This is a genomic window from Streptomyces sp. NPDC086554, from assembly GCF_040686095.1.
Lineage (GTDB): Bacteria > Actinomycetota > Actinomycetes > Streptomycetales > Streptomycetaceae > Streptomyces.
In genome coordinates this window covers 56343-169548 of the sequence record NZ_JBFBJK010000018.1, presented here as the reverse complement: position 1 = coordinate 169548, position 113206 = coordinate 56343, and the positions used below count along the sequence as shown (strand labels likewise).

99 protein-coding genes and 9 pseudogenes (2 of these 108 only partly in view) are annotated in these 113206 nt (G+C 70.5%); 49 read left to right on the top strand and 59 right to left on the bottom strand.

The annotated features are described in order from the left end of the window. Positions 1-258, bottom strand: partial view of a GTP-binding protein gene (locus AB0O76_RS28165; protein ID WP_365496635.1) — the start only. 912 nt of this gene lie to the left of the window's left edge; the window shows 258 of its 1170 coding nt (coding positions 1-258); the start codon lies at positions 256-258; the stop codon falls past the left edge of the window. A gap of 193 nt (positions 259-451) precedes the next feature. Here AB0O76_RS28165 and AB0O76_RS28160 point away from each other — a divergent pair, with 193 nt between their 5' ends. From AB0O76_RS28160 to AB0O76_RS28150, 3 genes are all read left to right on the top strand, one after another. Continuing rightward, positions 452-1486, top strand: coding sequence for a permease (locus tag AB0O76_RS28160; RefSeq protein ID WP_365496633.1), 1035 nt, complete (start codon positions 452-454; stop codon positions 1484-1486). Continuing rightward, positions 1483-2241 (top strand): TIGR03943 family protein, encoded by a 759-nt coding sequence (locus tag AB0O76_RS28155; RefSeq protein ID WP_365496631.1) that lies wholly within the window; start codon positions 1483-1485, stop codon positions 2239-2241. The genes AB0O76_RS28160 and AB0O76_RS28155 overlap by 4 nt, the downstream gene beginning before the upstream one ends. Positions 2242-2460: 219 nt before the next feature. Continuing rightward, positions 2461-2862 (top strand): tetratricopeptide repeat protein, encoded by a 402-nt coding sequence (locus tag AB0O76_RS28150; RefSeq protein WP_365496629.1) that lies wholly within the window; start codon positions 2461-2463, stop codon positions 2860-2862. Here the strand turns inward: AB0O76_RS28150 and AB0O76_RS28145 are convergent. Beyond that, positions 2851-3662 (bottom strand): IS5 family transposase gene (locus tag AB0O76_RS28145; RefSeq protein WP_365496627.1). Its coding sequence is split into 2 segments (ribosomal slippage): positions 2851-3336 and positions 3339-3662, totalling 810 coding nucleotides; the frame shifts between segments, so codons are not numbered across the junction. The two genes, AB0O76_RS28150 and AB0O76_RS28145, sit on opposite strands and share 12 nt — an antisense overlap. Before the next feature lie 100 nt (positions 3663-3762). On the opposite strand from AB0O76_RS28145, the gene AB0O76_RS28140 reads away from it, so the two are divergent. Further along, on the top strand, positions 3763-4020 hold the full coding sequence (locus AB0O76_RS28140; RefSeq protein ID WP_365496625.1) for a tetratricopeptide repeat protein: 258 nt from the start codon (positions 3763-3765) through the stop codon (positions 4018-4020). A gap of 524 nt (positions 4021-4544) precedes the next feature. Here the strand turns inward: AB0O76_RS28140 and AB0O76_RS28135 are convergent. Further along, positions 4545-5129 (bottom strand): TetR/AcrR family transcriptional regulator, encoded by a 585-nt coding sequence (locus AB0O76_RS28135; RefSeq protein WP_365496623.1) that lies wholly within the window; start codon positions 5127-5129, stop codon positions 4545-4547. Between the two features lie 94 nt (positions 5130-5223). On the opposite strand from AB0O76_RS28135, the gene AB0O76_RS28130 reads away from it, so the two are divergent. After that, complete coding sequence (locus tag AB0O76_RS28130; RefSeq protein WP_365496621.1) at positions 5224-5670, top strand: DUF1772 domain-containing protein; 447 nt, start codon at positions 5224-5226, stop codon at positions 5668-5670. 36 nt (positions 5671-5706) lie between these two features. Here AB0O76_RS28130 and AB0O76_RS28125 read toward each other — a convergent pair whose 3' ends face one another. After that, a complete protein-coding gene (locus AB0O76_RS28125; protein WP_365496619.1) occupies positions 5707-6114 on the bottom strand; it encodes a MerR family transcriptional regulator in 408 nt (135 codons plus the stop codon). Positions 6115-6163: 49 nt separating this feature from the next. Here AB0O76_RS28125 and AB0O76_RS28120 point away from each other — a divergent pair, with 49 nt between their 5' ends. Continuing rightward, positions 6164-7060, top strand: coding sequence for an NAD(P)-binding domain-containing protein (locus AB0O76_RS28120; protein ID WP_365496617.1), 897 nt, complete (start codon positions 6164-6166; stop codon positions 7058-7060). Here the strand turns inward: AB0O76_RS28120 and AB0O76_RS28115 are convergent. The 3 genes from AB0O76_RS28115 to AB0O76_RS28105 form a co-directional block, all read right to left on the bottom strand. Then, positions 7057-7713, bottom strand: a complete 657-nt coding sequence (locus AB0O76_RS28115) for a M15 family metallopeptidase (RefSeq protein ID WP_365496615.1) — start codon at positions 7711-7713, stop codon at positions 7057-7059. The genes AB0O76_RS28120 and AB0O76_RS28115 overlap by 4 nt on opposite strands. Before the next feature lie 330 nt (positions 7714-8043). Beyond that, positions 8044-11094: a BTAD domain-containing putative transcriptional regulator gene (locus AB0O76_RS28110; RefSeq protein ID WP_365496613.1), complete on the bottom strand. Its 3051-nt coding sequence runs from the start codon at positions 11092-11094 to the stop codon at positions 8044-8046. 168 nt (positions 11095-11262) lie between these two features. Beyond that, on the bottom strand, positions 11263-12849 hold the full coding sequence (locus AB0O76_RS28105; RefSeq protein ID WP_365496612.1) for an MFS transporter: 1587 nt from the start codon (positions 12847-12849) through the stop codon (positions 11263-11265). Positions 12850-12969: 120 nt separating this feature from the next. Here AB0O76_RS28105 and AB0O76_RS28100 point away from each other — a divergent pair. Further along, positions 12970-13050 (top strand): annotated as a pseudogene (locus tag AB0O76_RS28100) (DUF4287 domain-containing protein); the annotation flags it as partial. A 46-nt stretch (positions 13051-13096) separates the two neighbouring features. Here the strand turns inward: AB0O76_RS28100 and AB0O76_RS28095 are convergent. The 3 genes from AB0O76_RS28095 to AB0O76_RS28085 form a co-directional block, all read right to left on the bottom strand. Beyond that, positions 13097-14746 (bottom strand): FAD-dependent oxidoreductase, encoded by a 1650-nt coding sequence (locus AB0O76_RS28095; protein WP_365496610.1) that lies wholly within the window; start codon positions 14744-14746, stop codon positions 13097-13099. A 42-nt stretch (positions 14747-14788) separates the two neighbouring features. After that, a complete protein-coding gene (locus AB0O76_RS28090) occupies positions 14789-15727 on the bottom strand; it encodes a diiron oxygenase (RefSeq protein ID WP_365496608.1) in 939 nt (312 codons plus the stop codon). A gap of 149 nt (positions 15728-15876) precedes the next feature. Beyond that, entirely contained in the window at positions 15877-16443 is a 567-nt protein-coding gene (locus AB0O76_RS28085) for a TetR/AcrR family transcriptional regulator (protein WP_365496606.1), read from the bottom strand. A gap of 158 nt (positions 16444-16601) precedes the next feature. Between AB0O76_RS28085 and AB0O76_RS28080 the strand changes: the two genes are divergently transcribed. Next, positions 16602-17069 carry a nuclear transport factor 2 family protein gene (locus tag AB0O76_RS28080; protein ID WP_365496604.1) on the top strand — a complete coding sequence of 156 codons (468 nt, stop codon included), beginning with the start codon at positions 16602-16604 and terminating at the stop codon, positions 17067-17069. A 143-nt stretch (positions 17070-17212) separates the two neighbouring features. Here the strand turns inward: AB0O76_RS28080 and AB0O76_RS28075 are convergent, their stop codons facing one another. Then, positions 17213-18577, bottom strand: a complete 1365-nt coding sequence (locus tag AB0O76_RS28075) for an FAD-dependent oxidoreductase (RefSeq protein WP_365496602.1) — start codon at positions 18575-18577, stop codon at positions 17213-17215. Positions 18578-18882: 305 nt separating this feature from the next. Between AB0O76_RS28075 and AB0O76_RS28070 the strand changes: the two are divergent. Beyond that, positions 18883-19235, top strand: a pseudogene (locus AB0O76_RS28070) (hypothetical protein). Positions 19236-19313: 78 nt separating this feature from the next. Here AB0O76_RS28070 and AB0O76_RS28065 read toward each other — a convergent pair. The 9 genes from AB0O76_RS28065 to AB0O76_RS28025 all read right to left on the bottom strand — a co-directional run bounded on the left by AB0O76_RS28065 (position 19314) and on the right by AB0O76_RS28025 (position 25607). Beyond that, positions 19314-20363, bottom strand: coding sequence for a phosphotransferase family protein (locus AB0O76_RS28065; RefSeq protein WP_365496600.1), 1050 nt, complete (start codon positions 20361-20363; stop codon positions 19314-19316). Then, complete coding sequence (locus AB0O76_RS28060; RefSeq protein ID WP_365496598.1) at positions 20360-21112, bottom strand: SDR family oxidoreductase; 753 nt, start codon at positions 21110-21112, stop codon at positions 20360-20362. Before AB0O76_RS28060 ends, AB0O76_RS28065 begins: the two co-directional genes overlap by 4 nt. Next, positions 21109-22329, bottom strand: coding sequence for an acyl-CoA dehydrogenase family protein (locus AB0O76_RS28055; protein WP_365496596.1), 1221 nt, complete (start codon positions 22327-22329; stop codon positions 21109-21111). The genes AB0O76_RS28060 and AB0O76_RS28055 overlap by 4 nt, the downstream gene beginning before the upstream one ends. A gap of 30 nt (positions 22330-22359) precedes the next feature. Continuing rightward, entirely contained in the window at positions 22360-22998 is a 639-nt protein-coding gene (locus AB0O76_RS28050) for an HAD family phosphatase (RefSeq protein ID WP_365496594.1), read from the bottom strand. Then, positions 22995-23810 (bottom strand): SDR family oxidoreductase, encoded by an 816-nt coding sequence (locus AB0O76_RS28045; protein ID WP_365496592.1) that lies wholly within the window; start codon positions 23808-23810, stop codon positions 22995-22997. The genes AB0O76_RS28050 and AB0O76_RS28045 overlap by 4 nt, the downstream gene beginning before the upstream one ends. Before the next feature lie 79 nt (positions 23811-23889). Next, positions 23890-24084 (bottom strand): hypothetical protein, encoded by a 195-nt coding sequence (locus AB0O76_RS28040; protein WP_365496745.1) that lies wholly within the window; start codon positions 24082-24084, stop codon positions 23890-23892. Beyond that, positions 24081-24224: a hypothetical protein gene (locus AB0O76_RS28035; RefSeq protein WP_365496590.1), complete on the bottom strand. Its 144-nt coding sequence runs from the start codon at positions 24222-24224 to the stop codon at positions 24081-24083. The genes AB0O76_RS28040 and AB0O76_RS28035 overlap by 4 nt, the downstream gene beginning before the upstream one ends. Further along, on the bottom strand, positions 24218-24643 hold the full coding sequence (locus AB0O76_RS28030; protein WP_365496588.1) for an AMP-binding protein: 426 nt from the start codon (positions 24641-24643) through the stop codon (positions 24218-24220). Before AB0O76_RS28030 ends, AB0O76_RS28035 begins: the two co-directional genes overlap by 7 nt. A 121-nt stretch (positions 24644-24764) precedes the next feature. Further along, positions 24765-25607, bottom strand: a complete 843-nt coding sequence (locus AB0O76_RS28025) for an enoyl-CoA hydratase-related protein (protein ID WP_365496586.1) — start codon at positions 25605-25607, stop codon at positions 24765-24767. Positions 25608-25723: 116 nt separating this feature from the next. Between AB0O76_RS28025 and AB0O76_RS28020 the strand changes: the two genes are divergently transcribed. Continuing rightward, a complete protein-coding gene (locus AB0O76_RS28020) occupies positions 25724-26665 on the top strand; it encodes an alpha/beta hydrolase (protein ID WP_365496584.1) in 942 nt (313 codons plus the stop codon). A gap of 55 nt (positions 26666-26720) precedes the next feature. Beyond that, on the top strand, positions 26721-27380 hold the full coding sequence (locus AB0O76_RS28015) for a TetR/AcrR family transcriptional regulator (RefSeq protein WP_365496582.1): 660 nt from the start codon (positions 26721-26723) through the stop codon (positions 27378-27380). A gap of 22 nt (positions 27381-27402) precedes the next feature. Here AB0O76_RS28015 and cynS read toward each other — a convergent pair whose 3' ends face one another. Both cynS and AB0O76_RS28005 read right to left on the bottom strand, forming a co-directional pair. After that, positions 27403-27873, bottom strand: a complete 471-nt coding sequence (gene cynS / locus AB0O76_RS28010; RefSeq protein ID WP_365496580.1) for a cyanase — start codon at positions 27871-27873, stop codon at positions 27403-27405. A gap of 86 nt (positions 27874-27959) precedes the next feature. Beyond that, positions 27960-28562, bottom strand: a complete 603-nt coding sequence (locus AB0O76_RS28005) for a carbonic anhydrase (RefSeq protein ID WP_365496579.1) — start codon at positions 28560-28562, stop codon at positions 27960-27962. A gap of 155 nt (positions 28563-28717) precedes the next feature. Between AB0O76_RS28005 and cynR the strand changes: the two genes are divergently transcribed. Then, a complete protein-coding gene (gene cynR / locus AB0O76_RS28000; protein WP_365496577.1) occupies positions 28718-29623 on the top strand; it encodes a transcriptional regulator CynR in 906 nt (301 codons plus the stop codon). On the opposite strand, the gene AB0O76_RS27995 is transcribed toward cynR, so the two are convergent. Next, positions 29608-30048 (bottom strand): MarR family transcriptional regulator, encoded by a 441-nt coding sequence (locus tag AB0O76_RS27995; RefSeq protein ID WP_365496575.1) that lies wholly within the window; start codon positions 30046-30048, stop codon positions 29608-29610. The two genes, cynR and AB0O76_RS27995, sit on opposite strands and share 16 nt — an antisense overlap. A gap of 172 nt (positions 30049-30220) precedes the next feature. Between AB0O76_RS27995 and AB0O76_RS27990 the strand changes: the two genes are divergently transcribed. Beyond that, positions 30221-30778, top strand: a complete 558-nt coding sequence (locus AB0O76_RS27990) for a quercetin 2,3-dioxygenase (protein WP_365496573.1) — start codon at positions 30221-30223, stop codon at positions 30776-30778. Further along, positions 30775-31668, top strand: a complete 894-nt coding sequence (locus tag AB0O76_RS27985; protein ID WP_365496571.1) for an alpha/beta hydrolase — start codon at positions 30775-30777, stop codon at positions 31666-31668. Before AB0O76_RS27990 ends, AB0O76_RS27985 begins: the two co-directional genes overlap by 4 nt. Positions 31669-31721: 53 nt before the next feature. Here AB0O76_RS27985 and AB0O76_RS27980 read toward each other — a convergent pair. Then, a pseudogene (locus AB0O76_RS27980) lies at positions 31722-32533 on the bottom strand (thioesterase family protein). 142 nt (positions 32534-32675) lie between these two features. Continuing rightward, positions 32676-34907 carry a catalase/peroxidase HPI gene (gene katG / locus AB0O76_RS27975; RefSeq protein ID WP_365496569.1) on the bottom strand — a complete coding sequence of 744 codons (2232 nt, stop codon included), beginning with the start codon at positions 34905-34907 and terminating at the stop codon, positions 32676-32678. A gap of 340 nt (positions 34908-35247) precedes the next feature. Between katG and AB0O76_RS27970 the strand changes: the two genes are divergently transcribed. After that, entirely contained in the window at positions 35248-35664 is a 417-nt protein-coding gene (locus AB0O76_RS27970; RefSeq protein WP_365496567.1) for a Fur family transcriptional regulator, read from the top strand. Positions 35665-35749: 85 nt separating this feature from the next. Here the strand turns inward: AB0O76_RS27970 and AB0O76_RS27965 are convergent. After that, positions 35750-37024: pseudogene (locus tag AB0O76_RS27965) on the bottom strand (alpha/beta family hydrolase); the annotation flags it as partial. A 122-nt stretch (positions 37025-37146) separates the two neighbouring features. On the opposite strand from AB0O76_RS27965, the gene AB0O76_RS27960 reads away from it, so the two are divergent. Together AB0O76_RS27960 and AB0O76_RS27955 are read left to right on the top strand one after the other, a co-directional pair. Then, the gene (locus AB0O76_RS27960) at positions 37147-37893 is read left to right on the top strand and encodes a PP2C family serine/threonine-protein phosphatase (RefSeq protein WP_365496565.1); all 747 of its coding nucleotides are present in this window, start codon (positions 37147-37149) and stop codon (positions 37891-37893) included. A gap of 39 nt (positions 37894-37932) precedes the next feature. Further along, complete coding sequence (locus AB0O76_RS27955) at positions 37933-39057, top strand: CapA family protein (RefSeq protein WP_365496563.1); 1125 nt, start codon at positions 37933-37935, stop codon at positions 39055-39057. On the opposite strand, the gene AB0O76_RS27950 is transcribed toward AB0O76_RS27955, so the two are convergent. Together AB0O76_RS27950 and AB0O76_RS27945 are read right to left on the bottom strand one after the other, a co-directional pair. After that, complete coding sequence (locus tag AB0O76_RS27950) at positions 39027-39887, bottom strand: geranyl diphosphate 2-C-methyltransferase (protein ID WP_365496561.1); 861 nt, start codon at positions 39885-39887, stop codon at positions 39027-39029. The genes AB0O76_RS27955 and AB0O76_RS27950 overlap by 31 nt on opposite strands. A 23-nt stretch (positions 39888-39910) precedes the next feature. After that, a complete protein-coding gene (locus AB0O76_RS27945) occupies positions 39911-41338 on the bottom strand; it encodes a family 2B encapsulin nanocompartment shell protein (RefSeq protein WP_365496559.1) in 1428 nt (475 codons plus the stop codon). A 441-nt stretch (positions 41339-41779) separates the two neighbouring features. On the opposite strand from AB0O76_RS27945, the gene AB0O76_RS27940 reads away from it, so the two are divergent. Further along, the gene (locus tag AB0O76_RS27940) at positions 41780-42940 is read left to right on the top strand and encodes a family 2 encapsulin nanocompartment cargo protein terpene cyclase (RefSeq protein WP_365496557.1); all 1161 of its coding nucleotides are present in this window, start codon (positions 41780-41782) and stop codon (positions 42938-42940) included. 42 nt (positions 42941-42982) lie between these two features. Here the strand turns inward: AB0O76_RS27940 and AB0O76_RS27935 are convergent, their stop codons facing one another. After that, a complete protein-coding gene (locus AB0O76_RS27935; RefSeq protein ID WP_365496555.1) occupies positions 42983-43678 on the bottom strand; it encodes a helix-turn-helix transcriptional regulator in 696 nt (231 codons plus the stop codon). A 344-nt stretch (positions 43679-44022) separates the two neighbouring features. Here AB0O76_RS27935 and AB0O76_RS27930 point away from each other — a divergent pair, with 344 nt between their 5' ends. Beyond that, positions 44023-45486 carry an NCS2 family permease gene (locus AB0O76_RS27930; protein ID WP_365496553.1) on the top strand — a complete coding sequence of 488 codons (1464 nt, stop codon included), beginning with the start codon at positions 44023-44025 and terminating at the stop codon, positions 45484-45486. A gap of 54 nt (positions 45487-45540) precedes the next feature. On the opposite strand, the gene AB0O76_RS27925 is transcribed toward AB0O76_RS27930, so the two are convergent. Then, positions 45541-46668: an NADH:flavin oxidoreductase gene (locus tag AB0O76_RS27925; protein ID WP_365496551.1), complete on the bottom strand. Its 1128-nt coding sequence runs from the start codon at positions 46666-46668 to the stop codon at positions 45541-45543. A 115-nt stretch (positions 46669-46783) separates the two neighbouring features. Here AB0O76_RS27925 and AB0O76_RS27920 point away from each other — a divergent pair, with 115 nt between their 5' ends. After that, a complete protein-coding gene (locus tag AB0O76_RS27920) occupies positions 46784-47218 on the top strand; it encodes a MarR family transcriptional regulator (RefSeq protein ID WP_365496549.1) in 435 nt (144 codons plus the stop codon). A gap of 3 nt (positions 47219-47221) precedes the next feature. Here AB0O76_RS27920 and AB0O76_RS27915 read toward each other — a convergent pair. From AB0O76_RS27915 to AB0O76_RS27900, 4 genes and pseudogenes are all read right to left on the bottom strand, one after another. After that, positions 47222-47556: pseudogene (locus tag AB0O76_RS27915) on the bottom strand (hypothetical protein). A 207-nt stretch (positions 47557-47763) separates the two neighbouring features. Next, positions 47764-48120, bottom strand: a pseudogene (locus tag AB0O76_RS27910) (carboxymuconolactone decarboxylase family protein); the annotation flags it as partial. Positions 48121-48403: 283 nt separating this feature from the next. After that, positions 48404-49894: a hypothetical protein gene (locus AB0O76_RS27905; protein ID WP_365496737.1), complete on the bottom strand. Its 1491-nt coding sequence runs from the start codon at positions 49892-49894 to the stop codon at positions 48404-48406. Positions 49895-50167: 273 nt separating this feature from the next. After that, on the bottom strand, positions 50168-50590 hold the full coding sequence (locus AB0O76_RS27900) for a YjbQ family protein (protein ID WP_365496547.1): 423 nt from the start codon (positions 50588-50590) through the stop codon (positions 50168-50170). A 101-nt stretch (positions 50591-50691) separates the two neighbouring features. Here AB0O76_RS27900 and AB0O76_RS27895 point away from each other — a divergent pair, with 101 nt between their 5' ends. From AB0O76_RS27895 to AB0O76_RS27870, 6 genes are all read left to right on the top strand, one after another. Then, a complete protein-coding gene (locus tag AB0O76_RS27895) occupies positions 50692-50775 on the top strand; it encodes a putative leader peptide (RefSeq protein WP_365496735.1) in 84 nt (27 codons plus the stop codon). A gap of 168 nt (positions 50776-50943) precedes the next feature. Then, entirely contained in the window at positions 50944-51798 is an 855-nt protein-coding gene (locus AB0O76_RS27890) for an ABC transporter permease (RefSeq protein WP_365496545.1), read from the top strand. Further along, on the top strand, positions 51771-52565 hold the full coding sequence (locus AB0O76_RS27885; RefSeq protein WP_365496543.1) for an ABC transporter ATP-binding protein: 795 nt from the start codon (positions 51771-51773) through the stop codon (positions 52563-52565). The genes AB0O76_RS27890 and AB0O76_RS27885 overlap by 28 nt, the downstream gene beginning before the upstream one ends. Positions 52566-52615: 50 nt before the next feature. Then, positions 52616-53659 carry an ABC transporter substrate-binding protein gene (locus tag AB0O76_RS27880; protein ID WP_365496541.1) on the top strand — a complete coding sequence of 348 codons (1044 nt, stop codon included), beginning with the start codon at positions 52616-52618 and terminating at the stop codon, positions 53657-53659. Between the two features lie 2 nt (positions 53660-53661). Further along, a complete protein-coding gene (locus AB0O76_RS27875; protein ID WP_365496539.1) occupies positions 53662-54870 on the top strand; it encodes an LLM class flavin-dependent oxidoreductase in 1209 nt (402 codons plus the stop codon). Between the two features lie 76 nt (positions 54871-54946). Beyond that, the gene (locus AB0O76_RS27870) at positions 54947-56056 is read left to right on the top strand and encodes an NAD(P)-binding domain-containing protein (RefSeq protein WP_365496537.1); all 1110 of its coding nucleotides are present in this window, start codon (positions 54947-54949) and stop codon (positions 56054-56056) included. A 120-nt stretch (positions 56057-56176) separates the two neighbouring features. Here AB0O76_RS27870 and mltG read toward each other — a convergent pair whose 3' ends face one another. Further along, complete coding sequence (gene mltG / locus AB0O76_RS27865; RefSeq protein ID WP_365496733.1) at positions 56177-57001, bottom strand: endolytic transglycosylase MltG; 825 nt, start codon at positions 56999-57001, stop codon at positions 56177-56179. Between the two features lie 46 nt (positions 57002-57047). Next, complete coding sequence (locus tag AB0O76_RS27860; RefSeq protein WP_365496535.1) at positions 57048-58880, bottom strand: ABC transporter ATP-binding protein; 1833 nt, start codon at positions 58878-58880, stop codon at positions 57048-57050. 139 nt (positions 58881-59019) lie between these two features. Here AB0O76_RS27860 and AB0O76_RS27855 point away from each other — a divergent pair, with 139 nt between their 5' ends. Together AB0O76_RS27855 and AB0O76_RS27850 are read left to right on the top strand one after the other, a co-directional pair. Continuing rightward, positions 59020-59463, top strand: a complete 444-nt coding sequence (locus AB0O76_RS27855) for a MarR family transcriptional regulator (RefSeq protein ID WP_365496533.1) — start codon at positions 59020-59022, stop codon at positions 59461-59463. Between the two features lie 30 nt (positions 59464-59493). Continuing rightward, positions 59494-62412 (top strand): FAD-binding and (Fe-S)-binding domain-containing protein, encoded by a 2919-nt coding sequence (locus AB0O76_RS27850; RefSeq protein WP_365496531.1) that lies wholly within the window; start codon positions 59494-59496, stop codon positions 62410-62412. 50 nt (positions 62413-62462) lie between these two features. Here the strand turns inward: AB0O76_RS27850 and AB0O76_RS27845 are convergent, their stop codons facing one another. Together AB0O76_RS27845 and AB0O76_RS27840 are read right to left on the bottom strand one after the other, a co-directional pair. Beyond that, positions 62463-64013 (bottom strand): FAD-dependent oxidoreductase, encoded by a 1551-nt coding sequence (locus AB0O76_RS27845; protein ID WP_365496529.1) that lies wholly within the window; start codon positions 64011-64013, stop codon positions 62463-62465. Between the two features lie 32 nt (positions 64014-64045). Continuing rightward, positions 64046-64627, bottom strand: a pseudogene (locus tag AB0O76_RS27840) (amidinotransferase); the annotation flags it as partial. Positions 64628-64926: 299 nt separating this feature from the next. Here AB0O76_RS27840 and AB0O76_RS27835 point away from each other — a divergent pair. Next, positions 64927-66366: a Gfo/Idh/MocA family oxidoreductase gene (locus tag AB0O76_RS27835; RefSeq protein WP_365496527.1), complete on the top strand. Its 1440-nt coding sequence runs from the start codon at positions 64927-64929 to the stop codon at positions 66364-66366. Here the strand turns inward: AB0O76_RS27835 and AB0O76_RS27830 are convergent. The 3 genes from AB0O76_RS27830 to AB0O76_RS27820 all read right to left on the bottom strand — a co-directional run bounded on the left by AB0O76_RS27830 (position 66305) and on the right by AB0O76_RS27820 (position 70287). Continuing rightward, positions 66305-67729 (bottom strand): cation:dicarboxylase symporter family transporter, encoded by a 1425-nt coding sequence (locus AB0O76_RS27830; RefSeq protein ID WP_365496525.1) that lies wholly within the window; start codon positions 67727-67729, stop codon positions 66305-66307. The genes AB0O76_RS27835 and AB0O76_RS27830 overlap by 62 nt on opposite strands. A gap of 160 nt (positions 67730-67889) precedes the next feature. Further along, positions 67890-69488 carry a peptide-N4-asparagine amidase gene (locus AB0O76_RS27825; RefSeq protein WP_365496523.1) on the bottom strand — a complete coding sequence of 533 codons (1599 nt, stop codon included), beginning with the start codon at positions 69486-69488 and terminating at the stop codon, positions 67890-67892. A gap of 55 nt (positions 69489-69543) precedes the next feature. Beyond that, positions 69544-70287 (bottom strand): L,D-transpeptidase family protein, encoded by a 744-nt coding sequence (locus AB0O76_RS27820; protein ID WP_365496521.1) that lies wholly within the window; start codon positions 70285-70287, stop codon positions 69544-69546. Positions 70288-70538: 251 nt separating this feature from the next. On the opposite strand from AB0O76_RS27820, the gene AB0O76_RS27815 reads away from it, so the two are divergent. The 4 genes from AB0O76_RS27815 to AB0O76_RS27800 all read left to right on the top strand — a co-directional run bounded on the left by AB0O76_RS27815 (position 70539) and on the right by AB0O76_RS27800 (position 75166). Then, entirely contained in the window at positions 70539-72368 is a 1830-nt protein-coding gene (locus tag AB0O76_RS27815; protein WP_365496519.1) for an ABC transporter ATP-binding protein, read from the top strand. After that, entirely contained in the window at positions 72365-74146 is a 1782-nt protein-coding gene (locus tag AB0O76_RS27810) for an ABC transporter ATP-binding protein (RefSeq protein ID WP_365496517.1), read from the top strand. Before AB0O76_RS27815 ends, AB0O76_RS27810 begins: the two co-directional genes overlap by 4 nt. A 106-nt stretch (positions 74147-74252) precedes the next feature. Then, complete coding sequence (locus tag AB0O76_RS27805) at positions 74253-74612, top strand: FAD-dependent monooxygenase (RefSeq protein WP_365496515.1); 360 nt, start codon at positions 74253-74255, stop codon at positions 74610-74612. 14 nt (positions 74613-74626) lie between these two features. Then, positions 74627-75166 (top strand): helix-turn-helix transcriptional regulator, encoded by a 540-nt coding sequence (locus AB0O76_RS27800; protein ID WP_365496513.1) that lies wholly within the window; start codon positions 74627-74629, stop codon positions 75164-75166. Positions 75167-75228: 62 nt separating this feature from the next. On the opposite strand, the gene AB0O76_RS27795 is transcribed toward AB0O76_RS27800, so the two are convergent. From AB0O76_RS27795 to AB0O76_RS27785, 3 genes are all read right to left on the bottom strand, one after another. Next, positions 75229-75993 (bottom strand): SDR family oxidoreductase, encoded by a 765-nt coding sequence (locus tag AB0O76_RS27795; protein WP_365496511.1) that lies wholly within the window; start codon positions 75991-75993, stop codon positions 75229-75231. A 189-nt stretch (positions 75994-76182) separates the two neighbouring features. Then, positions 76183-76947 (bottom strand): AraC family transcriptional regulator, encoded by a 765-nt coding sequence (locus tag AB0O76_RS27790; RefSeq protein ID WP_365496509.1) that lies wholly within the window; start codon positions 76945-76947, stop codon positions 76183-76185. 281 nt (positions 76948-77228) lie between these two features. Continuing rightward, positions 77229-78023, bottom strand: coding sequence for a metal-dependent hydrolase (locus tag AB0O76_RS27785; protein WP_365496507.1), 795 nt, complete (start codon positions 78021-78023; stop codon positions 77229-77231). Positions 78024-78084: 61 nt separating this feature from the next. Here AB0O76_RS27785 and AB0O76_RS27780 point away from each other — a divergent pair, with 61 nt between their 5' ends. The 3 genes from AB0O76_RS27780 to thpR are packed head-to-tail and all read left to right on the top strand — an operon-like array spanning position 78085 to position 82209. Then, on the top strand, positions 78085-80658 hold the full coding sequence (locus AB0O76_RS27780) for a DUF3516 domain-containing protein (protein ID WP_365496505.1): 2574 nt from the start codon (positions 78085-78087) through the stop codon (positions 80656-80658). Positions 80659-80698: 40 nt separating this feature from the next. Next, entirely contained in the window at positions 80699-81604 is a 906-nt protein-coding gene (locus tag AB0O76_RS27775) for an acyl-CoA thioesterase II (RefSeq protein WP_365496503.1), read from the top strand. Between the two features lie 26 nt (positions 81605-81630). Next, the gene (gene thpR / locus AB0O76_RS27770; protein WP_365496731.1) at positions 81631-82209 is read left to right on the top strand and encodes an RNA 2',3'-cyclic phosphodiesterase; all 579 of its coding nucleotides are present in this window, start codon (positions 81631-81633) and stop codon (positions 82207-82209) included. A gap of 306 nt (positions 82210-82515) precedes the next feature. Here thpR and AB0O76_RS27765 read toward each other — a convergent pair. Continuing rightward, positions 82516-83334, bottom strand: a pseudogene (locus tag AB0O76_RS27765) (MFS transporter); the annotation flags it as partial. A gap of 287 nt (positions 83335-83621) precedes the next feature. On the opposite strand from AB0O76_RS27765, the gene AB0O76_RS27760 reads away from it, so the two are divergent. Then, complete coding sequence (locus tag AB0O76_RS27760; protein ID WP_365496729.1) at positions 83622-84119, top strand: tetratricopeptide repeat protein; 498 nt, start codon at positions 83622-83624, stop codon at positions 84117-84119. Positions 84120-84162: 43 nt separating this feature from the next. Here AB0O76_RS27760 and AB0O76_RS27755 read toward each other — a convergent pair whose 3' ends face one another. Together AB0O76_RS27755 and AB0O76_RS27750 are read right to left on the bottom strand one after the other, a co-directional pair. Beyond that, complete coding sequence (locus AB0O76_RS27755; RefSeq protein ID WP_365496502.1) at positions 84163-85122, bottom strand: DUF6397 family protein; 960 nt, start codon at positions 85120-85122, stop codon at positions 84163-84165. Positions 85123-85232: 110 nt separating this feature from the next. After that, positions 85233-85649, bottom strand: coding sequence for a roadblock/LC7 domain-containing protein (locus AB0O76_RS27750; RefSeq protein ID WP_135331019.1), 417 nt, complete (start codon positions 85647-85649; stop codon positions 85233-85235). Positions 85650-85758: 109 nt separating this feature from the next. Between AB0O76_RS27750 and AB0O76_RS27745 the strand changes: the two are divergent. Next, positions 85759-85887: pseudogene (locus AB0O76_RS27745) on the top strand (pyridoxamine 5'-phosphate oxidase family protein); the annotation flags it as partial. 44 nt (positions 85888-85931) lie between these two features. Here the strand turns inward: AB0O76_RS27745 and AB0O76_RS27740 are convergent. From AB0O76_RS27740 to AB0O76_RS27720, 5 genes are all read right to left on the bottom strand, one after another. Beyond that, positions 85932-86537: an ATP/GTP-binding protein gene (locus AB0O76_RS27740; RefSeq protein WP_365496500.1), complete on the bottom strand. Its 606-nt coding sequence runs from the start codon at positions 86535-86537 to the stop codon at positions 85932-85934. Further along, complete coding sequence (locus tag AB0O76_RS27735; protein ID WP_365496498.1) at positions 86518-86931, bottom strand: DUF742 domain-containing protein; 414 nt, start codon at positions 86929-86931, stop codon at positions 86518-86520. The genes AB0O76_RS27740 and AB0O76_RS27735 overlap by 20 nt, the downstream gene beginning before the upstream one ends. A gap of 19 nt (positions 86932-86950) precedes the next feature. After that, positions 86951-87385: a roadblock/LC7 domain-containing protein gene (locus tag AB0O76_RS27730; protein WP_365496496.1), complete on the bottom strand. Its 435-nt coding sequence runs from the start codon at positions 87383-87385 to the stop codon at positions 86951-86953. After that, on the bottom strand, positions 87382-89946 hold the full coding sequence (locus AB0O76_RS27725; protein ID WP_365496494.1) for a nitrate- and nitrite sensing domain-containing protein: 2565 nt from the start codon (positions 89944-89946) through the stop codon (positions 87382-87384). Before AB0O76_RS27725 ends, AB0O76_RS27730 begins: the two co-directional genes overlap by 4 nt. A 66-nt stretch (positions 89947-90012) precedes the next feature. Next, complete coding sequence (locus AB0O76_RS27720) at positions 90013-90786, bottom strand: MHYT domain-containing protein (RefSeq protein WP_365496492.1); 774 nt, start codon at positions 90784-90786, stop codon at positions 90013-90015. A 151-nt stretch (positions 90787-90937) separates the two neighbouring features. Here AB0O76_RS27720 and AB0O76_RS27715 point away from each other — a divergent pair, with 151 nt between their 5' ends. From AB0O76_RS27715 to AB0O76_RS27705, 3 genes are all read left to right on the top strand, one after another. Continuing rightward, entirely contained in the window at positions 90938-91537 is a 600-nt protein-coding gene (locus tag AB0O76_RS27715; protein ID WP_365496490.1) for a class I SAM-dependent methyltransferase, read from the top strand. Between the two features lie 93 nt (positions 91538-91630). Then, positions 91631-92482: an aminoglycoside 3-N-acetyltransferase gene (gene aac(3), locus AB0O76_RS27710; protein WP_365496488.1), complete on the top strand. Its 852-nt coding sequence runs from the start codon at positions 91631-91633 to the stop codon at positions 92480-92482. Between the two features lie 95 nt (positions 92483-92577). Next, positions 92578-93804, top strand: a complete 1227-nt coding sequence (locus AB0O76_RS27705; RefSeq protein WP_365496486.1) for a cytochrome P450 — start codon at positions 92578-92580, stop codon at positions 93802-93804. 35 nt (positions 93805-93839) lie between these two features. Here AB0O76_RS27705 and AB0O76_RS27700 read toward each other — a convergent pair whose 3' ends face one another. Beyond that, on the bottom strand, positions 93840-94589 hold the full coding sequence (locus AB0O76_RS27700; protein ID WP_365496484.1) for an alpha/beta hydrolase: 750 nt from the start codon (positions 94587-94589) through the stop codon (positions 93840-93842). A 102-nt stretch (positions 94590-94691) separates the two neighbouring features. Between AB0O76_RS27700 and AB0O76_RS27695 the strand changes: the two genes are divergently transcribed. Then, a complete protein-coding gene (locus AB0O76_RS27695) occupies positions 94692-95213 on the top strand; it encodes a PadR family transcriptional regulator (protein WP_365496482.1) in 522 nt (173 codons plus the stop codon). On the opposite strand, the gene AB0O76_RS27690 is transcribed toward AB0O76_RS27695, so the two are convergent. Further along, positions 95202-96107 carry an oxygenase MpaB family protein gene (locus tag AB0O76_RS27690; protein WP_365496480.1) on the bottom strand — a complete coding sequence of 302 codons (906 nt, stop codon included), beginning with the start codon at positions 96105-96107 and terminating at the stop codon, positions 95202-95204. The two genes, AB0O76_RS27695 and AB0O76_RS27690, sit on opposite strands and share 12 nt — an antisense overlap. 101 nt (positions 96108-96208) lie before the next feature. Here AB0O76_RS27690 and AB0O76_RS27685 point away from each other — a divergent pair, with 101 nt between their 5' ends. Together AB0O76_RS27685 and AB0O76_RS27680 are read left to right on the top strand one after the other, a co-directional pair. Then, entirely contained in the window at positions 96209-96487 is a 279-nt protein-coding gene (locus AB0O76_RS27685; RefSeq protein ID WP_365496478.1) for a hypothetical protein, read from the top strand. Between the two features lie 468 nt (positions 96488-96955). After that, on the top strand, positions 96956-97828 hold the full coding sequence (locus AB0O76_RS27680; protein WP_365496476.1) for a hypothetical protein: 873 nt from the start codon (positions 96956-96958) through the stop codon (positions 97826-97828). Positions 97829-97861: 33 nt separating this feature from the next. On the opposite strand, the gene AB0O76_RS27675 is transcribed toward AB0O76_RS27680, so the two are convergent. From AB0O76_RS27675 to AB0O76_RS27665, 3 genes are all read right to left on the bottom strand, one after another. Beyond that, positions 97862-101278 carry a hypothetical protein gene (locus tag AB0O76_RS27675; RefSeq protein WP_365496474.1) on the bottom strand — a complete coding sequence of 1139 codons (3417 nt, stop codon included), beginning with the start codon at positions 101276-101278 and terminating at the stop codon, positions 97862-97864. Positions 101279-101474: 196 nt separating this feature from the next. Further along, positions 101475-101657: a hypothetical protein gene (locus tag AB0O76_RS27670; RefSeq protein ID WP_190080005.1), complete on the bottom strand. Its 183-nt coding sequence runs from the start codon at positions 101655-101657 to the stop codon at positions 101475-101477. 177 nt (positions 101658-101834) lie between these two features. Beyond that, positions 101835-102890 (bottom strand): acyl-CoA desaturase, encoded by a 1056-nt coding sequence (locus AB0O76_RS27665; protein ID WP_365496472.1) that lies wholly within the window; start codon positions 102888-102890, stop codon positions 101835-101837. Between the two features lie 248 nt (positions 102891-103138). On the opposite strand from AB0O76_RS27665, the gene AB0O76_RS27660 reads away from it, so the two are divergent. The 3 genes from AB0O76_RS27660 to AB0O76_RS27650 all read left to right on the top strand — a co-directional run bounded on the left by AB0O76_RS27660 (position 103139) and on the right by AB0O76_RS27650 (position 109208). Next, positions 103139-106006, top strand: a complete 2868-nt coding sequence (locus AB0O76_RS27660) for a DEAD/DEAH box helicase (protein WP_365496470.1) — start codon at positions 103139-103141, stop codon at positions 106004-106006. Beyond that, on the top strand, positions 106003-107331 hold the full coding sequence (locus tag AB0O76_RS27655; protein WP_365496468.1) for an SWF or SNF family helicase: 1329 nt from the start codon (positions 106003-106005) through the stop codon (positions 107329-107331). Before AB0O76_RS27660 ends, AB0O76_RS27655 begins: the two co-directional genes overlap by 4 nt. 524 nt (positions 107332-107855) lie before the next feature. Continuing rightward, a complete protein-coding gene (locus AB0O76_RS27650; protein WP_365496466.1) occupies positions 107856-109208 on the top strand; it encodes an esterase-like activity of phytase family protein in 1353 nt (450 codons plus the stop codon). Positions 109209-109224: 16 nt separating this feature from the next. On the opposite strand, the gene AB0O76_RS27645 is transcribed toward AB0O76_RS27650, so the two are convergent. Together AB0O76_RS27645 and xylA are read right to left on the bottom strand one after the other, a co-directional pair. Beyond that, positions 109225-109494 carry a hypothetical protein gene (locus AB0O76_RS27645; RefSeq protein ID WP_365496464.1) on the bottom strand — a complete coding sequence of 90 codons (270 nt, stop codon included), beginning with the start codon at positions 109492-109494 and terminating at the stop codon, positions 109225-109227. A 309-nt stretch (positions 109495-109803) separates the two neighbouring features. Next, positions 109804-110970 carry a xylose isomerase gene (xylA, locus tag AB0O76_RS27640; protein ID WP_365496462.1) on the bottom strand — a complete coding sequence of 389 codons (1167 nt, stop codon included), beginning with the start codon at positions 110968-110970 and terminating at the stop codon, positions 109804-109806. A 191-nt stretch (positions 110971-111161) separates the two neighbouring features. Between xylA and xylB the strand changes: the two genes are divergently transcribed. Together xylB and AB0O76_RS27630 are read left to right on the top strand one after the other, a co-directional pair. Then, a complete protein-coding gene (gene xylB, locus AB0O76_RS27635) occupies positions 111162-112616 on the top strand; it encodes a xylulokinase (RefSeq protein WP_365496460.1) in 1455 nt (484 codons plus the stop codon). Positions 112617-112653: 37 nt separating this feature from the next. Beyond that, positions 112654-113206 carry the 5' portion of an ROK family transcriptional regulator gene (locus tag AB0O76_RS27630; RefSeq protein ID WP_365496459.1) on the top strand. The gene runs 647 nt beyond the window's last position, so the window shows 553 of its 1200 coding nt (coding positions 1-553); the start codon lies at positions 112654-112656; its stop codon lies beyond the right edge, outside the window.

Here is a 113206-nt window from a genome sequence, read left to right as displayed (position 1 = left end):
CGCGGCGCGGCGGACGGCCAGCAGGTCCTGGCGCAGGATGACCACCGGGTCGCCGGTCGCGCCCTGCGCCGCGGCGTCCCGCAGGGCGGGGTCCGCGCCGGACAGGAAGCGCTGGACGACGGGGTACCCGGCGTCGGAGCCGTGGATCGACACGGCAAGGACCACGGCGTTCGGCGCGGCGCGCAGCAGTTGGTCCACCACAGCACCGCGGACGTCCGGCGTGTTGCCGGCCACCACGCTCAGCAGGCCCTTGGGCACGTGCGCCTCCCTTCACCAATTATTGAAAATGATTTCCATCTGTATAGCATGTCCTTCAGAGGCCCGAAGCACAGCCCGGCACCGGTGCCCCGGCCCCTGCGCCCCGACCCCGGGCACACGGCCCGCCGAAATCCCGGACCGGGCCCGACCGGCTCGCTATCGTGACGCCCCCGGCCCAACAATCGGAGAAAATGTGCGCAACCCGGAGCTGATCGAAAGACCGCCAGCCGGTCCCGACCCCGGGCCGACCCGGCCAGCGAACGGCAGCCCCGTCCCCGGCCTTGTCGCCACCGGCGTCCTCTCCGTGGCGCTGCTCCTGGCACTCGGCTGGGCCATGGGCGGCACGCAGTGGCTGACGCACCCGGGATTCCGGGCCTGGCAGACCGTCTGCCTGGCGATCACGGTGCAGGCCCTGCCGTTCCTGGTGCTCGGCACGCTGATCTCCGGGGCCGTCAACGCCTTCGTCCCCGCGCATGTGTTCAGCAAGATGCTCCCCCGCAACCCCGCGCTCGCGGTGCCCGTGGCGAGCGCGGCGGGCGTGGTCCTTCCGGGCTGCGAGTGCGCGTCGGTGCCGGTCGCGGGAAGCCTGATCCGGCGCGGGGTCACACCGGCCGCCGCGTTCGCGTTCCTGCTCTCGGCGCCTGCGGTCAATCCGATCGTGCTCGCCTCCACTGCGGTCGCCTTCCCCGGCAAGCCGGAGATGGTCGCCGCCCGCCTGATCGCCTCACTTGCCACCTCGGCCGCCATGGGCTGGCTCTGGCTGAAGCTCGGGCGCTCGGAATGGCTGCGGATGCCGTCCCGGCACACCGGCCACCAGCACGGACACAGCCGCTGGGAGGAGTTCCGGCTCGGTTTCCAGCACGACTTCCTGCACGCGGGCGGGTTCCTCGTGCTCGGCGCCATGGCCGCCGCGACCTTCAACGTCACCGTGCCGCGCTCGGTCCTCGACACCTTCGCCGACTCGCCCTGGCTCTCGGTGCTCTTCCTCGCGGCGCTCGCGATCGTCCTCGCCGTCTGCTCCGAGGCCGACGCCTTCGTGGCCGCCTCGCTGACCGGCTTCTCCCCCACGGCCCGCCTGGCGTTCATGGTCGTCGGCCCCATGGTGGACCTCAAACTGATCGCCCTGCAGGCGGGCACCTTCGGCCGTGCTTTCGCCCTGCGGTTCTCGACGGTGACGGCCCTGACGGCCGTGACCTGCACCGCCCTGACCGGATGGTGGCTGCTGTGAAACGGAACCTCCAGGCAGTGCTGCTCCTGCTGACCGGTGCCGCCGTGCTGCGGGCCGCCCTGTTCGACGACCTCGCGCTGCGGTACGTGAAGGAAGGCCTGCTGCCTTTCCTCGTCATCGCCGGTTTCGTACTGGTCGGCGTGGGACTTCTGGGTGTCGTACGTGACGGGCTGCCCTTCGCCGGGCGGCGCCGCGCACAGACCGACCCCGAGGCCGAGCCGCCGAGCGACGGCGCCCACGGCCACGACCACTCCCACGGCCCCCGTGTCGCCTGGCTGTTGCTGCCGCCCGCGCTCGCGCTGCTGTTCTTCGCGCCGCCCGCCCTCGGTTCCTACACGGCCGCCCGCGACAGCCCGAAGGTCGTCGCGGACTACGACCGTTTCGAACAGCTGCCCGCGCACGGACCTGCGCCGCTCTCCCTTACCGAGTTCATCGGCCGAGCCCAACAGGACGACAAGGAGAGCCTCAAGGGACGTGCGGTCCTGATGTCGGGGTTCGTCACCCCCGGCAAGGGCGGCACTTGGAAACTGACCCGCCTCGTGGTGGCCTGCTGCGCCGCGGACTCCCAGTCCCTGACGGTGACCGTGCACGGTGCCAAGGCTCCGCCCGCCGACACCTGGGTCAAGGTCACCGGCACCTGGCACCCGAAGGGCACCTTGGGCACCTCGTCGGCCGCTCTCGCCCTGGACGTCGAATCGCTCGAACGGATCCCCGAACCGCCGAGCCCCTATATGGACCGGGCGCCGACGCCTTGATCGGATACGAAGTCGCCCAACTACCGCTCCCTGCAGGATAATTGGCAGACTGACAGGACGAAGGCCGATGTCGGCGCACATGACTTGGGCGCACCGGAGGTGCCAGCCGTTCGCGCTCTGCGCCCTCCTCCCCGGCGGTCTGGGAGAATGTGCCCCCACGGAACCCGAATTTCACCGGCCGGGAACGACAGCTCACCAAGCTGGCCGAACACCTGGAACGTGGCAGAACAGCAGCAATTCTGCCGCAGGCCATGTAGGGCGGCGTTCGGTGAGGACGACCCGGCGACGTTGAACACCGCCCACAACCTCGCCGTATGTCTGCGGCTCGCCGGCCGGTTCCAGGATGCGTACGACCTTGACTGCACTACATGGGAGTTGAAGCAGGAACTTTTCGGCAGCGATCACGAACTGACCCTGCTCACCCGGGTCGGCCTGACGATAGACGAGCGGGAACTCGGCCGGTACGCCGACGCCCGCAATCGACAGGAGGAGGTCGTCGCCGCATACGAGCAGCAGTTACCCGCGGACAATGCGGCTGTCCTGCGCTCCAAGCGCGTCCTGGCGGTGGCCCGCCGAAAGGCCGGCGACCACCGCGCTGCCTTAGAACGGCTAACACAATGACTGGAGTTGGCGGTGGGTGATGAGGCAGCAGGCCAGTTTGAGGAAGGCTTCGTGGATGTCGGCCCGGCGTTCCCATCGGACGCGTAGTCGTCGGAAGCCGTGCAGCCAGGCGAAGGTCCGCTCCACCACCCACCGGTAGACGCCAAGTCCGGTGCCATGCCGGGTGTTTCGACGCGCGATGGCCGGCACGATGCCCCGGGCGCGGACCTGGTCACGGTAGATGTCGTGGTCGTAGCCGCGGTCGGCGAAGAGCGAGTCCGGCTTGCGCCGCGGGTGTCCGACCCGGCCGCGGATGGGCGGGATGGCGTCCAGCAGCGGCATCAGCTGGGTGACGTCGTTGCGGTTGGCGCCGGTGAGGATGACCGCGAGCGGGGCGCCGTGCCCGTCGGTGATCAGGTGGTGCTTGGAGCCTGCCCGGCCCCGGTCGACCGGCGACGGGCCCGTGTGGATCCCCCTTCTAGCGCCCTGACGTGGGAAGAGTCGACCACACAGCGGGACCAGTCGAGGCGAGCGGCTGCGTTCAGCTCGGCGAGCAGCACCTCGTGCCCCCGTTGCCAGACGCCGGCCTCGTTCCAGTCCCGGAGCCGGCGCCAGCAGGTCATGCCCGAGCCGAAGCCGAGCTCCTTGGGGAGGTGTTCCCACTGGATGTCCGTGTGCAGCACGTACAAGATCCCGCACAGGACCTGGCGGTCCGGGACCGGAAGGCGACCGGGGTACCGGAAGCGGCGTTCCTTCTTCGGCAACAGCGGCTCGACCCGCTCCCACAAGTCGTCCGGCACGATCCACGGTGAAGTCCCCACGGCCCGGACAACGTCCAACTCACCTATGAGGCACGGCTACCAGGGCCGTCGCACCTCATTGTGTTAGCCGTTCTTAGAGGTGTCGCAAGAGGTGTGGGAGGTGGCAGTCAGCCGGTTCGGGCAGGAGCATCCGGACACGATCGCCGCATCGATCGGCCTGTCGGTAGATCTGGGGCACGACGGACAGCTGGACCAAGCCCGGGAACTGGCCGACGTCTGCTGCCATCGGTATCAACGAATCTTTGCGGAGCAGCATCCGCACACTGTCTCGGCAATGGCCAACCTCGCCATCATCTTGCGGCTGCAGGGGCGGCCGCTGGAGACATACGAGCTGGATATGCGCGCATACCCGCGCTGAGCGTGAAGCTGGGCGAGCGGCACCTGTTGGCGTTGGTCGTGGCTACGAACCAGGCCAGTGATCTGGCACGGCTGCGAATCGAGCCCTCGACTTGCATGCCCTCAACCGCAACGACGAGTGCGAGGCGCTGCACAGCACGATCCTGGACGAGATTGCGCACGGTCTCGCTCAACACGGGCTGGGAGAGGCTGAGTTCGACCGGGGCGCGCCACAGCGAGCCAGTCGCGTTACGACAGCGCAAGGGCCCCGGAGTTTCGCCTCCCCGCAGGGGTTCTTTCATCTCTGCGGGGTCGAAGCGGAACACCTCGGTCCCCGGCACGGACCTCGTGCGCCAGGCAGGCTCCAGAATCCGCCACTCGGTCACCAGGTCCGCGCCCTCGTCCGGGGTCGCGTCACGTACGGCGTACGGCACGTCCGGACCGTTGAGCGCGAGGAGCGCCGCCCTGACGTTTCCGGCCGGACGCGGTGCGACACCTGCGTCGGGACGCTTGGTGCCGGTCAGCTTGGCGAAAAGGCCCATCGGGTCAACCCATGCCTCGGGGAACGAAGTGGTCGACCAGGAGCGTCAGCCGGTCGGCGACCCGTTCGGCGGGCAGGCGTCCCGCGCGGGTGAGCGTGACAAGGCCGTGCAGCGCGGCCCAGAACGTCTCGACGAACAGTCCCGGTTCGGCGGGGTTCGCATGGTCGACGAGCGGGGCCAGAGGGGCTCGGAACGCCTCGCGCAGCGGCGCGGGGGTGGCCTCGTCGGCGAAGGGGAGGCCGTTGTCGAGGATGAACATCGCGTCGTACAGGGCGTGATTGCGTGCGGCGAAGTCGGTATAGGCGTACGCAAGTCGCGCCACCGCGTCACGGCCGGCGGGCCCGTCCGGCACCGCGGCGCGCAACGCGCTCGTCAGCTCGGCGAACCCTTCCAGCGCGACCGCGCCCACGATCTCCCGCTTGCCCCGGAAGTGGCTGTAGAGCACGGGCTGGCTGTACTCGATCAGCTCGGCGAGCCGGCGCGTGGTGACGGCGTCCCAGCCGTGCGTCTCGGCGAGTTCGCGGGCCGTGGAGACGATCAGCCTGTGGCGGTTGGCTCGCTCGCGTTCCTTGCGTTCGCGTACCGACATGACCTGATTCTAGCATCGCTAGACAATGGAGCAACGATATTGCTAGCATTGCATCAGATGCTAGCGACGCTAGGACTCGCCCTTTGGAGGGGACATGCAGGACGCACTGGCCGTCGTCACGGTCGTCGTGGTCGGGCTGATGGTGGGCGTGGAGTTCGCGGTGGCGGCGTTCGTCAACCCGATCTTCGACCGGCTCCCCAACGACGGCGGGCTCGCTGCCCGCAGCGACGGGGCCCGCGTCCTCGGCCGCGTCATGCCGTTCTGGTACATCTGCTCGGTCGTCCTCGGCGTGGTCTGGGCCGTGCTGGCGTGGGGCGACGAAGGCACGGCGCTCGTCAGCGCCGGCACCGCGCTGCTCGTCGTGAGCGTGGTGATGTCGGTGCTGCTGCTCGTGCCGATCAACTCGCGCGTCGCGACCTGGTCGAAGGAGGGCGCGCCCACGGACTGGAAGCAGCAGGTGGGGAAGTGGGACCGGTTCCACTACGCCCGCGTGGGCATCATCGTGCTCGCCTTCGCGCTGTTCGCCACCGCCCTCGTCTGAGCGGCCACGGCGCAGCCGCGCGGCCCGGGCCGCGGCTCAGGCGGGGACGGACTCCTGGTCGACGCCGTCAAGGGGCGGATAGGTCTCGCCGCCCATCTGCTCGGCCGCATCAATGTAGTTGGCGAGGGCGGCGCGGGATTTCGCGATGCTTTCCATCTGCTCGTCCAGTCGCCGCAGCCGTGACCGCATCGCGGCAACCAACTCGTGGCACCCGGGCAGCTCCGGAGCCTCCCCGACCGCGCAGGGCAGCAGGTACGCGATGTCCTCGGAGGACAGGCCTGCACCCAGCAGATGCCGGATCTGCTTCACCCGCAGCACCGCGTTCTCGTCGTACTCGCGATAGCCGTTCGCGCGCCGGTCGGCCTCCAGGAGCCCCTGGGCCTCGTAGTAGCGCAACTGATGGGCGTTGACGCCCGTCCGACGGCCCAGTTCCCCGATCCGCATCAAAACCTCGCTTGACCTTCACACCGGTATCAACGTTGACGATGCTGCCATGAACAACGAAACCGCTGCACCCGTTACCGTCATCGGCCTCGGACTGATGGGCCAGGCCCTCGCCGGCGCATTCCTCAAGGCCGGGCATCCCACGACCGTGTGGAACCGTACGGCCTCCAAGGCCGACCAACTGGTGGCCCAGGGCGCGCTGTTGGCGCCGACAGTCGACGCCGCGCTCAAGGCGAGCCCCCTGACGATCGTCTGCCTCACCGACTACCAGGCCATGCACGAACTGCTCGGCGCGAGCGAAGTCGCGCTGGACGGCGCCATGTTGATCAACCTGACCTCGGGGGACTCGGCCCAGGCCCGGGAAGCCGCCCAGCGGGCCGAGAAGAGCGGCGCGCGTTACCTGGACGGCGCCATCATGGCCGTCCCCTCGGGGATCGGGACCGCCGGTGCGGTGATTCTGCACAGCGGGCCGGAGTCGGACTTCGAGGCACACAGAGCGACCCTCGAAGCGCTCGGCACCGTCAACTACCTCGGTGCGGACCACGGCCTGGCCTCCCTGTACGACGTGGCCGGCCTGGCCATGATGTGGAGCGTCCTGAACGCCTGGCTCCAGGGCACCGCCATGCTCAACACCGCCGGAGTCGACGCCGCGACGTACGCGCAGTTCGCGCGAAAGATCGCTGCCGATGTGGCCGAATGGCTGCCCGGGCATGCCGAGCAGATCGACCGCGGCTCCTTCCCTGCCGATGTGGCGACCCTGGAAACCCACGTCCGGTCGATGGATCACCTGATCGAGGAGAGCGAGGCGGTAGGCGTCAATGCCGAACTGCCGAAGCTCATCAAGGCGATGGCCGACCGCTCGATCGCCGCCGGGCACGGCGGGGAGGAGTACCCGGTCCTGATCGAGGAGTTCGGCAAGCCCCGCGAGGACTGCCCGGTCCGCTAGCCCTCGTACGTCATCGGGCCGTACTGGGCCGCGGGCGCGTTGGTCGCCAGCGCCCAGTAGCGGTCGCCGTAGGACCAGTGCCACCACTCCGTGGGGTAGTTGACAAGGCCCGCCGTGGCCAGGGCCGCGGTGAGGGTGCGGCGGTTGCGGCGGGCGGCGTCGGAGATGCCGTCGGCTTCCATGTAGCAGCCGCCGTCGCTCTCCTCGGGGCTGGCGTTCACCGGGGTGCCGAGGTCCAGTTCGGCGCCGGAGGCCGTGCACAGGGTGAGGTCGACCGCGGCGCCCGCGACGTGCGGGCCCACCTCGGGTGGCGAGAGGGAGCGGCTCGTCTGGCGGCGCAGATGGACGTCCGACCAGTCGGGGTGGGCCTTCCTCAGTTCGGCGGCGTACTCGTCGAAGTACTTGATCTGCAGCGCGAGCGGACGATAGCCCTCGGTGACCAGGAGGCGCAGGCCATCCGGCAGCAGCCGGGCTGCGCGAGCGAGGCGCCAGGCGACTCCCTCGCGCAGCTGGGCATAAGCGCCGGCCGGGTCGGCCAGGCGGTCGTCGACCACCACGAAGGGCAGTTGACGCAGATCGACGAGGGACTCGCCACATTCTCTGACAGGTATGTCGACGACTCTCGGATCGTTCATGAGGATGATCGGCGGCATTCCGGCCCTTCGTGGCGACGGTGACGGGCACAGCTCCGGGGGCGGGCTTCCGCCCGCCCCCGGAGTCCCCTCCTCGTTACTGGCGGGGTCGTGACGCGTGGAAGGGCCCACACCTCCGACGACGCCGGTGATGTGGGCCGCGCGAGGCATCAGTGGCCTTCCCCCGTCGTCCCCCGTCGAATTCCGCTGAGTCCCCCGTTACTTACCCTGGTTCCCCCGTTGCGCCGGAAGGTCTCCCTGCCGACACCGACAGCTTGTCGCAGGCCGCTGCAAGTTCTCTGCAATTCCACGGCAAGTGGAATCCTCAGGCCCGGCGCTCCTCGGAATTCCTCAGGCCCACTCGTCCCGCTCCCGCGCCTCGTACGCCGTGAAGACTTCCTGCGCCTCGGTGCGCAGCGCCTGTGCTCCCGCCGGGTCCCCCGCGGCCTCCCGTGCCGCGGCGAGGTCGCGCAGGGTGCGGGCGCGGGGCAGCGGCAGCTCCAGGGCGTCCCAGCGGGCGGCCGCCGTGGTCAGGCTCTGTTCGGCGGCCTCGATGCGGCCCGCGGCCAGCTCGCACTCGCCGAGGGTGCGCAGGGCGAGCGCCTCGCCGAAGCGGTCGCGGTGACCGCGGCAGACTTCCAGTACGTGGCGGATCTCGATCTCCGCCTCGGCCGAACGCCCCAGACGGACACGGGACTTGGCGCGGGCCTGCATCGCGTACGCGGACATCAGCGTGTCCCCCAGGGGGCTCAGGAGGTCCACCGCGCGGCCCGCCAGTTCCTCCGCGGCCGTGTACTCGCCGAGCGCGCGCCGCACGAGGCTGATGGAGCGCAGCGTGAGCGCCTCGCCGCGGCGGCTGCCGAGCCTGCGATACGCGCGCAGCGACTCGTCGAGGAGGTCGCTCGCCGCCTCGTGGTCGCCCAGTTCGAGCCGGACGGTTCCGGCGTACCGGCAGGAGAGACCGACGCCGGGGTCGTCGTCGATGCCCCGGAAGCCGGTGACCGCCTGGGCGAGGACGTCCTGCGCGGCGCGCAGCCGGCCCGCTTCGCGCAGGGCGCTGCCAAGGCCCGCGAAGGCGGCGGCACGGCCACGTGTGTCGCCGAGTTCGGCGCAGAGCCGGGCGGCCTGCCGGAAGTAGCCCTGCGACTCGGGGAACCGGTCCTGCTCGAAGCGGAGTTGCCCGAGCCCGATGAGCAACAGGGCCTCTCCGGAGCGGTCCTCGGCGCGGCGGGCGGCGGCCAGGGCCGCGTCGTGGGTGCGCCACCAGGCCTCGAAGCGATTGCCGACGGTGTACGCCGACGAGCAGAGGGCGGCCGCGGCCTCGCAGGCCAGGGTGTGCAGGTCCAGGGAGGCCGCGCGTTCGACGGCGGTGGCGATCGCGTCGGCCTCGGCGTCGAACCAGGCGGTCGGGTCGGCGAGGGCGCGCCGGGTGGCCTCGGGGCCGATGGGCCGTACGACACGCCCGACCGTCCCGTCCGTCGGCCCGTCGCCGTCGAGGAGCCCGCGGTGCAGTTCGACCGCGCCGGACGGCGTGTCGGACGCGACGCGGCCGGTCAGCCAGAGCCAGGCGCCGAGCGCTCGGGCTACGGCTGCGGCCCGTTCGGCGGACGGCTCCTCGGCGTCGGCGCGTTCGGCGGCGTACACCCGCACCAGGTCGTGCGGCCTGAAGCGGGCCTGCCCCGCGCGGTCGACGCCGGTGCAGTGCAGCAACTGGGCGTCGACGAGCTGCTCCACGACACGGTCCGCTGCGGTCTCGTGCACATCGAGCAGCGCGGCGACCACCCAGGCGGCGACGTCGGATGCGGCGAGCAGGCCGAGGCGGCGCAGGGCGGTGCGGGCAGGGGCGTCGAGCGCCCGGTAGCTCAGGCCGAGACCGGCCCGGACCTCCAGGTCCCCGACGGCGAGTTCGTCGAGCCGGTGGTGTTCGTCGGCGAGCCGTCCCGCGAGCATCCCCGGTGTCCAGTGCCGCTGGGTGGCGAGGCGGGCCCCGGCGATCCGGATGGCCAGCGGGAGACCGCCGCACAGCTCGACGATGCGCCGGGCGGCGTCCGGCTCGTCCCGCACGCGCCGCTCGCCCGCGACACCGGCGAGGAGCTCGATTCCCGGCTCCGTGGCGAACACTTCGAGATCGGCGCGGTGTGTGCAGGGCAGCGCGCCGAGCCGGGCCCGCGCGGTGATCAGCACCCCGCAGGTGGCGCTCCCCGGAAGGAGCGGGCGCACCTGGGACTCGCTGCCCGCGTCGTCGAGCACGAGCAGGACGCGGCGCCCCGCGACCAGGCTGCGAAAGAGGTCACGCCGTTCCGCGTCCCCCTCGGGCGGGTTCGCTCCGAGGGCGCGCAGCAGCCGCCCGAGCACTTCGCCGGGCGCCACCGGGTCGGTGGTGCCGCGCAGTTCGGCGTACAGCTGGCCGTCCGGGTAGTCCTCGGCGACCTGGTGTGCCGCCTGGACGCCCAGGGTGGACTTGCCGACGCCGCCGGTGCCCGACACCACGACGACGGGCATCACCTCACGAGGGCCCGAAAGCGCCGCCCGTACGTCGGCGAGGTGCGTGGCGCGTCCGGTGAAGTCGCCGATGGCGGGCGGCAGAAGCGCCGGAACCAGTACGGGAGGAGCCGACGGGGCACCTTCGGCGGCCGCGGCAGGACCGGAACCCGGCAGCAGCTCGTCGTCCGCGCGCAGGATCGACTCGTACATCCGCCGGAGGTCAGGACCCGGGTCGATGCCCAGTTCCTCGGCGAGTACGTCACGGCCCTCCACGTACACCGCGAGCGCGTCCGCCTGACGGCCCAACCGGTAGAGGGTCAGCATGAGTTGACCGCGCAGCCGTTCCCGCGTGGGGTGGGTGGCGACCAGGGCGGTCAGTTCGGCGACCAGTTCCGTCTCGCGGCCCGCCTCGGAGAGTTCCGCGGCGATCCGCTCCTCCAGGGCCGACTGCCGCGCCTCCTCCAGCTGATCGGCCATGGCCCGCAGCGTGTCGCCGATCCCGCCGAGCGCGGGGCCGCGCCACAGGGCGAGGGCCTCGGCGAGGAGCCGGGCGGCCGCGGGGTGGTCGCCCGCGGCGGCGGCCTGCCTGCCCTGCGCCACCAGACGCTCGAACGCGGTGCGGTCGACCAGGGCGGTGTCGGCATGGATCAGATAGCCGGGCGGACGTGTCTCGATCGCGTCGGCGGACAGCGCGCGCCGCAGCGCGGAGACATAGGACTGGATCAGGGAACGCGCCGTGCCCGGCGGATGCTCGCCCCAGATGGCGTCGATCAGCGCGTCGACGGACACCACACGCCCGGGCTCCAGGAGGAGCGCCGCGAGCAGTGCCCGGGGCTTGGGTCCACCGAGGTCGATCCTCCGGCCCGCACGCCATGCCTCGACCGGCCCAAGGAGGCGGTAGTCCGTGTTCGTGTCCACGCCCTCTCCATGCGTCCCTGCCCCGCGCAGTCCCCGCGCTCGCCGATCCCCGGTCGCCGACTGCTCATGCTACGTCCGTCGCGCTCAACTGACGTACGCACAAGGCGAATCAGGCCACGTCGGCGCTCCTCGCCCACGTGCCCGGTCGCGCCTCGGCCGCGCTGCCCCTCAATCGGGGCGCGCACGCTCGTCCGGCACCTCCCCGGCCGCTGCGAGCGGGTTCGCCCCGTTGCCCTGGAGCCGCTCCAGGTCCGCAGGCCGCACCTGGATGACCACCAGGGCGATCAGCGCGGCGACGATCGCGAAGACCGCGGCGGCGATGAACGAACTGGAGATGCCCGAAGCAAGGACCTGGTCGCCCCAGCTCGCCGGGAGCTGCCCGGTCCTGCGGAACTCCACGATCTGGGCGGGGGTCGCCTCCGCAAGGAACCGCGGCACCTGGTCGGTGGCCTCGTTGCGGCTGGCCGTGCCGAAGACGGTGACCAGGACGGACAGGCCGAGCGAACCGCCCACCTGCTGCGTGGCGTTGAGAACCCCGGAGGCCGCACCCGCCTCGTGGGGCGCCACGCCCGACACCGCCATCAGGGTCAGCGACACGAACTGCATGCCCATGCCGAAGCCGAAGACCAGCATGGGGCCGAGGATGCTTCCCGCGTACGTGCTTTCGACATCGGTCATCGTCAGCCAGCCGAGCCCCAGGGCGGCCAGGACCGCGCCCACCACCATGAAGGGCTTGGGCCCCCACTTGGGCAGGAGCTGGGAGGCGACGCCCGCTCCGATCGCGATGATCGCGCTCACCGGCAGGAAGGCGAGCCCGGCCCGCAACGGGCTGAAGCCCAGGATGTTCTGCACGAACAGCGTCAGGAAGAAGAACATCCCGAACATCGCCGCGGCCAGGCTCAGCATCATCCCGTAGACACCGGCACGGTTGCGGTCACGGAACATCCACAGCGGCGTGATGGGCTGCCTCGACCGGCTCTCGATGGTGAGGAACACGCCGAGGAGCACCACGGCCGCCACGAAGGACGAGATGGTCAGCGTGTCGCTCCAGCCGTCCTCGGAGGCGCGGATGAAGCCGTAGACGAGCAGCACCATGCCCACCGTGGAGGTGAGGGCTCCGAGGAGGTCGAAGTGGCCCGGATGGCGCTCGGACTCCGGGATGTAGCGGGGCGTCGCGAGGGCGATCAGCAGGCCGATCGGGATGTTCACATAGAGGACCCAGCGCCAGTCGAGCCACTCCACGAGCAGCCCGCCTGCGAGCAGACCGATCGCGCTGCCGCCTGCCGAAACGGCGGCGAACACACCGAAGGCCCTGTTCCGCTCGGGTCCTTCGCGGAACGTCGTGGTGATCAGCGCGAGGGCGGTGGGCGATGCGATGGCGCCACCGACGCCCTGCAGCGACCGCGCCGCGAGCAACTGCCAGGACTCCTGGGAGAGCCCGCCGAGCAGCGAGGCGAACACGAAGAGCAGGACGCCGAACATGAAGACCCTGCGGCGACCGAGGATGTCTCCGAGCCGCCCGCCGAGCAGGAGCAGACCGCCGAAGGTCAGCGTGTAGGCGCTGACCACCCAGGAGAGGTTCTCGGTGGAGAAGCCGAGCGAGGTCTGGATGTGCGGCAGTGCGATGTTCACGATGGTGATGTCGAGGACCACCATCAGCTGGCACGAGGCGATGACGAGAAGCGCGATACCGCTGCCCCGTCCCCGCTCCGGGGATTCGGCAGGATCCGACGGTGAAGATCGATCGGCCGTCATGGGATTGCTTACGTACTGACGCCTCAGGCCGGTCCCGCGCCGCAGGCCGGCAGTGAACGGCTGCGTTCACTGGCTCAAGGCTAGTCCCGGCATTCCGCCCCCGCCAATCGAACACCCGGGAAGAAGTACGGCCGCCCGGTCACCGAGTGGCTGGAGCTCATCCGGTCATCGCCACTGACCAAGCACATGGAACTCGTCGCCGCGCGGGCGTGCCGGGTTGGGCCGGATTGGACCAGGTTGGGCCCGCTCAGCGCAGCACTCCCCCGCGGCTCCTGCGCGCCGTCGACACGAGCTCGTCCACGGTGGCGAGCTTCACCCGGGGCCTGCCTTCGCGTTCGCCCCGGGTGACCTCGGCGCGCTCGATAGTGGCCAGGCCGCGGGCGTCGACGACCTTGCGGTTGCGGCGCCGGGCAAGGCGGTGGAAGGCCCTGGGCGCGTGCTCCGGTGCGGGCAGGGCGCCCGCGACCGCGTCGGCGAGGAGGGTGGTGACCGTCTCGGCGGCACAGGTGCGGTTGGCGCCGATGCCGCCGCTGGGGCCCCGCTTGATCCAGCCCACGACGTACGTGCCGGGCCGTCCGGTGACACGGCCGCCCTCGTGCGGGACGGTGCCGGTCGCCTCGTCGAAGGGCAGTCCGGTGACCGGAACCCCGCGGTAGCCGATCGCGCGCAGCACCAGGCCGGTACGGATCGTCCGCTCGCCCGAGGCTTCCGAGACGCGCACAGCGCGGACGCCGCCCTGGCCCTCCACCTCCAGCGGGGTGCAGTGGAAGCGCAGCACGATGCGCCGCCCGGTCGCCGGCGGCTGCGCCCAGTTCGGCCGGTTCCGGGTCACGCCGCGCAGGACGGCGGCCTTGTCCTTCGGGCCCGCCTCGTCGATGGCCGCGGCGATCCGCGGGTCGTGGTCGTCGACGATCAGCTCCACATCCGGCAGGTGCTTGAGCGCGATCAGCTCGGAGGTGGTGTACGCGGCGTCTTCGGGGCCGCGCCGTCCGAGCAGGACCACCTCGCGGACCTTGCTCGCACGCAGCGCCGCCAGGGCGTGGTCGGCGATGTCGGTACGGGCGAGCTCGTCGGCGTCGGCGAGCAGGATCCTGGCGACGTCGAGGGCGACGTTGCCGTTCCCGACGACGACCACGCGCTCGGCGGAGAGGTCGATCGCGTCCGGCGCCGCGTCCGGGTGGGCGTTGTACCAGGCGACGAAGGACCGCGCGGAGATCGTGCCGGGCAGCTCCTCTCCCGGCACGGCCAGGGTGCGGTCGGCGGCGGCCCCCACCGCGTAGATGACGGCGTCATGGTGCGCGGCCAGCTCCTGCGGGGTGACGTCGGCGCCCACCTTGAGCCCGAGGTGCATGCGCACCCGCGGATGCGTGTGGAAGCGCGCGAAGGTCTCGCCGACCTTCTTGGTCGCGGGGTGGTCCGGTGCCACGCCGTAGCGTATGAGCCCGCCGGCCACCGGAAGCCGGTCGATCAGCGTCACTTCGGCGCTGGTGTGCAGCAACAGGTCCTGCACGGCGTACATCCCGGCCGGTCCGGTGCCGACGACGGCGACCTTCAGCGGGGCGAAGTCCGACGGCAGGACGCGCGGGAAGGACGGCTCGTCCCAGACGTGGAAGTTCGGCCCGTCCGGCGCGCTCTCGGGCGCCTTTCCCTCGTAGTACGCGGAGTTGATCTCGGCGTACTCCTGCTGCGCGGCGGGCAGGCCGTCCACCGGGAAGATCGCGTCGACCGGGCAGGCGTCGGCGCAGGCTCCGCAGCCGATGCAGGTCGTCGGGTCGATGTGCAGCATCTCGGTGCTGCCGAACGCCCGTTCCTGCGGCGTCGGGTGGATGCAGTTGACCGGGCAGACGGCGACGCAGGTGGCATCGGTGCAGCAGGTCTGGGTGATGGCATAGGTCATGGTGGCGGCTCGACTCGTTCGGCTCGGATCGACTGAGGCGGGTCAGATGAGGTTGGCGCGCTTGTAGAAGGCCAGCGCCGGCTTGGTGAGGAGCCGGGAGGAGGCGAGGAACTCCATCAGGCCCGAACAGCTCGACCGCATCATGGACTTGTGGTGCTCGTTGGCCTTCGCCTCGGCGACGGCGCGCTTCTCGTCGAGCCCCGCGTTCGCGTACACCTTGCGGTTCACCATGCTGGTGACGATGTAGTACGACGCGACCGCGATGACGAACGCGTTGATCTGCCGGCGCACCCGCCCCGCGCCCACGAGCCGCTTGCGCGTCTGGTCACGGGCGAACTTCATGTGCCGCGACTCCTCGACCACATGGATGTTGTTGATCGTGCGGACGAACGGCGCGACGCGCTCGTCCCGCATCCAGTCGCGCTGCATGACGTCGAGCACCTCTTCGGCCACCAGGATCGCCGCGTACGCCGCCTCGCCGAAGGCCAGCGTCTTGAACGCGCGGCCGAGTTCCATGACGGCACGGTGCGGCCGGTAGGCGGGCGCTCCCAGCTTCTGGGCGCCGCGGGCGAACATGATCGAGTGGCGGCACTCCTCGGCGATCTCCGTGAGCGCCCACTGGACCTCGGCGCTCGTGGGGTCCTTCGCGTACACGTCGCGCAGCACCATCTGCTGCAGGATCATCTCGAACCAGATGCCCGTGCTGGCCACCGACGCGGCTTCCTGACGCGTCAGTTCCTTGCGCTGCGCCTCGGTCAACTCCTGCCAGTACGCGGTGCCGTAGAGGGAGCTCCACTCCGGGCTCGCGCCGTGGAAGTCGCGATCGAGCGGCGTCTCCCAGTCGACCTCGGTGGCCGGGTCGTACGCCAGCACGGCGGCCGAATCGAGCAGCCGCCGGGCCACGTCGTCGTCCTGGGAGTTGCCCTGGGTGCGGTCCTGGGAGTGCCCCTGTGCGGTCGGCCGAACAGTGCTGCTTGCCATGCTGCGGCTCCTTGACTCGGAGGTGTGCGCCAACGTCGAGGCAACGGGCCGCCGCGCCGTCCAGCAACGCCGCCGGAGCCCTTGTTGACGGACCGTATAACAAGGGGACGGGGCTGGCCTACCCCCGAGTAAGAACTATCTGAGGGCTTCTACCCACCGCGACAAGGCAGGGCAATCAGCAACTGAGCCGCACCCGCACGCGCCTCACGCGCCGGTTCCGGAGACCCCGAGATCGCGGCCGTGGTCATGGCCCCTTCCGCCAGCAGGACCAACGGGACGACCACCCCCTCCGACCGCCCCTCGGCCGCCACAAGCCCGGCCACATAGTCACGGAAGGCGTCCTTGTGCGCGCGGACCGCATCGGCCACCGCCGGGTCCACGGCGCCGAGTTCGCCGAAGGAGTTGATGAAGGCGCAGCCGCGGAAGTCCGGCTCGGAGAACCACTCGTACAGCCAGTCGTAGACCGCGAGGAGACGGCTCTCCCCTGCGGGCCTACCGTCCACGTACTCGGCCAGCCGCGCCCGCCAGCGGCGATCGCGCCGCTCAAGGCAGGCAAGAACCAGCTCTGACTTCGACGGAAAGACCTGGTAGAGCCGCTTGAGGGAGACCCCGGACGCCGCACGGACCTGATCCATGCCCACGACCTGGACGCCACGCTCGTAGTAGAGCGCTTCGGCGGCGTCGAGCACGCGGGCTTCCGCCTCGGCACGATCCATGAGAGCCCCAGACCCGGAGAAGGAGAACGAACGTTCTTCGACGGTACTACGGGCCGACGGGCGGCCGCACCCTTGCGAGAGAACGTGCGTTCTCCTATCGTGGCGGACCACAGCGGAGAACGATCGTTCTCCCGATCGTCCGGAAGCGAGGCCCTCCGATGACCGCACGACCGCCCGTCCCCCCGTTCACACACGAGACCGCCACCGAGAAGGTCCGCCTTGCCGAGGACGGCTGGAACAGCCGTGACCCCGAGAAGGTGGCCCTGGCCTACACGGAGGACTCGCGCTGGCGGAACCGTGCCGAGTTCGTCACCGGGCGCGATGCCATCGTCGCCTTCCTGTCCCGCAAGTGGGACCGCGAGCTCGACTACCGGCTGATCAAGGAGCTGTGGGCCCACGAGGGCAACCGCATCGCGGTGCGTTTCGCGTACGAATGGCACGACGACTCCGGGCACTGGTTCCGCTCGTACGGGAACGAGAACTGGGAGTTCGACGACCACGGCCTGATGCGCGTGCGCCACGCGTGCATCAATGACCTGCCCATCGCGGAGTCCGACCGCAAGTACCACTGGCCGCTGGGTCGCCGCCCCGACGACCACCCCGGGCTCAGCGACCTCGGTCTGTGACGGCCGACATCGGCGCGTTCGGCGAGGCGCAGAAGACCCGCTTCCGCGACCAGTCCACCGACTGGCACCTCACGGCCGTCAAGCCGGGCAAGGAGTGGTGACACGGCTGTCCCTGGCCGATGTCGGCCAGGGACAGAGCCGTACTACGCGCCGCTCGCGTCCAGCATGTCCTCGCGCTCCACGATCTTCACGCGCTCACGGCCCTGCGGCTCACCCAGCGCCTTCTCCGCGGCGTCGAGGCGGTACCAGCCGTCCCACGTGGTGAAGCGGACCTCCCGCTCGCCGAGGAAAGCGTCCACGGCCTCCGGGTCGGGCGACGCGGGGGTGTGCAGACGGTCGTTCGCGTGGTCGTCGAGGAGGCTGGCGACCGTCTCGTTGGCGTCGCCCTTGGTGTGACCGATGAGGCCCACGGGACCGCGGCGGATCCAGCCGGTGACGTACGTCGACTGGAGGTGCTCCCCGGTCTCCTCGATGACCCGGCCGCCCTTGTCGGGGACGGTGCCCGACTCGACGTCCCAGGGCAGCTTGGGCAGTTCGTCGGAGAGGTAGCCGACGGCGCGGTAGACGGCGCCGAGGTCCCAGTCCTTGAACTCGCCGGTGCCCTTGACGTTGCCGGTGCCGTCGAGGGCGGTGCGCTCGGTGCGCAGACCGACGACCTTGCCGTCCTCGCCAAGGATCTCGGTGGGCGACTCGAAGAAGTGCAGGAAGAGCTTGTGCGGGCGGTCGCCGATGTCGCGGATGGCCCAGTTCTCGAGGGTCTTGGCGACCATGTCGGCCTGCTTGTTGCCGCGCCGGGTGGCGATCGAGCCGTCGTCGTAGTCGATGTCCTCGGGGTCGACGATGACCTCGATGTTCGGGGAGTGGTCGAGCTCCCGCAGCTCCATGGGGCTGAACTTCGCCTGCGCGGGCCCGCGGCGCCCGAAGACGTGGACCTCCAGGGCCTTGTTCGCCTTGAGGCCTTCGTGGACGTTCGCCGGGATCTCGGTCGGCAGGAGCTCGTCCGCGGTCTTGGCGAGGATGCGCGCCACGTCGAGGGCCACGTTGCCGACGCCCAGGACGGCGACCTTCTCGGCCTCCAGCGGCCAGGTCCGCGGCACGTCCGGGTGCCCGTCGTACCAGGAGACGAAGTCCGCGGCACCGTGGGAACCGTCGAGGTCGATGCCGGGTATGTCGAGGGCCCGGTCGGCGGTCGCGCCGGTGGAGAAGATCACCCCGTCGTAGAAGGTGCGCAGGTCGTCGAGGCTGATGTCGCGCGGGTAGTCGACGTTGCCGAAGAGGCGGATCTGCGGCTTGTCGAGCACCTGGTGCAGGGCCGTGATGATGCCCTTGATGCGCGGGTGGTCGGGGGCGACGCCGTAGCGGATCAGGCCGAAGGGGGCCGGCATCCGCTCGAAGATGTCGATGGACACACCGGGGTCGGCAGCCACTGCGGATTTCAGCAGCGCGTCGGCAGCATAGATCCCGGCCGGGCCGGCTCCGACTATGGCTACCCGCAGAGGGCGAGGCATGTTCAGGTTCCCTTCGAGCGGTGGGTGACTCGACGGGAAGCCTAAACTAAGGCAAGCCTTAGTTAGTAATCGGGTTGGCTTTATGACCCCATAAGGCTGCCTTATGGGTCGGCGGACGGCAAAGACCCCGGACCAGCAAAGGCCCCGATGGGCGACCCCTGCCCGGCGGCGCCCACCTCCTCCCGCCGCCGCGCAGGAGGCGGGCCGCTTCGACGCGGGACGAGGGCAACCGGCCCGGTACGCCCCTCGACGGGCTCGGCACACTCAAGGCGGAGCGGCGCGGGCTCGCGCCGCTCGGGGCGTACATGGGCATGGCGGTGGCCGGGTGCGGGCCCGACGAGATGGGCATCGGGCCGGTGTTCGCGATCCCCGGACTCCTCAAGGAGCACGGGCTCTCGGTCGACGACATCGGGTTGTGGGAGCTGAACGAGGCGTTCGCCTCGCAGGCGGTGCACTGCCGGGACGCCCTCGGCATCGACCCGAGCGGTGCAATGTCGACGGCGGCGCGATCGCGGTCGGCCACCCGTACGGCATGACCGGAGCACGACTGGTCGGCAACGCGCTCATTGAGGGGCGGCGGCGCGGCGTCCGCCATGTGGTGATCACCATGTGCGTCGGCGGCGGGATGGGTGCGGCGGGGCTCTTCGAGGTGCTGTGAGACGGAGACGCCGTGAACCAGAGCCTGGCGCCCGTGTCACACGGGCGCCAGGCTCTCCCGGTCCGTACGTGCGCGCCGTCATAGCCCGTAGTGGGTAACGAGTCCCCAGGCCTGGTCGACCATGCGGTCGATGTAGGCGGTGCTCGGCGGGCCGCCCTCCGCGGCGTTGCGGGGCTCGTCGCGGGCCCGGCGCAGGACGCCCTCGCCGATGATGGCGATCTTCCACACCGCGAGTACGTGCCAGAAGCCCAGCTCCGGCCCGACCTCGCGGCCGCTCACCTGTGCGTACGTGGTGATGAGCGCGTCGCGCCTGCTGAACCCGGGCAGTGCGGTCACGCCCAGGGCAGGGCGCGCGGCCGGGACCTCGCCGGGCTCCGGCCAGTAGGCGAGCAGGGTGCCCAGGTCGGCCATCGGATCGCCGAGCGTCGACAACTCCCAGTCCAGGGCGGCCCGTACGGCGCCAGTGCTCGGCGAGCAGATGACGTTGCGTACGTGCAGGTCGCCGTGGACGAGGGAGAGCGTGTGCCGTGCGGGAACGCGTCGGCGCAGCAGCTCGGTGAGCCGGTCGAGGGAGGGCAGGTCGCGGGTGGGGCTCTGCTCCCACTGCCGGGACCATCGTTTCAACTGGCGCTCGGCGTAAGGGCGGTGGCTCGCGAGGTCGCTGAGCCCGGTCTGCTCCAGGTCCACGGCGTGGATCGCGGCGAGGGTGCGGGCGAGCGAAGAGCCCACGCCGGTGCGGACGGGAAGGGGCAGCGCCCGCGCGATCTCCACGCTGTCGAGCACGGCCCCCTCGACGTACTCCATGACCAGTTGGTCGACGCCCGCCTCGCCGCGCAGGCCGACCACCGCGGGCACGGGGACCTGGGTGTCGGCGAGTGCCGCCAGGATGCGGTGCTCGCGGGCGATGTCGTGCGCCGTGGGCAGCAGCGGGCCGTGCGGGGGACGGCGCAGCACCCAGCTGGAGCCGCCGGCGTCGTCGACGCGGTAGGTGAGGTTGCTCTGGCCGAGGCCGACGCGCCGGGCGGTGAGCGGCCCGGTCACCTGCTCGCCGCGCCCGGCCAGCCATGCGGCGAGCGCTTCGAGATCAATGTCCCGCGCCGCCCCTGCCCGGGCGTCGGCCGCCCTCATACGGCTCCTGGTCCGAGGAGTTGCCCTCCATCGACGACGAGGGTCTCGCCGGTGATCCAGCGCGCGCCGTCCCCGGCGAGGAAGGCGATCGCGGAGCCGATGTCCTCCGGTTCGCCGATCCGGCCGAGCGGGGTCGCCGCGGCGACCGTCGCCTCGCGCTCCTGCCACAGCGCCTCGGCGAGCCGGGTCCGTACGACGCCGGGGGCGATGGCGTTGACCCGGACCTTCGGGGCGAGTTCCAGGGCGAGTTGCTTGGTGAGGTGGATGAGCGCGGCCTTCGAGACGTGGTAGATCCCGACGTCGGCGGCGACCGAATAGCCGCCGATCGAGGCGGTGTTGACGACGCAGCCGCCGTGCTCACCCATCCACGCCTTCACCGCGAGCGACGTCCACAGGATCGGCGCCCACAGGTTGACGTCCATCGTCTTGCTGAAGCGGCCGTGGTCCTGGTCGATGACCGGGCCGTGCGCCGGGTTCGTGCCCGCGTTGTTGACGAGGATGTCGAGCCGCCCGTACGTCCCGATGACGAAGTCGACGCAGGCGCGCGCGGCCTCCTCGTCGGTGGCGTGCGCGCCGAACCCGACCACGTCGTCGCCGAGTTGGGCGGCAGCCTCCTTGGCGCGCTCCTCGCTGCGGGAGGTCACGACGACCTGTGCGCCCTGGTCGCGCAGGGCCGCGGCGGCCGCGAGGCCGATGCCTCGCGACGCGCCGGTGACTACGGCGACCTTGCCGTCCAGCGGCCCGCTCACCGCGCGGCCCGCTCGTTCTCGCGGCGGCGCAGCTCGCGCACCGCGATGGTGCGCTTGTGCACCTCGTCGGGGCCGTCGGCGAGACGCAGGGTGCGCAGATGGGCGTACATGCTGGCGAGCGGGAAGTCGTCGGACACTCCCCCGCCGCCGTGCACCTGGATGGCGCGGTCGACGACCTTCAGGGCCACCTCGGGAGCGGCGACCTTGATCGCGGCGATCTCCGTGCGGGCCTGCTTGTTGCCGACGGTGTCCATCAGGTACGCGGCCTTGAGGGTGAGAAGGCGCGCCATGTCGATCTCGATGCGGGCCTCGGCGATCCAGTCCTGGATGTTGGCCCGCTCGGCAAGCGGCGCACCGAACGTCGTACGCGACTGGGCGCGGTCGATCAACAGGTCCAGGGCGCGCTCGGCCATACCGATGGAACGCATGCAGTGGTGGATGCGGCCGGGGCCGAGCCGCGCCTGGCTGATCATGAAGCCGTCGCCCTCGCCCGCGAGCAGTGCGGTGACCGGCACGCGTACGTTCTCGAAGAGCACCTCGGCGTGGCCCTCGCGGTCCTGGTAGCCGAAGACCGGAAGGCCGCGCAGGACGGTGACGCCGGGGGTGTCGAGGGGCACGACCATCATGCTCTGCTGGCGGTGGCTCGGTCCTTCAGGATCGGTCTTGCCCATCACGATCAGGACCTTGCAGTTCTGGTGCAGGGCGTTGGAGGTCCACCACTTGCGGCCGTTGAGGACGTACGCGTCGCCGTCGCGCTCCATCCGCATCTCGATGTTGCGGGCGTCGGAGCTTGCGACCGCCGGCTCGGTCATCGCGAACGCGGAGGCGATCTCACCCGCGAGCAGCGGCTTGAGCCACTTCTCCTTGTGCTCCTCGGTGCCGAAGAGGGTGAGCACCTCCATGTTGCCGGTGTCCGGGGCGTTGCAGTTGGTGGCCTCGGGTGCCAGGTGGGCGCTGCGGCCCATGATCTCGGCGAGCGGCGCGTACTCCAGGTTGTTCAGTCCTGGACCCCATTCGGGGTGCGGGTGGAAGAGGTTCCACAGCCCTTGCTTCTTCGCCTCGGTCTTCAGCTCCTCGATGACCGGGGGCTGGAAGTGCGGATCGCCGGACTCGGCCATCTGCGCCTCGTAGACGGCCTCTGCGGGGTAGATGTGCTCGTCCATGAAGGCGAGCAGCTTGTCCTGGTACTCCTTGGCACGGTCGGAAAGGTCGAACACGAATCCTCCAACGGTCGGATGCTCACGGTGTCACTGGTCGGCCGGTGGCGCGAGAAGCCGCGCGAGTGCGGCGGCCGTCGTCGCGGCGTCGCGGTGCACGACGCCGACGATGCCGATGCGGTGCGCCGCGGTGATGTTCTGTTCCAGGTCGTCGACCATCACGGTGTCCTGAGGGCGTGCGCCGAGGCGCTCGCACGCGATGGCGTAGGCGCGGCGCGACGGCTTGCGCACGCCGATCTCGCCGGACACGGTCACGGCGTCGAACATGGCGGGCAGGTCGAAGCCCGCGTAGCAGTCGTCGCCCAGGGAGTTGGACAGCAGACCGACGCGGTGTCCGTCGGCCCGCACCTTCGCCACGAGGGCGATCATGTCCGGGTCCGGGCGCAGTTGCGCCTGCATCCGGCCCACCAGGCCCTCGCCCACGGCCGGCACGCCGTGGGCCCGCAGCCGCGCGGCGAAGCCCTCCTCGAACTCCCGCTCCCCGATACGCCCTTCCTCGTGCGCCACAAGGAGCGCGCTGCTCTCCTCGTCCTTCGACAGGAGCCGTAGCAACAGCCGCCGCTCACAGCCGAGTTCCGCGCTCAGCTCCTCGAAGGCGGCGACCACGCTGGTGGTGAGCACGCCGCCGAAGTCGAACAGGACGGCGCTGCGGGCCCGTTCCTCGCTCATCGCACTGCCTCCTGGTAGCGCCGCATGCCGCGCAGCCACCGGTCGTAGTCGCTGCCCTTGTGCCGGAAGAAGTCGAGCACCTGCGGATGCGGAAGCACGAGGAACCGCTCGTCCCCGACCGCCTCCATCACACGGTCGGCGACATCGAGGGGTGCAAGGACCTCTCCCGCGTCCAACACGGCCTGGGCGGCCGCCCGTTCGGAAGGATTGTCCGACCGCGTTCCCGCCATGAGCAGCTCGGTCTCGACTCCCTGCGGGCACAGGCAGCTCACCCGTACGCCTTCGTTTCCGTACGTCACCGAGAGCCACTCGGCGAACGCGACCGCTCCGTGCTTGCTGACGGCGTACGTCGCCGAGCCGATCTGCGTGAGCAGGCCCGCGGCCGACGCCGTGCTGAAGAAGTAGCCGCTGCCGCGCTCCACCCAGCCCGGCACGAGGAGTTTCGCTGCGCGCACGTGCGCCATCACGTTGACGTCGAGTGCCCGGCTCCATTCCGCCTCGCTCGCGTCGAGCCCCGGGCCGCCGCCGACTCCGGCATTGGCGAAGTACAGGTCGACAGGACCGAAGCGCTCACCGGCCGCCGCGATCAGACGCTCCAGGTCTGCCGTCGACGCGGCGTCCGCCGCGTCACCGGACACCCGCTCCGCCCCGTGCGCGCCGGCCAGCCGCTTCACCGTCACTGCGAGCCGGTCGGCGTCGAGGTCGGTCAGCAGGACGCCCCGAGCGCCGTGCTCGAGGAGGCGTTGCGCGATGGCGGCACCGATGCCGCCCGCCGCGCCCGTGACGATCGCGACTCTCCCGTTGATCTCCACGAACTCTCCCACTCGGTAGCGCGAAGTCGGCTGAATCTGCCTTGGCGTCCCCTCACCATAGTTGAATCCGATGTCAACTTCAATGCTTGTGGAGCGCCGGGAGGTCCGGGTCGATGGCGCGCTTGAGGATCTTCCCGGTCGGGTTGTAGCCGCCGCGGATCACGAGGTCCTTCTTGCGGTCGACGATGCGCAGGTCACCCTCGTCGTCCGTGGCACCGAGGTCGCCGGTGTGCAGCCATGTGCACCTCACCGACCCGGCCGGGCGGCAGTTCACGCCCTTCGTCGTCGCGTACGGAGATCGCGCAGCCCGGTGAAGTCGGCTTCGGTGTCGTCGGCGGCACGCAGCAGGGCGTTCCACATGGTGGGCACCCCCGAGATGAAGGTGGGGCGGTCCCGGTCGATCAGGGTCAGCATGGACGGCGTAGCGGCAGGGCGGTCACGGCGCGGTCATCGGCGGTGATGGCGTGCACCTCGCAGAACCTCGCCGCGCAGGCGTCGAGATTGCCGTGCGTGAGCTGGGCGCCCTTGGGCTGCCCGAGGCCCGGCAGCAACTCCCAGTACGGGAGCGCCAGTTCGTCCGCGGCCTGCTCGGGCGCCGGAGTGGTCCCGTGCCAGCCCAGGACGAGCACCGCGCCCGCGTCGTCCCCGATGTACGCCAGATCCCGCCGCGTGGCCATGGTGTTGGCGGTGACGGCGACGGCTCCCGCCGCGAGGATTCCGTAGCAGGCGAAGACGAACTCGGGCACGGACGGCGCGACGAACAGCACTCGGTCGCCGGGCCGTACGCCGTGCTCGCCGCTCAGGCGGCCCCGCGACGGCGGCGACCCGCTCACGGAGCCGTCCGTACGACCACGCGTCGGCGCCCTCGCCGCGCAGGGCGATGCGGTCGGGCGCGGAGTCGGCGTGGTTCCACACAGCTGTGGCGGCGTTGGGCATGCGGTGGCCTTCCGTGCGTCACTTGGGGTCGAGGGGGCGGAACGCGGGTGCGCGGCGCTCCAGGTAGCTGGTGACGCCCTCGGTGGCGTCGGGATGCCGGAAGGCCTCCAGCATGAGGGCGTCCGCCGTGCCGGCGGCCGTGGCGAAGTCGGTGTCGAGCGCCTGGAGGACCTGCCGCTTCATGACGCTCATGGACGCGGGCGAGCACCAGGTGGCCAGGTCCGTGGCGTAGTCGACCGCCGCGTCGAGGAGCAGCTCCGGCTCGACGACCCTGTTGACCAGACCCATCTCGTACGCCTCGGTCCCGCGCACCACGCGCCCGGAAAGGAGCAGGTCCATGGCCCGTCCTGGCCCCACGAGCCGGGGCAGCAGCCAGGCGATGCCGTACTCGGCGATCAGGCCGCGCCGCGCGAACGCCGTGGTGAGCTTGGCGTCCGGCGTGCTCAGACGGATGTCGCAGTACAGGGCCTGGACGAGGCCTAGGCCGGCCGCGGCCCCGTTGATCGCCGCTATCAGCGGTTTGCGCAGGGTCAGCGGGAACCAGCGGGGGCGCTCCCGCTTCGGCAGGTCCAGCGCGGCCAGGTCCGTCGCCGCGCCGACCTCGCCGACCTGCCGCAGGTCGTCCATGTCCGCTCCGGCGCAGAAGCCGCGCCCCGCTCCGGTCAGGACGATCGCGCGCACCTCGGGGTCGGCGTCCGCCTTGGCGAGCAGCGCGAAGCAGCGGTCTTCCAGTTCGTCGTTCCAGGCGTTCAGCCGCTCCGGGCGGTTCAGCGTCAGTACGAGCACGGGTCCCCGCCGCTGGGCGATGACCGTTTCCCGCTGCGGCGTCCGACTGCCGCCACTCACTGTCGTGACACTCACTGTCGTGGCCTCCTTTTGAACGCTTCGCGCTCCGCGCCGTGGCCCGCCCTGTATATTTGAACCCAACGTCAAGTTCAATACTTTGAACACGCCCCTCACCAGCGGGAGTTCCGCACATGACGACACACATGCCGATCACCGAGTGGGAGAGCGTCGCGGCGAGGGACGTCGCGACCAACGGCATCACGCTCCGGGTCTTCGAGCATGGGGAGAGCCACCCCGGCAAGCCTCCGGTGGTCCTGTGCCACGGCTTTCCGGAGCTCGCGTTCTCCTGGCGGCACCAGGTCCGCGCGCTCGCGGCCGCGGGACACCGCGTCCTGGTCCCCGACATGCGGGGGTACGGCGGCAGTTCACGCCCCGAGGACGCCGACGCGTACGACGCACTGACTCTCTGCGCCGACCTGGCCGGGCTCCTGGACGACGTCGGGGCGGACGACGCGGTCTTCGTGGGGCACGACTGGGGTTCCGCCATCGTCTGGCAGATGGCCTTGGCGTACCCGGAGCGGGTGCGCGCCGTGGTGGGGATGAGCGTGCCGGTGACGCCGCGCGCTCCTGCCCCTCCGCTGCCGATCCTGCGCTCACGCCTCGGCGACGACTTCTACATCGTGTGGTTCCAGGAGCCGGGCGTCGCCGACCGTGCCCTGAGCGCGAACGTGCGCAGGACCCTCGTCACCAAGGAGATCTACTCCGCCGCGTGGGCCGCGAAGCCCGACGAGCAGCTGCCGCCTCCCCCGTGGCTGAGCGACGAGGAGCTCGCGTACTACGTGAAGGCGTTCGAGGAGACGGGGTTCACCGGCGGCCTCAACTACTACCGCAACATGGACCGCACCTGGGCGCTCACCGAGCACCTGGACGGCCGGCTCATCGCACAGCCGTCGCTCTTCATCACCGGCTCGAAGGACCCCGTGGGGAAGTTCATGCCCACACACGGACTCGACCGCGTCCTCACCGATCTGCGCGGCCACGTCGTCCTGGAGGGGGCGGGTCACTGGATCCAGCAGGAGCGCGCCGACGAGGTGAACGCCGCTCTCCTCGAGTTCCTCGCAGGCCTCGGCTGATAGCATCCGCAGCCACCGGTTACGTATGTGTTCGAACGACAGTGAATGGATCGCATTGGCTGCCCAGGCCCCGGCCGCAGACGGCGGCCAGAAGCAACCGATCACACCGCGCAGCGCACGGGGCGTCAGGACGCGCAACGCCCTGATCACGGCCGCCCGTGAGGTCTTCGAGCGTGACGGGTATCTGGACGCCCGGATCACGGACATCTCCAAGGCGGCCCATGTCGCCTCCGGGTCCTTCTACACGTACTTCAACAGCAAGGAAGAGATCTTCCAGGCGCTCGTCGAGCAGGTGCAGGAGGAGATGCTCCACCCGCACCTGCGCGAGCGCACCGGGATCACCGACACCCGCGAGCTCATCGACGCCTCGAACCGCGAGTATCTGCGCGCGTACAAGAAGAACGCGCGCCTGATGGCGCTGTTCGAGCAAGTCGCCCAGATCGACGAGCAGTTCATGGCGCTGCGCATCGAGCGCGGCAACGCCTTCGCCCGCCGCAACGCCAAACTGATCAGCGCGCTGCAGGAGAACGGCGAGGCCGACACCAGCCTGGATCCGCTGGTGACGGCGCACGCGCTGTCGGTCATGGTCAGCCGTATGGCGTACATGGTGTTCGTGCTGGGCCAGCGCATCCCCTTCGAGCGACTCGTCACGACGCTCAACAAGATCTGGGAGAACGGGCTTCAGCTCAAGGACGCCGCCGAACCGGAGGCATGACCAGGGGCGGCCGGTGGTCGCCTCAGAAGGGCTTGGTCGGCAGGTACTTGCCGTCCAGGGTGATGACGGCGCGCTCGCCGCCCTCGGGGTCGGCGACCTTCTTGACGTCCAGCTTGAAGTTGATCGCGCTGATGATGCCGTCGCCGAACTCCTCGTGGACCAGGGCCTTCAGCGTCGTGCCGTAGACCTGGAGCATCTCGTAGAAGCGGTAGATCGTCGGGTCGGTGGGGATACCGCCGTCGATGGAACCGCGGGTCGGGATGGTCTGCAGGAGCAGCGCGGCGTCGTCGTCCAGGCCCAGGATTTCGACGACGGCCTTCGCCGACTGCTCGGGCAGGGCGTGCTGGCCGAGCACGGCGGCGGTGACGAAGGCGACCGAGAAGCCGGCGGCGTCGGCGATCTGCTGCCAGGACAGGTCCTTGCGGAGCTTGGCCTCGACGGCGGTCGTGGCCAGGGTCTGACGGGCGGTGGGGTCGAACTGGGCGTGCACCATGGGTGGGGGTTCCTTCCGGGAGAGCGCCGCTCGCCGGACGGGCGGCGGCTTCTTCTGGTTCTTCTGGTTCTTCTGGTTCTTCTGGTTCAGGCCACGAGCGTGGGCGTGCGGCCGGTGGCGTCGAGTTCCTCGACGGTGCCGGTGGGGATGTCGTAGACCCAGCCGTGCAGGGTGAGCTTCCGCGCGGCCAGGGCGCGGGCCACCGAGGGGTGGGTGGCCAGGTTCGACAGCTGGGCGCGTACGTTCTCGCGCACCAGGGCCTCCACTTTGCGCTCGCCGGTCTCCGCGTCGACGCGGGCCCGTGAGGCGTCCGCGTGCCGCAGCCAGTCGGCAATCGCGGGAGCGGCGGTCAGGTCATGGTTCTCGGCGAGCGCGGTCATCGCGCCGCAGGCGGAATGACCGCACACCACGATGGCGGTGACGCCGAGTACGGCGACGGCGTACTCGATGCTGGCCGCGACGCCGTCCGAGCCGGGAGTGTGGGCGGGGACGAGATTGCCCGCGGTGCGGATCACGAACAGCTCACCCGGCTCGCTCTGGGTGATCAGCTCCGGCACCACCCGGGCGTCGGAGCAGCTGATGAACAGCGTCGTCGGCCGGTGCGTCGCGGCCAGCTCCGCGAAGAGCTCCGCCTTTGCCGGATAGACGTCGCGCCGAAATCGCGTGACGCCCTCGGTGAGGTCTGGCATGGTCACTCCCTTCCTGGCTGCCCGCTCTGTGGGGCGGCGCTGCCGCTCTGTGGGGCGGCGAGATCCACCATGCACGACCTGCACCTATAGCGTCCAAGACGTAATATCCATGACTTCTATCGATGTCATCTATAGCTGCGTCTATGATGGAGGGCATGGCCCCGGAGCTCCGTCATCTGCGCTATCTGCTCGCCGTCGCCGAGCACGCCAACTTCACCCGCGCCGCCGAGGAGCTGCGGGTGTCGCAGCCGACGCTGTCCCAGCAGATCAAGCAGCTCGAGCGCTCCGTGGGCACACAGCTCCTCGACCGCACCGGGCGGACCGTCCGGCTCACCGACGCCGGCGAGACCTATGCCCATTACGCCCGCAGGGCCCTGCGGGACCTCGCGGCGGCCGAGCGTGCCGTCCTGGACGTCGCCGATCTCTCCCGCGGGCATCTCCGACTGGCGATCACTCCGACGTTCACCGCCTACCTCGTCGGCCCCCTTGCCGCGGAGTTCCACAGCCGCCACCCCGGCATTACGCTGGACGTCAAGGAGATGACGCAGGAACGCATCGAGGCCGGGCTCCTCGCCGATGAGCTGGACCTCGGCATCGCCTTCCACGGCCCGCACGCCCCCGGCATCACCGCCACCACCCTGTTCACCGAGACTCTGGGCTTGGTCGTCGGCGCACAGGATCCCGGCACCGAGCGCCAAGCACCCCTACCCGTCGGCGAGTTGATGGAGCGTCAACTTGCGCTCCTCAGCGGCGACTTCGCCACCCGCACCCATATCGACGGCTACTTCACCGCGCACGGGGTGCGGCCACGCATCGCGGTGGAGGCCAACTCCATCCAGGCGCTCACCGAGATCGTCCGGCGCACCGACCTGGCGACGGTCCTGCCCGACGCCATCACGCACGACCACCCCCACCTGACCCCGGTCCCGTTGGATCCTCCCCTGCCGGCCCGCACCGTCACGCTCCTGCACCGCCACAGCGCCTACCGCAGCGCCGCGGCCCGTGCCTTCACCCACGTCACCGAGCAGCACGTCGCCGCCCGCGCCTACGCCCCCGCCTGAGGCGGCCGCCCCCAAGGCGCTTCGAGCGCCGCACGCAGCGCCGCGACCGCCGACCGGCCGATCCGCTCGGCGAGTTGATCCTCGAGCCCGTCGAGAATGCGCTCCGCCCGGCGGTGCACGCGCTCGCCCTCCGGGGTGCGACGGATCAGTCGGCGGCGGGCCGATTCGGGGTCGGGGGTCTGCTCCAGGAGCCCGGCGGAGACCAGTCCGTGTACGGCCTGGTGCGCGGTCTGCCGGGTGACGCCCATGCGCCGGGCGAGCTCGGAGACGGTGGTGCCCTCCTCGTCAAGGACTGCGAAGAGCTGAGCCTGGGTCGGGGACACAGGCGTCGCCCCCGCCCCCTCCAGGGCCGCGAGCAGAGCGTCGTCGAACCAGCGCCGGGCCGCGCCAAGGAGTTGCGGAAGGTTACTGCGGGTGGAAGTCATCAGGTCCTCGTGGCAGTCATCCGGTCCTCGGAGAAGCGGCGGATCCGCAGGTCGGACAGGCAGGAGCGGGACGGAGTCCATGACCGGCGGCCTTGCCCATCAGCGAACTCTCATGTCAGGCTACCTGACATTCACCACCGCCCGCCGCGCAGCCGATCGCCCCGGAGAGCTCATGACCATCGAGTACGCCACTCGCCACCGGAGTGCCTCACGCATCCCGGCGGACCCGGGCAAGCCGTACGTCATCGAGAAGGGCGAGGGCGATCGCGCCCACCTGTTCGGTGACCTGATCACCATCTACGCGGGCGGCGAGCAGACCGAGAACACCTTCAACTTCTTCACCTGCGAAGGCCCCAAGGGCGACATCATCCCGGCCCATCTGCACCGCGACACCTACGAGGTCTTCTACGTCACCCAGGGCGCGGTCCGGCTGTTCGTCGAGGACACCGATGGCCACCAGGAGGAGAAGCTCCTCACCCCGGGCGACTTCGGCTTCGTACCGAAGAACTGCCCGCACGCCTACCGGATGGAGCGCCACCACAGCCAGATCGTCGGCGTCGCCGCCGGGCCCGGCGGCACCTTCGAGCGGTTCTTCGAGACCCTCGGCGCACCCGCCGAACAACTCGGGCTGCCCCACGAGCCCGTCGTCCCCGCCCCGCACCAATTCGCCTCCGTCCCCCAGCAGTACGATGTCCGTTTCCTGCCCGACCACCAGTGGAGCACCCAGTGACGGCCGACCGCCCCAGCCTCTTCCAGGTAATCGGCGTACCTCACCCGGACATCGCGGCGCTGCCGCCCGCCGCCCCTTGCGAGCCGGGCGTCAGCGTGCTGCGCGGGATCCCCTACGACGTGCCCGAGGGCAGCCGCCCGCTGGAACTCGACCTGTGGCTGCCCGAAAAGGCCGGCCAATCCCCCACGCCCGCCCCGCTGGTGCTCTTCGTGCACGGCGGTGCGTGGCGCCGGGGGCGGCGCGACGACATGGGACTGCACACGCGCTCGTTCTCGCCCGGGCCCTTCGCGCGCATCGCGGCGGCGGGCTTCGCGGTCGCCTGCGTCGACTACCGGCTCAGCGGTGAGGCCGTCTTCCCCGCCCCGCTTGACGACCTGCGCGCCGCCCTGCGGTGGCTCACGCTGCGCTCCGACGAGCTCGGCATCGACACCGGGCGGACGGTGGTGTGGGGAGAGTCCGCGGGCGGGCACCTCGCCTCCCTCCTCGCGCTCACCCACACCGAACCGCCGATCGCGGGCGGCGTCATCTGGTACGCGCCGAGCGATCTGACCACCGCCCGCGGCGGCTACGACCCGTCGAACCCCGCATCCCCCGAAGCGCTACTGCTCGGCGCGGCCCCCGCCGCCGTGCCCGAACTCGCCCGCGCGGCCAGCCCGCTCGCCCAGGCCCACTCCGACGCACCGCCGCTGCTCCTCGTACACGGCGAGGACGACTCCATGGTCAGCCGCACCCACAGCGAGGCCCTGGCGGATCGCCTGCGGGAGGCGGGCGCACCCGTCGAACTCTGGACGATCCCGGGCTCCGACCACGTCTGGTACGGACTGACCGAGGCCGAGGCGGAGGACATCTTCAGCCGCTCACTCGCCTTTGTTCAGGCAAGCCACCTCTGAACCCGGTGACGGCACCCGGTCGCACCGTGGAGGTGAGCGCCACCAACGGCCGTTCACCCGGTGGTCGGCTGTGGCCTGACCGTCAGCATCTGGTGTGCGTAGCCGACGGGTCCCTTGACGTCGTGCAGGACGGTGCTGGTGACGCCGTGGCCCGAGTCTCCGAAGGCGACGGTGGTGTCGAGGCCGGTCCAGCGGCCTTCGGGCTGCCGGTACAGGTGCAGGGTCAGGTCGACGTTCGGGTACATCCAGGCGGTGGGCGGCTGGCGTACGGCGATGCCGTTGGCGGTGTCGACGAGGCCCACGTACGACGCGAGCGGGCTTGCGCTCTCGCCCGCGACGAGGTCAAGTGCCGTGGCGATCCAGGCGGTTGTACGTCCCGGCTCCGGCGGGGACAGCGGACGTACGTCGATGGAGGCGATGAACCGCCGGGCCATAGGACGGCCATCTCCCACGGGGCGACCTCGGCGGGCGGGGTGAGCGGGGCCGGGGCGCCGCCCGCGACGGCGCTCGTGTCGAGCGCGGCAAGCAGCCAGGCGCGGGAGCGGACCACCGCTCGTCCTGCGACCAGCACGGTGGCCTCGATCAGCTCGATGGTGCGGCCGGGGCGGACGGTCTCCACCTGGATCTCGCACTCGTCGAGCGCGAGGCGCCCCAGGATGTCGAAGCTGATCCGGCCGATGACCAGGCCGGTGCCCTCGGTCCTTTCGGCCAGATGGCGTTCGATGGCGTGGACCACGAGGCCGCCGAGCGGACTGAAGTGCAGCTCGTCGGGGTCCCAGGCACCGCTCGCGTGGGCGGTGGGCTTGTAGCGGTGCTCGTCTATCCGCTCGTAGTAGCTGTCCGGAACCGGTGCGCCGGTGTTCAACTGGCCTCCCCTGTCGGTGATTCAAGATCGTACGACGCCCGCTGTCCGCGCCCGCACGCAGAACGGCGTCCGGGCCGACCCACAGGGGCCGGCCCGGACGCCGTCATCTGACGCGTCAGCTGCCTCGGACGCGTCGGACGCCTCAGGCCAGGTCGAACCGGTCGAGGTTCATGACCTTGTCCCACGCCTTGACGAAGTCCTTCACGAACTTCCCCTTCGCGTCATCGCTCGCGTAGACCTCGGCGACCGCGCGCAGCTCGGAGTTCGAGCCGAAGACGAGGTCGGCACGCGTACCGGTCCACTTGACCTCGCCCGTGGCGGCGTCGCGGCCCTCGAAGGTGTCCTGGGCCTCGGACGTCGACTTCCACACCGTGCCCAGGTCGAGCAGGTTGACGAAGAAGTCGTTGGTCAGCGTCCCGGGGTTGGTGGTGAGGACGCCGTGCTTCGACTGCTGGTGGTTGGCGCCGAGGACGCGCAGGCCACCGACGAGGACCGTCAGCTCGGGAGCGCTGAGGGTCAGCAGGTTCGCCTTGTCGAGGAGCAGGTACTCGGCTCCGAGGCGGTTGCCCTTGCCGATGTAGTTGCGGAACCCGTCGGCGGACGGCTCGAGCGCGGAGAAGGACTCCACGTCCGTCTGCTCCTGCGACGCGTCCGCGCGGCCCGGCGTGAACGGGACCTCGATGTCGACGCCGCCGTCCTTGGCGGCCTGCTCGACACCGGCGGCGCCCGCGAGCACGATCAGGTCGGCCAGCGAGACCTGCTTGCCGCCGCTCTGCGCCGAGTTGAAGGAATCCTTGATCCCCTCCAGGGTTCGCAGCACGGTCGCAAGATCGTCGGGCTGGTTGACCTCCCAGCCGCTCTGCGGCTCCAGGCGGATGCGGGCACCGTTGGCGCCGCCGCGCTTGTCGCTGCCGCGGAAGGACGAGGCCGACGCCCACGCGGTGGACACCAGCTGGGAAACCGTCAGGTCCGATGCGAGGACCTGGCTCTTGAGGGCAGCGATGTCCGCCGCGTCGACGAGCTCGTGCGTGACCGCGGGCAGCGGGTCCTGCCACACCAGCTGCTCCTCCGGGACCTCCGGGCCGAGGTAGCGCACGATCGGGCCCATGTCACGGTGGGTCAGCTTGAACCACGCGCGAGCGAAGGCGTCGGCGAACTCCTCGGGGTTGTCCTTGAAGCGACGCGAGATCTGCTCGTAGGCCGGGTCGAACCGGAGCGAGAGGTCGGTCGTGAGCATCGTCGGCGCGTGCGTCTTCGACGCGTCGAAGGCGTCCGGGACGGTGCCCGCACCCGCGCCGTCCTTCGGCCGGTACTGGTACGCACCGGCAGGGCTCTTGAACAGCTCCCACTCGTAGCCGAAGAGGATCTCGAAGAAGCTGTTGTCCCAGGTGATCGGGGTGTTCGTCCAGATGCCCTCCAGACCGCTGGTGATCGCGTCGGCGCCCACACCGGTGCCGTTCGTGCTCTTCCAGCCGATGCCCTGCTGCTCCATCGGGGCGGCCTCGGGGTCGGGACCGACGTTGTCCGCCGAGCCCGCTCCGTGGGTCTTGCCGAAGGTGTGGCCGCCCGCGATCAGGGCGACCGTCTCCTCGTCGTTCATCGCCATCCGGCGGAACGTCTCACGGACGTCGCGGGCCGCGGCGATCGGGTCCGGGTTGCCGTTGGGGCCCTCGGGGTTGACGTAGATGAGGCCCATCTGGACGGCGCCGAGGGGGTCCTCCAGCTCCCGGTCGCCGGTGTAGCGCTCGTCGTCGAGCCAGGTGGTCTCGGGACCCCAGTAGACGTCCTCGTCGGGCTCCCAGACGTCCGGGCGGCCACCGCCGAAGCCGAAGGTCTTGAAGCCCATCGTCTCCAGGGCCACGTTGCCCGTGAGGATCATGAGGTCGGCCCAGGAGAGGCTCTGGCCGTACTTCTTCTTGACCGGCCACAGCAGACGGCGGGCCTTGTCGAGGCTCGCGTTGTCCGGCCAGCTGTTGAGGGGGGCGAAACGCTGCTGGCCGGCCCCGGCGCCGCCGCGGCCGTCGCTGATGCGGTAAGTGCCCGCGCTGTGCCAGGCCATCCGGATCATCAACGGGCCGTAGTGGCCGAAGTCGGCGGGCCACCAGTCCTGCGAGGTGGTAAGGACCTCGGCGATGTCGCGTTTCACCGCGGGCAGGTCGAGGGAGTTGAAGGCCTCGGCGTAGTCGAACTCCTCGCCCAGCGGGTTCGCCACTGCGGGGTTCTTGGCGAGGATCTTCAGGTTGAGCCGGTCCGGCCACCACTGGCGGTTTCCGCCGCCCTGGGTCGGGTGCGGTGCGCGTCCGTGCGCGACCGGGCAGCCGCCTGTCTCCTCCGGCTTCGGGTCGGTGACGATCGCGTCATGGTTCTCAGTCATGGGAATCCTTCCGGACGGGGCGGATCACAAAGCTCAAGAACTGCGGAGTCGGGGTGGACGGGGGCAGGTTTCTCCAGCAGGATCTGGTCCTCGAACGGCTCCAGGCCGAGGACTCCCGCCTGCTCGCCGTACCGATGGTCGGCGAGCGGTGCACCGGATGCCGCGTCGTGCGGACCCGTCTGCTGAAGTCACGCGCTTTTCCCTGCTGTTGCCCTGTCCCTTGGCTGTCGGCCGGAACCGATCCTACGATGGACCAAGTCCAAGTCAATACGACAGACAGGGCGCCGTACGGATTCATTTGTCGGACGATGCTCAACGACGCAAAGTTAGGCTGGTGGACATGAGCGACCTGCTCGAACGGCTCCGCGGACGTGGCTGGCGGATGACCGCTCAGCGCCGGGTGGTCGCCGAGGTGCTCGACGGCGAACACGTCCATTTCACCGCGGACGAGGTGCTCGCGCGCGCCACCGCCCGGCTGCCGGAGATCTCCCGTGCCACCGTCTACAACACGCTCGGTGAGCTCGTCTCGCTCGGCGAGGTGATCGAGGTGGCCACCGACGGACGGGCCAAGCGCTACGACCCGAACGCCCACCATCCGCACCAGCATCTGGTCTGCTCGGGCTGCGGCGCCATCCGGGACGTACATCCCGACGGCGACCCGCTGACCGCACTGCCGCCCTCCGAACGGTTCGGCTTCCGTGTGTCCGATGTCGAGGTGACGTATCGGGGGCTGTGCCCCGAGTGCGCGAGCGCCTGAGTCCCCTGCGGGGTAACTCACGGTGCCCGTGCGACCGTTCCGGCACGCCGGGGCCGCCGGCACCGGGCCGGCCCTCCTTTGCTGTCAAGTGTCTGCTGAACCAGTCCCTTGCGAGGTCGGCGACCTGGTCGAGGGCGCCCGGTTCTTCGAAGAGGTGCGTGGCCCCGGGGACGATCTCGAGCCGGTTCTCACAGCGCAGTTCCGCCTGGGCGGCCCGGTTGAGGTCGAGGACCATCGGGTCGTGCCCGCCGACGATCAGCAGGGTCGGTGCGCGTACGTCGCCGAGGCGGGGCGCGGCGAGATCGGGCCTGCCGCCCCGGGACACCACGGCACCGACGGCGGTGTCGTCGGTGGCATCGTCGTCAGCGGCCGCCCGTAGCGCCGCCGCGGCGCCGGTGCTGGCTCCGAAGTAGCCGATCGCCATGGACTCGCGCCGCCGCAGCCAGCGGGTGGCCCCCGACAGCCTCGCGGCCAGCGTGCCGATGTCGAAGACGTTCGCCCGGTCGCCCTCCTCGGCCGGTGTGAGCAGGTCGAAGAGCAGCGTGCCGAGGCCCGCCGCACGCAGCGCCGACGCCACCGACCGGTTGCGCGGGCTGTGCCGGCTGCTGCCGGAGCCGTGGGCGAACATCACCACCGCTCGGGCGCCCTCCGGCAGAGCGAGGTCGCCCACTAGACCGATACCGCCCGCGTCGACCTCGACCTCGACTTCGACGGGTCCGGACCGGGCGGCCGCGGACCGCGCCAGGCAGGCGATCACTTCCTCGTCGGTGGTCTGCGAGAAGTCCCTGTACCACTGGCCGACGGAGCCGAACAGGTCCGGCGCGGACAGGCACACCGCTTCGTCCGCCACCTCGCGCAACCGGCCCAGCGTGTCCGCCGGAGCCGTCGGAACGGCGAGCACCACACGGGCCGCGCCCTGTGCCCGTGCGACCCGGCAGGCGGCCGCGGCCGTGGCGCCGGTCGCGATGCCGTCGTCCACCACGATCACCGTGCGGCCCTCGACCGCCTTCCGGGGCCGCCCGTCGCGGTACCGCCGCGCCCGCCGCAGCAGCTCCTGTTCCTCTCTGGCCTGGACCGCCGCGATCTCGTCCGGCCGGATGCCGCAGTGGCGCACGATCTCGTCGCTGAGGACCCGCACGCCGCCCTCGCCGATCGCCCCGAACCCCAGTTCCGGTTGGTAGGGGACGCCGAGCTTGCGGACCACGATCACATCGAGCGGGGCGCCGAGCGCCCGCGCCACCTCGAAGGCCACCGGTACGCCGCCTCTGGGCAGGCCCAGGACGACCGGCCCTTCCTTCCGCAGATGCCGCACCGCTTCGGCCAGGCGGCGCCCGGCATCCACACGGTCGCTGAACAGCACAGTGCTCGCCTCATCTCGTTCGGCACCTTCCATTGTCGCGCTCCGACCGCGCCCGCGGCGGCTCGCGGCGCGACAATGGAGGTGCGGAGAGCGCCCCGCCCTGGCGGAGAGGCGGGATGGAGATGCCGTACGTAACGGTCACCGCCCTGAGCCACCCGGGGCTCATGCGCGATCACAACGAGGACAGTCTGGCCGTCGGGCCTTGGACGCTGTGCGGAACCGTGACCGAGAACCCGCAGACACTGGGTTTCCCGCTCGGTACGCCGCTCGTCGTCGCGGTCGCCGACGGCATGGGCGGCCAGCCGGCCGGCGAGGTCGCCAGCAGCCTCGTCGTCCGGCACCTCGCTCTGCTCGGCCCCACCCTGGACAGCGAGGAAGCCGTGCGCGACGCGCTGAACGCCTGCAATCACTCCGTGTACGCGCTGGCCGACGGCGACCCGGAGCTGATCACCATGGGGACGACGGTCGCGGGGATCGTGGTCCTGCCGACGGAACTGCTGGTGTTCAACGTCGGTGACAGCAGAGTCCTCGACGTGAGCAGCGGCCATACGGCGCTCCACCGGATGAGCGTCGACGACAGCCCGCCACTGGAGCCCGGCCGGCGCACCACGTCGATCGTCACGCAGTCGCTCGGCGGCGCTCCCCGGTTCACCGCGATCACGCCACACATCAGCACGGCGCCCCTCAGCACGGGCGGACGCTACCTCGTGTGCACCGACGGCCTGACCGACCCCGTGCCCGACGACGCGATCGACGAGGAGCTGCGGGCCCACGACGGCGGGCGGGCGGCCTTCGGACTGTGGAAGTCCGCCATCGAGGCCGGCGGCCCCGACAACATCACCCTCGCGTTGATCGGCATCGTCGACTGATCGGCGCATCGACCCCACGACACCCCAGGGAGAGCCCGCGTGACCACGCTGTTCGTCTGCGGCGACGTCATGCTCGGCCGTGGTGTGGACCAGATACTGCCGCACCCCGGTGACCCGGAGCTGCGCGAGAGCTACATGCGGGACGCCAACGGGTACGTCGCCCTGGCGGAGGCGGTGAACGGGCCCATTCCGCTTCCGGTCGACTTCGCGTGGCCCTGGGGGGACGCGCTGGATGCCCTTGCGGCGGCCGCGCCCGACGCCCGCGTCATCAATCTGGAGACCAGCGTCACGCGCAGCGGCTCGTTCGCGCCCGGCAAGGGCATCCACTACCGGATGCATCCCGCCAACGTCCCCTGCCTGTCGGCCGCCCGGCCCGACGTCTGCGTCCTGGCCAACAACCACGTCCTTGACTTCGGCCGCCGCGGTCTTGCGGAGACCCTCGACTCACTGGCCGGGGCACGGCTGCGGACGGCGGGCGCGGGCCGGGACGCCGCCGCGGCGAGCCGCCCTGCGATCATCCCGCTCGAAGCGAACCACCGTCTCCTGGTCTTCTCCATCGGCATGCCGTCCAGCGGTGTTCCGCACGACTGGGCGGCGACCGAAGACCGCAGCGGGGTGAGCTTCGTGGCCGGCCCCTCCGACTCCGCCGCGGCCGAACTGGCCGACCGCGTACGGCGGATGAAGCGTCCGGGCGACATCGCGATGGTCTCGGTCCACTGGGGCTCCAACTGGGGGTACCGCATACCCCGGGACCAAGTCGCCTTCGCACACGCCCTGATCGACGCCGGAGCGGATGTCGTGCACGGCCACTCCTCACACCACCCCCGCCCCCTGGAGACGTATCGAGGCAAGCTCGTCCTGTACGGCTGCGGCGATTTCATCAATGACTACGAGGGCATCACGGGGTACGAGCAGTACCGCGACGACCTGCGGCTCCTCTGTCTCGCCTCGCTCGAACCCGGCACGGGCCGGCTCATCGAGCTGCGCATCGTCCCGCTGCAGTCCCGGCGCATGCGTCTGTGCCACGCCTCGTCGGAGGACTCCCGGTGGCTGTCCGCTCTCCTCGACCGGATCGCGACGAGGTTCCGCCCCTGCGTCGCCACCGACGCGGAGCTCATCCTGCGAGCCGAGGGTCAGATGCGGTCGGCGGCGATGAGGAGGTAGTGGAAGCTGCGTTCGCGGTACGCGGTCAGGAAGGGTTCCTCGATGCCGGTGGCCAGTGAGGACTTGGCCCGCAGTTCCCAGTAGGGGATGGTCGCGGCCGTCAGGTCGACGACGTTGATGGGGACGAGGCCGTTGGCGGCGAGTGCCTTGAAGTACGCGCTGCGGGAGTGGATGTTGCAGGTGTAGTGCTCGTCGATGCGGCTCACCGCCTTGGAGCGGCCGCCGGTGACGTCGTTGTAGCAGCCGGTGATGCAGACGTAGCGCCCGCCGTGGACCAGCAGCCGGGCGTACTCGGAGAAGAGCGCGAACAGGTCCACGTACATGGTGGATTCGTTGTTCCAGATCCCGTGGAAGGCACCGGACGGCAGACCCGTGTCCAGCATGTTGCGGAAGTGGTGGGCCACCTTGGCGTCGACGCCGCGCTTGCGGGCCTGGGCGTTGGCGAACTCGACCTGCGACTCGGATATGGATACGCCGTCGACCTGGCAGCCGAAGCGCTGGTTGGCCATGATGCTGGTGCCGCCCCTGCCGCAGCCGGCGTCCAGCAGACGGTGGCCGGGCGCGATGGGTCCCAGGTGGTCGATGAGCACGTCCGCCTGCGCCGACTCAAGGCGGTGCAGCTCCTCGATGACGCGCTCGTCGCGGGTCTCCTCGGGGCCCTCCAGGACCGAGGGATCCCAGTCGCCGATCCCGTAGTGGTGGTGGTAGAGGCCGTCGACGTCCCCGAGGCGCAGATTGACCGGGTCCTTCTCCTTGTTCCAGTACTCCGCGACCGCCTGCTGGTAGGCGGTGCGCACCACGCGGGAGGAGGCTTCCGGAGTCATCGTCATCGTCAGAACTCCTTAACAACGTGTCAGGCGGGTGTCCGGGAGACCTCGACGTTTTCCAGAACGCCGACCGCGTCGGGCACGAGCACGGCCGCCGAGTAGTAGGCGCTGACCAGGTAGGAGATGACGGCCTGGTCGTTGATGCCCATGAACCGCACATTGAGGCCCGGCTCGTATTCGTCGGGGATGCCGGTCTGGCGCAGGCCAACGGCGCCCTCCGCCTCCTCGCCGGTGCGCATCGCCAGGATCGAGGTGGCGCCTTCGGCGGAGACCTCCAGTTTCCCCAGGGGGTAGATCGGTACGCCGCGCCAGGCCGGAAGGCGGTGGCCGCCGACTTCGGTGTCGCCGGAGTAGATGCCGCGCTTGTTGCATTCGCGGCCGAAGGCGGCGACGGCGCGCGGGTGCGCGAAGAACGCCTTGGTCTGGCGCCGCATGCTGAGCAGCTCGTCGAAGTCGTCCGGTGTGGGAGGTCCTGAGTGGGTGGAGATGCGCTGGCTGTAGTCGGCGTTGTGCAGGAGTCCGAACTCGCGGTTGTTGACCAGCTCGTACTCCTGGCGTTCGCGCAGCGCCTCGATGGTCAGCCGCAGTTGCTGTTCGACCTGGTTCATCGGGTCGTTGTAGAGGTCGGCCACCCGGGTGTGAATCTTCAGGACCGTCTGCGCCACGCTCAACTCGTATTCGCGGGGCTCCAGTTCATAGTCCACGAAGGTGCCCGGCAGCGCCGGTTCGCCGACGTGCCCTGCGGCGAGCGCGATGTCGGCCTCGCCGCGCCTGTTCTGCGGCCGCTCCCCCTCGGCCTGGCGCGCCCGCACATGGGTCCGCAGCGCCTCGCTCTGCCCGGCGACCTCCTCGTACGCCTGCCGGGGCAGCACCAGAACGGTGCACGCGGTCACCGCGCGGGTGGTGAACTCCCAGTCGCCGGGCTCGTCCCCGACCACCTGGCCGCCGAAGAAGCCGCCGTCGGCGAGGACTCCGAGCCGGGTCTCCTCGCCGTACTTGCCGGTTCCGATCTTCTCCACCTTGCCGTGCGCGATCAGGTGGACGTGGTCGGCGGGCCGCCCCGCCTGGGCAAGGACCTCGCCCGGCGCCAGCTCCCGCTGCTCGAACCGCTCGGCGAGCGCCCGCAGCGCCTCGGAGTCGTCGAATCCGCGCAGCAGCGGCAGCTCCCCCAGCTCCGCGGGGACGACCCGGACGTCGGCGCCCTCCTGGACGAAGGTCACCCGGCCGTCGCCGACCGCGTACATCAGGCGCCGGTTCACCCGGTACGTGCCGCCGCCGACCTCCACCCAGGGCAGCGTCCGCAGCAGCCAGCGGGAGCTGATGTTCTGCATCTGCGGAACGGTCTTGGTGGTGGTCGCCAGATTGCGGGCGGCCGCGATGCCCAGACTCAACTGTGCCTGGCCCGCGCTCTGTTCAGGTTGCTCCGACTGCTCCGCCGACGCTGCGGTCGCCATTCTGGTCCCCTCCCACGGCAGTGCGTTGCTCAGGACACGAAAGACTCCTGCGGCGGACCCGGCCGCAGGAGCTGCGCGCCGCAAGTGAAGCAGCGCGCGTCGACGGCGGTCGAGAGCGGCCTCCCGCCCACACCATGTGTTTGCGCCACCCGCCCAACGCCTCGGATGACCTGCGCGAACAGCCTGCGGCGCGCTGCGGGATCGGCAGTCACCGCGCCCGAGGACGGCCGGAATCAAGCGAACCGTCGCAGATCGTCCAAGGCCGTGAAGAAATGGCGGGGCGGATCCTCAATTCCCGGTATGAGCAGGGTTGTTGTGCCTGCTGCGTCCTGTCGGGGAGGTCGGCGCACCCTTGATCCGCCCTCTGGGCCGTGCTATGCCTGCGTCGACGACCGAGCCGAGTCGACTCTCCCGTGGACGGAGTTGCGGATGAAGGCGCCCATGCCCGGTACGAACGACGCGCCCGCGGACGCCCTTGGTTCGCCCAGCCTGCTGACCCGACTCCTTTCGGGTCCTTCCGGGATCGGGACCGGCTCCCTGCGCCTCACGCCTGCCGCGGAACCGGAATCGGGGTCGGCGTCGGCGTCGGCGCCGCCCGCGGCCGGACCATCGCCGATGTCGCCGTCATCGCAACGGATCGAGGGCCTCTACTGCCCACCCGCCGTACGGGACGACCGTGCGCTGGCCGACGAGGTCAACGACCGTCTCGTCGAGTGGGCCGAGAACGAGGTGGCCCTCTACCCGGACACCGATCACCGGGAGGCCCTTGTCGGCTTCGACCCGGGGCGGTCGGTCGTCCTGTGCCACCCAGACGCGCCGGACATCGACCACCTCATGGCCGCGGCCCGCCTGCTGGTGGGCGAGAACGCCGTGGACGACTACTTCTGCGAGGCGGAGTACGGGGGGAGCGCCGACCGGCGCGGCGCGGCACTCGCCGTCGCCCAGTCCGCGATCGACCCGGCCCACAACACCCCACGCTACGAAGCCGATTGGCGGTCCGGAGTGGATTCCCACCCGGCCCTGCGCTCGATGCGCTCGGCCATGGACCACTTCCGCGCCCTGGTCACCCCGGCGCAGGCCCACCGCTTCCGGCACGACATCGCCGGCCTCTACCTGGGCTACAACGCCGAGGGCGACTGCATCAGCGAACGCCGCACCCCGGCGGTGTGGGAGTACCTGGTGCAGCGGCAGTTCAACAACTTCCGCCCGTGCCTGACCATCACCGACGCCGTCGGCGGCTACGAACTGCCCGCCCAGCTCTTCGCCGAACCCGCGGTGCAGCGCGCCGTCGCCCTCTCCTCCAACGCCTCGACCATCTGCAACGACCTCTACTCGCTGCGCAAGGAGCAGCAGAGCGGGCGCTTCCACTACAGCCTGCCGACCGTGATCGCCGCCGAGGACGACTGCTCCATCGAGGACGCCTTCCAGAAGTCGATCGAGGTCCACAACGACCTCGTCCGCCTCTTCGAGGAACAGGCCGCCGTGCTCTCCGCCACCGATCCGCTCCTCGCCCGCTTCATGACCGGCCTGTCGAACTGGGTGGGCGGCAACCACGAATGGCACGCAGGAAACGTCGGCACCCGCTACGCGACCTCACCCTGAAGGCCGGAGGCGCAGGGCACCTGGCACGGACGCCTGGCGCCGTCACATGTCCATCAGCGTCCAGAAGCGGTCGACGATGCCCTCCAGATAGGCCCGACCCTGCTCGCCGGACGCGGACTTGCCGACCATCCCCCGGCTCAGGGTCGCGGTCATCAGGTTCTGGTACTCCTGGTGCATCAAGCGCAGCGGCGCTTCGAGCATCTTTCGGTCGATACCGGTCAGTTTCGCGAGGGCTCGGGAGTGCGCCTGCCAGCGGGTGCTGACCGCCTCGCCGAGCAGTTCGGCCAGGCGGCCGTTCCCGCCCGTGACCGCAAGACGGTCGCGCACGGAGAGCCCGAGCACGGACGCGAGCGCTCCCGACTGGCGCGCGTCGCCCGTCCATACGCCGGTGCGCTCGGCGGTCTCGTATTCGGCGGTGTCCATGCCGACCGCGCGGGCGACATCGACGGCGGCGTAGCCGCGGATCAGCCGGTGCTCTCTCAACGCACGTGGTGTGCCGATGAGTTGGGTCGGCTCGCACCACAGCACGGCCGCGAGTGCGGCCAGTTCGCCCGGGCTGGGCGCGGCGACCCCGCGTTCCCAGGCAGTGATCGTGTCGGGGGTGATGTGCCCCATGCCGAACGAGGCGCGCATGCCGTGCGCGACATGGCCGGGGGCCATGCCGAGGGATTCGCGGATGCGGCGCGCGGCGCCGGCGTCGAAGGGCGGGGGCGGGTCATGGGAGGGGGGACCAGGCACAGCCCGGGATAATAGAGACAGATGATCGATTTGGCTACTGTGCGTTCCACAGACCCCACATTTCGTGCATAGATCCAGGGCCGTTTTTCGTGCATACATCCAGTGAGCGCGGGGCGAAGCCGCAGAATCTCCATAACGTCCTTGCAACCATTGCCGGTTCGGGGCGTTCGAGCGCGCATCGCCGACCTTCCGTCCGTATGATCCACAACGCTTCGCATGTGCGTTCGCGCATCACGCCGCCGACGACGGAGTCGGATGTTCATCCAACAGTCCCCTGATTCCGGATGCGTTCACCCGCGCACGCTCCATGCGCCCCCAAGTCATGCGCACATCCTGGAGAGTTGATGAAACCCAGCGCGACCGGCGCGCCGAACGACGCGTTCCCGGCACCCAGCGGACCCCGTCTCCCCAGCGGTCCGCTCGACCGCTTCTTCCGCATCAGTGAACGCGGATCGACCTACGGCCGGGAGATACGCGGTGGATTCGCCACGTTCTTCACGATGGCGTACATCCTCGTGCTCAACCCGATCATCCTCAGCGGGGCCAAGGACAAGACCGGCGCCGAGCTCGACCCGGCCCAGCTGGTCACGGCCACCGCGCTCGTGGCCGCCGTGATGACGGTCATCATGGGCATCGGCGGCAACCTCCCGCTCGCGCTCGCGGCCGGACTCGGTCTCAACGCGGTCGTCGCTTTCCAGCTCGCCCCGTTGATGACGTGGGACGACGCCATGGGCCTGATCGTCCTCGAAGGCATCATCATCTGCGTGCTGGTCCTGACCGGTCTTCGTGAGGCGGTCATGCATGCCATCCCGCAGCCTCTCAAGCAGGCCATCAGCGTCGGTATCGGCCTGTTCATCGCGTTCATCGGCTTTGTCGACGCCGGGTTCGTCACCCGTATCCCGGATGCCGCGAACACGACCGTGCCGGTGCAGCTCGGCACCGGCAACCTCACCGGCTGGCCGATGTTCGTGTTCTGCTTCGGGGTCGTGCTGACCATCGTGCTGCTCGCCCGCAAGGTCAAGGGCGCGATCCTCATCAGCATCGTCGTGACGACCGTTCTGGCCCTGGTCCTGAACAAAGCGGCGGACATCAAGACGTGGGGGCTGACCACGCCCGACTTGCCGGACACCCTCGTGGACAGCCCAGACTTCGGGCTGCTCGGCCAGTTCGACGTGTTCGGTGCCTTCGGTCAGGTCAGCGTCGTCACCGTGGTGCTGCTGGTCTTCACGCTCATCCTGTCCGACTTCTTCGACACCATGGGCACGGTCGTCGGTGTCACGGCGGAGGCCGACCTGCTCGACGAGCAGGGCCAGGTGCCGGGTCTTGGTCGGGTGCTGCTCATCGACGGTGCGGCGGCGGTGGCGGGCGGTGCCGCGTCGGCCTCCTCCGCGACCACGTACATCGAATCGGCGGCGGGTGTCGGCGAGGGCGCCCGCACCGGCTTCGCCAACCTGTTCACCGGCGGCCTGTTCGCCATCGCCCTCTTCCTCACCCCGGTGCTGACCATCGTGCCCATGCAGGCGGCGGCGCCCGCGCTCGTCGCCGTCGGCTTCCTGATGATGACGCAGGTCAAGCACATCGACTGGGACCGCTACGACATCGCGATCCCGGCGTTCCTGACCATCGCCGTCATGCCGTTCACGTACTCCATCACCAACGGCATCGGCGCCGGCTTCCTCGCGTACGTCATCATCAAGACCGCGCTCGGCAGGGCCCGCGAGGTGCACTGGCTGCTGTGGGGTGTCTCGCTGCTGTTCGTCGTCTACTTCGCCATCGACCCGATTGAGCAGCTCCTCGGCGTCAAGTGACGGATGCGGGCCCAGGGTTGATCCCCTGGGCCCGCATCATCCGTAACTGCCGTGCTAGCTCAGCGTCTTCAGCGCCGCCGCGTCGTACGGCTTCAGCTCCGCGGTCCGGTCCCCCAGGACCTTCGCCGCCCACTCCGGGTCCTGGAGCAGGGCGCGGCCGACGGCGACCATGTCGAACTCGTCGCGCTCCAGGCGGTCGAGGAGGTTGTCGATGCTGCCGACCGGGGCACCCTCGCCCGCGAACGCGCGGATGAAGTCGCCGTCGAGGCCGACCGAGCCGACGGTGATGGTGGGCCTGCCGGTGAGCTTCTTGGTCCAGCCCGCCAAGTTCAGGTCCGAGTCCTCGAACTCCGGGAGCCAGTAGCGGCGGGTGGAGGCGTGGAAGGCGTCGACGCCGGCCGCGGCGAGTGGGGCCAGGATCGCCTCCAGCTCTTCCGGGGTCTCGGCGAGCCTCGCGTCGTAGGCCTCCTGCTTCCACTGCGAGTAGCGGAAGATCACCGGGAACTCGGGCGAGACGGTCGCGCGGACCGCCGCTACGATCTCCGCCGCGAACTTCGTGCGGGCCACGGCGTCGCCGCCGTAGGCATCGGTACGGCGGTTCGTCCCGGCCCACAGGAACTGGTCGAGGAGATAGCCGTGGGCGCCGTGCAGCTCGACGCCGTCGAAGCCGATGCGCTCGGCGGCCGCTGCGGCCTCGGCGAAGGCACCGATGACGTCATCCAGGTCGCTCCGGGTCATCGCCTTGCCGCTGCCCTCGGTGCCATCCATACGGATACCGGAGGGGCCGACGGCGGGCGCGTCAGGGTAGGGCGCGTCACCCTGCTTGCGCACCATGCCGATGTGCCACAACTGCGGGACGATCGTGCCGCCCGCCGCGTGGACGTCCTCGGCGACCTTCGCCCACCCCGCAAGCTGCTCCTCACCGTGGAACCGCGGCACACGGTCACTCTGCCCGGCCGACTCGTGACCGACGTACGTCCCCTCGGTGACGATCAGGCCTACGCCCGCGGCGGCGCGGCGGGCGTAGTACGACCGCACGTCATCGCCCGGAACGCCGCCCGGGGAGAACATGCGCGTCATCGGCGCCATCGCGATCCGGTTCGGGACGGTCAAGCCGTTCAGCGCGACGGGCCGGGACAGGATCTCGGCCGCGCGGGAGGCCGAGGACGTAGTGACGGTCACGGTGGTGCTCCTCGTGGAAACTTGACAACTTAGATGCTTGATAAACTCAAGCAACGTCTAGACGGTAAACGCCGATATTTAAGATCGTCAAGTTTCCCGAGGTAAAGTGACCCTCATGACAGGCTCTCCCCGCACCGACACGGCCCAGCTCATGGAGCTGCTCTCGCTGTCGCTCGGCGCCTACTACGGCGACTTCACGCTCGCGGCGGCGAGCGAGAACCTCACGGCCAGCCAGGGCAAGGCCCTCACCGTCCTGCGCCGCGGCCCGGCGGCGATGCGCTCCCTGGCCGACACCCTGACCTGCGACGCATCGAACATGACCGGCATCATCGACCGCCTGGAGAAGCGCGGCCTCGTCCGCCGCGAACCCAGCCCCTCCGACCGCCGCGTCAAGAACGTCGTCCTCACCACGGAGGGCGAACGCGCCACGGACGCGATCCGCGCCAAGATGCAGGCCACGCAGGAGGGCCTGGACCGCCTCACCGACCAGGAGCGGGACACCCTGCACACCCTGCTGGAACGCGTCTTCCTCGCGCAGCCCGCCACCTGAACCTCAGCTCACCGCCCTCTTCACCAGCTCTCCGACCCTCTCCGCGTCCTCGGCCGTCAGCTCCTTCAGCGCGAAGGAGGCCGGCCACATGGTGCCGTCGTCGAGGTTCGCCTTGCCGCTGAAGCCGAACGTCGCGTACCTCGCGTTGAACTTCTGCGCTTCGACGCCAGGGCCGGCACGCTCTCCTTGATCACGGCGTGGATGCGTTCGGCCATGACCCGGTCCGATTCCCGTCTCTCGGCGATCTTCGCGAGCACGGCGGCCTCGTCCTCCGCCGCCTTGTCGGCGCGCGATGCGCGGCGCGCGGACGTCTTCAGTTCCTGGGCGCGTGCCTTCATCGCGCCGCGTTCCCCCTCCGTGGATCCGTCGAACTTCTCGGCGGTCGCGGTGGTGCTCGTGGCGGGGCTCCGGGTGGACTTCATGGCGGGTTCCTCACGGTGCGTGGCTGCTGGGTCAGGGGGGCGGGAGGAGCCGTCGTGGCGGCTCCTCCCTGCGGGCTGCCCTGGTGGGCTGGTGGCCGGGTGATGACAGAGCCGAGGCTGCCGTCAGCCCCACGCACCGGCGATCTGGCGGGTCGCGGCGTTGAGCCGGTTGAAGAGGTTGGTTACGCCGATCATGAGGACCAGGGACGCCGGCTGCTGCTCGTCGAAGTGCGTGGCGGCCGCGTCCCAGACCTCGTCGTTCACCGCGTCGGGACGGTCGGCGAGCCGTGTCGCGGCCTCGGCAAGGGCGAGCGCGGCCCGCTCGGGCTCGGTGAAGTACGGGGCCTCGCGCCAGGCGGCGACCGTGGCAAGCCGCTCGTCGCTCACGCCGGCCTTGCGGGCCGTCTTCGCGCCGCCGTCCACGCAGGCGCTGCAGCCGTTGATCTGGCTGACCCGCAGGTGCACCAGCTCCAGGGTCTGGCCGTAGGTCCGCTTCCTGAACGGCTATGCCGAGACCTGCCGGCTCGCGGGCCTTCCCGATGAAGCCCTGCGCCTGCACCGACAGGCACTGGAGCTCGCCCCGGGCCTTGGCTACGGGCACGAGGCGGCGCTGGCTCACGAGGGCATCGCGACCGTGCTCGACGGGACGGATCCGGCGGCGGCCGCGGAGCACCGCGAGGCGGCCCAGACGGCACCGGTCACTCGGGAGTGGGCAACTCCCTGAAGTACGGGGCACAGGAGTGGGCGACGACGGACTCCTCGGTCAGCTGCCGGTGCCGTTGCCGTGGGCGGCCATGTGGTCGGTGGGGACGTGTGCACGTACCGCGGGGCTCACATGGATGCGCAGGTCGCCGAAAGGGTGGGACGACCAGCCGTCGGCGTAGTCCTGCGGCTCGTCATTCGCCGTCGCGAGCGCGGCCGTCGGTGTGTGCCGTGCCGTCCGCAGGATGTCCGCCCGGGTGGTGTTGGCGTTGTGGCCGTCCGTCTGGGCGGATGCGCACCCGGCGTAGAAGGCGATCGGGAGAGCCTCGGGCCCGGACAGCAAGCACGGTGGCCGTACGCCGAGACGGTGGAGTTCGGATGCCGTGCGGGCCCAGTCGCGGCGGGAGGCGGTGGAGCGGTCCACGGCGTCCTCCAACACCGCGTACTGCACGGCCAGATGCCCGGCCAGGGCGAGCGCCACCAGCGTCGCGGCCACCGGCCTCCATGCGCGGCGCGAGGTGGTGACCAGGTGGGTGAGGGCGTCGGCGACCGGGATGGCGAGCAGCGCGTAGAAGGGCAGCAGGAAGCGCGGCGCGGCGTATCCGATCATGAACAGGTACGGGATGCTCGCCGTCGTGGCGCAGGCCAACGGCAGAAGCGTGCGTGCCATGCGCCGGGACCTGAGCGCGATCACCAGGCCGAGTGCGGCGAGCAACGGCAGGGCGAACCACCACGCGATCAGCTCCGGGGCCGGAATCGAGCCGGTGCACGGTCGGCACAGCGTCTGGCCGCGCAGACTGCGCAGCTGATCACCGATGGCGATGTTCCAGCCGAGACCGCCCTGGATCCGGGACGCGTCGGCGAGCCGCGCGCTCAGTCCGCCGAAACTGACGTACGCCTCGACGATCCACCCGACGGCACCGGTGGCCAGCCCCGCGACGAGCGCCGCCAGCGGTCGTGGCCGCCGCCATCGGCGGACGCAGATCAGCAGAGCGAAGAGGGGAAGGGTCACCCAGACGGCGTCGGTGGGCCGCATCCACGCCAGCAGCGCCGCGCTCGCGCCCAGGCCCCACAGCGCGGCCCGGTCGGAGCGGTCCGCCTGGGCCCGCAGAAGGCAGCCGACACCCGTCAGGGCGCCGATCGCGACCCAGTAGTTGGGCATGACCTCCGGGCCGTAGAAGACGGTCACCCAGAGCGTGGCGAACAGGGCACCGGCGAAGGCCAGCACCCGTGCGGGAAACAGCCCGCGCCAGGCGCGCAGCGCCAGGAACAGGCCGAGCCCGGACAGCAGGGCGAGATAGACCCGCAGGAGTTCGGTGGACGACGACCATGAGGCGATCGGCGCGGCAAGGAATGAGATGCCGCGGGCGCGGGGTGCGCTGAAGAACGCTGCCGGGGCATGGCCACTGACCTGGCTGACGTACACCGCCTCGTCCCAGCCGAGGCCCATTCCGGGCCGTACGAGGGCCAGTTGGGCCAGCACGAAGCCGACCGCCACGGCCGCCGACCACCCCTGGCCTCCGGTGCGTCGCGCAGTACGGACGGCCGGCATCGGGCCGTGGCGCTCCGCTTCGACGAGCGGGACGTTCAAGGTCTTGACCATCGCCTACCTTTCACCCCTACACGCTGTAGGTCCCGCCGCCTCCTCACAGAGCGCAAGACGGGGGATGTAATCGGTAAAAACGATGACAAAATACCCCGCACTGCCAGCGAGCGCTTGGGCGGCATCACCGGCAAGAGGGAGATCCGCGTCCATCCGGAGCAGTACGCAGCAAGGCGCCTGACGGAAAGTCAGTACTCAGCGGCTCCCCGGGAGCGGTCCAGATCAGCCCAGGAAGCTGAGCCGCACCTGACGGTCGGGGTTGTCCCGGTTCGTGTCCACCAGACACACCGACTGCCACGTCCCCAGCTCCAGCTGCCCCCCGATCACGGGCAACGTCGCGTGCGGCGCCACCAGGGCCGGAAGGACATGGTCGCGGCCGTGGCCGGGGCTGCCGTGGCGGTGCTGCCAGCGGTCGTCGGCCGGGAGCAGGGTGTGCAGGGCGGCCAGGAGGTCGTTGTCGCTGCCCGCGCCCGTTTCCAGGATGGCGATGCCGGCCGTCGCATGGGGGACGAAGATATTGAGGAGGCCGTCGCGGCCCGCTGCCGCCACGCGCAGGAACCGCTCGCAGTCGCCGGTGAGGTCGAAGACCGTCTCGGCCGAGCCGGTGGTGATGTTCAGGACATGGGTGGTGAAAGCATCGGGCATGGGGCCATCCTCCCTCACGCCACTCCCATTCACTGATACGTGGCGTCCGCCTTTCGAGACGGCGTTGACCGTACGTGGACGATCTCGCTACGTTCTGCGGCATGTTGCGTTCAGCTCTGCTCACCACGCGCGGTCATATCGACCTGCTGCGGGTGGCTTCTGCTGCGTGTCGCCTCGGCTGCTGACGTTCCCTCAGCCCGAATTCCTCTCTTCGCGCTTCCCTGCCGCGCCTGCCTCTGCCCTCTCCGCCCTCTCTGCCCTGCCGCTTGCGCGCGGTTGATTTCACCGCCCCTCGCGTAGGCCTTTCGGGCATCGGGCCATCGGGCATCCCTCCCTCCTGCCGTGGAGCACCCATGAGCATCAGCCATGCCCCGCCGGATTCCCTGTCCGACATTTCAGGAACATCGGAAGTCGTCCCCATCGTTCCCTCATCCACTCGCCGCACCCGCGTCCCCCGCTGGCTACGTCGCACCTCCGGCCCGCTCACGCTGCTCGCCCTGTGGCAACTCCTCAGTTCCACAGGGGTGTTGACCAAAGACGTCCTCGCATCGCCGGGGACCATCGCCGGCGTCGCCGGTGATCTCATCGGGGACGGGTCGCTGACCTCCGCCATGGGAGTGTCCCTGCAGCGCGTCGCGATCGGGCTGCTGCTCGGTGCCGTCGTGGGGACCTCGCTCGCGCTCGTCTCGGGGCTCTTCCGCATCGGCGAGGATCTCGTCGACGCGAGCGTGCAGATGCTGCGCACCGTGCCGTTCGTCGGGCTCATCCCGCTGTTCATCATCTGGTTCGGCATCGGTGAGGCGCCCAAGGTCGCCATCATCACGCTGGGTGTCTCGTTCCCGCTGTATCTGAATGTGTACGCCGGGATTCGCGGGGTCGACTCGCAGCTCATCGAGGCCGGGGAGTCGCTGGGGCTCTCGCGGTGGGGGCTCGTGCGGCATGTGATCCTGCCGGGCGCGCTGCCGGGGGCGATGACGGGGCTGCGGTACTCGCTCGGCATCGCCTGGCTCGCTCTCGTCTTCGCCGAGCAGATCAACGCGGACTCGGGGATCGGCTTCCTGATGGTCCAGGCGCGTGACTTCCTGCGGACCGACGTGATCGTGGTCTGCCTGATCGTCTACGCCTTCCTCGGCCTCATCGCCGACTTCATCGTCCGCACCCTCGAAAGGCTGCTCCTGCAATGGCGACCGACGTTCACCGGCCGGTGACCCCCACCGCCGCCACGGCCCCAACCACCCCTGCCGCCAAGACCACTTCGGCCGTACGCGTCGAAGGTCTTACCCGCTCCTTCGACGGGCGTGCCGTCATCGATCAGCTCGAACTCGACGTGAAGCCGGGTGAGTTCGTGGCGCTGCTCGGGCGCAGCGGCTGCGGCAAGTCGACCCTGTTGCGCATTCTTGCCGGGCTCGACCGGGACATCCGGGGGACGGTCCTCGTGCCGCGTCGCAAGGCCGTCGCGTTCCAGGCGCCGCGCCTCATGCCGTGGAAGCGCGTGTGGCGGAATGTGCTGCTAGGGCTGAAGGGCAAGCCCCAACGGAGCGTTGCCGAGCAGGCGTTGGAGGAGGTCGGGCTCAAGCACCGTACGAACGCCTGGCCCAAGACGCTCTCCGGTGGTGAGGCCCAGCGTGCGTCGCTGGCCCGTGCGCTGGTGCGCGAGCCCGATCTGCTGCTGCTCGACGAGCCGTTCGGCGCGCTCGACGCCCTCACCCGCATCAAGGCCCAGCGGCTCGTCGACGAGCTGTGGCAGCGGCGCGGGTGCGCCGTGCTCCTTGTCACGCACGACGTCGAGGAAGCGGTGCTCCTCGCCGACCGGGTGCTCGTCATGGACGAGGGGGTCATTGCGTACGAGACGGAAATCGTTCTGGACCGGCCTCGCGGCATTTCCGATCCCCGCTTCGCCGAGCTGCGCGCCGAACTCCTTCAGCGCTTGGGCGTCGACGCACCCGCCCACGCGGAACCCGCCGCCGCGGCGTGAACCGCCACCGATCCCCCCTGAACAGCACGAACACACCGAACGGACTCACCATGCGACGACGCATCGCCGCCCCCACCCTGCTCCTCCCCCTTGCCCTGCTGCTCGCCGCCTGCTCCGGCACCTCGTCCGCCGGTACATCGGCGGGCGGCGCGGGCGGCGGCACCGACGGGCAGGGCTCGCTCACCCTCAACGTCGGTGACCAGAAGGGTGGTTCGGAGGCCGTGCTGCGCGCGGCCGGGGAGCTCGACGACCTGAAGTACAAGATCCGCTGGTCGACCTTCACCTCAGGGCCGCCGCTCCTGGAGGCCGTCAACGCCAAGGCCGTCGACATCGGTGCCGTCGGCAACACGCCGCCCGTCTTCGCGGCGGGCGCGGACTCGAAGATCTCCGTGGTGGCCGCGAGCCACGGCACGGCGGCGGGCGAGGCGATTCTCGTCCCGAACGACTCGCCCCTGAAGAAGCCGCAGGATCTCAAGGGCAAGTCCGTGGCCGTGGCGCAGGGGTCGTCGGCGCACTTCCAGTTGATCGCGTCCCTGAAGAAGGCGGGGCTCGCCTTCAAGGACGTCGAGGTCAAGTATCTGCAGCCGGCCGACGCGCTGGCCGCGTTCACCAGCGGCAAGGTGGACGCGTGGGCGGTCTGGGACCCGTACACCTCGCAGGTTCTGCAAGGGAAGAAGGGCCGCGTCCTGACCGACGGCGACGGGGTGGTGAACGGCCTCAACTTCCAGGTGGCCGCGCCCGGCGCGCTCAAGGACAAGAAGAAGTCCGCGGCGGTCGCCGACTACCTGAAGCGGCTGCGCAAGGCGCAGGACTGGGTCTACGACCACCCGGAGGCATGGGCGAAGGTCTGGGCGAAGGACACCGGCCTTCCGTACGAGGTCGCGCTCGACGCGGTCAAGCGCAGCAACGGCACCCGGGTCCCGGTGGCCGTGGACAAGAACGTGATCGCCTCCGAGCAGGAGATCGCGGACACCTTCACCGACCTGAAGCTGATTCCGCGCCGCATCGACTTCGGCGACTTCGTCGACACCCGCTTCAACGGCGACCTGCCGCCCTCCACCAGCAAGCCGCGCACCTACGGCAAGGAGTCCTGATCATGACTGTCCACCTCAACTGGTTCCTGCCGACCGGCGGCGACGGGCGTACTCTCGTCGACCGGCACGCCTACACCGACGGCGGCGTCAAGCGCTCCCGCGTCACTCCGGTCAGCGGGGTGCGGGCTCCCGACATCGACTATCTGATCCAGATCGCCAAGGCGGCCGAGCAGTTGGGCTTCGAGGCCGTGCTCACCCCGACCGGAACGTGGTGCGAGGACGCCTGGCTGACGACGGTCGCGCTCGCCCAGCACACGGAGCGGCTGAAGTTCCTTGTGGCGTTCAGGCCCGGTGTCATCTCCCCCGTGCTCGCCGCGCAGATGGCGGCCACGTATCAGCGCATCACTCGGGGACGGCTGCTCCTGAACGTCGTCACGGGCGGCGACTCCACCGAGCAGCGGCGCTTCGGCGATCATCTCGACCACGATCGCCGGTACGCCCGTACCGATGAGTTCCTCTCGATCGTCCGGGGAGTCTGGAGCGGGCGGCCCTTCGACTTCGACGGCGAGCACTACCAGGTGGAGGGCGGCCTCACCGCGCTGCCGCCGGACCCGCTGCCGGAGATCTTCTTCGGTGGTTCGTCGGCGGCGGCCGGGCCTGTCGCGGCGCGGCACACGGATGTGTATCTGACGTGGGGCGAGCCGCCGGAGCAGGTCAAGCAGAAGATCGACTGGATTGCGGGGCTCGCGGAGGAGCAGGGGCGCACGGTCCGTTTCGGGATCCGGCTGCACACGATCTCCCGCGACTCCGCCGCCGAGGCGTGGGCCACGGCGAACCGGCTGCTCGACGATCTCGACCCGGACACCGTCGCCGCAGCGCAGCAGGCGCTCGGCCGCAGCGAGTCCGTGGGCCAGCAGCGGATGCTCGCGCTGCACGGCGGTTCCCGCGACGACCTGGAGATCTCGCCCAATCTGTGGGCCGGGGTCGGCCTCGTGCGGGGCGGCGCGGGCACGGCGCTGGTGGGCAGTCACGCCGATGTGGCGGACCGGATCGAGGAGTACCACGCGCTCGGCATCGAGCACTTCGTCCTGTCGGGCTACCCGCACCTGGAGGAGGCGTACTGGTTCGGGGAGGGCGTGATCCCCGACCTTGCGGCGCGTGGGCTGCTGCCGCGCATCCCGGCCTCGCAGCTGGCCGGGGTCCCCGCGACGAACGGACGTCCGGCCTCGGCTCCGGGCGGCGCGCCGCTGTTGGTCGCCGGAGGCCGCTGACCTGGTCTCCCCAGGCCGCCGACGGACGGGTGCGCAGCGCGGGAAGATCCCGGGCCCCGATGGAGTTAGTAGAAACGTGAACGACATCGGGGCGCGGGACGCGGCCGCACAGCAGGCGGCACAAGAGGTGGACGCAGTCGTCATCGGCGCCGGGCAGGCGGGTCTTTCCAGCGCCCATCATCTGCGCAGGGTCGGCTTCGAGCCGGACCGGGACTTCGTCGTCCTGGACCACTCGCCACGGCCCGGCGGCGCATGGCAGTTCCGCTGGCCTTCGCTCACGTACGGGAAAGTGCACGGCATGCACTCGCTCCCCGGCATGGAACTGACGGACGCCGACCCGGCGCGCCCCTCGTCGCATGTCATCCGCGAGTACTTCGACGCCTACGAGCGGCGCTTCGACCTGCGGGTGCGCCGCCCCGTCGACGTACACCAGGTGCGCGAGAGTGACGACGGGCGGCTGCTCGTCGAGACCTCGGCCGGGACCTGGGCGACGCGCACACTGATCAACGCCACGGGCACCTGGGACCGGCCGTTCTGGCCGCGCTACCCGGGCCAGGACACCTTCCGCGGGCGGCAGTTGCACACGGCCGTCTATCCGGGGCCCGAGTCCTTCAAGGGGCAGCGGGTGATCGTCGTGGGCGGCGGGGCGTCCGGCACCCAGCATCTGATGGAGATCGCTCCGTACGCCGCCGAGACCACCTGGGTCACTCGGCGGGAGCCCGTCTTCCGCGAGGGACCGTTCGACGAGAACTGGGGGCGCTCGGCCGTCGCCATGGTCGAGGAGCGGGTACGGCAGGGGCTCGCGCCGCAGAGCGTGGTGTCCGTGACCGGACTGCCCGTCAACGACGCCATCCGGCAGGCGCGGGCCGACGGGGTGCTCGACCGGCTGCCGATGTTCGACCGCATCACGCCGAGCGGCGTCGAGTGGGACGACGGGCGGCGGGTCGACGCCGACGTGATTCTCTGGGCCACCGGATTCCGCGCGGCGATCGAGCACTTGGCGCCGCTGCGGCTGCGCGAGGCGGGGGGCGGCATCCGCCTCGAGGGCACCCGGGCCGTCGCCGACCCCCGCGTCCATCTGGTGGGGTACGGGCCGTCGGCCAGCACCATCGGCGCGAACCGCGCGGGGCGTGCGGCCGTGCGGGACATCCGGCGGCTGCTCGACGGGGTGCCGGTCGCGGTGTGACGCCGTCCAGGCGCCGACCAGGGTGCGCAGCTCGCCCGAACCGTCGCCCTCGGCGAAGCGCTCCCAGGCCGGCATGTCCTCCCACTCCGCGTAGTTGAGGACCGCGCCGCCCTCGGTTCGCTAACTGGCGGAATTCTTGATCTTGTTGAACTCCGCCACGTTCTTCTGCTGCTCCTCGAAGCTCGACGTGAAGCGCGTGTCGCCCGGCTTCACCGTCACGAAGTACAGCCAGTCGCCCTGTGGCGGGCTCGTCGCCGCACGCACGGCCTCCTCGCCGGGGTTGCCGATCGGGGTGGGCGGCAGACCCATGCGCGCGTAGGTGTTGTACGGGCTGTTCATCTTTGTGTCGGTGTCGCGGGTGTCCAGCGTCGACCGGTTCAGTGCGTAGTTGATCGTCGAGTCCAGCTGCAGGGGCATGCCCTGGTCGAGGCGGTTGTAGATGACCCGGGCCACCTTCCCCATGTCCGCCTTGGAACCGGCCTCGGCCTCGATCAGGCTCGCGATGGTGACGGTCTGGTAGACGTTCACCGCGTTCCGGTCGGCACCCGCCGTGACCTGGCCGCCGTTGAACCTCTTGGTCGCCGTGTTCACCATGTACGACAGGACGGACGCCGGAGTCGACTGGGAACTGATCGGATAGGTCGCCGGGAAGAGATACCCCTCCGGGTTGCCGCCCGCGTCACCGGGGAGCCTGAGGTCGGCCTTCGGCAGGGCCTTCTTCGTGGTGCCGGACGGCACCCCCAGGGCCTTGTCGATGGCGCCGTACACCTGGGCCGAGCGCCAGCCCTCGGGGATGGTCAGCGACTCGGGGCGTGGTTTGTCGTCCGGGATCAGCAGCGGCACCGCCACGGCGGTGGCGGCCACGACGGCTCCGGTCACGATCAGGGCGGTCCAGCCCCGACGCGTCAGTCGAATCGCGCCCCGGCGCGGAGTCTTGGTCTGCAGCATGCGGGCACGGTATCCCGCAGATAAGGACATTCAGCGCATATGTTCATGTCGCTGGCTCCAGTTGGGCGTCTCTGCGGACCAGGGCGGCGTAACGGCCGTCCCGCTCCAGGAGCTCCTCGTGGCTGCCGCGCTCGGCGGTCCTGCCCGCGTCGAGGACGACGATCTGGTCGGCGCCGCGGACCGTGGAGAGCCGGTGGGCGATGGTGAGCGTCGTCCGATCGGCGGACAGCGCGTCGATGGCTTCCTGCACGGCGTGCTCGGTGTGGGTGTCCAGGGCGCTGGTGGCCTCGTCCAGGATGAGCACGGGCGGGTCGCGCAGGATCGTACGGGCGATGGCGAGGCGCTGCTTCTCGCCTCCGGAGAAGCGGTGGCCGCGCTCGCCGACGACGGTGTCGTACGCATCGGGCAGGGACGCGATGTGGTCGTGGATCTGGGCGGCGCGGGCGGCCGTGATCAGTTCCTCGTCGGTGGCGTCGGGCTTGGCGAAGCGCAGGTTCTCGGCGACCGAGGCGTGGAAGAGGTACGTCTCCTGGGAGACGACGCCGACCGCGCGGGCCAGCGTGTCGAAGTCCAGGTCGCGTACGTCGACGCCGTCGATCGTGACGCGGCCGCCCGTCACGTCGTACAGCCGTGGCACGAGATAGCTGAGCGTCGATTTCCCGGAGCCGGTGGGGCCGACGACGGCCAGGCTGCCGCCCGCGGGGACGGTGATGTCGATGCCGTCGAGGATCGGACGGCTGCGGTTCTCCTCCGTGTCTCCGTCCGCGTCATAACGGAACTCGACGCCCTCGAAGCGGACCTCGCCCTTGATCTTGTCGAGGCGCACGGGGCGCTCCGGCTCGGTGATGTCGATGGGCAGGTCCAGATACTCGAAGATGCGCTGGAAGAGCGCGAGCGAGGTCTGGATCTGTACGCCGGTGGAGAGCAGGCTCACGGTGGGCCGGAACAGGCCCTGCTGGAGCGAGACGAAGGCGACGAGCGTGCCGATCGAGACCGTCGGGCCGCCGAGCTGGAAGGCGAGGCCCGCGGTCCAGTAGATGACGGCGGGCATGGCGGCCATGACGATCGTGATGACGGCCATGCGCCAGCGCCCCGCCATGTTCGACCGGACCTCGAGGTCGACCAGTTGCTCGGACTCGTCGGCGAAGGACTTGGTGAGCGAGTCGGCGCGGCCCATGGTGCGGCCGAGCAGGATGCCGCTGACGGAGAGCGACTCGGTGACCGTGGCGGCCATCGCGGCCATCTGCTTCTGGCGCTGCGTGGCGATCTTCTTGCGCTCGCGGCCGACGCGGCGGCTGATCCACACGAACACGGGCAGCAGGAGCAGCGAGACGACGGTGAGGCGCCAGTCGAGGGCGAGCATCGCGACGATGGTGGCGACGACGCTGGTGAGGTTCGAGACCAGGGACGTGGCGGTGGAGGTGACCGTCGCCTGCATGCCGCCGATGTCGCTGGCGATGCGGGACTGGACCTCACCGGTGCGCGTCCTGGTGAAGAAGGCGAGCGACATGCTCTGCAGCCGGCCGTAGACGGCGGTGCGCAGGTCGTGCATGACGCGCTGGCCGACCGTCGTGCTGATCAGCGTCTGCAGGACGCCGAAGACGCTGGTGACGACCGCGCTGAGGATCATGCCGAGGGCGAGCAGGCTCAGCAGGCCCGTCCGTCCCTGCGGGATGGCGGTGTCGAGGATTTCCTTCAGCAGGAAGGGGGTGGCGACCGAGACCAGGGAGGCGGCGCCGACCAGGAGGCCGACGACCGCGAGGCGGCCGCGGTAGGGGCGGAAGAGGCGCAGGATGCGGCGGATCTGCCGCGGCTGCTCCTCCTGACCTGGTGCGAGGGGCGGCTGTGGGGTCCACCGGGGTTCGTCGTGAGGCATGGGCTCCTACGGGAGGTGAGGCGGCCGTCGGCTCGCGGGCCGCCCATGACGGACGGTCCACGAGCCGACGATGACTGATGGAGCATAGCTCACTGTTACCTATACTCACAATGCACAAGGTCCTGATAATGTTCCCCGCATGAACACCCCGGACGCCGACGGCCTGCTCGCCGAACAGCTGCTGCGGCTGACCCGCAGGCTGCACCGCATCCAGAAGCGCCATCTGGTGCCGATCGGCATCACCCCGGCCCAGTCCCGTCTGCTGCGCACCCTCGCGCACTGCGAGACGCCGCCCCGCATGGCCGACCTCGCCCAGCGCCTCGAAGTGGTCCCGCGCGCGGTGACGAGCCTGGTGGACGGCCTGGAGGCGAGTGATCACGTCCGCCGCGTGCCCGATCCCACCAACCGCCGGGTGATCCGCATCGAGCTCACCGACGCCGGACGCGGTGCGCTCAGGGAACTGCGCACCGCGCGCCGGGCCGCCGCAGAGGACATCCTGGCTCCATTGGACGCCGAGCAGCGCGCGCAGCTCGGCGTCCTGCTGAACGCGCTGTTCGATGTGCCGGACGTCCGCCGCCGCTGAAATCGTCTCTCACACCGCCGAGGAGAGCCCATGCCGCTGCTGGAGCCCAAGCCGCAGGCCCTGCGCCCCACATCGCGCACGGAGGGCCCGGCCCCCGACCGGGTGCCGGACCGGCGGGCCACGGGCACTCCGGAGCCGCTGCGCTCGGAGCTGTCCGCGCTGCTCGGCGCCGACAAGGTCCTGACGGGCATCTCCGACCTGGTGCGGTACGCGTCCGACGCGAGCCCCTACCGCTTCGTGCCGCAGGTGGTGGTCGTCGCGGAGGACATCGACGACGTCTCCGCCGTCCTGTCGTACGCACACGGCAGGAGCCGCGAGGTCGTGTTCCGCGCGGCGGGCACCTCGCTCAACGGCCAGGCACAGGGCGAGGACATCCTGGTCGACGTGCGCCGGCACTGGGCGGGCGTCGAGGTCATCGGCGACGGGGAGCGGGTACGGCTCGGCCCGGGGACGACGGTCGTGCGGGCCAACGCCACGCTCGCCCGGCACGGACGCGTCCTCGGCCCCGACCCGGCGAGCGCGATCGCGTGCACGATCGGCGGGGTCGTCGCGAACAACGCCTCCGGGATGACGGCGGGCACAACCCGCAACTCGTACCGCACGGTCGCCTCGCTCACCTTCGTCCTGCCGACGGGCACGGTCGTCGACACGGCGGAGCCGGACGCCGATGAGCAGTTGGCACATGCCGAACCCGCCCTCTGCGATGGCCTGTTGGCGATCAAGCGCGAGATCGAGGCGGACCCGAAGCTCACCGCCCGCATCCGCGCCAAGTACGAGATCAAGAACACGAACGGCTACCGCCTGGACGCCTTCCTGGACGGCGCGACGCCAGTCGAGATCCTGCGGGGTCTGATGGTGGGCTCCGAGGGCACCTTCGGCTTCATCTCCGAGGTCGTCTTCGACACGCTTCCGCTGGACCGCCGGGTGACCACGGGCCTGCTCTTCTTCCCGTCCTTGCCGGCCGCCGCCGCGGCGGTCCCGCTGTTCAACGAGGCGGGCGCGCTGGCCGTCGAGCTGATGGACGGCAACACGCTGCGCGCGTCGACCAGTGTCGCGGGGGTGCCGGCCGACTGGGGGCAGCTGCCGAAGTCGACGGCCGCGCTCCTGGTGGAGTTCCGCGCACCGGACGAGGCGCGCCAGGAGGCGTACGAGGCGGCCGCCTCCGAGGTCGTCGAGGGGCTCGAACTGGTCGCGCCGGTCGCCTCGGTGACGAACGCGTTCACCCGCGACGCGAAGACGATCGGGGGCTACTGGAAGGCGCGCAAGGCGTTCGTGACGGCGGTCGGCGGATCGCGCCCGTCCGGGACGACGCTCATCACCGAGGACTTCGCGGTGCCGCCCTCGCGGCTCGCGGACGCCTGCGAGGCTCTCCTCGACCTCCAGACGCGGCACGGGTTCGACGCGGCCGTGGCTGGGCACGCCGCGCACGGCAATCTGCACTTCCTGCTCGCCTTCGACGCGGGAAAGCCGTCGGACGTGGAGCGCTATGCCGCGTTCATGGACGCCTTCTGCAGGCTGACCGTCGAGCGCTTCGACGGTTCGCTGAAGGCCGAGCACGCGACGGGGCGCAACATCGCGCCCTTCCTCGAGCTCGAATGGGGCGCCAGGGCCACGGAGTTGATGTGGCGCACGAAGCGGGTCATCGACCCCGACGGGGTGCTCGCACCGCGCATCGTCCTGGACCGCGACCCGAAGGCACATCTCCGGGGTCTGAAGACGATCCCCAAGGTGGAGCTGATCGCGGACCCGTGCATCGAGTGCGGCTTCTGCGAACCGACCTGCCCCAGCGAGGACTTGACCACGACACCGCGCCAACGGATCGTGCTGCGCCGCGAGATGATGCGCCAGGCGCCCGGTTCACCGGTCGAGGACAGCCTGGTCGACGCGTACGGCTACGACGCCGTGGACACCTGCGCAGGGGACTCGACCTGCAAGCTCGCCTGCCCGGTCGGCATCGACACGGGCGCTCTGATGAAGGAATTCCGGCACGCGCGGCACTCCCCGCGCGAGGAGCGGGCCGCCGCGCTCGCCGCCAAGAACTTCAAGGCGGTCGAGGCCTCCGCCCGTCTTGCCGTGGCCGCCGCCGACCGGATCAGCGACCGGCTCCTGACCACGGTGACGCGGGCCGCGCGCAAGGCCGTACGCCCCGATCTGATCCCCGAGTGGCTGCCGGTCATCCCCGGAGCGGCCGCCCGCAGGCTGCCGTACACCACGCGCGTGGGCGCGAGCGCCGTCTACTACCCGGCGTGCGTCAACCGCATCTTCGGCAGCCCCGGTGACCGCTCGCTGCCCGAGGCGCTGGTCGCCGTATCCACGCGCGCGGGCAGGCCGGTCTGGATTCCGGACGATGTCGCCGGGACGTGCTGCGCGACGATCTGGCACTCGAAGGGGTACGACGCGGGCAACGCCGTCATGGCCAACCGCATCGTCGAGGCCGCCTGGGGCTGGACGGCGGGCGGCCGGCTGCCGCTGGTCGTGGACGCCTCGTCCTGCACGCTCGGCATCGCGCACGAGGTGGTGCCCTATCTCACCGACGACAACCGGCAGTTGCACCGCGAGCTGACCGTCGTCGACTCCCTCGTCTGGGCCGCCGACGAGCTGCTCCCCCACCTGACCGTGTACCGCACGGTCGGCTCCGCCGTGCTGCACCCCACCTGTTCCATGAGCCACCTCGGCAACGAGGCACAGCTGCGGACCTTGGCCGAAGCCTGCGCGGACGAGGTGGTCGTCCCGGACGACGCCGGGTGCTGCGCCTTCGCGGGCGACCGCGGCATGCTGCACAAGGAGCTGACGGAGTCGGCGACCCGCAAGGAGGCGGCCGAGGTCACCGCACGGGACTTCGACGCGCACCTCTCGGCGAACCGCATGTGCGAGGTCGGCATGGATCACGCGACGGGCCGTCACTACTACTCGGTGATCCTGGACCTGGAGCGCGCGACGCGACCGTGAACGCTCGTGCGGCAGCGGCGGCGGCGATCAGTCGGTGCCGCACGGACCGGTCAGGACTCTTGATCCGGGGTCTCGCGCGCTTCCAGCGGGCGAGTGGCCGGGCCGTGCAGGACGGAGCCGTCCGTCGCGAACCGGGATCCGTGGCAGGGGCATTCCCACGCTCGTTCGGCGTTGTTGAATTGCACCAAGCATCCGAGGTGGGTGCAGCGCGCGGCGACCGCGCTGACCTGCCCGGTCTCGTCCCGGTAGACGGCGCACCGGTGGCCGTCCAGGCGGACGACAGCCCCGCTGCCGGGCGGGATGTCGGTCACCGCGTCGACGTGGCTGGTGTGCAGTCGGTCGCCGATGAAGTGCTTGGCCACGGCCGCCTGGTGGGCGGCCAGTTCACCGGTGGCGCGGACCGGCGGCAGCCGACGCGGGTCGTACAGCTCCGTCCAGGCGGGCCGGGGCCCGCCCGCGATGTGGGCGGTGAGCAGCCGGCCGGCCATGACGCCGTTGCTCATGCCCCAGCCGCCGAAGCCGGTGGCGACGAACATGTGCTGGGTGCCGGGGTGGGCGTGGCCGACGTAGGGCACATGGTCGACGGAGTCGTTGTCCTGCGCCGCCCAGCGATAGGCGGTGTCCGCCTCCGCGAAAGGCGGCACGGCCTCGCTCGCCCAGGCCTCGAGGCGGGCGAACCGTCCGCGGACGTCGGCCGCACCCGGTTCGAACGATTCGCCGGTCACGATGAGCAGCCGTCGCCCTTCGTCGTACGGTGCGCTGCGCAGCGACCGGATCCGGTCCTCCGGGGTGATGTACATGCCCGTGGGCGCCGCGTCCGCCGGCACCGGTGCCGCGATGACCAGCTCACGTCGGGGTGTGAGCAGGGTGAAGAGCAGGCTGTGGTCGAAGACGGGGTAGTGCGTGGCGATGACCGTGTCGCTCGCCTGGACGGTGGCTCCGCTCTCGGTGGTCAGTCGGCAGACGTGGCCGTCGTGCAGGCCGGTGACCCGGGTGCGCTCGAAGACGCGTCCCCCTGTCCTGGTGATGTTCTCGGCCAACGCGAGCAGGAACTTGCGGGGATGGAACTGCAGTTGGCCGTCGACGCGGACCGCCCCGGAGATGTCGAAGGGGAGTTCCGTGTCGGTGACGAAGGACGCGTCGAGCCCGGCCCGCCGTGCCGCCGCGGCCTCCTGCTCGATCTCGGCGACGCGTGCGGAGTCCCGTACGTAGGTGAAGGCGGGGGCCCGTTCCAGGTCCGCGTCGATGTGCAGCTCGTCGCAGAGGGCGGCGGTGCGCTCCACGGCGTCCTGCTGGGAATGTGCGTAGAGCCAGGCCGCGTCGGCGCCTCGCTCCGCCTCAAGACGCGCGTACATCAGACCGTGCGCGGCGGTCACCTTGGCCGTCGTGGCGCCGCTGACTCCGGCGGCGATCCGGTCCGCCTCCAGGACGACCACGCCGAGGCCCGAGCGGACGAGGTCCCAGGCGGCGCACAGCCCGGCGATACCACCACCGATGACCGCGACGTCCGCGGCCAGATCCGCGTCGAGGGGCGGATAGTGGGTACCGGGCGTGGTCGCCATCCAGTACGACTCGTCGGTGGTCGGGCGCTGCGGGTTCATGGCTTCCCCTGATGGTCCCGTCACTTGATGGTGGGCTCGGGGGCGATGAGGACGTCCCATGAGTTCAGGACGTCGGGCAGGTGGTCGACGTCGATGTATTCGGGATTGACAAGCACCTTTCGGGGTGCGAGATGGCGGCGCAGCCAGGAGATTCCCATCCGGTTCGTGACATTGCTCCGCGTGACGAAGATGTCGCGTCCCGCACGCACAAAATCCGCCGCGTCGAACACCGGGAACGAGAAATCCGCCTGGAACAGCGCGTCGGTGAGCTGCGGTTTCGGCACCGCCGTCCAGCGTGCCCCGCGCCGGAAATAGTCCTTGAGGATCGCGCGGTAGGAGTGGGTCTCGAAATAGAAGCCGTGCGACGACCAGTCGGGCGTGCGGAAGTCCTGCTTGTGGACGACCGGCTCGGGGCGGGTGACCGTGATTCCGAGCGAGCGCAGGAGACCGATGAACTGATCGAGCTCTTCCTGCGCAGGCTCGACCAGCATCTTCGGATGGCTGGAGGGGATTGTCGCGCCGTCGAGGCGCCCGACGATGACTTCCTCCAGCGGGTCCCACTCATTGTGGGAATTGACCGGCGAAACGAGCGGTTCCGCAGCGTCGTCGGTCATGGCTACCGCCCTTCTCCACACCCTTCGCACACAGGAGTCGGGTAACCCACTCGCCAATTTTACTCTCGGCGGCGCGGTACGGGCGGTGGCCACGACGCGCCTCGCGGCAGGGCAGTGAAGCGGCTGCCCCGCCCGACAGGCCAGAGCGGCGGTTCCCACCGCGTCCACAAGTCCATGAACTCGCGCACAGAAGTCCAACTCTCTGGCCACTTCGCTCCCTTGCGCCCCCGTCGCACCCCCATCAGGGTGGCTTCCGCCCCAGTGGTAGAGACCAGCCGCCCATCGCTACGGAGGTCCCGATGCACGACGAGAACGCGACACCGGCCCCTGACGAGTCCGCCGAGGGCCACACGTCCTCCGACGGCCACTCCCGCCGCACCGTGCTGCGCACCGCAGGACTCGCCGGTGCCGGGCTCGGGCTCGGCGCCTTCACCGGCGGCACCGCCCAGGCCGACACCCCGCAGGCGGCAGCCGCCGAGGCGCCGACCCGCCAGGGCGAGACCATGGTCGGCGTACCGTTCGAGCGGCGCTCCACGGTGCGGGTCGGCATCGTCGGGCTCGGCAACCGCGGCGGCAGCATGATCGATCTGTTCCTCGCGATCCCGGGCGTGAAGGTCGTCGCGCTGTGCGACCCGGTCAAGGACAAGACCGCGAAGGCCGCGAAGAAGGTCACCGACGCGGGCCAGCCCGCCCCGGCGACGTACACGAAGGGCGATCACGACTTCGAGAATCTCTGCAAGCGCGGCGACATCGACTTCGTGTACGTCGCGACGCCCTGGGACTGGCACTTCGACATGGCCAAGTCGGCGATGCTGAACGGCAAGCACGTCGGTGTGGAGTGTCCGATCGCCCTGCAGCTCGACCAGCTGTGGGAACTCGTCGATCTCTCCGAGCGCACCCGCAGACACTGCATGCAGCTGGAGAACTGCTGCTACGGCAAGAACGAGATGCGCGTGCTCCGGATGGCGCACGCAGGCAAGTTCGGCGATCTGCTGCACGGGGCCGGCGCGTACAACCACGATCTGCGCGGCCTGATGTTCGACCCGGACTACTACGAGGGTCCGTGGCGGCGCCTGTGGCACACGCGGCTGCGCGGCGACCTCTACCCCAACCACGGCTTCGGTCCGGTCTCCAACTACATGGACATCAACCGCGGCGACCGCGTCACCCACATCTCCAGCTTCGGCACGCCCGCCCTCGGTCTCGCCGAGTACCGCAAGGCCAACATGCCGGCGGGCGACCCGAGCTGGAAGGAGACGTACATCGAGAGCGACCGCACCATCAGCCTCGTCCAGACGGCGAAGGGGCGGGTGATTCGCCTTGAGCACGACGTCTCCACTCCCCATCCTTACAGCCGCATCAACAGTCTCGGCGGCACGAAGGGCGTCTTCGAGGACTATCCGGAGCGCATCTACATCGAGCCGGACCACACCAACGACGAGTGGGGCGACTTCGCCAAGTACGCCGACTTCGACCACTGGCTGTGGAAGGAGCACTCCAACCCGCCCGGCGGGCACGGCGGCATGGACTACATCATGATCTTCCGTCTGATGCAGACCATGCAGCTCGGCCTGGTGCCCGACTTCGACGTCTATGACGCCGCGACCTGGACCTCCCCCGTGCCGCTGAGCCACCTCTCCATCAAGGCGAAGGGTGCGCCGCAGGCGATCCCCGACTTCACTCGCGGGCTGTGGAAGAAGGCGCGTCCGGGAGTGGACTCGGAGAAGCCGCAGGCGTAAGGGACTTGGCGGCGGGCTCGGCGGTGCTCTCATCGGCGCCGCCGGGCTCCTCCGCCTGTTCCGGTACGAAGGCGATCTCGCCGCCCAGGACCTTCTTGGCGCGCGCCGTGTCGAGGGCTCCCTCCCAGCGGGAGACCACGAAGACGGCGACGCAGTTGCCGAGCAGGTTCGTGGCGACGCGCATGGCGTCCATGATGCGGTCGACGCCGAGCAGGAGCGCCACCGCACCGGCGGGGATGACCCCGAGCGCGGAGGCCGTCGCGGACAGCGCGAGGAACGCCGAACCGGGCACGCCCGCCATGCCCTTGCTGGTCAGCATGAGCACGAGGACGACGGTGATCTGCTGGCCCAGGCTCAGATCCACGCCCACCGCCTGCGCGATGAACAACGTACCGATGGAGAGGTAGATCGAGGCCCCGTCGAGGTTGAAGGAGTACCCCGTCGGCAGGACAAGGCCCACCGCGTCGTCGCGGCAGCCCGCCTGGCGCAGCTTCTGCATCATGCGCGGCATGACGGTCTCGCTGGAGGCCGTGCCGAGCGCGAGCAGCATCTCCTCTCGGGTGTAGCGGACGAACTTCCACAGGCTCAGGCCGGTGAGCGCCTTGAGGGCGAGGCCGAGGAGCAGCAGGAAGATCAGGGCCACCGCGTAACAGACACCGATGAGTTTGCCGTACGTCGACAGGGCGCCGAGGCCGTACTCCCCCACCAGGTGGGCGGTGGCTCCGAAGACGGCGAGCGGGGCCAGCTTCATGATGAAGCCGACGATCGCGAAGACGATCTCCTGGCCCTGTTCGATGGCGGGCAGGATCGCGGGGACCTTCGTGTTGCCGAGGTGCAGCAGCGCCGCGCCGACCAGGCAGGACAGCACGAGGACTTGGAGCAGGGAGTTCTCCGCGAAGGCTCCGACGGCGCTGTCCGGCAGTGAGTGCAGGATGAACTCGCTGGTCGAGGGCAGTTCACCGCCGCCGGTCTTCTCGTCGACAGCCGAGGCGTCGAGCTGGGAGGGGTCGACGTTCATGCCGGCGCCGGGGCTCACCAGGTTTCCGGCGAGCAGGCCGACCACGAGGGCGACCGTGGTCGCGACCTCGAACCAGATCAGCGCCTTGAGCCCGATGCGGCCGAAGGCCTTGAGGTCTCCGGCCTTGGTGATGCCGGCGACGACCACGCAGAAGACGAGCGGGGCGATCATCGCCTTGATGAGACGTACGAAGCCGTCGCCGAGCGGCTGGACGGCCGTGCCCGCGTGGGGCCACAGCCGTCCGACGACGACTCCGATCACCAGCGCGCAGGCGACCTGCGCGAACAGTGAGGTTCGCAATGTGCGTGCGACGCGTCCCGATATGGACGGTACGGACTGCGGCACGGGCACTCCTGTAGAGAGACTTCAAGTGACTTCTGTCATGCGGAAGTTTGTTTCCGCGAGGCGCCACTATGGCGGAGTGCCCGCTTCCGTAAAAGACCTCCAGATCACATCGGCGTAAATCTTGGATCTTGCTCCAAGTGCCGTGGGCGGGCCGCCACGTTCAGCAGCGCAGCCGGTCCTCCGTCAGGGTCCCTTGCACGGTGGCCAGGGTGCGGTCGTGGCAGGGGCCGTCCCCGTACAGGCGATAGCGCTCGCGGGACGTGCCCACGGCGTGCCTCTCGTCGCGCGGGACGTTGGCGGTGTACGTCGCGTCGCCCTCGTACCGGTCATCGGCCACCGACCGTCCGGTGCGGCGGCCGTCGTGCGTGGTGACCTTCTCCGTCCGGTCGCCGAGCGCGATCTCGGTGCGCAGCCGGTCGCCGGCGCCGAGCGTCGTCGTGCCGTCCATCGTGTACGTCCGGTCGGTGTGCGCCGCGCGGCCGTTGGTGGTGACCGTCTCGCGGTCCGTCCAGGTGGACTCGAGCGCGTCCGTGGACTCGCCCTCGGTCCAGCGGTGCACGGAGGTGTTGCCGAGCGCGCGGGTGACGGTGGTCTCGACGCGGCCGTGGGAGGTGTCGACGTACCCCGAGACGCTGAGCTTGTGGCTGCCGCGGGTGTCGAGGCGGTGCTCCGGCGAACCGGGGGTGTACGTCGCCTTGTTGGCGAGCTCGCCCGCCCGGTGTCCGGTCAGCTTCCCGGTGACCTGCTCGCTCTTCTCGTCCTGCCAGACCAGGATGTTGGTCGGCGTGTGCCAGCCGGTCGTCGCCTCCGGCCTGCCCGCGACGGAGACCTCCACCTGGTGCGGGCGGCCGTCGTTGAGCAGCCCGGCGAACGGCGTCAGGTCGTACTCGATGGGCTTGATGTCGAAGGCACGGGGCCCTGGAATCACGTACCACAGGAAGGGGTTGGACCAGCCGCCCGTCCACACGGTCGGGAACGGAGTCGCGATACCGGCGAGTTGACCGTCGACCGTGACCTGCACCTCGCGGTAGGGGCCCTCATCGGCCTTGCAGGAGTACGGCGCGGCGTCGGGCACCGTCAGATACCAGTACTCCTCGCAGCCGCCGCCCGAGCCCGTCGCGTAGACCTCGGCGACGATGCGTTCGCTGTTGCGCGGGGTGGTGACGGTGGTGGCGTCGCCGAGGGGCAGGACGCGGTCCGGGGGCGCCTGTTCGGGCCCGGTGCCCTTCTCCGGCGCGTAGAACGTCAGGGTCGCCTCGACGTCGATGATCCCGGTGTACGTCTCGTTGACGACGTTCCCGATGAGCATCTCGACCTGCTGGTCGCGGCCCAGGGTCTCGCGGTAGCGCGTGACGTCCTTCTCCACGGACCAGGTGATGCCGTCCACGGACGGCTCCGGAGTGGACGTGCGGAAGACCTCGACACCGCCGATGCGGAGATAGCCGAGGCGGTCGTACTGCCTGCCCTTGACCTTGCCGTCGAGGCGGAGGACCACCTTGCCCCAGTCGCCCTTGCCGCACTTCTCGGGCGGGGTGTAGTCGCCCTTGTAGGGCGTGAAGTCCTTGAACTGCGCCTCGGCCACGGTCACTTCGCACGACTTCGTGTGCGGTTTCTCGATGGGCGGTGCGGCCGTGATCGGGTCGTGCCAGTCGTTGCCGAACTCCGGTGGGGGCGTGTCGGCCGCCGCCGGGCCTGCGCTGAAGAGTGTGCTCGCCGCGAGGGTGACCCCGACGAGCATGGACATGACGCGTCTTCTCATGGGGGATTTCTACGCCGAAGGGCCCTTGCGGAGCTAGCCCTTCAGGATCGCCTCGTCAGGCCTTCAGGTTCGCCTTGTCGCCCATCACCACGACCGGGTGCCGCCTCGGATCGAGGTTCTTCAGGAGGTACTCCATGCCCGGCTTCGACAGGCTCACGCACCCCGACGTACCGCTGCCGTGGTCCATGTGCAGCCAGATGCTGCCGCCCTTGGCCTGGCCCTGGGGGCGGTTCGGGTCGTTGGGCGGGGTGCCCTTGGCGCGGTTGTAGTCGATGGCGATGACGTAGTCGAAGTCGTGCCAATGCGTCTTGGGCCAGTAGTGCGGGGCCTGCATCGACGCGCTCCGGGTGTACGGGAACTTGGCGCCCGGATCGGCGAGCACACCGCCCGCGTCGGTGAGCGTGAAGACACCCACCGGGCTGCGCTTGTCGTTCTCACGGTGATCGGTGGTCCAGCCCTTCTTGCCGTTGTGGGCCGGCCAGCTGCGGGTCATGTCCCAGGTGCCGCCGGACTTCGTGTACAGGACGACGGTGGACTTCGCCGAGTCCTCGCCCTGTCCGTAGACGGCGACGACCTGTTGCGCGTTCGCGGGGATCTTGTCCTGGAGGCGGTCGCCGACGTCGGGGATGCGCTTGAGGTCCTCGGTCGCAGGTGCCTTCGCTCTCTTCGCCTGGCCCGTGCCCGCGTCGTCCTCCTTCGCCGCGACCTTCGCCCCGTCGTCCGAACTTCCGCAGGACGTCAGAAGAACACCGCAGGCCGCGACCGCGACCGCCGCTCGCACCGCACCGGCTATACGCATCCGTCCATGGTCGCACCCGGCACGCCGAACCCGTCCCGAGCCCCTGGCCCGCCCGGAGAACGGGCCGAATCTTTACTCCCCGGCAGAAAACCGTTTGCCTCGGCCCACCGTACGAGGCGAACCTTTCACGGCCTGTTACCGCCGTCTTACCGGCTCCATACGGGCTCCATACCGCCGCCCGCACACGGCCGTCCGTTCACGCCGGCTCTCTCCGCCGAACGACGGTCCCCCGCTCCTAGCTCTGGGACGTCATGCAGATTCGCGATCTTCCGTACGCCGACCCGGGCATGCCGGATGCCCGCTCGGGCCCGCGCTTCCTGCTCTGGCTCGGGCGGAACCAGCTCGGCGGTCAGTTCAAGTCGCTCGCCTGGGGCCTGCTGCACTTCGGCTCCATCGCGGTGCTCCCGTACCTGGTCGGCATGGCCGTGCAGGCCGTGGTCGACCGCTCCGGAGGGCGACTCGCTCTGGCGGGCGGGCTGATGCTGCTGTTCGGGCTCGCCATCGCCGCGGGCGACACGATGCTGCACCGCACGGCGGTCACCAACTGGATCACCGCGGCCGCCCGTGTCCAGCAACTGCTCGCCCGCAAGACGGCACAGCTGGGCTCGGCGCTCACGCGGCGCGTCGCCGCCGGTGAGGTGGTCGCGGTGTCCACCGGTGACGTCGAGAAGATCGGCTGGTTCGTGGAGGCGGGCTCGCGGTTCGCGGCCGCCGCGCTGACCGTCGTCTTCGTCTGCGTCGGGCTCGTCGTCTACCAGCCCGCGCTCGGCGTGCTCGTGGCGGTCGGTGTCCCCGTGCTCGCGCTCGCCGTACTCCCGCTGCTGCCGCCCGCAACCCGGCGGGCCGACCACCAGCGCGAAAAGGCCGGGCGTGCGACCGAACTCGCATCGGACACGGTGGCCGGCCTGCGCGTGCTGCGCGGCATCGGCGGCGAGGAGCTCTTCCTCGACCGCTACCGCCGCGCCTCGCAGGAAGTGCGTACGGCAGCCGTGCGCAGCGCCCGGATGTGGGCGACCATCTCGGCGGTCCAGGTGCTGCTTCCGGGGCTGCTGCTCGTCGTGGTCGTCTGGCAGGGGGTGAGCCTGGCCCGCGAAGGCCGGATCACCGTCGGTGAACTGGTCACCGTCTACAGCGCGATCACGATGCTGACCTATCCCCTGCGGCACTTCGAGGAGATCGCGATGGCCTACAGCTTCTCGCGCCCCTCGGCCAAGCGCGCGGCCCGCGTTCTCGCCCTGGAGCGCGTGACGCACCCCGGTGGGTCGAACGACGACGTTGAGACGCCCGCCGGTGACCTCTACGACCCGGCGACCGGGCTGCTCGCCCCCGCGGGCCGCCTCACCGCCGTGGTGTGCGGCGACCCGGACGAGGCGGGGCGGCTCGCGGAACGGCTCGGCGGGCACGCCGCGTTCGACGGTGCGGAGAAGCTGCCGTCGGTGCTGCTCGGCGGGGTGGCGCTGGACACGGTGCCGCTGGCCGCCGCCCGCACCGCCGTCCTCGTCCAGGACAAGGACCCGGTGCTGCTCTCCGGGTCGCTCCGCGGGCTCCTCGACGTGCCCGCGTCGGGAGCGGTGAGCGCCGACGAGGCCCTGACGGCCGCCCAGTGCGCCGATGTCCTTGACGCCCTGGCGCAGGCCTCGGTGGACGAGGCCCCGCTGGACGCGCATGTCACGGAGCGCGGGCGTTCGCTGTCCGGCGGGCAGCGGCAACGGCTCGCGCTGGCCCGCTCGTTGGTCACCGACGCGGGCGTCCTCGTCCTCGACGAACCGACGTCCGCCGTCGACTCGCACACCGAGGCGCGGGTCGCCGACGGGATCAGGGACCTGCGCCGGGGACGCACGACCGTGGTCCTGACCTCGTCGCCGCTGATCCTCGACCGGGCCGAGCGCGTCGTCTTCCTGTACGAGGGCGAGGTCGTGGCGGTGGGCGAGCACCGCGAGCTGGTGCACAGCGAGCCCCGCTACCGCGCGGTCGTCACACGCGAGACGGACGACGAGCCGGCTCCGACACCCCCGGCATCCGCGGCACCCCCCACATCCCCGACGCTCCTGACCGACTACGACATCGAGGAGACGGCATGATCGGCCTGGCGCCACCGGAGTACGACCCGGCGGCACCGACGACCGCGGAGACCCTGCCCGTCGGCGCACCGGCGACCGTGGGGACGTACGTCCGCGAGCTGCTGCGGCGGCACCGCAGGGCGTTCGTCGTGCTCGTCACCGTCAACACCCTCGCCGTGGTCGCCTCGTTGGTCGGCCCGTACGTACTCGGCGGTCTCGTCGAGAGCGTCTCGGACGGCGCGCGCGATCTCCATCTGGAGCGCACCATCGGCCTGTTCACCCTGGCCCTCGCCGTCCAGGCCTTCTTCGTCCATCAGGTACGGCTGCGCGGCGCGATGCTCGGTGAACGGATGCTGGCCGATCTGCGCGAGGACTTCCTCGTACGGTCGGTCGGACTGCCGCCCGGTGTGCTCGAGCGGGCCGGAACCGGTGACCTGCTGTCGCGGATCACCACGGACATCGACCGCCTCGCGAACGCCATGCGGGAGGCGGTGCCGCAGCTCGCGATCGGTGTGGTGTGGATCGCGCTGCTGATCGCAGGGCTCACCGTGACCGCGCCGCCGCTGGCGCCCGCCGTACTGGTTGCGGTACCGCTGCTGGTGGTGGGCTGCCGCTGGTACTTCAAGCGGGCGCCGTCCGCCTACCGTTCGGAGGCCGCGGGGTACGCCGCCGTCGCCGCCGCGCTCGCCGAGACCATCGACGCGGGCCGGACCGTGGAGGCGCACCGGCTCGGGGAGCGCCGGGTCGAGCTGTCGGAACGCCGCATCAAGGAATGGACCGCGTGGGAACGGCACACGCTCTACCTGCGCTCCGTCCTCTTCCCGGTCATCACGTTCACGCACACCATCGTGCTGTGCTCGGTGCTGATGATCGGCGGCGCGTTCACCCTGCAGGGCTGGATCAGCGTCGGCCAGCTGGCCACGGGTGCGCTGATCGCGCAGATGCTCGTCGACCCGCTGGGGATCATCCTCAGGTGGTACGACGAGCTGCAGGTCGCCCAGGTGTCACTGGCCCGGCTCGTCGGCGTACGCGACATCGAACCGGACGCGGGCGACTCCTCGGTGGCTCCGGACGGGCGTGACGTGCTCGCGGACGACGTGCACTTCGGCTACCGGGCGGGCGTCGACGTGCTGCGGGAGGTGTCGCTCGCCGTCGAGCCGGGCTCGCGCGTCGCGCTGGTCGGCCCGTCCGGCGCGGGCAAGTCCACGCTGGGCAGGCTGCTCGCCGGGATCTACGCGCCGCGCGACGGCCGAGTGACCCTGGGCGGCGCCGAGTTGTCGGACATGGCCGCGGAGGCGGTGCGCGCACATGTGGCCCTGGTCAACCAGGAGCACCACGTCTTCGTGGGCTCCCTGCGCGACAACCTTCTGCTCGCCAGGACCGGGGCGCGGGACGCCGAACTGTGGGCGGCGCTCGGCGCGGTCGACGCGGACGGCTGGGCACGGGCGCTCGACGAGGACCTGGACACCGAGGTCGGCTCGGGCGGCTTCGCGCTGACCCCGGCGCAGGCCCAGCAGATCGCACTGGCCCGCCTGGTCCTCGCCGACCCGCACACGCTGGTCCTCGACGAGGCCACCTCGCTGCTCGACCCGCGCGCGGCACGCCACTTGGAGCGCTCCTTGGCCCGCGTCCTGGACGGCCGCACGGTCGTCGCGATCGCCCACCGGCTGCACACCGCGCACGACGCGGACGTCATCGCGGTGGTCGAGAACGGGCGGATCAGCGAACTGGGCAGCCATGACGAGCTGGTGACCGCGGACGGTGCGTACGCGGCGCTGTGGAGGTCGTGGCACGGGTGAGCCAGGCGACCGGCTGCCGGCAGTGGATGGTTGTCGCCGGATGTGGACAAGGCGGGGCGCCGACGGACCTTACGGTTTCGGGGAAATCGGCGCTCTGGAGGCGTACATGGACAGCAATCGCGGTGCGCGGACGGCGTTGATCGTGGGTGCGGGTGTCGCGGGTCTGACAGCGGGCATTGCCCTGGCGCGCAGGGGGTGGCAGGTCGACATCGCCGAAGTCAGCCCGTCGGGGGCGGCTTCTGGCTGGGGGTTGTGTCTGACCGGGCCGTCCTTGCGGGCGCTGGACGAGCTGGGTCTTGCGGACGCGTGTCTGGTCGAGGGCTACGGCATGAGCGTGATCACCCACGTGGACGGGCAGGGCGAGTCCGCGGGCCAGGTCAGGTTGCCGCGCCTGATCGGCGCCGAGCGGCCGGCGCTGGTCGGCATCGCGCGACCCGTGCTGCACCGCATCCTGTCACCGCGCTGACCGGGCACCCGCCGGTGTCCACCGTGCGCTTCGACTTCGCCCTCGACCTGGCCCGACCCAAGGGCCGGGCCGTGCGGCTCCTCGTCCGTTCCCTCCTTGAGCAACCGGACTCCGGGGACCCGCTGTTCCGGCGCGCGGAACTGCAGCGCAGCCGGCTGCGGTCCATCGTCACCGCCCTGCTCCTGGCTCAGCCGCACTCGCACACCGGCGAGCTGCGCGACGGTCCTTCGCCAGGCCACCCGCGCTCCATGCGGGCAGCCCTCGCTTTCATCGAGGCGAATCTCACCGAACGCATCCGCCTCGGTGACATCGCTCGGGCCGCCGGCTGCAGTCCGCGGACCATCAGCCTCGCGTTCCGCGACCGGCTCGGCGTGTCCCCCATGTCGTACGTGCGCAATCTGAGGCTCGACCGGATTCGTGAGGACCTCCTCGCCTCCGCCGACCCCGTCGGCACCATCGCCTACCGGTGGGGCGTCTCCCATCTGGGCCGCTTCGCCGGCGAGTATCGCCACCGCTTTCACGAGCTGCCCTCGCACACCGCGGCCCGCAGGTGACGGCGGCCCTTGCAGACCTCCCCGCGGGCCGCGTGATCTGAGCGGCCCGCGGGGGGTGGCGATCAGCGGGTCGTGTAGCCGCCGTTGAGGAAGAGGGTCTGTCCGTTGGCCCACCAGCCGTCCGTGAGGAGATGGCGGACCCAGGGCACGATGTCCTCGATCTTGGTGAGGTCGCCGTTCATGGCCGACGCCTTGTGGTACGCCACGGAGTCGTCGTCCTCGGCGGGATAGAAGAACGAGGTGTCCATCGGGCCAGGCGCGATGTTGTTGACCGAGATGTTGCGGCCGAACAGCTCCTTGGACAGCGCCCGCGCGAAGTGCTCCACCGGCGCCTTGCTGCCCGCGTACGAGGAGTACAGACCGGTGTACGCGGCGAGCAGCGAGGTCACGATCGTGATGATCTTCCCTCCGTCCTCGATGCGGCGTGCGGCCTCGCGCATCACGAAGAACGCGGCCTTGGAGTTGACCGCGAACATCTGGTCGTACTCCTCCTCCGTGATCTCGGTGAGCGGCTTCTTCAGCACCATGCCGGCGGTGTTGACGCTGCAGTCCAGCCTTCCGAACCGGTTGACGACCTCGTCGAAGACCCGCTCCACCTCGGAGACTCTGGTCAGATCGCCCTGGATCGCGAACGCCCGACCAGGGCCCGCGTTGATCTCCGCGACCACGCCCTCGGCCTTGGCGCGCGACGATTCACTGTTGTAGTGGACGGCCACCGATGCGCCGTCGGCGCCCAGGGTCGTACTGATGAGACCGCCGAGATTGCGGGACGCCCCGCCGACGAACGCGACCTTTCCACTGAGGTTCTTGTCCGGGTTCTGCACCATGACAGCCTCCTGCGATGTGTGTGAGGGCAGCTCATGGCCCGGTGATCCGTGCTCATGAGCTGGGCTCCACACTCGCCGCAGAGGCGTGCGCCGATCTTGAACGATCGGAGCATGCGTGGAACAAACCGCTCACCGCTTCGAGGGCTTCGGGCGGGTGCGTGCTGTTCCTTCAGGGCGGGCCCTCGGGGCTCAGACCGTGCCGCGGCTGTCTCGCAGGATGCGCGGGGTGGCCCCGCCGTGGCGGCGCATCATCCGCGTGAGGTGGCTCTGGTCGGCGAACCCCGTCTCCGTCGCGATGTCCGCGATCGCCCTGTCGGTGTGCAGCAACGCCTTGCGGGCCTTCTCCAGACGCTGCTGCAGCACGTACTGGTGCGGGGACTCGCCCGTCGATGCCCGGAACACCCGGGTGAAGTGCGAGGCGCTGACGCCGGCCACCGCGGCCAGATCCGCGAGCGTGACGCGCTCGGCAAGGTTCGCGTGGATGTAGTCGATGACCTCGGCCAGCCTCCTGGGCGGCAGGCCGCCCTCCCGGGCCGGGGCCTGCCCGCCGTCGGTGGCCAGGCGCAGCACCGTGGCGGCCGCCGCCTGCACCAAGGACTGCGCGTACAGGGAGTCCGCGGGACCGGGCCCCGCGTACTCCGCGGCCAGTCGCTCGATGAGCAGCTTCAGGAGCGGGTCGGTGAAGTGGAATCGGGGGACGAGCTCCAGCCGGCCGGCGGCACCGCTCTCCGCCGCCATCTTCTCCAGCCACACCGGGTCGATGCCGAGCAGCAACAGCTCGACGTCTTCCTGCCAGCGCGGCCGCGAGGCCCACCCGGCCGGATTGACCAGCGCCTCCCCGGCATGGAATCTCTCGCGGCGCGCCGTCCCGTCCGCCGACCAGCGCAGATTCGCCGAGGGTCCGGTGTGCACCACCAGGACGTGCACCGGTGGGCCGACCGGCAGGGGCGCCACGTCCGACACCCCCGCCGCACGCTCCCTCGACCGCTCCACCACCGCGTGGCCGAGCTCGGGCCCGCTCCCGTGGAGACACCGCAGATGAGGCTTGATGTGCGAAACACCATCACGCCATTGTCCGGCCGGACGCGCCGGGCCGCAGCTCGCCGCGAGACCCGCTGCCTCTGGCCGCCCCACGGTCCGCGCGGAGCGGGGCCCTGGCGACCGTGCTCCTACGGTCTGCGCCCCGGACCGCGCCCGAGCCGACACCAACGCCGACGCCGACGCCGACGCCGACGTCAGATGAAGTTGAGCGCGGCCGCGCCGCCCACTCCCCCGAGCAGCATGAACACCGGCATCAGCACCTTCAGCTCGATCCAGCTGCCCGCCCGGAACCGCATCATCTTCGGCGGCCCGACCGGGTACCACCGCTTGCGGCCGATGGGAATGGGCCACAGGATCGGGCAGCCGGAGACCGTCAGGGCGTCCCCGATGTCGTGCACCAGCGCACCGAGCACGATCGGCAGGCCCAGCCACAGGTATTCCTGGCCCGGCGCGGTGAACAGCCAGTCCGCGCCGTTGCCCGGCTTGTCCAGCACTCCGGCGAGGATCCACGCGCTGGTCGCGGCAAGGAGCCACACCAGCACATCGCTGCTGGATCCACGGGCGGCCCGCCACAGCAGGCCCTCGATGGCGAGCACCATGTGGACGAAGAGGATCGCGAGGACCGCCCAGCGCCCGCCGAAGATCGCCAGGGCCGCGGTGCCGCCACCGATCAGCACCGCCCACAGCCAGGTGTGCGTGAGAGTGCGGTGCCCGCCCGCGCGGCGCGGGTCGCCCTGCTTGCGGGTCGCCTTGTAGACGGCGGCCGACAGCTTGTCGACGATCTCGCACAGGCCTTTGGAGACCGGACCGAAGGCTCGCGAGATGGTCGCCGACTTGTGGTCGAGGTCCGGTGCGAGCGCCGCGCCGGCGCAGATCAACGCCCCGACGAGGAGGACCGGCCAGGGCATCGTGTGCCCCGCGGCCGCCGCGGCCGCGCCGACGCCGAGCCAGGCCGCCGCCCCCGACAGTGAGTGTGCCGGTCCCATCATTGCTGTTCCCCGCCCCATTTCCGTTGTGCTGACGCCCCGTTGGCGACACAGCGTAGCGTTCGTGATCTTCGTACGGACCTCCGGTTCCCTGATCGAGTGCGAAGGAGGGCAAGATGGGGGTGTGACCCTTATTGATCAGCTGCCGCCGGATGCCGACCCCGATGCCCTCTTCGAAGCCTTCTCCTCGTGGGCCGAGGACCAGGGGATCACTCTCTATCCGGCTCAGGAGGAGGCACTGATCGAGGTGGTCTCCGGAGCCAACGTGGTCTTGTCGACCCCGACCGGCTCCGGAAAAAGCCTGGTCGCGGCGGGCGCGCACTTCACGGCACTGGCCCAGGACAAGGTCACCTTCTACACGGCTCCGATCAAGGCGCTGGTGTCGGAGAAGTTCTTCGACCTCTGCAAGCTCTTCGGCACCGAGAACGTCGGCATGCTGACCGGCGACGCGTCCGTGAACGCCGACGCCCCCGTCATCTGCTGCACCGCCGAGGTCCTCGCGTCGATCGCCCTGCGCGACGGCAAGGACGCCGACATCGGCCAGGTCGTGATGGACGAGTTCCACTTCTACGCGGAGGCGGACCGCGGCTGGGCGTGGCAGATCCCGATCCTGGAACTCCCGCAGGCGCAGTTCATCCTGATGTCCGCGACGCTCGGCGACGTCGCGATGTTCGAGAAGGACCTCACACGTCGCACGGGACGCCCCACGTCGGTCGTCCGCTCTGCGACGCGCCCCGTCCCGCTCTCGTACGAGTACCGGCTGACGCCGATCACGGAGACGCTCACCGAGCTCCTGGAGACCAAGCAGGCGCCGGTCTACATCGTGCACTTCACGCAGGCGCAGGCCGTCGAGCGTGCGCAGTCGCTGATGAGCATCAACATGTGCACCCGCGAGGAGAAGGACAAGATCGCCGACCTGATCGGCGCCTTCCGCTTCACCACCAAGTTCGGCCGCAACCTCTCGCGCTATGTCCGCCACGGGATCGGCGTGCACCACGCGGGCATGCTCCCCAAGTACCGACGGCTCGTGGAGAAGCTGGCGCAGGCCGGCCTCCTGAAGGTCATCTGCGGCACGGACACACTGGGCGTCGGCGTCAACGTCCCGATCCGCACGGTGCTGTTCACCGCGCTGACCAAGTACGACGGCACACGCGTACGCACGCTGCGCGCGCGGGAGTTCCACCAGATCGCCGGGCGCGCCGGACGCGCGGGATTCGACACCGCGGGCCTGGTAGTGGCGCAGGCACCCGAGCACGTCATCGAGAACGAGAAGGCGCTCAACAAGGCGGGCGACGACCCGAAGAAGCGCCGCAAGGTCGTGCGCAAGAAGGCCCCCGAGGGCTTCGTGGGCTGGACCGAGAACACCTTCGAGAAGCTCATCGCCTCCGAGCCCGAGCCGCTCACCTCGCGCTTCCGCGTCACGCACACCATGCTCCTCGCGGTGATCGCCCGCCCGGGCAACGCCTTCGAGGCGATGCGCCGCCTCCTCGAGGACAACCACGAGCCGCGCAGGCAGCAGCTTCGGCACATCCGCAGGGCGATCGCCATCTACCGTTCGCTGCTCGCCGGCGGTGTGGTCGAGAAGCTCGACGAGCCGGATGCCACGGGCCGCGTCGTGCGCCTGACGGTCGACCTGCAGCAGGACTTCGCGCTGAACCAGCCGCTGTCGACATTCGCCCTGGCCGCGTTCGACCTGCTGGACAAGGAGTCCCCGTCGTACGCGCTTGACATGGTGTCCGTCGTCGAGTCCACCCTCGACGACCCGCGCCAGATCCTCGCCGCCCAGCAGAACAAGGCCCGCGGCGAAGCCGTCGCCCTGATGAAGGCGGACGGCGTCGAGTACGAGGACCGCATGGAGCGGCTCCAGGACATCACGTACCCGAAGCCCCTGGAAGAGCTCCTCTTCCACGCGTACAACACCTACCGGACGAGCCACCCGTGGGTCGGCGACCACCCGCTCTCCCCGAAGTCCGTCATCCGTGACATGTACGAACGGGCGCTGTCCTTCACCGAGTTCACGTCCTTCTACGAACTGGCCCGCACCGAAGGCATCGTGCTGCGCTACCTCGCCAGTGCGTACAAGGCGCTTGAGCACACCATCCCGGACGACCTGAAGTCCGAGGACCTGGAGGACCTGATCGCTTGGCTGGGCGAGATGGTCCGCCAGGTCGACTCCAGCCTCCTCGACGAGTGGGAGCAGCTGGCCAACCCCGAGGTCATGACGGCCGAGGAGGCCCAGGAGAAGGCCGACCAGGTCAAGCCCGTCACGGCCAACGCCCGCGCCTTCCGTGTCCTGGTGCGCAACGCGCTCTTCCGCAGGGTCGAACTGGCCGCCCTCGACCACGTCGAGGAGCTGGGCGATCTTGACGGCGACTCCGGCTGGGACGCGGACGCCTGGGGCGAGGCCATGGACAAGTACTGGGACGAGTACGAAGATCTCGGCACCGGCCCCGACGCGCGCGGCCCCAAGCTGTTGCTCATCGAGGAGGATCCCGAGCACGGTCTGTGGCGCGTCCGGCAGACGTTCGCCGACCCGAACGGCGACCATGACTGGGGCATCAGCGCGGAAGTTGATCTCGCGGCGTCCGACGAGGAGGGCCGCGCCGTCGTCCGGGTCACCGACGTCGGCCAGCTCTGACCACCCCGAGCACCCCTCAGACAGGAGTCGAGGAACCGTCATGAACAATCCCGCCGACCGGCTCGTCGATCTGCTGGACCTGGAGCAGATCGAGGTCAACATCTTCCGTGGCCGCAGCCCGCAGGAGTCCTTGCAGCGGGTGTTCGGCGGGCAGGTCGCCGGGCAGGCCCTGGTGGCCGCGGGGCGCACCACCGAGGGCGAGCGTCCGGTGCACTCGCTGCACGCGTACTTCCTGCGGCCGGGACGCCCAGGGGTGCCGATCGTGTACCAGGTCGAGCGGGTGCGGGACGGGCGCTCCTTCACCACGCGCCGCGTCACCGCGATCCAGCAGGGACGCACCATCTTCAACCTCACCGCTTCCTTCCATCAGCCCGAGGAGGGCGCTTTCGAGCACCAGCTGCCGCCGCGCATCACGGCTCCTGACCCGGAGTCGCTGCCGACGGTCGTCGAAGAGATCAAGGAACATCTGGGCGCGCTTCCGGAGCAGTTGGAGCGCATGGCCAGACGTCAGCCCTTCGACATCCGCTATGTGGACCGGCTGCGCTGGAGCGCCGAGGAGATCAAGGACGCCGAGCCGCGCAGCGCGGTGTGGATGCGGGCGGTCGGCCCGCTGGGCGACGATCCGCTCGTCCACACCTGCGCGCTGACGTACGCGAGCGACATGACGCTCCTGGACGCCGTCCGCATCCCGGTGGAACCCCTGTGGGGCCCGCGGGGTTTCGACATGGCGTCGCTGGATCACGCCATGTGGTTCCACCGTCCCTTCCGTGCCGACGAGTGGTTCCTGTACGACCAGGAGTCGCCGATCGCTACGGGCGGCCGCGGTCTCGCCCGCGGCCGCATCTATGACATCGAGGGGCGACTCCTGGTCTCGGTGGTGCAGGAAGGCCTGTTCCGTCCCTACGGGGAGCGGCACATGGACGGGCGTCCGTCGACAGGTTCGTAAGCGGTCACCGTGAAAGCCCTTCTTCTGTGAACGAACAGATTCAGCCCGCGACCGTTCGTGTGTTCATCGCGCTCGCTCCTCCCGACGACGCGAAGCGGGAACTGGCGCGGGCACTTGGCCCCGCCTACCGCGCGCATCCCCGGATGCGATGGAACCGCATCGAGGACTGGCACATCACCCTGGCGTTCCTCGGTGAGGTTCCCGTGGCGGTGGTACCGCTCCTGCGTCCGCCGCTCGCGCGTCTCGCGGCCCGCCGCAGCCCGCTCACCCTGGCGCTGCGCGGCGGCGGGCACTTCGATGAGCGTGTGCTGTGGAGCGGCATCGACGGAGACGTCGAAGAGTTGCATGCGCTCGCCGCCGAGGTGCGTGCCGTCGTCCATGACTGCGGTATCGCTTGTGCGGACCGGCCGTTGCGCCCCCATCTGACCCTGGCCCGCGCCCGCCGTGACACTCCGTCGTGCGTGGCGGAAGCCGCTGCCGGGCTCACCGTTTTCACCGGCCGGCCGTGGCAGACCGAGCGCCTGCATCTCGTCGCCAGCAACATCGGCCGCGGTCCAGGCCCCGTCCACTACCGCGACGTCGGCGCCTGGAACTTCGGGTCGTGACGCATAACCGGGGTTGTCGTCGGCAGGCTTTCCCGCAGGGCGCAAGGCAATCGCCAGCACAGCTGCTCCGCAGAGCGCCACGAGCCTGATCCAGACCGCACCGACGTGCATGGCGTGGACGAACGCATCATCAGCGGCGTGCGCAAGAGCGGGCCGGTGGGTCGCGTTGGCTACGTGCCGGGTCTGTTCGGCGGAGACCCGCGCCTGGTCCTGCACCGGCCCGGGGGCACCGCTCAGCGAGGGTTCCATCGCGCGCCGATAGACGATCGACATGATCGTGCCGCCTATCGCGATCCCGATCACGCTTCCGGTCTGCCGCACGGTGTTGGTGACGGCCGACCCGGCACCGGCCCGTTCCAACGGCAGAGAGCCGATCAATGCCGCCGTCACCGGGCCGATCACCATGCCGACGGCGAGGCCCTGGACCAACAACACGATCTCGATCCAGATGAGCGGGGTGTGCAGTCCGAAGAGCCCGTATGCGCCCATGGTCAACGCCGCCAGGGTGAGCGCCGGTGCGGTGACCGGGCGCAGCGACCAGCGGCGCACCAGGCGCGCGCCGAGGGTCGCCCCCAGGACCGCGCCGAGCGCGGTCGGGAGACTGGCCAAGCCCGCCTCCATCGGCGAAAAGCCGCGTGCGCCCTGCAGGTAGAACGCCCCATAGAAGGTGACGGCGGCCACCGCGAAGAGGAGGAGTCCGAGCGCCACGTTGCCACCACCGAACACACGTTGCGCAAGCAGCCGGGGATCGAAACTGGGCACCTTGATGCGCAGTTCGACGAGCACGAAAGCGGCGAGCAGGACCAGTCCGACGGCGATCGGCGCCCAGACGTCCGTACGGCTCCAGGAGACCACCTGCCCCGCACGGATCAGCCCATAGGCCAACGCCGCGAGCCCGCTGATCGACAGCAACATCCCGGCCGGGTCCAGCGGCCGCGGGGTGGGGCTGCGGAAATTCGGGACCAGCACGGCGATCCCGAGCAGCGCAAGGGCAGCGACCGGGCCATTGACCAGAAAGACCGAGCCGGCCGGACCCGCATCGAGCCCATGGACCGGGTCCGCGAGCGTCTCCAAGGTGGTGCTCAGGACGGTGTTGTCCAGCCAGATCAGCAGCGAGCACACCATGAGAACGGCAAGGATCAACTGCTGCCTGAACTTCGGCAATGATGGGGACGTCGTCATGAATACCTTCGGGTGTGATCGACAAATTCCGACGAGCGGACCGTAGGCAATCGCCACGCCACTTTCAATTAATGATCCAGGGAATTGCGAGGGCATATCGGAACGTCACTGTCAATTGCTGAGTTTGTTGTTCAACCTCGAGGACTAGAGTTCAGTTCCTCCCGTCGCTCAAGGTGAGGCGGAGAGGGTGAGGCTGAGATGAGGATGGTTCGTTGACCGGGGACGAGAACATGAGCGGGCACCGCGACCAACTGCTCGCCGAGGCCGTGCGGCTGCGCGAGGACGGCCGCCACGAGGAAGCCCGGCAGCGCCTGCTCGCCCTGTGCGAGCGGTTCCCCCTGGACGCCGAAGTGGCGTACCAGACTGCTTGGGTGCACGACACGCTCGGCCTGGAAGCCGAGGCGGTCCCGCACTACGTCCGCGCGGTCGAACAACCGGGCCTGTCAGCCGATGACCGGCGGGGAGCGCTGCTCGGTCTGGGCAGCACCTACCGCATCCTCGGCCGGTATCCCGAAGCCGTCACGACCCTGAGCGACGCGGCGGCGGAGTTCCCCGACGACGGCGCGCTCAAGACGTTTCTGGCCATGGCCCTCTACAACACCGGCCGGAACCACGAGGCCATGGAGATCCTGCTGACCTTGCTAGCCGCCACGAGCAAGGACCCGGACATCTCCAACTACCGGCCCGCGATCGAGCACTACGCCCTGGACCTCGACGCGACGATGTAGCGCGACCGCCCGCAGGTCGGCCCTCCCTCTCCCGTCGGCCCGGTCAACCGCCTCTGCGGCGCAGCCACTTCAGCAGGCCGCGTGGCTCTGGCACCCGTTCCTCGGGTTCGTCGTCGGGCCGCTCTGCCGGCGGCGCGGCGCGCTCGGGCTGAGGGTCCGGCGTGGGAAGCGGTGCGGGGTGTGGCGCCGGTCGTGGCGCCGGTCGTGGCGCGGGGCGCTCCCTGCGGGCCTCGGAGAGGCCGATGCTGAGGTTCGCCCGCAGCCAGCGGATCTCATCGGGATCGTCGGCGGTAGTGATCTTCTGGATGATCCGCGCCACGGGCGACTCCGCCGCGCCGCGAGTGAAGGCGTCGGGCATGAGCCTGTTCACATAGGCCCGTTCGTACGGATCCTTGATCAGCTCGGCGATCTGCACCGGATCCAGCAGCGAGGCCACGGCCGCCGCGCGCTCCCAGGGATCACTGGACTGCCGCAGCAGCGACCCCGCGTGCCTGCCCCGCCAGTTGCGCGCCCGCAGGTCCACGCCCGCATCCAACTGGGCGCGGATCGTGGCCGGAGCCCGCCCGGTGAGCAGGGCCGCATTGACTTCCGACTCCGCGAACTGCTGCAGTTCCTCGGCGAGATAGAGCCAGACGACAGCCCTGTAGCGGTTTACATAGAACTTCACCGGCGTCACAAAGCCGGCGCGTGTGAGCCGGGTGAAGCGGGTCGTGGTGATGTCCATGAGCGCCGCGCCCTCCGTGGTTCCCACGGTTCTGATGCGCTCCATCCACGCCTCGGGAAAGCCCTTCGTGCCCCGGACGCGCTCGATCTCCTCGCGTGGGACGCGGCGCCGTCCGCCCACCGTCTCGCTGACGGTGCGGATGCGTCCCAGCATCACGGCGAGCTCGAACTCACCGCGTTTCAGCCCCAGTTCCCGCGCCGCGCGGCTCGACGTGACCGATGTCGGCACGGCCTCCGTGGCGGTGGCGCCGACGGACTGCGTGATCGTGTCCCCTGTCATGGTGGTTCTCCCCCCGTGAAGCGTCTTTGCTCTCGGGAAAAACCGTAGCGCGATCACCGCGATCCCGCCGAGCCTGTGGATAACTTTGACTGCACAGGCATTTCAGCAGGTCAGAGGTCTACAACCGGTGTCCGCTCCGGCTGCCGGGCGCCCACGCCGAGGTGCTCGCCGACGCGGTTGACGAGGAGCGTCATCTCGTACGCGACCTGACCGATGTCGGCCTCGGCGGAGCTGAGGACGCACAGGCAACTGCCGTCGCCCGCCGCGGTGACGAAGAGCACCGCGTCATCGAACTCGATCATCGTCTGGCGCACGCTGCCCGCGTGGAAGTGCCGTCCCGACCCCTTGGCCAGGCTGTGCAGACCCGACGATACGGCGGCCAGGTGCTCCGCGTCCTCCCTCGCCAGATCCGAACTCGCCCCCGTCACCAGGCCGTCGTTGGACAGCACAAGCGCATGCCGTACGGGTTCCATTCTCTTGGTCAGATCGTCGAGCAACCAGCCGAGCCCGGTGTTCTGCTGCCCCATGTTCCCGTCTCCCCGCGTCCTGCTCCCCCTGGCTGGAGGAACTGACGCCAGCCTTCCCCACCATCGGCGCCCCGGCAAGCATGATGAGGACATGGCACAGAAGATGACCGACGACCAGGTGTTCAACACCGGGGCTGACACGGTCAAGGGGCGGAATCTGGCGCGGGACGGCCGCGTCGCCCTCTGCGTGGACGACGACCGGCCGCCGTTCGCGTTCGTGGTGCTGCAGGCACGCGCCGGTCGACAAGGTGGTCGCGCTCGGCGACATCTCCGGCTGACGCGTCAGCCCACCGTGTCGAGCAGCCGGGCGGTATGCATCCGCCCGGCGTACTCGACCAGACGTATCAGCACCTCCTTTCCGGAATCGCGGTCCCGTGCGTCACACAGCACCACCGGGGTTCCGCGGTTGAGGTCCAGGGCCCGGGACACTTCATGCGCACCGTACGTACGCGCGTTCGCGAAGCAGTTGACGGCGACCACGAACGGGATGTGCCGATGCTCGAAGTAGTCGACGGCGGGGAAGCAGTCCTCGAGCCGTCGGGTGTCCGCGAGGACGACGGCACCGAGCGCGCCCTGTGACAACTCGTCCCACAGGAACCAGAACCGGTCCTGACCGGGCGTCCCGAAGAGGTAGAGCGACAGGCCCGCCCTGATGGTGATGCGGCCGAAGTCCATGGCGACGGTCGTCGTGGTCTTGCGGTCGACGCCGCCGGTGTCGTCCACCGACTGGCCCGCCTCGCTGAGCAGTTCCTCGGTGCGCAGCGGGCGGATCTCGCTGACCGCGCCGACCAGGGTGGTCTTGCCCACCCCGAAGCCGCCGGCGACCAGAATCTTCAGCGCCATGGCGGTCGTGTCCCCGCCCGTGGCGTCAGAGCGCTCGGAGCCCATCGATCACCTCTCGCAGAATCTTTTCGTCGGGTAGCTGTGCGGGCGGCACGGGTCGGCTCACCTTCACGCAGCCCATCTCCAGCAGGTCGCCGAGCAGCACCCGGACAACGCCCACGGGAAGATCGGCACCGGCCGCCAGTTCGGCGACCGACTGGGTCTCGGTGCGGCACAGTTCGATGAGCGCCCCGTGTTCGGGACCGAGCGAGGTGTCGTCCCCGGGGCCCGGCGCGTTGTCGTCCAGCGTGACGAGCGCGATCAGGTCGAAGCGCACTCCCGCGGGACCGGGTTGGGTCCGCCCGCCGGTCATCGCGTAGGGGCGGACCAGGGGTCCGGCCTCGTTGTCGTACCACTGGCTGCCCGCGTCGCGCGGGGTGGGTCCGCTGTCCTCGGTCATCTGTGTCGACCGCCCTGTCTCATCCGACGGCCGGTGGCTGCGCGGCGAACCGCGGAGGGGTGTAGAGGTGCTCGCCCACCCGCTTGACCAGGCGTGCCATCTCGTAGGCGACCAGGCCGATGTCGGCGGTCACCGAGCTGAGTACGGCGAGGCAGGAGCCGTCGCCCGCAGCCGCGACGAACAGGAAGCCGTCGTCCATCTCGACCATGGTCTGGCGCACTCCCCCCGCCCCGAAGTGCCGGCCCGCGCCCTTGGCCAGGCTGTGGAATCCCGAGGCGACCGCGGCGAGGTGCTCGGCGTCCTCGCGGGTGAGGGCGGTCGACGCGCCGACGGCGAGCCCGTCGTTGGACAGCACCACGGCACGCCGTACCTCGCCGACGCGCAGGACCAAGTCGTCCAGCAGCCAGTCGAGTTCGCCGGACCGCCCGGTGCCGATGCTCTGGTCCTGGATCATGCCTGGTCTCCTTCGGTGCTGTCGGCCGGTTCGGGCCCTGAGGTGTCGGGGACCGCGCCGACGATGCCCGGGCGGCGGCCACCGCCGCGGGCCCAGCCGTCGCGGTAGGCGGCCATGCGGTCCCGCACCTCTTCAGGGGTGCGTTCGGCGTCCTCGCGGATGCCCTCGGCCAATGACGGTTCTTCGGGGCGCTGTTCGCGCAGTTGGGGCGCGAGGCTCGCCTGGCGTACGCGGCGCGGGAGGTCGTCCGAGGCGTCCTGATCGCCGGCGGTGTCCGGTTCCGGTGGCTTGTGCAGCCGGAGCGCGGTGACGCCGGGGGGTGTGGGAGTCGTCGCCGTGGCTTCGGCCGATGGGGCGAGTGCGGGGCGTGCGGCGCCTGCGGGAACGGAGTTGCCGTTCATGGGCGCCGCCGCACCCGGCACGCGCGCGTGCTCGTGCTCGTGCTGGTCACGTTCGCGTTCCATGGTGTGGGTCTGGGTGCTCTCTGCTGTGCTGCTCTGGAGCAGGGCGGTGGGCAGCAGGACGACGGCGGTGGTGCCGCCGTAGGGGGACGTACGGAGATGCACCTTGATCCCGTGCCGGGCGGCGAGCCTGCTGACCACGAAGAGCCCGAGCTGGTCGCTGTCGAACAGGTCGAGCGCTTCGGACTGCTCGACGCGGCGGTTGGCCTCGGCGAGGGTCTCCCCGCCCATGCCGAGGCCACGGTCCTCGATCTCCACGGCGTAGCCGTTGCCGACCGGTTCGCCGGTGACGCGCACCTTGGTGTGCGGTGGTGAGAACTGGGCGGCGTTCTCGACGAGTTCGGCCAGCAGGTGGGTGAGGTCGGCTACCGCCGTGCCGATGACAGAGGCTCCGGGGAGTTGTCGTACCTCCACGCGCGCGTAGTCCTCGACTTCGGAGACGGCGGCCCGGACGACGTTCGTCAGGGAGACGGGCATGCGCCAGGCGCGTCCCGGTGCGGCTCCGGAGAGGATGATCAGGCTCTCCGCATGCCGCCTCATCCGAGTGGTGAGGTGGTCGAGCCGGAAGAGGTCACTGAGCTCGTTCGGGTCGTCGGCCCTGCGCTCCATGCTGTCGAGGAGGCTGAGCTGACGGTGGACGAGGACCTGGCTCCTGCGCGCGAGGTTGACGAAGACCCCGGAGATGCCGCTGGCCAGTTCCGCGCGCTCGATGGCGGCACGCAGGGCGGCCCGGTGCACGGTGCCGAGCGCTTCGTAGACCTGTCCCGTCTCGTCCTCCGCCGCCGGCCCCGGCGGTGCTTCGGCACGGACGTCGATCTCCTCGCCGGCCCGCAACCTCCGCATGGCCTGCGGGAGTTTGCGGCGGGCGATCTCCAGTGCGCCGTTGCGCAGGCTCATCAGCTCGATCACCAGGCCGCGTCCGATGCGTACGGAGATGACCAGCGATGCGGCGACGGCCGCGAGCCCCAGGAGCACGGCGGCGCCCGCCGCGGTGAGCACACCGCGGGTGAACGGGTCGGCGCGGTCGGCGGCGCTGCGGCCCGCGCCCATCTCGATCGCGCGGAACTCGTCCCGCACCGAGGCGTGAGCGGTGTCCCACTTGCCGGCCGGAGCCGCGTCAGCCGCCGCACGGCCCGGCGACGCGACGAGCACCTTCTCCTCGACGGCGCGCACATCGGCGTACGCGCTCCCCTCCACGAGGTCGTGCCACGCCGCCCGTTCGGGTCCGCGCAGATCCGCCACGGCCGACTCCGTCAGGGTCCGCCGGGTCTCGACGGCGCCGGTGAACTGACGCAGCCGCTCGCCGTCGAGCGAGCCGGCGAGCCGGGCGCTGGACAACACCACGTGTTCGCGTGCCAGCATCTCGCCCGCCCTGGAGAATTCGAGCAGCACGCGTGCCTCGGAGCCGAGTTCGGCGTCCTGGATGCCGGTGAGGGCGCCGCCCACTCCGAAGGCGGCCGAAATGGTCTTCGTGTACTGCCCGTACGTCGTGTCCCAGCCGGTGCCCCCGTCAAGCACTTCGGTGCGCAGCGTGCTCAGTCCCTCCGCTCCGGAGACGAACGTTTCGAGCCGGGCGGCCACACCGGTGGGCAGGTCGGCGCCGTCGGCGACCGTCCGTTGATCGCCACGACGCAATTTCGACACCGCGCGGTCGGTCCGTTCGGCCTGCCTCTTGAGGTCGGCGGCACGGTCGGGCGCGGGTTCCGTCGCGTAGCGCACGGCGGCCACCCGCTCGGCTTGGAGTGCGGCGACGGCTGCGTCAACCGGGCCGCGCACCTCGGCGTCGACGCGCTGCAACTGCCGCAGCCGCGCCACGTCCTGGGCCGTACTGACCGTCGCGTATCCCCACAGGGCGAGCAGCGACACGACCGGCACCATCAGGAGGCACACGATCTTGGCTCGCACGGTGCGGGGGCGCGGCCACCGGCGTCCTTTGCGGGCAGCTGAGGTCGTGGGCGGTCCTGGCTCCAAGGGGGCTTCCGCGTCAGGGCGTTCGTCGGCGGGCGGTCCCGCGTGCGCGCGGCGGCCGCGCGCCGGTGCCACGGGCCCCGGCGGCAGGGTGCCGTCGGCGGTTTCGGGGGTCCTACGGGGTGTACGCATGGCCTCCTCGCTCGAAGAGATTTCGGGGCGTGTGCCCGCCCGGCCGTGACCGGTCCAGGTGCGCCGCTATCGGGCGGCGCTCTCCACCGGCCGCTGGGCCGACACGGAGGCCTCGCGCTCCCCCGCAGTCGGGGACAGTGCGACAAACGCCGAGGTCAGGAAGAGATAGGACCCGAGGCCGACGGCGAGGGGGAAGATGAACTGCATCGTCGTGGCCCCGGGCAGCGCCCCGCCCGACTCGCTGACCCGCACGCTCACCGCCATCATTCCGGTGTAGTGCATGCTGCTCACCGCACCGCCCATGACCAGGGACGCGACGGCGACCGCGAGGGGCGACTTGATGTTGAGCGCCGCCCACAGGGCCGCGGTCGCGGCGACGACGGCGATCACTACGGAGAGGCCGACCAGCACCGGGTCGTAGCTCACCTCGCCGTGCAGCCGCAGGGCGGCCATGCCCAGATAGTGCATGCTGGCGACGCCGAGCCCGGTGGTCAGCCCGCCGAGCGCCAGCGCGCGCCCGCGGTCACGGCCGTAGCCCACGGCGAAGACGCCCCCTCCCACGACGGTCATGGCGACGACGAGGCTCAGGATGGTCAGCGGCACGTTGTAGTGAATCTCCGTGCCGCTGACACCGAAGCCGAGCATCGCCACGAAGTGCATCGTCCAGATGCCGGTGCCGATGGCGGAGGCCGCGGTGATCAGCCAGTTGCGCCGTGACCTACCCGTGGCGGCGAGGGCACGGACGGTGCAGCGCAGCCCGAGGGCGGCGCCGATACAGGCCATCGCGTACGACAGCACGGGTGTCAGCCAACCGAAGGTGGCGTGGTCCAGGTGTCCCATGGCTCCGGGACGCTAGTCCTGGCGGGGGCGCACAACGAGGGCGCAGTTCGAAAGGTGTTGGAATATGACAGAGAGAGGCTCCTGAACGATCGCGTCACGCTCGAACGTGCGCCCAGGACGCGCATGCGCGTCGTTGAGCAATCATGTCCACATGAGCGATGACCAGACACGCGTCCGTGACTTCTTCGCCGCCCGTGCGGCCAACTGGGACAGCAGGTTCCCCGACGACGGCCCCGCCTACCGGGCCGCGGCCACCGAACTCGCGTTGCGGCCGGGCGCCCGTGTCCTGGATGCCGGGTGCGGCACTGGACGTGCTCTGCCCGCGCTCAGGGACGCCGTGGGGCCCTCAGGAGTCGTACTCGGCATCGACCTGACCCCCGCCATGCTGGAGGCCGCCGTACGGGCGGGCAGGGACCGCGACGGGCAGCTCCTGCTCGCTGACGTGACCCGGCTCCCGTTGCGCAGCGGGAGCCTTGACGCGGTGTTCGGCGCCGGTCTGATCTCCCACCTTCCGGATCCGGCGCGGAACTTGCGGGAGTTGAGCCGTGTCGTACGCCCCGGAGGGCTCCTCGCGCTCTTCCACCCCATCGGCCGTGCGGCACTCGCCGCGCGGCAGGGCCGCCAGATCACCCCGGACGACCTGCGCGCCGAGGCCAACCTTCGCCCCCTGCTCGCCACTTCGGGCTGGCAGATGACGTCGTATGTCGATGAGGACGCACGGTTCCTGGCGCTGGCGGTGCGACAGGACTGACGCGGGGCGGCCGCCAGGGGCTTCATCTCCGTGAGGGCCGGGGCGATCTACGCCGTTGTCCTCCGCCCACGCCCGGCAGATACCGTCGGCTGCATGGACGAAGAGGCCTTGCTCAAGCGCTCCGACGGCCCGATCACCCGCAGTCGGCTCATCCATGACCTGACCGCGCTCGGCCTCACCGACGGCGACATCGTCATGTTCCATACGCAGATGTCCGCCGTCGGATACGTGGCCGGCGGCGCCCAGACGCTCATCGGTGCCCTACGCGATGTCGTCGGCGAGCAGGGCACCCTGATGGTGACCTGCGGCTGGAACGACGCGCTGCCCTACGGCTTCTCCGACTGGCCACGAGCCTGGCAGGACGCCCTGCGGGCCGAACACCCCGCGTACGACCCCCGGATCAGCGAAGCGGATCACGACTACGGACGGCTGCCGGAAGCTCTCCGCAGGTGGCCAGGGGCTGTGCGCAGCCGTCATCCCGATGCCAGTTTCGCCGCACTGGGCGCATCGGCGACCGCGCTGATGGCCGACCACCCCTGGGACGATCCGCACGGCCCGGGCAGCCCGTTGGCCCGGCTCGTCACCATGGGCGGCCGGGTTCTCCTGCTGGGCGCCCCGCTGGACTCCCTCACGGTCCTGCACCATGCCGAGGCACTCGCCGAAGCTCCCGGAAAGCGATTCGTCGACTACGAACAGCCGATCCTTGTCGACGGCGAGCGGGGCTGGCGTCGCTTCCACGACATCGACTCCTCGGCCGGCGCCTTCGACTACTCCTCCGCGGTCCCCCAGGGGCAGGACCCCTTCGATGCCATCGCCCAGGACATGCTCGGCGCCGGAATCGGCATCTCGGGGCTGGTCGGCGCGGCCGAATGCCATCTCTTCGAAGCCGATGAGGTCGTTAACTTCGGGATCAACTGGATCGAGGAGGAGCTGGGCAAGACCTAGAGAGATGCCCTCATGGTCGGTGTCAGGGCCGTGACAGCCGTATGTCTGCTCCGTCGGCGAGTGTTGCCACACCAACCGCCACGGAAGGAAATCCGATGACGCAACCGGCTCCCATCCCGCACGGCCTCCCCATGGAGCGCGATGCGGGCCCCTTCGACCCGCCGAGCCAGATCACCGCGCTGCGCGAGGCCCGCCCTGTCAGCCCCCTGATCTTCACCGACGGCCACGAGGGCTGGCTCGTCACCGGCTACGAGGCAGTCCGCCGGCTCATGGCCGACACTCGGTTCAGCTCCCGCCAGGACCTCGGCCCCGTCCGCGTGCCGTACGAGGTCCCCGGCATGCCCGCCGTGACCGAGCCGTCCCCGCAGATCCCGGGCGTATTCATCGCCATGGACCCGCCGGACCACACGCGGCTGCGGCGCAAGCTCACCGGCGCCTTCACCGTCAAGCGCATGAAGCAGCTCGAAGAGAGCATCGTCGACATCGCCGAGCGGCAACTGGACGAGGTGGCGCGCCTTGCCCCGCCCATCGACCTGGTCAAGGAGTTCGCGCTGCCGGTGCCGTCCCTGGTGATCTGCGAACTGCTCGGCGTCCCCTACGAGGACCGGGAGACTTTCCAGACCAACTCCGCCAGGTTCATGGAGAGGGACATCGGGCTCGAAGACAAGATGGCCGCGTACACCGGCCTGACCACGTACCTGGCCGAACTGGTCACGCGTAAGCGCGCCGAACCCGGCGAAGACATCCTGTCCGACCTGGCCCGCCACGACGACCTCACCATCGAGGAGCTGACCGGCGCCGCCTTCCTGCTGCTGCTCGCGGGCCATGAGACCACAGCCAACATGCTGAGCCTCGGCACCTTCGCGCTCTTGGAGCACCCCGAGCAGCTCGCCGAGCTGCGGGCCGACCCGGAGCTGATGCCCGGCGCGGTGGAGGAACTCATGCGCTACCTGTCCGTTGCCGACATCTTCTATCGCTATGCCACGGAGGACATCGAACTCGGCGGCGAGACAATCGCCAAGGGATCGACGGTAGTTGTGTCGCTGCTGGCCGCCAACCGCGATCCCCAGCGCTTCGACAACCCCGGCACGCTGGACATCCACCGCCAGACCCGCGGTCACACGTCCTTCGGCCACGGCATTCACCAATGCCTCGGCCAGCAGTTGGCCCGCATCGAGATGCGCGCCGCTTTCGAGGGACTGCTGCGTCGCTTCCCGAGCCTCAAGCTCACCATCCCCGCCGGCGAGGTGAAGCTCCGGAGCGACATGAACATCTACGGAGTGCACGAACTACCGGTCACCTGGACGGAATCCGCCCTGTAGAGGCGTAGGCCGAGCGCGTCACCTGGGCGGGTCGGTCACCCGGCGACAGCCGACACGAAGGCATCCGGATCGTCGAACATGACGTTGTGCCCGGCCTCCGGGACGGTGACCACCCGCACTCCGGAGGCGACCAGCTCGTCCCGGCCGTCCAGTTCGCCACTCAGCGCGCCCTGCACGAAGACTCGCTCCATGGGCAGATCCATGAGCATCCTGCGCATCGTGGGGCGTGTCCCTCTCACGAGCCCCTTCGCGCTGCGGTGCAGGGCGCGGGGGTCGGCGAGGCGCATGGTCGCCGCCCACTTGGGGCCTACCTTGTCCAGCACGCGCGCGTAGCCGTCGGTGACGAAATCCTCCTCTTCGTAGGAGGCGATTCCGCTGCTGCCCGCCGTCGCGACCGGGTTCGGATCGAGATTGGCTTCGGTGAGGAGGAGCCGTGACACAAGGTCCCCTCGTCGGTGCGCCAGCGCGATGGCCACGGAGCCGCCCATGCTGTGCGCGACGATCTCCGCTCCCGAGATCTCCGCCTCGTCCAACACCGCGGCCAGGGCGTCCGCGTGGTTCTCCAGTGTGTAGCCGAAGTCCGCCGGCCGGTCACTGATGCCGTGGCCCGGCAGGTCGACGAAGAGTGATCGGCGTCCGGCCAGTTCGGGCCTGGCCGCGATGTGCGCGTGGTAGACGCTCGATGCCGCGCCTAGCCCGTGCACGTACACCCGGGCCGGGCCCGAGCCGTCAGCTTCTGTCCAGCGGACACAGCTTCCCTGTGCGTCGAACCTTGTCTCGTGCATCGCCGCTCCCCCGCTCTCGTGCATGTCGGCCGCCAGAAGAATACATCGGTGTCGATGTATTGCGTCAGCGAGGTACAGCGGCTGTACGGCACAATGCACCGCATGCTCGAACTGGCCATCATCGGATTCCTCTACGACGCGCCACTGCACGGCTATGAGCTGCGCAAACGCATCACAGCACTGACAGGGCACGTGCGTCCGGTCGCGGAGAGCACGCTGTACCCCGCCATCAAGCGGCTCGAGAAGGCCGGCCTCCTCGCCCGTGAGACGCAGCCCGGATCAGGGGCGGCTCCCCGGCACGTCCTGAGTCTCACCGCGGAAGGGCGGCGCGAGCTGCGCCGCAGACTCGCGGAACCGGGGCAGGCGGACATCACCGACGAGAACCGCTGGTTCACCGTCCTGGCCTTCCTGCGCCACTTGGACGACAAGGCGGCACAAGCCGCGGTCCTGCGGCGCCGACTGGCCTTCCTGGAGGAGCCCGCCAGCTTCTTCTACGACGGCGACCGCCCCCTGCGCGCCGAGGAACTGGACGACCCGTTCCGGCGCGGCGTCCTCACCATCGCCCGGGCGACGAGCCGGGCCGAACTCAACTGGCTGCGGGCGACGCTGGATTCACTCCGCTGAAGCGGCGGCGGCCGCATCGCCGTGCGGCACCGGGCAGCCCCGCACCCCCGGCACCGGGAACGTGCCGAGCTCGCCCACTCGATAGCCGTTCGGGTACCCCTTGATCTCCCAGTTCTGCCGGGCGTAATGCGGTGCGGTGCGCGGCGGCAGCAGGCGCACCGCACGGCCGCGCAGCCGGACGGCGCCTCTGACCAGCTTGCGGGCGGCGGCACCCGGCGGCTCGTAGCGGAAGGCACGCAGCAGGGGCTCGTCCAGCAGGGCGAGGGTCGAGGCGCGCAACAAGGGCGCCAGGGCGCGCGGATACCAGGAGGCCATGAGGTCGAGGGTCGCGTCGGAGACCCGGCGCGCGCCTTCGTCCCACGCGAAGTGGGCCTCTTCGTAGGCATCGAGACAGCGCTCGAAGTCTTCGTAGGACTCCGGGATGTCCTGGATGCCCATGTGCCGCCCCAGGGTGCGGTAGTAGACGGCGGCGGCGACCGTCTCGTGGCGGGAAAGCCGGCGCCATCCGTAGGCGTCGATCCAGCGCTTGGGCATCACCACGAAGGTACACAGTACGTACCGCATGTCTTCATTACTGATGTCGTAGCTGCGGTGCATCTGGTTGATGCGGCGGATCGCGCCGCGGCCCTCGTCCGTGCCGAAACCGTGCTCGACGACGGCGTCGAGGAGCAGGGACGTGTCGTCGTACCGCTTCTGCGTACGGTCCGTCAGTTCCGCGGTCTCGGCGAGGAGTCGGCCGATGCTGGGAACGGCGTAGGTGCGATAGAGCGCCAGCTCAAGGGCGCGGGTGAAGTCCCAGGGGAACTCGTACGCCGCGGAGAGCCGATAGATCTTCAGAGCGTCCTTCTCCGGGTCGAGACGCCGGATCTCCTTGAGCCGCTCATAGCGCTTCACCGCGCGGTCCCCCTTCAGTCGACGGAACTCCAACTCTACTTTGGGGTACGTAAGATGGATGATCAACGGCGCCGGCCAGCGCCCGGGGGAAGGTGGCTCGCATGTTCGACAAGCTGCGCAAGTGGTGGCGCACGGAGGAGACCGAGCACGCCGAGAAGGAGCGTGCCCACAACCTCTTCGAGGCGGCCGCGGTCTACGTGGCGGCCTGCGCGGAGGACGACCAGGACCAGATGGACGAGGCCACCGGCTGGGTGTCGCCGGAAGCCTTGTCCTTCGGTGTCAGCGAGCTGGCGTGCCGCGCTGTCATCGCCCTCGCCCGGGAGCGCGACGAGTCGCCGAAAGACGTGGCGCGTACGCTCCTCGGCCTGCCTGCCGCCTGACGTCCGTGTGCGTGGGGTCGGGGCAGGCCAGCGCCTCACTGACAGGGTTGCCCGTCTCGGCCGCGTGGGCGAGCCGTTCCCGTACCTCCCGCGGCGTGCGGGGGCGATAGCCGGGGCCCCAGCCGCAGCAGTCCTGCCGGAAGCGCAGCCCGGCGGTCAGGACGGCGCCCAGGGCGCGCCATGCCGCAACGTCACGTCGCTTGGGCACCGCAAGCGCAGAGCCCGCGTTGAGCAACTGACCGCCGCACCGGGGGCAGATGTCGACGCGCACGCGTCCGTAGTCGGCCGCCTTCTTGAAAGAAGCGCGGCACGGCAGACAGACGAAGTGCGAACTGGCTCTGGGCATGACAGCCAGCGTAGGCATGCGGAACGAGGCCGGCGAGTGAATTTCCTGGTCATCCACCCCTCGACGATCAAGCGGACCAGTGGTTAGGGTGCGCCGACGGATGAAGCGATGGGGAGGCTGGCATGGCCGGAACGGACGACGCAGTCGCCGCCGAGGACGACGCGCTGTACGTGCTGACCGCGGTGCTGCTGACACCCGCGAAGTTCCCGAGCGTGCTCGGTGACGATTATCCGGAGGCGTGTGCGGCCCTGGGGCTCGCGCCGCTGGCCGCCGGGTACGGCCTGGTGCTCGGTCAGGACGGCGCCGGAGCCCGGTGGACGGTCGTCGTCGACGATGTGTCGCTCGTCGCCGTGGCGATCGCGTCGTGGGACTGCGGCATGGAGTACGACCTGTCACCCGATGAACGCACGGTGGTCGCCGCGCTGCCCGGCTGGCCCTTGGCGGTGGCCGTCGCCGCGCCCGGTGTGCCCGCTCCCCATGACCCCGAACCGGGCCCCGAGGACCCGGATCTCACGCCGCTCTCGCCCCCGCAGACCGACACCTGGGGACCCGCCCAACGGCGGCTGGGGGCCGACGAGATCGCGTTGCAGTGGGCTGCCTGGCGCGACCAGATCGACGACGCCGACTTCCGGCCGGACGACGCGGATGCGCATGCCGAGGCACCACAGGAGGACTCCGGCAAGGAGGCCTCTTCGGAGAGCGACGACGCGGATGCCGGGGACGGGCCGATCACCGGCGTGCGTCGGGTCATGGCGGAGGCACGGGCGTATGTGACCACTCCCCCGCCGCTGGGGCGCGTGCGGTCGTCGTTCGCCTCCGGAGAGGCCCGCACGCTGCGCGCCGACGGTCCTGGCTGGTCGCTGGTGGCCAGGACCGACGACATCGCGTTCGTTCTGCTGGACGAGGAGCCGGGCGAGGTGCTGCCCGTTGGGCGTGGGGCCGAACTTCCCGAGCTCCTCGAAGCGCTCGACAAGATGGCCGTGCGCCCCGCCTGATCCCCGCTGGTTCGGACCGCCCCTGGCTCTGCGTCAGCGGAGCGGTCCCGGATCGACGAGCATCGCCGCCATGGCCGTGTCGTCGTCCTCGTGCTCGCGGAGGGCCGCGAGTTCAGCGCGCCAGGTCTCGTCCCACGATGTTGCGCGGCTCCCGGCGCGGACCAGTTCGAGGGCCAGCAACCCGGACGCCGGGGTGCCGCGTTCGCGCAGCAGGCGGACAGTTGCGAGCAGGGCCGCACGCGCGCGTGGGGTGGGCACTTCGACGGAGACCCCCGTGGAGAAGGGCAGCCGTTCGGGGCGTTCCTCGACCAGGGCCAGGAGCTGTTCCCAGCGTTGCGCGTGGTGTTCGCCGTGCCGGATGGCGGCCAGCGCCGTCTTCCATGTCAGTGCGGCCGCCTCGCGATACAGGCCCACGGCCCGCAGCGAGAGAGCCACGGCGTCGGCGACGAGGAGCGAGCGCTCAGAACCCCGTGAGATCGGCAGGGACTCCCCGATGCCCGCGAGACGACGGAGTGCGTCAGCCCTCAGGTGCGGGTCCCCGGCCGCATCCACGCGTTCCTGGAGCGTGCGCATGGCCTCCCTGAGGATGGGCCCTCCTTCCACGTCCAAGGGGAACCACAGCAACTGCTGGGCCGCCGTCTCCCATTCCCTTTTGGATCGCTGCCGATCGGTGATGACGTGGACCACGGCGCGCATGGCGTCGGTCGATTCCGGTGTGAACCAGGCCGGCAGAGCCCGGCACGCGGCGACGGCGGTGTCCTGGGTGCCCTCCTTCACCAGGCGCGCAAGGAAAGCGGTATAGGCGACACGCACGGATTCACCCACGGCTCCCACGCGCCCTTGGATCACCGCTTCCCTGACCGCGGCCTCGTCCGTCGCCCGGGCGAGACGGTCGGCGATGCCTGGACGGTCGATCCTGGCGAGGAGGAAGCGTGCGATGACGGCGCGTACGTCACGGTGCTGGCCCGGCGCGTCCCAGGCCCGCACCAGGGCGCCGAACGCCTCGGCACCGGTGAGGACGCCCAGGGCACGCACGGCCTCCTTGCGGGTGCCCACGGGGGCGTCTGCCGCGCCGGCGACGGGGGCGAGCAGGGCGACGGCTTCCGGGTCCGGCATGGATGCCAGGACCCGGCGGACGGATGCCATGGCCGCACGCCCCCGTACGCCGCCCGTCGCGGCGTGCCGCAGCAGGATCTCCAACAGCGACTCGGTTGCGGGCGCGGCAACGTCGTCCGCCACGCCGGGCACCTCGCCCAGTGACCCGAGCGCCGCCGCGGCGACCGGCTGCGGTGCCGACTCCGCGAGTGCGGTGAGCAGTTCGGCGTCGCGCAGTTGCGCCGCCGCGTCGGCCCGGGTGCGCAGCGGGGCCAGTTCATCCGTGGCCACGCGCGCGTGGTGCTCGTCCCAGGAGCGGCGCTGCGCGGGCAGCCAGCGGCCGGTCGGGCCCGGGTGCAGGGCGCCCGACCAGGCGGACGCCCGGGCACGTACTCGGCCGGTGAGTCCGTCCCGGGCTGCGGCCAGCACGGAGTCCAGCAGGTCGGTTCGCCGGGTGACGAGGGTGCGCAGAATGACCGGCACCGCGATGAACGAGGCGTCGAGGCCGATCAGTTCGGCTGTGCGCTGTTCCCGCAGCTGCGCGGGTGCCACCCAGGCCGCCGCGGCACGGGCCGCGAGGTCCGGGTCGCCCGACTCCAAGGCGATGCTCCGGACCGAGGAGTCGAGATCGGGCAACGCGGTGAGGTGGGGTGCGAGGAGTTCGGCGAGGGCCGTGCGGAGATCGGGGCGCGCTCGTGTGGCGACCGCTGTCGCGGGCCAGAGGGCTCGTGCCGCTGCCTCGTCGATGTGCAGCGCGGCGACGGGTCGGTGCGAGCGGGGGTCGGCGAAGACCTGACAGAGCAACTCCGTCGCGTACGCGGCGCGCCTCCACTCGCCGGCCGAGGTGGCGCTCTGCACGGCGCGGCGCAGCAATCGCTCGGCCGCGGCCAGCGTGCGCGCGGTCGAATCCCGGGACTGGACCGTGGTGATCACCGCGTCGCGCAGGACCCGGTCGGGCAGTGCGGCGAGTAGGCGCCGGGAGGTTCCCGCGAGCTGCTGGAGGGCCGCCCTGCGCACCTCTTCCTGGTCGTGCCAGGCTCGCTCGCAGTCGACGGCGATCCGCGCGAACTCGTCCGGGTCGCCCTCCAGTTCCGCACAGGCCAGCAGCGCGGGCCAGGCATGCAGACGGTGGTGGACGCGGTGCTGGTCCGCCATGTCGCGCAGCAACGGCTCTCCCAGGGCGAGCGGGAGAGCGACCGCCAGACGGCTCCTTGTCCATTCCTGGTTCGACCAGCGCTCCATCCAGGAACCGACGATCTCTGCCCGGTCGGTCGGTTCAAGGGCCGCGAGCGTGCCGATGGGGACACTGCGCATGGAGCGGCCGCGCCGGGTGCGTTCTTCGACCAGTCGACGTCGGTCCGGGCCGGGCAGCAGCGCCAGCAGGCCGTCCGGTTCGATGTCGTGACGCCCTGGTCCTCGGTACCGCGGCGGCCTCACGGGGTTGCGGCGGGCCAGGTCCACGAGGTCCGCCGGTGGGAGTTCACGCAGGGCACGCCGCGTGGCCGACGGCAAGGCGCTTACGGAGAGGCGCAGTTCGCGGTGTGAGCCGCTCGCGTCAGGTGGCGCGGCACGCAGGATCGCGAGGACGCGGGCCGGACGGCGCAGCAGGGAGCGTGCCGCTCGTGCCGTCAGGAGATCGGGTGCCCGTTCGAGGAGCAGCAGCCCGGCGTCCGGGTCGCGTTCCGCGGCCATGCTCGCGACCGCACGGAGGCGGCCTGTGAAGCGGTGGTGCTCGCGAGAGGCCAGGCTCTGCCATTGGGCGGCGAGGAATTCGGCGACGGCGTACGGGGCGGTGCGGGCCAGTGTGCTGAGCACTCCTGGCGGCGGATCGAGCCGGGGCAGCCACGCGGCGACCGTCCTGGCGGGGCATGCGGGCAGGAGCTGTGCGGCCTCCCGGGCTCCGTACCGTTCGTGGACCTGCGGCAGCAGGTGTGCGGCGAGCGCGCGGCGACGGCTCAGCCGCAGTACACGGAATGTCTCGTGCCGCGCCAGCTTGATGTCGCTCAACGCGAGCTCCTCCAAGGCCGCTTCCGGCACGGGAAGCCGGATGGCGGCCGAGAGGGCACGGCGGCGCAGAAGAGGGTCGGTCAGGGCGTCGGCGATGGAGGTGAGGTCGCGCCGGGTGACGGCGAGGAAGAGCGCGGTGTGCCGCTCGTCAGGGGCACCTGCGGCGAGGGCCTCGCGGAGTTTCGCGTACGCCTCTGGAGTGAGCGCTCGGGCGTAGCGTGCCAGGGCGCTCATGCGGGCCGGGAAGGGCAGCGGGTCGAAGTGGGCCTTCAGCCAGGCCGACGTCAGCGGCGCGGGAGCGGGTTGGGGTTGCGGGGACGGCGTCTGCGACGCCTCGTATGTGGCCATCAGCGATCACCGTGGGATCGCTGGACGGCCTCCTCTCGGGAAGTCATGTGCGCCATGATCACTGCCGAACCGCGGGTGGCGCAACGGGTTTTCCGCTCGTGGATCCACCGTGGGCCGATCCACGAGCGGGGAAGCCGCCGGTTGCCGCGCGCCGGGCTCGGACCGACCGGCGTGGCACCTTCTCAGAAGCGGCCGGTCAGTGGCCTATCTCCTTGCGTGAGACGCGGCGCAGCCTGCGCCGCTGGGCCGGGTCGAGTGTCAGATACGCCGCGGCCGGGACTCCCAGCACGATCAGGAGGGCGGCCCACCAGGGCAACCAGATCAACAGGATGATGCCGGCCGCCACACCTCCTGCGGCGATCTTCGCGTTCTTCGACATGTGCGTCGCCTCCTTCGCGGCTGCTGCCGCTCTCTGTCTTGAGAAACGGGATCGCGCCGCCCACAGTTCCAGTCTGCTCCCCTGATAGACCCCTGAGGCGCGACCCTGACATGACCCTGAGCCGCTTCCGGGATCCGAAGGGCGGCCCGCGGTGCTTTCGAGGCCCGGCCCTCGTGGCTATTCCACCCGCAGCGGCTCGCCGACCTCGTACATGTGGCGCAGCACCTGCCGGTAGGAGTCGATGAATCCCGCCTCCGTGTACGGCATACCCAGCTCCGCGCAGTGCGCGCGGACCAACGGCTGGGCGCGCCGCAGGCTGGGGCGGGGCATGCTCGGGAAGAGGTGGTGCTCGATCTGGTAGTTGAGTCCGCCCAGGAACCAGTCGGTCAGGAAGCTGCCGCGGATGTTGCGCGAGGTGAGGACCTGGCGGCTGAGGTGCCCCCAGCGCTCGCCGTCGGGATCGGGCATCTCCATGCCCTTGTGGTTGGGCGCGAAGGCCAGCCCCAGGTGCAGGCCGAACAGTGCCTGATGGATGGCGGCGAAAGCGATGGCGTGCCCCACGGGCATGGTGACGAGCAGCAGCGACACGTAGCCGACCAGGTGGGCCACCAGGAGAAGGCCCTCCACGACGCGCTCGCGCGGGCTCTGGCGGCGCAGATCCCGGAATCCGTAGATCTTCATGGCGACGCCCTGGAGCAGCGTCAGGGGGAAGAACAGCCAGGCCTGGTTGCGGGTGAGCCAGCGCCGGAAGCCGACGCGGACCCTGGCCTGCTTGCTGGTCCAGACGAGGACGTCCGCGGCGACGTCGGGGTCCTTTTCTATGTGGTTGGGATTGGCGTGGTGGCGGTTGTGCTTGTCGTTCCACCAGGCCGAACTCATTCCCAGGAGGAGGTTGCCGTGAATCAGGCCGAGGGCGCGGCCCACCCCTCGGTCGCCGGAGATCTGGGAGTGCCCCGCGTCATGCCCGATGAACGCAGTGCGGGCGCACAGCACCGAGAGCACGGGCGCGAGGAGCAACACCCACCAGGAGCCCCCCATCAGGAACATGCCTGCCGCCGTCGCCGCCAGAGCCACCGCGTTGACCGCGATGGTCGAGGCGTACCAGCCGCTGCGGCGGCCAAGGAGACCCTGCTCCTTGACGGTGCGCAGCAGGGGTGCGAAATCGCTTCCGGCGGGCTGCCTTCCGCTGGTGCCTGGGGAACGTTCCGCGACTGCTGCGGCGGCCTGGGGCATGGTGAGGTCTCCGGTCTGTGACTGGATCGGGCGGACTTCACTCAACGTATGAGCCGGTGACCTTGGGCAACCATGGCGCCTTCACCCGTCTTCCGCAGGGGGCCAGCACCGCCCCGCAGTGGGGTTAGGTACACCTCCGGAGTGGCGTGATCGGGATCACGGCGCGAGGACTCCCGCGGACCCGGCGGCGTGCTGTACTCTCGGCCGCTCCGGTCTCAGTAGTCAAGTTTGAGGAATGCGCCATCGCTGTGCACAGACTCCCCGCCGTGTCACCTTCCGAGATCTCTGAACTGTCCCGCTGTTCTGTGCTGTTCGTGCCCGCCGACCCGGCGCGCACCGGCCGGGTGGCCTTCTGGCACCCGGAGGGCGACGCGCCGCCCGCCGTCGCGGCCGGCACCACCGAGGAGCTCACCATCGCCGTGCCCGGCGACGACGGGGCACGGCCGGTCGACGTCTCGGCAGTCCTGCTGCCTGTGCGCGCGGCGCTGCCGGCGCTGACACGCGCGCGTGCCACGGCCGATGCACATCCGACCGCCTCTTTCTGGGGGACGGCGGGCGTGCTCGCCCTGCAACTGGCCGCACGCGGCCTGCTGTTGCCCGGCCTGACGCCGAGCGACCACGACGCCTGGCGCTCGGGCCCGCTGGGCGCCGACGACCTGCGGCGTCTGCGCGACCTCGCGGCGGCGATGCCTCCGGCCGCACACGCGCTTCCGCTGGGCGACGCCGAGCCCCTGCGGCTGCCCCAACCGGAGCGGCTGCTGCGCCAGTTCCTCGACGCGGTCGCCGACACGCTGCCGCGCACCCCCGCCGCCGCGGTCGCCGGGGGCTCGCCGGCCTTCGCCGCGCCGCAGCCGCAGCACATCCCCGAGCAGCGGCCCTGGGCCATGGATGTCGCCGCCGGGCACGACGCGGGCGTACGCGTCTCCCTGCGGGTCGAGATCCCCGGGCTTGTGGCGCAGACCTCCGACGAGAGCAGGCTGCCGTTCCGCGCCGTGCTGCAGATGCACAGCGTCAGCGACCCCTCGCTCGTCGCCGACGCGGCCGAGGTCTGGGCCGGTTCGGCCGCCTCGGGGCAGGCCTTCGGACCGCGCTCACGGATGGACGCGCTCCTCGCCCTGCGCCGCGCCACGCGCGCGTGGCCGCCGCTCGCCCCGCTGCTCTCGGCCACCGTGCCCGATGCCATCGAGCTCGCCGACGAGGAAGTGACCGCGCTCCTCGGCGAAGGCTCGCGGATGCTCGCCGCCGCGGGCGTCGAGGTGCACTGGCCCAAGGAGCTGGCGCGCAACCTCACCGCCCGCGCGGTCATCGGCCCGCCCGACGACGACGCCAAGGACCCGGACAAGCCGTCGTCGGACACTCCGTCGCACCTCTCCGCCGACGCGCTGCTCGCCTTCAACTGGCGGTTCGCGCTGGGCGACAAGGAGCTGTCCCGCGCGGAGCTCGACCTGCTCGCCGAGGCCAACCGTCCCGTGGTGCGCCTGCGTGACCAGTGGGTGCTCATCGACCCCGAGGAGGCACGGCGCGCTCGCGAGGACCAGGACCACAAGGTCACCCCGATCGACGCACTGAGCGCCGTGCTGACCGGCACCACCGAAGTGGCCGGGCAGCGTGTGGACGTCCAGCCGACCGGCTGGCTCGCGACGCTCCGCGAGCGCCTCGCCGACCCGGAGGGCATGGAGCCCGTCGGGCAGCCCGCGGCGCTCGCCGCGAATCTGCGCGACTATCAGCTGCGCGGCCTCAACTGGCTCGCCCGGATGACCTCGTTGGGCCTGGGCGGCTGCCTTGCTGACGACATGGGACTCGGCAAGACCATCACGCTGATCTCCCTGCATCTGCACCGGCAGACGGAATCCGATTCCGCAGGACCCACCCTGGTGGTCTGTCCGACGTCCCTGATGGGCAACTGGCAGCGCGAGATCGAGAAGTTCGCGCCCGGCACCCCCGTGCGCCGCTTCCACGGCGCCCGGCGCGGCCTGGAGGACCTGGCCGACGGCGAGTTCGTGCTCACCACCTACGGCACCATGCGCCTTGACGCGGACAACCTGGCCAAGGCCCCGTGGGGCATGGTCGTCGCCGATGAGGCACAGCACGTCAAGAACCCGTACTCGGCGACGGCCAAGCAGCTGCGCTCGATCGGCGCACGCGCGCGCGTGGCGCTCACCGGCACCCCCGTGGAGAACAATCTCTCCGAGCTGTGGGCGATCCTCGACTGGACGACACCGGGGCTGCTCGGCAAGCTCGGCACGTTCCGTACCCGCTATGCGCAAGCCGTCGAGGGCGGCAAGGATCCGGCGGCCGCCGAGCGGCTCTCCCAGCTCGTACGCCCCTTCCTGCTGCGCCGGCGCAAGTCCGACCCGGGCATCGCGCCCGAGTTGCCGCCCAAGACCGAGACCGACCGGGCCGTCTCGCTCACCACGGAGCAGACCGGTCTGTACGAGGCCGTCGTGCGGGAGACCCTCGCGGAGATCTCCGGTGCCGACGGTTTCGCCCGCCGCGGTCTGATCGTCAAGCTGCTCACCGGGTTGAAGCAGATCTGCAATCATCCCGCGCAGTTCCTCAAGGAGGACGCGCCGCGGATCGAGGGGCGCTCCGGGAAGCTGGAACTCCTCGACGAGCTGCTCGACACGATCCTCGCCGAGGACGCGGGCGTGCTCGTCTTCACGCAGTACGTCCAGATGGCGCGCCTCATCGAGCGGCATCTGGCAGCCCGTGGCGTGCCCACCCAGTTCCTGCACGGCGGGACGCCCATCGCGGCGCGCGAGGCGATGGTGCAGCGCTTCCAGGACGGTGAAGTGCCCGTCTTCCTGCTGTCGTTGAAGGCCGCCGGCACGGGGCTGAACCTGACGCGGGCCGAGCATGTCGTGCACTACGACCGCTGGTGGAATCCCGCCGTCGAGGCGCAGGCCACGGACCGTGCGTACCGCATCGGGCAGACACAGCCCGTGCAGGTGCACCGCCTGATCGCGGAGGGGACGATCGAGGACCGGATCGCCGACATGCTGCTGCGCAAGCGGGAGTTGGCGGACGCGGTTCTCGGCGCCGGCGAGGCGGCACTGACCGAACTCACCGACGCCGAACTGTCGGATCTGGTGGAGCTGCGAGGGGGGACGCGATGAGCGAGACATTCGACGAGGCGTTCGACGAGACGCACGAGGAGTCCGGCCACGGGCGGGGCGCGCGCCGTCACGAGCGCACCTTCGCCGCCCTGCCACCCGCGCACGGGCGGGGGTTCGCGCAGAGCTGGTGGGGCCAGGCCTGGCTGAAGGCGCTGGAGGACACGGCGCTGGACACCCAGCAGCTCAAGACGGGCCGCAGGCTCGCGCGCGCGGGTGCCGTGGGTGCGGTGTCGGTGCGTCCGGGGCGCATCACCGCGGTCATCCAGGACCCGGGCGGCACCGCGCACCGCTCGGACGTGCTGCTGCAGCAGTTGACCGAGGCCGAGTGGGACCGCTTCCTGGGCATGGCCGTTGAGCGGGCCGGGCACATCGCGGCGCTGCTCGACCGCGAGATGCCGCCGCACCTGGTGGAGGACGCGGCGGCCGCGGGCGTCGAACTCCTGCCGGGCATCGGCGACCTGGAGCCCGAGTGCGACTGTGACGCGTGGGACCACTGCGGGCACACGGCTGCGCTCTGCTACCAGCTGGCCCGGCTGCTCGACCAGGATCCGTTCGTGCTGCTCCTGATGCGCGGCCGTGCGGAGCGCGACCTCCTCGACGAGCTGCAAGTACGCAGCGTGGCGCAGGCGGAGGCCGTGGAGACCCCGGAGGAGGAGCAGGAGGAGGCCCAGGAGGGCGTGTACGCCGATGTGGCGTACGCCGAGGGTGCCATCCTCCCTCCGCTGCCGGACCTCCCTCCCCTGCCCTCAGAGCCGGGCCGGCCGCCGTCGCTCGACACGGAGGCGGAGCCCGCGCCGGGCATCGACGTGGCGGCGCTCGAGTTCCTCGCAGCGCAGGCGTCCGTGGAGGCGCAACGCCTGCTGGCCGAAGCGCTCGCCCCCGGGCACGAACAGCAACCGGTCGGGGAGGAGTTGACGCCGGGTGAGGACGCCGTGCGCCTGGCCGCCGCGGCGCCGGGCGCGCCGGTGGCGACGCGGCTCGCGTCGGTGTCCGACCGGGGCAAGGACGGGCTCGCGCTGGCCGTACGGGCCTGGGAGTTCGGTGGACCGGCCGCGCTGTCCGTCCTCGAGGAGGAGTGGACGCCCGGCGCCGAGGCCCTGGCACGCGCGCGTGCCGCCCTCGACGCGGCCTGGGACGAGGACGAGCGGCCGCAACTGCGGGCCGCCCGTAACCGCTGGACCGTGGTCGGCGGTGACGCCCAACTGCGGCAGGGGGACGATGGCCGCTGGTGGCCCTATCGCAAGGAACGCGGCCGCTGGGCCCCCGCGGGCCCGGCCACCCACGACCCGGCGACGGCGCTGGCCGTGGTGACCGGCGGCGAGTGAGACCCACCGGTGTGGTGCGGGGCAGACACAACCCCGCACCGCACCGCTGAAGTTCCACGGCACACCGCGCGGTGCCTCGCCGGCAAAGTCCCACGGCACACCGCACGCCCCCTCGCCGCTGAGTTCCACGCACACCGCACGCCCCCTTGGCCGAAACGCGTCCGGCGGCGCCCGGCGCGTCCGTGCCGCGCCCGCACGCGCCGGGAACACCGGCGCGCGGACTCGCCCTGATCAGCGATTGAGCGCGGCCATGTCATCCGGGAGCGTGGACCGCACCGGTTCAGGGGCATCGGGTCGCGGACACGACCCGCCTGAACGCGTCAGCGCGATCCACCTGAAGGGGGGGCGACAAGGGCAACTTGCCCAACCACTGCTGACCGGACCATGACGGAAGGCGGCGCCTCCTACCCCTCGCGGGAGGCGCCGTCGTCATGCCCCCTGACGTTTACCTTTCCGCCTCCTTGCGTTCGTGGCGACGGCGAAGTCTGACCGCTGTCACCGAACTCGCGCCCCAGGAGGCACCCATGTCCCCGCACGCCGCCCGTCAGCGTCGCGTCCGCCGTTCCGTCGCCGTGGGTGTGCCGTTCGCCGTGATCGCGGCGGTCGCGGTGACCGGCACCGCCACAGGCGCACAGACCGGCGGCAAGGAGAAGGCGCCTCGGATCACCTCCACCGCGACGCTCGGCGACATCCCGCTGGGTACCTTCAGCAACTCCTTGCTGCCCGGCACGGTGGACGACGACCGGGACGTTCGCCTCGGCGGCATCGGCAGCGACATCTATCCGGCAGGCCGCAAGGGCGAATTCTGGACGGTGACCGACCGGGGGCCCAACGGCCAGATCAAGGTGGACGGCAAGAAGCGGCGCACCTTCCCCGTCCCCGGTTTCGATCCGGCGATCGTGAAGGTCCGCGTCTCCGGAGACACCGTGAAGGTCATCGACGCGCTGCCGCTGACGACGTCCTCCGGAAAGCCCGTCACCGGGCTGCCCAACCAGGAGGGGCGCGATGAGGCTCCGTACACGTACGACGCCAAGACCGCTCTGACGTACGACCCGAACGGTCTGGACACCGAGGGCATCGTGCGGGCCGACGACGGCAGCTTCTGGCTGGTCGATGAGTACGGACCCTCGCTCGTCCACGTCTCCGCGCGCGGCAAGGTGCTCAAGCGCTATGTGCCCCAGGGCCTGAAGCTGTCCGGCGCCGACTACCCCGTTGTCGAGGCACTGCCCGGCATCCTGCTGAACCGCAAGGTCAACCGCGGCTTCGAGGGGCTCGCCCAACTGCCGGGCGGGGACCTGGTGATGGCGGTGCAGAGTCCGCTTTCCGTCCCCGACGAGGACGCCGGTGAGGGCTCGCGGACGACGCGGCTGCTGCGCTTCTCGACGAAGAAGCAGGCGGTCACCGCAGAGTACGCGTACCGCTTCGACCCGGTAGGGGTCGTCGACCCGGGCGAGGACGACACGTCCGAGCTGAAGATCTCCTCCGTAGTAGCCGTCGGCCGTGACCGGCTCCTCGTGGAGGAGCGCACCGACAAGGCCGCGCGGCTGCAGACGGTGAAGCTGGACCGCCGCTCCGACATCCTCGGCGACCGGTGGGACGACGCCGCCACAAAGCCCTCCCTGGAGCAGCTCGACGATCCGGCGGGCTCCGGAGTGCCCGTCCTGAAGAAGCGCCTCGTGGTCGACCTGGGCGCCGTCGAGGGAGTGCCCGACAAGATCGAGGGTGTGGCCCTCGTGAACCGGAGCACCCTCGCCCTCATCAACGACAACGACTTCGGGATGACGGACGGCCCCGAGGCCTTCGACGAGGACGGCCGCCTCGTGGACAGCGGTGTCGAGACCACCGTGACGTACGTGCGGCCGCCGAAGGGCCTCTGAGGCTGTTCGCGGCCGACTAGTTCTCCGCGGCCGACGGGATCAGGGATTCCAGGTCCTCCGGATCGGTCGGCAGATCGCTGGGGAAGTCCGACGGCAGGCCGCTCGGCAGGTTGGAGGGGACCTCGGTCGGGAGTTCCGACGGGATCTGGGACGGGATGCTCAGCGACGGCGTGGGCTTGCCGCCCGACGTCTCGCTGCTCTCGGAGGGGCCCTTCTTGCCCGGGGATTCATCGCCGCTGGTGGCCACCAGGACCACCGCGACGACGGCTCCCACCGCGATGATCACGGCGAGCAGGATGAACAGCCCGTTCCGCCGCCCCGAAGGCCCTCCCGGAGGTGGGGACGGCGGCCAGGCGCCTCCGTCCGGAGGCAAGCCGCCACCGCCTTCAGGAGGCCATCCTCCGCCGCCGGGAGGCGGTCCGTACCCGCCTCCGGGCGGCCCGAAGCCGCCATCACCTGGCGGGGGCGCGTCACCCGGCGGAGGAGGAGGCTGCGGCGGTACGGGTGGCATGGCCATACCGTCAAGAGTCGCCTCGCACCGGTCAAGACGCGACCCCTGTGCAGAAGTTGATGCCTCCGAAGTGACGCTACGGGGTCAGCCGCGCACCCCCAGGAGATGGTCCATGGCGAGCTGGTCGAGGCGCTCGAAGGCCATGCCACGGGCAGCGGCACCCGAAGCGTCGAAGTCTTCGAAGGCACCGCGGTCGGCGAGCAGCCCGCTCAGGCCGTCCTCGGCCGTGGGCAGCGACAGTTCGTCGAGGCGTGCGGCGCGCAGGGCTTCCTGGACCTCCGGGTCGGCACGGAACGCGGCCGAACGCTCCCGCAGGATCAGGTAGTTGCGCATGCACCCCGCCGCCGACTCCCACACGCCCGCGTAGTCCTCCGTACGCGGCGGCTTGAAGTCGAAGTGCCGGGGGCCCTCGTAACCGCCCCTCTCCAGGAGGTCGACCAGCCAGAAGGCACTCCGTAGGTCGCCCGCTCCGAAGCGCAGGTCCTGGTCGTACTTGATGCCGGTCTGGCCGTTGAGGTCGATGTGGAAGAGCTTGCCCGCCCACAGCGCCTGGGCGATGGAGTGCGGGAAGTTGAGGCCGGCCATCTGCTCGTGGCCCACTTCGGGGTTGACCCCGAACAGCTCGGAGCGCTCCAGGCGCTCGATGAAGGCAAGGGCGTGTCCGACGGTCGGCAGCAGGATGTCGCCGCGCGGCTCGTTCGGCTTGGGCTCGATCGCGAAGCGCAGGTCGTAGCCCTGTTCCGTCACGTACTCGGCGAGCAGGTCGAATGCCTCCTTCATCCGGTCGAGAGCGTCGCGCACGTCCTTGGCGGCACCGGACTCCGCGCCCTCCCTGCCGCCCCATGCGACGTAGGTGTGTGCGCCGAGCTCCACCGCGAGGTCGATGTTGCGGATCGTCTTGCGCAGGGCGTAGCGGCGCACATCGCGGTCGTTGGCGGTGAACGCGCCGTCCTTGAAGACGGGGTGCGTGAACAGGTTCGTGGTGGCCATCGGCACCACGAGGCCGGTCGCGTCGAGCGCCTGCCGGAAGCGCTTGACGTGCGACTCGCGCTCGGTGTCCGTGGCCCCGAAGGGGATCAGGTCGTCGTCATGGAAGGTCACTCCGTAGGCACCCAGTTCGGCCAGGTGCCGTACGGAGTCGGCCGGTTCGAGGGGCGCGCGGGTCGCGTCTCCGAACGGGTCCCTTCCCTGCCAGCCGACGGTCCACAGACCGAAGGTGAACTTGTCCTCAGGAGTGGGCTGGTACGTCATGTGCGGCTCCCTGGATGGCTGATGCGGGCGGCTGGGCGGCCGGGGCACGGCTGCGCCGGAGCTCAGATGCGGCCGCCACGACTATTTCGTCATGGCCCTTAACAAATTAGTATCCGGAGGCATCCCTGGGAAGGTCGGACGGAGAGAAGTCCGGAAGCACCCGGAAAGAGCCGCGGGAACGGAGACCCCCGATGTCATCAGCACCAGCAGCCGACGGTCCGCTCGTCGTCGGCGTGGACAGCTCCACGCAGTCCACCAAGGTCCTGGTCGTCGACGCCGCGACGGGCAGGGTGGTGGCAAGCGGTCAGTCGCCGCACAGCGTCAGCTCGGGCGCGTCCCGCGAGAGCGATCCCGAGGAGTGGTGGAGCGCCCTGGGCGCGGCGCTGCACCAGTGCGGTGACGCGGCACGCGAGGCGGCGGCCGTGTCGGTCGGCGGCCAGCAGCACGGCCTTGTGACCCTCGACGCGAACGGCAGGCCGGTACGGCCCGCGCTGCTGTGGAACGACGTGCGCTCGGCGGCCCAGGCCCGCACCCTGGTCGACCGTCTCGGCGGCCCGAAGGCATGGGCCGAGCGCGTCGGCAGCGTGCCGGGGCCCTCCTTCACGGTGACCAAGTGGGCCTGGCTCAGCGAGCAGGAACCAGAGGCGGCCCGCGCCACCGCCGCCGTACGCCTCCCCCACGACTACCTCACCGAACGTCTCACCGGGACCGGCACGACCGACCGTGGCGATGCCTCCGGGACGGGGTGGTGGGCGTCGGCGACAGAGACGTACGACGAGGAGATCCTCGACCTGGTGGGCCTCGACCCGGCGCTCCTGCCGCGCGTCGTCCGCCCCGGAGAGGTCGCAGGCACCGTACGGGGCAGCGGCGAACTGCCCTTCTCCAAGGGCACGCTGGTGGCTCCCGGCACGGGGGACAACGCGGCGGCCGCCCTCGGCCTCGGTCTGCGTCCCGGCACTCCGGTGCTGAGCCTCGGCACGTCAGGCACCGTGTACGCGGTCTCCGGCAACCGCCCCACGGATCCCACCGGGACCGTGGCCGGCTTCGCCGACGCACGCGGCGACTGGCTGCCGCTTGCCTGCACCCTCAACTGCACCCTGGCCGTGGACCGCGTGGCCGCGCTCCTGAGCCTGGACCGCGAGGCCGTGGAGGCGGGCGGCGCGGTCATCCTGCTCCCCTACCTGGACGGCGAGCGCACCCCGGACCTGCCGCACGCCTCGGGGCTGCTGCACGGCCTGCGGCACGACACGACTCCGGGGCAGCTCTTGCAGGCGGCGTACGACGGGGCCGTGCACTCGCTCCTTGGTGCCCTCGACCTGGTCCTCGACGCCGACGCGGACCGCTCGGCCCCGCTGCTGCTCATCGGCGGCGGCGCACGGGGCAGGGCCTGGCAGGACACCGTGCGGCGGCTCTCCGGGCGTCCTGTTCAGGTGCCCGAGGCCCGGGAGCTCGTCGCGCTCGGGGCCGCAGCGCAGGCCGCGGGCATCCTGACGGGCGAGGACCCGGCGGCGGTCGCGCGCCGCTGGGGCACGGCCGCGGGGCCCGTGCTCGATCCGGTGGAACGGGACGAGTCGGCGCTGGCGCGGATCGCCGGGGTAATCTCCGACGCGGCGCCCCTTCTTGAGAAGGCGGCCCATGAGCAGTGAAAGCCATGAGTGACGACGAGCAGGGGCTGACGGGGGCATGACCGCACCACCGCACGGCACGCGGCAAGGTGCGACCGGCGCCGAGCTGCCCGACACCCAGCAGGGGATGCGCCGCCGGAACCTCTCGCGTGTCCTGCACGCTGTCGCGGCGCACGGCCCGCTGTCCCGTGCCGCCGTGGCCTCTCGTATCGGCCTGACCCGGGCCGCGGTCTCCACTTTGGTGGACGAGTTGATCCGCTCCGGGCTCCTGGACGAGCTGGGTCCCGAGCGCCCGGGCCGGGTGGGCCGCCCCGGTTCCGCCCTCGCGATCAGCGGACGCGGTCCGGCCGGCATCGGCGCGGAGGTGGGCGTCGACCACCTCGCGGTGTGCGCGGTCGATCTGCGCGGAGAGGTACGCGTGCGTGCCGTGCGTCAGGGCAGCAACCGGGGGCGCGCGCCCGAGCCTGTCCTCGAGGAACTCGTCGCGCTGGTGCGGCAGGTGAACACCGAGGCGGGCCGGGAGGGGCTGCGTCCTGCGGGGCTCGCCGTCGCGGTGCCCGGTCTGGTCGCCCGCGACACGGGCACGGTCGTCCATGCCCCCAACCTCGACT

Coding starts and splice junctions, on each gene's coding strand:
- AB0O76_RS28135 (WP_365496623.1), bottom strand. CDS start 5,129: ATGTCGGTACGCGAACGCAAGGAACGCGAGCGAGCCAACCGCCACAGG.
- AB0O76_RS28130 (WP_365496621.1), top strand. CDS start 5,224: ATGCAGGACGCACTGGCCGTCGTCACGGTCGTCGTGGTCGGGCTGATG.
- AB0O76_RS28125 (WP_365496619.1), bottom strand. CDS start 6,114: ATGCGGATCGGGGAACTGGGCCGTCGGACGGGCGTCAACGCCCATCAG.
- AB0O76_RS28120 (WP_365496617.1), top strand. CDS start 6,164: ATGAACAACGAAACCGCTGCACCCGTTACCGTCATCGGCCTCGGACTG.
- AB0O76_RS28115 (WP_365496615.1), bottom strand. CDS start 7,713: ATGCCGCCGATCATCCTCATGAACGATCCGAGAGTCGTCGACATACCT.
- AB0O76_RS28105 (WP_365496612.1), bottom strand. CDS start 12,849: ATGACGGCCGATCGATCTTCACCGTCGGATCCTGCCGAATCCCCGGAG.
- AB0O76_RS28095 (WP_365496610.1), bottom strand. CDS start 14,746: ATGACCTATGCCATCACCCAGACCTGCTGCACCGATGCCACCTGCGTC.
- AB0O76_RS28090 (WP_365496608.1), bottom strand. CDS start 15,727: ATGGCAAGCAGCACTGTTCGGCCGACCGCACAGGGGCACTCCCAGGAC.
- AB0O76_RS28085 (WP_365496606.1), bottom strand. CDS start 16,443: ATGGATCGTGCCGAGGCGGAAGCCCGCGTGCTCGACGCCGCCGAAGCG.
- AB0O76_RS28080 (WP_365496604.1), top strand. CDS start 16,602: ATGACCGCACGACCGCCCGTCCCCCCGTTCACACACGAGACCGCCACC.
- AB0O76_RS28075 (WP_365496602.1), bottom strand. CDS start 18,577: ATGCCTCGCCCTCTGCGGGTAGCCATAGTCGGAGCCGGCCCGGCCGGG.
- AB0O76_RS28065 (WP_365496600.1), bottom strand. CDS start 20,363: ATGAGGGCGGCCGACGCCCGGGCAGGGGCGGCGCGGGACATTGATCTC.
- AB0O76_RS28050 (WP_365496594.1), bottom strand. CDS start 22,998: ATGAGCGAGGAACGGGCCCGCAGCGCCGTCCTGTTCGACTTCGGCGGC.
- AB0O76_RS28035 (WP_365496590.1), bottom strand. CDS start 24,224: ATGCTGACCCTGATCGACCGGGACCGCCCCACCTTCATCTCGGGGGTG.
- AB0O76_RS28020 (WP_365496584.1), top strand. CDS start 25,724: ATGACGACACACATGCCGATCACCGAGTGGGAGAGCGTCGCGGCGAGG.
- cynS (WP_365496580.1), bottom strand. CDS start 27,873: ATGGTGCACGCCCAGTTCGACCCCACCGCCCGTCAGACCCTGGCCACG.
- AB0O76_RS28005 (WP_365496579.1), bottom strand. CDS start 28,562: ATGCCAGACCTCACCGAGGGCGTCACGCGATTTCGGCGCGACGTCTAT.
- cynR (WP_365496577.1), top strand. CDS start 28,718: ATGGCCCCGGAGCTCCGTCATCTGCGCTATCTGCTCGCCGTCGCCGAG.
- AB0O76_RS27995 (WP_365496575.1), bottom strand. CDS start 30,048: ATGACTTCCACCCGCAGTAACCTTCCGCAACTCCTTGGCGCGGCCCGG.
- AB0O76_RS27990 (WP_365496573.1), top strand. CDS start 30,221: ATGACCATCGAGTACGCCACTCGCCACCGGAGTGCCTCACGCATCCCG.
- katG (WP_365496569.1), bottom strand. CDS start 34,907: ATGACTGAGAACCATGACGCGATCGTCACCGACCCGAAGCCGGAGGAG.
- AB0O76_RS27970 (WP_365496567.1), top strand. CDS start 35,248: ATGAGCGACCTGCTCGAACGGCTCCGCGGACGTGGCTGGCGGATGACC.
- AB0O76_RS27960 (WP_365496565.1), top strand. CDS start 37,147: ATGCCGTACGTAACGGTCACCGCCCTGAGCCACCCGGGGCTCATGCGC.
- AB0O76_RS27950 (WP_365496561.1), bottom strand. CDS start 39,887: ATGACGATGACTCCGGAAGCCTCCTCCCGCGTGGTGCGCACCGCCTAC.
- AB0O76_RS27945 (WP_365496559.1), bottom strand. CDS start 41,338: ATGGCGACCGCAGCGTCGGCGGAGCAGTCGGAGCAACCTGAACAGAGC.
- AB0O76_RS27940 (WP_365496557.1), top strand. CDS start 41,780: ATGCCCGGTACGAACGACGCGCCCGCGGACGCCCTTGGTTCGCCCAGC.
- AB0O76_RS27930 (WP_365496553.1), top strand. CDS start 44,023: ATGAAACCCAGCGCGACCGGCGCGCCGAACGACGCGTTCCCGGCACCC.
- AB0O76_RS27920 (WP_365496549.1), top strand. CDS start 46,784: ATGACAGGCTCTCCCCGCACCGACACGGCCCAGCTCATGGAGCTGCTC.
- AB0O76_RS27905 (WP_365496737.1), bottom strand. CDS start 49,894: ATGCCGGCCGTCCGTACTGCGCGACGCACCGGAGGCCAGGGGTGGTCG.
- AB0O76_RS27900 (WP_365496547.1), bottom strand. CDS start 50,590: ATGCCCGATGCTTTCACCACCCATGTCCTGAACATCACCACCGGCTCG.
- AB0O76_RS27895 (WP_365496735.1), top strand. CDS start 50,692: ATGTTGCGTTCAGCTCTGCTCACCACGCGCGGTCATATCGACCTGCTG.
- AB0O76_RS27890 (WP_365496545.1), top strand. CDS start 50,944: ATGAGCATCAGCCATGCCCCGCCGGATTCCCTGTCCGACATTTCAGGA.
- AB0O76_RS27885 (WP_365496543.1), top strand. CDS start 51,771: ATGGCGACCGACGTTCACCGGCCGGTGACCCCCACCGCCGCCACGGCC.
- AB0O76_RS27880 (WP_365496541.1), top strand. CDS start 52,616: ATGCGACGACGCATCGCCGCCCCCACCCTGCTCCTCCCCCTTGCCCTG.
- AB0O76_RS27875 (WP_365496539.1), top strand. CDS start 53,662: ATGACTGTCCACCTCAACTGGTTCCTGCCGACCGGCGGCGACGGGCGT.
- AB0O76_RS27860 (WP_365496535.1), bottom strand. CDS start 58,880: ATGCCTCACGACGAACCCCGGTGGACCCCACAGCCGCCCCTCGCACCA.
- AB0O76_RS27855 (WP_365496533.1), top strand. CDS start 59,020: ATGAACACCCCGGACGCCGACGGCCTGCTCGCCGAACAGCTGCTGCGG.
- AB0O76_RS27850 (WP_365496531.1), top strand. CDS start 59,494: ATGCCGCTGCTGGAGCCCAAGCCGCAGGCCCTGCGCCCCACATCGCGC.
- AB0O76_RS27845 (WP_365496529.1), bottom strand. CDS start 64,013: ATGAACCCGCAGCGCCCGACCACCGACGAGTCGTACTGGATGGCGACC.
- AB0O76_RS27835 (WP_365496527.1), top strand. CDS start 64,927: ATGCACGACGAGAACGCGACACCGGCCCCTGACGAGTCCGCCGAGGGC.
- AB0O76_RS27825 (WP_365496523.1), bottom strand. CDS start 69,488: ATGAGAAGACGCGTCATGTCCATGCTCGTCGGGGTCACCCTCGCGGCG.
- AB0O76_RS27820 (WP_365496521.1), bottom strand. CDS start 70,287: ATGCGTATAGCCGGTGCGGTGCGAGCGGCGGTCGCGGTCGCGGCCTGC.
- AB0O76_RS27815 (WP_365496519.1), top strand. CDS start 70,539: ATGCAGATTCGCGATCTTCCGTACGCCGACCCGGGCATGCCGGATGCC.
- AB0O76_RS27810 (WP_365496517.1), top strand. CDS start 72,365: ATGATCGGCCTGGCGCCACCGGAGTACGACCCGGCGGCACCGACGACC.
- AB0O76_RS27805 (WP_365496515.1), top strand. CDS start 74,253: ATGGACAGCAATCGCGGTGCGCGGACGGCGTTGATCGTGGGTGCGGGT.
- AB0O76_RS27795 (WP_365496511.1), bottom strand. CDS start 75,993: ATGGTGCAGAACCCGGACAAGAACCTCAGTGGAAAGGTCGCGTTCGTC.
- AB0O76_RS27785 (WP_365496507.1), bottom strand. CDS start 78,023: ATGATGGGACCGGCACACTCACTGTCGGGGGCGGCGGCCTGGCTCGGC.
- AB0O76_RS27775 (WP_365496503.1), top strand. CDS start 80,699: ATGAACAATCCCGCCGACCGGCTCGTCGATCTGCTGGACCTGGAGCAG.
- AB0O76_RS27760 (WP_365496729.1), top strand. CDS start 83,622: ATGAGCGGGCACCGCGACCAACTGCTCGCCGAGGCCGTGCGGCTGCGC.
- AB0O76_RS27755 (WP_365496502.1), bottom strand. CDS start 85,122: ATGACAGGGGACACGATCACGCAGTCCGTCGGCGCCACCGCCACGGAG.
- AB0O76_RS27750 (WP_135331019.1), bottom strand. CDS start 85,649: ATGGGGCAGCAGAACACCGGGCTCGGCTGGTTGCTCGACGATCTGACC.
- AB0O76_RS27740 (WP_365496500.1), bottom strand. CDS start 86,537: ATGGGCTCCGAGCGCTCTGACGCCACGGGCGGGGACACGACCGCCATG.
- AB0O76_RS27735 (WP_365496498.1), bottom strand. CDS start 86,931: ATGACCGAGGACAGCGGACCCACCCCGCGCGACGCGGGCAGCCAGTGG.
- AB0O76_RS27730 (WP_365496496.1), bottom strand. CDS start 87,385: ATGATCCAGGACCAGAGCATCGGCACCGGGCGGTCCGGCGAACTCGAC.
- AB0O76_RS27725 (WP_365496494.1), bottom strand. CDS start 89,946: ATGCGTACACCCCGTAGGACCCCCGAAACCGCCGACGGCACCCTGCCG.
- AB0O76_RS27720 (WP_365496492.1), bottom strand. CDS start 90,786: ATGGGACACCTGGACCACGCCACCTTCGGTTGGCTGACACCCGTGCTG.
- AB0O76_RS27715 (WP_365496490.1), top strand. CDS start 90,938: ATGAGCGATGACCAGACACGCGTCCGTGACTTCTTCGCCGCCCGTGCG.
- AB0O76_RS27705 (WP_365496486.1), top strand. CDS start 92,578: ATGACGCAACCGGCTCCCATCCCGCACGGCCTCCCCATGGAGCGCGAT.
- AB0O76_RS27700 (WP_365496484.1), bottom strand. CDS start 94,589: ATGCACGAGACAAGGTTCGACGCACAGGGAAGCTGTGTCCGCTGGACA.
- AB0O76_RS27695 (WP_365496482.1), top strand. CDS start 94,692: ATGCTCGAACTGGCCATCATCGGATTCCTCTACGACGCGCCACTGCAC.
- AB0O76_RS27685 (WP_365496478.1), top strand. CDS start 96,209: ATGTTCGACAAGCTGCGCAAGTGGTGGCGCACGGAGGAGACCGAGCAC.
- AB0O76_RS27680 (WP_365496476.1), top strand. CDS start 96,956: ATGGCCGGAACGGACGACGCAGTCGCCGCCGAGGACGACGCGCTGTAC.
- AB0O76_RS27675 (WP_365496474.1), bottom strand. CDS start 101,278: ATGGCCACATACGAGGCGTCGCAGACGCCGTCCCCGCAACCCCAACCC.
- AB0O76_RS27670 (WP_190080005.1), bottom strand. CDS start 101,657: ATGTCGAAGAACGCGAAGATCGCCGCAGGAGGTGTGGCGGCCGGCATC.
- AB0O76_RS27665 (WP_365496472.1), bottom strand. CDS start 102,890: ATGCCCCAGGCCGCCGCAGCAGTCGCGGAACGTTCCCCAGGCACCAGC.
- AB0O76_RS27655 (WP_365496468.1), top strand. CDS start 106,003: ATGAGCGAGACATTCGACGAGGCGTTCGACGAGACGCACGAGGAGTCC.
- AB0O76_RS27650 (WP_365496466.1), top strand. CDS start 107,856: ATGTCCCCGCACGCCGCCCGTCAGCGTCGCGTCCGCCGTTCCGTCGCC.
- xylA (WP_365496462.1), bottom strand. CDS start 110,970: ATGACGTACCAGCCCACTCCTGAGGACAAGTTCACCTTCGGTCTGTGG.
- xylB (WP_365496460.1), top strand. CDS start 111,162: ATGTCATCAGCACCAGCAGCCGACGGTCCGCTCGTCGTCGGCGTGGAC.